General features: G+C 61.4%; 105 protein-coding genes (1 of these 105 running past the window's edge). 42 read left to right on the plus strand and 63 right to left on the minus strand.

The genetic code is table 11. The features are described 5' to 3' along the window. The 8 genes from FBAL_RS00250 to FBAL_RS00285 all read right to left on the minus strand — a co-directional run. Positions 1–454 carry the 5' portion of an isochorismate synthase gene (locus FBAL_RS00250; RefSeq protein ID WP_013343565.1) on the minus strand. It extends 857 nt beyond the left edge of the window, so only the first 454 of its 1,311 coding nucleotides appear in the window; the start codon lies at positions 452–454; the stop codon falls past the left edge of the window. 162 nt (positions 455–616) lie between these two features. After that, positions 617–1,054, minus strand: a complete 438-nt coding sequence (locus FBAL_RS00255) for a hypothetical protein (protein WP_013343566.1) — start codon at positions 1,052–1,054, stop codon at positions 617–619. 158 nt (positions 1,055–1,212) lie between these two features. After that, on the minus strand, positions 1,213–2,724 hold the full coding sequence (gene glpK / locus FBAL_RS00260) for a glycerol kinase GlpK (protein WP_041251110.1): 1,512 nt from the start codon (positions 2,722–2,724) through the stop codon (positions 1,213–1,215). A gap of 83 nt (positions 2,725–2,807) precedes the next feature. Then, positions 2,808–3,557 (minus strand): PDZ domain-containing protein, encoded by a 750-nt coding sequence (locus FBAL_RS00265; RefSeq protein WP_013343568.1) that lies wholly within the window; start codon positions 3,555–3,557, stop codon positions 2,808–2,810. Positions 3,558–3,704: 147 nt separating this feature from the next. Next, complete coding sequence (locus FBAL_RS00270; protein WP_013343569.1) at positions 3,705–6,296, minus strand: hypothetical protein; 2,592 nt, start codon at positions 6,294–6,296, stop codon at positions 3,705–3,707. Between the two features lie 414 nt (positions 6,297–6,710). Further along, positions 6,711–8,090 (minus strand): tetrathionate reductase family octaheme c-type cytochrome, encoded by a 1,380-nt coding sequence (locus tag FBAL_RS00275; protein ID WP_013343570.1) that lies wholly within the window; start codon positions 8,088–8,090, stop codon positions 6,711–6,713. 39 nt (positions 8,091–8,129) lie between these two features. After that, complete coding sequence (locus FBAL_RS00280; protein WP_041251385.1) at positions 8,130–9,830, minus strand: DUF3373 domain-containing protein; 1,701 nt, start codon at positions 9,828–9,830, stop codon at positions 8,130–8,132. A gap of 29 nt (positions 9,831–9,859) precedes the next feature. Further along, entirely contained in the window at positions 9,860–10,183 is a 324-nt protein-coding gene (locus tag FBAL_RS00285; protein WP_013343572.1) for a c-type cytochrome, read from the minus strand. 544 nt (positions 10,184–10,727) lie between these two features. Between FBAL_RS00285 and FBAL_RS00290 the strand changes: the two genes are divergently transcribed. Beyond that, positions 10,728–12,728, plus strand: coding sequence for a DUF1800 family protein (locus FBAL_RS00290; protein WP_013343573.1), 2,001 nt, complete (start codon positions 10,728–10,730; stop codon positions 12,726–12,728). 55 nt (positions 12,729–12,783) lie between these two features. Further along, positions 12,784–14,037, plus strand: coding sequence for a DUF1501 domain-containing protein (locus FBAL_RS00295; protein WP_216086800.1), 1,254 nt, complete (start codon positions 12,784–12,786; stop codon positions 14,035–14,037). 64 nt (positions 14,038–14,101) lie between these two features. Here FBAL_RS00295 and gorA read toward each other — a convergent pair whose 3' ends face one another. Beyond that, positions 14,102–15,457: a glutathione-disulfide reductase gene (gene gorA, locus FBAL_RS00300; protein ID WP_013343575.1), complete on the minus strand. Its 1,356-nt coding sequence runs from the start codon at positions 15,455–15,457 to the stop codon at positions 14,102–14,104. A 457-nt stretch (positions 15,458–15,914) separates the two neighbouring features. Between gorA and FBAL_RS00310 the strand changes: the two genes are divergently transcribed. Further along, positions 15,915–16,607: a hypothetical protein gene (locus FBAL_RS00310; RefSeq protein WP_013343576.1), complete on the plus strand. Its 693-nt coding sequence runs from the start codon at positions 15,915–15,917 to the stop codon at positions 16,605–16,607. Positions 16,608–16,624: 17 nt separating this feature from the next. Here the strand turns inward: FBAL_RS00310 and FBAL_RS20130 are convergent, their stop codons facing one another. Together FBAL_RS20130 and FBAL_RS00320 are read right to left on the minus strand one after the other, a co-directional pair. After that, complete coding sequence (locus FBAL_RS20130; RefSeq protein ID WP_148226686.1) at positions 16,625–16,855, minus strand: hypothetical protein; 231 nt, start codon at positions 16,853–16,855, stop codon at positions 16,625–16,627. Between the two features lie 91 nt (positions 16,856–16,946). Continuing rightward, the gene (locus FBAL_RS00320) at positions 16,947–18,521 is read right to left on the minus strand and encodes a glutamate synthase-related protein (protein WP_013343577.1); all 1,575 of its coding nucleotides are present in this window, start codon (positions 18,519–18,521) and stop codon (positions 16,947–16,949) included. Between the two features lie 166 nt (positions 18,522–18,687). Between FBAL_RS00320 and prlC the strand changes: the two genes are divergently transcribed. The 8 genes from prlC to FBAL_RS00360 all read left to right on the plus strand — a co-directional run bounded on the left by prlC (position 18,688) and on the right by FBAL_RS00360 (position 26,527). Continuing rightward, complete coding sequence (prlC, locus tag FBAL_RS00325; protein ID WP_013343578.1) at positions 18,688–20,736, plus strand: oligopeptidase A; 2,049 nt, start codon at positions 18,688–18,690, stop codon at positions 20,734–20,736. 118 nt (positions 20,737–20,854) lie between these two features. Beyond that, positions 20,855–21,076 carry a hypothetical protein gene (locus FBAL_RS00330; protein ID WP_013343579.1) on the plus strand — a complete coding sequence of 74 codons (222 nt, stop codon included), beginning with the start codon at positions 20,855–20,857 and terminating at the stop codon, positions 21,074–21,076. Positions 21,077–21,459: 383 nt separating this feature from the next. Further along, positions 21,460–22,176, plus strand: coding sequence for a TetR/AcrR family transcriptional regulator (locus FBAL_RS19415; RefSeq protein WP_013343580.1), 717 nt, complete (start codon positions 21,460–21,462; stop codon positions 22,174–22,176). A 63-nt stretch (positions 22,177–22,239) separates the two neighbouring features. Continuing rightward, complete coding sequence (locus FBAL_RS00340; RefSeq protein ID WP_013343581.1) at positions 22,240–23,016, plus strand: class I SAM-dependent methyltransferase; 777 nt, start codon at positions 22,240–22,242, stop codon at positions 23,014–23,016. A 175-nt stretch (positions 23,017–23,191) separates the two neighbouring features. After that, the gene (locus FBAL_RS19420) at positions 23,192–23,617 is read left to right on the plus strand and encodes a GNAT family N-acetyltransferase (RefSeq protein ID WP_013343582.1); all 426 of its coding nucleotides are present in this window, start codon (positions 23,192–23,194) and stop codon (positions 23,615–23,617) included. Positions 23,618–23,743: 126 nt separating this feature from the next. Next, entirely contained in the window at positions 23,744–24,274 is a 531-nt protein-coding gene (gene ftnA, locus FBAL_RS00350; RefSeq protein WP_013343583.1) for a non-heme ferritin, read from the plus strand. Positions 24,275–24,326: 52 nt separating this feature from the next. Then, on the plus strand, positions 24,327–25,655 hold the full coding sequence (locus tag FBAL_RS00355) for an MFS transporter (protein WP_013343584.1): 1,329 nt from the start codon (positions 24,327–24,329) through the stop codon (positions 25,653–25,655). A gap of 95 nt (positions 25,656–25,750) precedes the next feature. Further along, positions 25,751–26,527 carry a TetR/AcrR family transcriptional regulator gene (locus tag FBAL_RS00360; protein WP_013343585.1) on the plus strand — a complete coding sequence of 259 codons (777 nt, stop codon included), beginning with the start codon at positions 25,751–25,753 and terminating at the stop codon, positions 26,525–26,527. Positions 26,528–26,530: 3 nt separating this feature from the next. On the opposite strand, the gene FBAL_RS00365 is transcribed toward FBAL_RS00360, so the two are convergent. The 3 genes from FBAL_RS00365 to FBAL_RS00375 form a co-directional block, all read right to left on the minus strand. Then, a complete protein-coding gene (locus FBAL_RS00365) occupies positions 26,531–27,274 on the minus strand; it encodes a cupin domain-containing protein (RefSeq protein ID WP_013343586.1) in 744 nt (247 codons plus the stop codon). A gap of 70 nt (positions 27,275–27,344) precedes the next feature. After that, positions 27,345–27,710, minus strand: a complete 366-nt coding sequence (locus FBAL_RS00370; protein ID WP_013343587.1) for a cytochrome c3 family protein — start codon at positions 27,708–27,710, stop codon at positions 27,345–27,347. A gap of 11 nt (positions 27,711–27,721) precedes the next feature. Beyond that, entirely contained in the window at positions 27,722–29,224 is a 1,503-nt protein-coding gene (locus tag FBAL_RS00375) for a flavocytochrome c (protein ID WP_013343588.1), read from the minus strand. A 312-nt stretch (positions 29,225–29,536) separates the two neighbouring features. Between FBAL_RS00375 and FBAL_RS00380 the strand changes: the two genes are divergently transcribed. The 5 genes from FBAL_RS00380 to FBAL_RS00400 all read left to right on the plus strand — a co-directional run bounded on the left by FBAL_RS00380 (position 29,537) and on the right by FBAL_RS00400 (position 34,979). Next, entirely contained in the window at positions 29,537–30,991 is a 1,455-nt protein-coding gene (locus FBAL_RS00380; RefSeq protein WP_013343589.1) for a DUF4145 domain-containing protein, read from the plus strand. Next, positions 30,988–31,509 carry a GNAT family N-acetyltransferase gene (locus tag FBAL_RS00385; RefSeq protein WP_013343590.1) on the plus strand — a complete coding sequence of 174 codons (522 nt, stop codon included), beginning with the start codon at positions 30,988–30,990 and terminating at the stop codon, positions 31,507–31,509. Before FBAL_RS00380 ends, FBAL_RS00385 begins: the two co-directional genes overlap by 4 nt. Before the next feature lie 133 nt (positions 31,510–31,642). Then, entirely contained in the window at positions 31,643–32,965 is a 1,323-nt protein-coding gene (locus FBAL_RS00390; protein ID WP_013343591.1) for a M16 family metallopeptidase, read from the plus strand. Then, positions 32,962–34,410: a M16 family metallopeptidase gene (locus FBAL_RS00395; protein WP_013343592.1), complete on the plus strand. Its 1,449-nt coding sequence runs from the start codon at positions 32,962–32,964 to the stop codon at positions 34,408–34,410. The genes FBAL_RS00390 and FBAL_RS00395 overlap by 4 nt, the downstream gene beginning before the upstream one ends. Positions 34,411–34,433: 23 nt before the next feature. Continuing rightward, on the plus strand, positions 34,434–34,979 hold the full coding sequence (locus tag FBAL_RS00400; protein WP_013343593.1) for an NnrU family protein: 546 nt from the start codon (positions 34,434–34,436) through the stop codon (positions 34,977–34,979). A 59-nt stretch (positions 34,980–35,038) separates the two neighbouring features. On the opposite strand, the gene FBAL_RS00405 is transcribed toward FBAL_RS00400, so the two are convergent. The 3 genes from FBAL_RS00405 to fusA form a co-directional block, all read right to left on the minus strand. Continuing rightward, entirely contained in the window at positions 35,039–35,683 is a 645-nt protein-coding gene (locus FBAL_RS00405; protein WP_013343594.1) for a DedA family protein, read from the minus strand. Between the two features lie 30 nt (positions 35,684–35,713). Further along, positions 35,714–36,739, minus strand: coding sequence for a P1 family peptidase (locus FBAL_RS00410; RefSeq protein ID WP_013343595.1), 1,026 nt, complete (start codon positions 36,737–36,739; stop codon positions 35,714–35,716). Between the two features lie 100 nt (positions 36,740–36,839). Next, a complete protein-coding gene (gene fusA / locus FBAL_RS00415; RefSeq protein ID WP_013343596.1) occupies positions 36,840–38,870 on the minus strand; it encodes an elongation factor G in 2,031 nt (676 codons plus the stop codon). A gap of 182 nt (positions 38,871–39,052) precedes the next feature. On the opposite strand from fusA, the gene FBAL_RS00420 reads away from it, so the two are divergent. The 3 genes from FBAL_RS00420 (at position 39,053) to FBAL_RS00430 (ending at position 42,117) form a co-directional block, all read left to right on the plus strand. Next, complete coding sequence (locus tag FBAL_RS00420; protein ID WP_013343597.1) at positions 39,053–39,736, plus strand: DUF2461 domain-containing protein; 684 nt, start codon at positions 39,053–39,055, stop codon at positions 39,734–39,736. 147 nt (positions 39,737–39,883) lie between these two features. Next, positions 39,884–41,656, plus strand: coding sequence for an aryl-sulfate sulfotransferase (locus tag FBAL_RS00425; RefSeq protein WP_013343598.1), 1,773 nt, complete (start codon positions 39,884–39,886; stop codon positions 41,654–41,656). Positions 41,657–41,697: 41 nt separating this feature from the next. Continuing rightward, positions 41,698–42,117, plus strand: coding sequence for a YbaY family lipoprotein (locus FBAL_RS00430; protein WP_013343599.1), 420 nt, complete (start codon positions 41,698–41,700; stop codon positions 42,115–42,117). A gap of 65 nt (positions 42,118–42,182) precedes the next feature. Here the strand turns inward: FBAL_RS00430 and FBAL_RS00435 are convergent, their stop codons facing one another. The 3 genes from FBAL_RS00435 to FBAL_RS00445 all read right to left on the minus strand — a co-directional run bounded on the left by FBAL_RS00435 (position 42,183) and on the right by FBAL_RS00445 (position 45,613). Next, positions 42,183–44,369, minus strand: a complete 2,187-nt coding sequence (locus tag FBAL_RS00435; protein WP_013343600.1) for a carboxypeptidase-like regulatory domain-containing protein — start codon at positions 44,367–44,369, stop codon at positions 42,183–42,185. Positions 44,370–44,586: 217 nt separating this feature from the next. Continuing rightward, positions 44,587–45,111 carry a DUF2058 domain-containing protein gene (locus FBAL_RS00440; protein WP_013343601.1) on the minus strand — a complete coding sequence of 175 codons (525 nt, stop codon included), beginning with the start codon at positions 45,109–45,111 and terminating at the stop codon, positions 44,587–44,589. 37 nt (positions 45,112–45,148) lie between these two features. After that, complete coding sequence (locus FBAL_RS00445) at positions 45,149–45,613, minus strand: tRNA (cytidine(34)-2'-O)-methyltransferase (protein ID WP_013343602.1); 465 nt, start codon at positions 45,611–45,613, stop codon at positions 45,149–45,151. Positions 45,614–45,737: 124 nt separating this feature from the next. On the opposite strand from FBAL_RS00445, the gene FBAL_RS00450 reads away from it, so the two are divergent. Further along, on the plus strand, positions 45,738–46,574 hold the full coding sequence (locus FBAL_RS00450) for a sulfurtransferase (protein WP_013343603.1): 837 nt from the start codon (positions 45,738–45,740) through the stop codon (positions 46,572–46,574). On the opposite strand, the gene FBAL_RS00455 is transcribed toward FBAL_RS00450, so the two are convergent. Together FBAL_RS00455 and FBAL_RS00460 are read right to left on the minus strand one after the other, a co-directional pair. Beyond that, positions 46,571–47,941 carry an ATP-binding protein gene (locus FBAL_RS00455; RefSeq protein ID WP_013343604.1) on the minus strand — a complete coding sequence of 457 codons (1,371 nt, stop codon included), beginning with the start codon at positions 47,939–47,941 and terminating at the stop codon, positions 46,571–46,573. The genes FBAL_RS00450 and FBAL_RS00455 overlap by 4 nt on opposite strands. 3 nt (positions 47,942–47,944) lie before the next feature. Beyond that, positions 47,945–48,631, minus strand: a complete 687-nt coding sequence (locus FBAL_RS00460; protein WP_013343605.1) for a response regulator — start codon at positions 48,629–48,631, stop codon at positions 47,945–47,947. A gap of 151 nt (positions 48,632–48,782) precedes the next feature. Here FBAL_RS00460 and FBAL_RS00465 point away from each other — a divergent pair, with 151 nt between their 5' ends. Further along, positions 48,783–49,298 carry a Spy/CpxP family protein refolding chaperone gene (locus tag FBAL_RS00465; protein WP_013343606.1) on the plus strand — a complete coding sequence of 172 codons (516 nt, stop codon included), beginning with the start codon at positions 48,783–48,785 and terminating at the stop codon, positions 49,296–49,298. 44 nt (positions 49,299–49,342) lie between these two features. Further along, complete coding sequence (gene fieF, locus FBAL_RS00470; protein WP_013343607.1) at positions 49,343–50,221, plus strand: cation efflux pump FieF; 879 nt, start codon at positions 49,343–49,345, stop codon at positions 50,219–50,221. A gap of 46 nt (positions 50,222–50,267) precedes the next feature. Here the strand turns inward: fieF and glnG are convergent, their stop codons facing one another. The 4 genes from glnG to glnA all read right to left on the minus strand — a co-directional run bounded on the left by glnG (position 50,268) and on the right by glnA (position 54,915). Continuing rightward, positions 50,268–51,680 (minus strand): nitrogen regulation protein NR(I), encoded by a 1,413-nt coding sequence (gene glnG, locus FBAL_RS00475; RefSeq protein WP_013343608.1) that lies wholly within the window; start codon positions 51,678–51,680, stop codon positions 50,268–50,270. Beyond that, on the minus strand, positions 51,677–52,732 hold the full coding sequence (gene glnL, locus FBAL_RS00480; protein WP_013343609.1) for a nitrogen regulation protein NR(II): 1,056 nt from the start codon (positions 52,730–52,732) through the stop codon (positions 51,677–51,679). The genes glnG and glnL overlap by 4 nt, the downstream gene beginning before the upstream one ends. Positions 52,733–52,820: 88 nt before the next feature. Next, a complete protein-coding gene (locus FBAL_RS00485; RefSeq protein WP_013343610.1) occupies positions 52,821–53,360 on the minus strand; it encodes a DUF4124 domain-containing protein in 540 nt (179 codons plus the stop codon). A gap of 145 nt (positions 53,361–53,505) precedes the next feature. After that, the gene (glnA, locus tag FBAL_RS00490; protein ID WP_013343611.1) at positions 53,506–54,915 is read right to left on the minus strand and encodes a glutamate--ammonia ligase; all 1,410 of its coding nucleotides are present in this window, start codon (positions 54,913–54,915) and stop codon (positions 53,506–53,508) included. Positions 54,916–55,334: 419 nt separating this feature from the next. Between glnA and typA the strand changes: the two genes are divergently transcribed. Further along, positions 55,335–57,161, plus strand: a complete 1,827-nt coding sequence (gene typA, locus FBAL_RS00495; protein ID WP_013343612.1) for a translational GTPase TypA — start codon at positions 55,335–55,337, stop codon at positions 57,159–57,161. 63 nt (positions 57,162–57,224) lie between these two features. Here the strand turns inward: typA and FBAL_RS00500 are convergent, their stop codons facing one another. From FBAL_RS00500 to FBAL_RS00515, 4 genes are all read right to left on the minus strand, one after another. Next, positions 57,225–58,307, minus strand: a complete 1,083-nt coding sequence (locus tag FBAL_RS00500) for a hypothetical protein (protein WP_013343613.1) — start codon at positions 58,305–58,307, stop codon at positions 57,225–57,227. A gap of 3 nt (positions 58,308–58,310) precedes the next feature. Continuing rightward, positions 58,311–59,165, minus strand: coding sequence for an aminoglycoside phosphotransferase family protein (locus FBAL_RS19425; RefSeq protein ID WP_013343614.1), 855 nt, complete (start codon positions 59,163–59,165; stop codon positions 58,311–58,313). A gap of 219 nt (positions 59,166–59,384) precedes the next feature. Then, entirely contained in the window at positions 59,385–60,404 is a 1,020-nt protein-coding gene (locus FBAL_RS00510) for an AraC family transcriptional regulator (protein ID WP_013343615.1), read from the minus strand. After that, on the minus strand, positions 60,405–61,280 hold the full coding sequence (locus FBAL_RS00515; RefSeq protein ID WP_013343616.1) for a GGDEF domain-containing protein: 876 nt from the start codon (positions 61,278–61,280) through the stop codon (positions 60,405–60,407). Between the two features lie 303 nt (positions 61,281–61,583). Here FBAL_RS00515 and FBAL_RS00520 point away from each other — a divergent pair, with 303 nt between their 5' ends. Together FBAL_RS00520 and FBAL_RS00525 are read left to right on the plus strand one after the other, a co-directional pair. After that, entirely contained in the window at positions 61,584–64,310 is a 2,727-nt protein-coding gene (locus FBAL_RS00520; protein ID WP_013343617.1) for a TonB-dependent receptor, read from the plus strand. A 13-nt stretch (positions 64,311–64,323) separates the two neighbouring features. Then, positions 64,324–66,105 carry a phytase gene (locus tag FBAL_RS00525; protein WP_013343618.1) on the plus strand — a complete coding sequence of 594 codons (1,782 nt, stop codon included), beginning with the start codon at positions 64,324–64,326 and terminating at the stop codon, positions 66,103–66,105. 48 nt (positions 66,106–66,153) lie between these two features. Here the strand turns inward: FBAL_RS00525 and FBAL_RS00530 are convergent, their stop codons facing one another. Both FBAL_RS00530 and FBAL_RS00535 read right to left on the minus strand, forming a co-directional pair. Next, positions 66,154–66,786, minus strand: coding sequence for a DUF2959 domain-containing protein (locus tag FBAL_RS00530; RefSeq protein ID WP_013343619.1), 633 nt, complete (start codon positions 66,784–66,786; stop codon positions 66,154–66,156). Positions 66,787–66,796: 10 nt separating this feature from the next. Continuing rightward, positions 66,797–67,018, minus strand: a complete 222-nt coding sequence (locus tag FBAL_RS00535; protein WP_013343620.1) for a hypothetical protein — start codon at positions 67,016–67,018, stop codon at positions 66,797–66,799. A 144-nt stretch (positions 67,019–67,162) separates the two neighbouring features. Between FBAL_RS00535 and FBAL_RS00540 the strand changes: the two genes are divergently transcribed. From FBAL_RS00540 to dtd, 3 genes are all read left to right on the plus strand, one after another. Then, positions 67,163–67,999 carry a virulence factor BrkB family protein gene (locus FBAL_RS00540; RefSeq protein WP_148226787.1) on the plus strand — a complete coding sequence of 279 codons (837 nt, stop codon included), beginning with the start codon at positions 67,163–67,165 and terminating at the stop codon, positions 67,997–67,999. Continuing rightward, entirely contained in the window at positions 67,996–68,526 is a 531-nt protein-coding gene (locus tag FBAL_RS00545; protein WP_013343622.1) for a YbjN domain-containing protein, read from the plus strand. The genes FBAL_RS00540 and FBAL_RS00545 overlap by 4 nt, the downstream gene beginning before the upstream one ends. 76 nt (positions 68,527–68,602) lie before the next feature. Continuing rightward, positions 68,603–69,040 carry a D-aminoacyl-tRNA deacylase gene (dtd, locus tag FBAL_RS00550; RefSeq protein WP_013343623.1) on the plus strand — a complete coding sequence of 146 codons (438 nt, stop codon included), beginning with the start codon at positions 68,603–68,605 and terminating at the stop codon, positions 69,038–69,040. A gap of 1 nt (position 69,041) precedes the next feature. Here dtd and FBAL_RS00555 read toward each other — a convergent pair whose 3' ends face one another. Continuing rightward, complete coding sequence (locus FBAL_RS00555; protein WP_013343624.1) at positions 69,042–69,905, minus strand: chemotaxis protein; 864 nt, start codon at positions 69,903–69,905, stop codon at positions 69,042–69,044. A gap of 120 nt (positions 69,906–70,025) precedes the next feature. Here FBAL_RS00555 and FBAL_RS00560 point away from each other — a divergent pair, with 120 nt between their 5' ends. Then, on the plus strand, positions 70,026–70,469 hold the full coding sequence (locus FBAL_RS00560) for a thioesterase domain-containing protein (protein WP_041251114.1): 444 nt from the start codon (positions 70,026–70,028) through the stop codon (positions 70,467–70,469). Between the two features lie 40 nt (positions 70,470–70,509). On the opposite strand, the gene FBAL_RS00565 is transcribed toward FBAL_RS00560, so the two are convergent. The 7 genes from FBAL_RS00565 to gmk all read right to left on the minus strand — a co-directional run bounded on the left by FBAL_RS00565 (position 70,510) and on the right by gmk (position 79,323). Beyond that, on the minus strand, positions 70,510–71,373 hold the full coding sequence (locus tag FBAL_RS00565) for a DUF3014 domain-containing protein (protein ID WP_013343626.1): 864 nt from the start codon (positions 71,371–71,373) through the stop codon (positions 70,510–70,512). Positions 71,374–71,442: 69 nt separating this feature from the next. Next, the gene (gene recG, locus FBAL_RS00570) at positions 71,443–73,515 is read right to left on the minus strand and encodes an ATP-dependent DNA helicase RecG (RefSeq protein ID WP_041251115.1); all 2,073 of its coding nucleotides are present in this window, start codon (positions 73,513–73,515) and stop codon (positions 71,443–71,445) included. A gap of 92 nt (positions 73,516–73,607) precedes the next feature. Next, the gene (locus FBAL_RS00575) at positions 73,608–75,254 is read right to left on the minus strand and encodes an AMP-binding protein (RefSeq protein ID WP_013343628.1); all 1,647 of its coding nucleotides are present in this window, start codon (positions 75,252–75,254) and stop codon (positions 73,608–73,610) included. Positions 75,255–75,466: 212 nt separating this feature from the next. Then, on the minus strand, positions 75,467–76,174 hold the full coding sequence (gene trmH, locus FBAL_RS00580) for a tRNA (guanosine(18)-2'-O)-methyltransferase TrmH (protein WP_013343629.1): 708 nt from the start codon (positions 76,172–76,174) through the stop codon (positions 75,467–75,469). Positions 76,175–76,240: 66 nt separating this feature from the next. After that, entirely contained in the window at positions 76,241–78,346 is a 2,106-nt protein-coding gene (gene spoT / locus FBAL_RS00585; protein WP_013343630.1) for a bifunctional GTP diphosphokinase/guanosine-3',5'-bis pyrophosphate 3'-pyrophosphohydrolase, read from the minus strand. 15 nt (positions 78,347–78,361) lie between these two features. Then, the gene (gene rpoZ, locus FBAL_RS00590; protein WP_013343631.1) at positions 78,362–78,640 is read right to left on the minus strand and encodes a DNA-directed RNA polymerase subunit omega; all 279 of its coding nucleotides are present in this window, start codon (positions 78,638–78,640) and stop codon (positions 78,362–78,364) included. A 59-nt stretch (positions 78,641–78,699) separates the two neighbouring features. Next, the gene (gmk, locus tag FBAL_RS00595) at positions 78,700–79,323 is read right to left on the minus strand and encodes a guanylate kinase (protein WP_013343632.1); all 624 of its coding nucleotides are present in this window, start codon (positions 79,321–79,323) and stop codon (positions 78,700–78,702) included. Positions 79,324–79,597: 274 nt separating this feature from the next. Here gmk and FBAL_RS00600 point away from each other — a divergent pair, with 274 nt between their 5' ends. Further along, entirely contained in the window at positions 79,598–80,077 is a 480-nt protein-coding gene (locus FBAL_RS00600) for a Dps family protein (RefSeq protein ID WP_013343633.1), read from the plus strand. On the opposite strand, the gene FBAL_RS00605 is transcribed toward FBAL_RS00600, so the two are convergent. The 13 genes from FBAL_RS00605 to FBAL_RS00665 all read right to left on the minus strand — a co-directional run bounded on the left by FBAL_RS00605 (position 80,059) and on the right by FBAL_RS00665 (position 95,978). After that, positions 80,059–81,027, minus strand: coding sequence for a hypothetical protein (locus FBAL_RS00605; protein ID WP_013343634.1), 969 nt, complete (start codon positions 81,025–81,027; stop codon positions 80,059–80,061). The genes FBAL_RS00600 and FBAL_RS00605 overlap by 19 nt on opposite strands. Beyond that, positions 81,024–82,439 carry a lipopolysaccharide biosynthesis protein gene (locus tag FBAL_RS00610; protein WP_013343635.1) on the minus strand — a complete coding sequence of 472 codons (1,416 nt, stop codon included), beginning with the start codon at positions 82,437–82,439 and terminating at the stop codon, positions 81,024–81,026. Before FBAL_RS00610 ends, FBAL_RS00605 begins: the two co-directional genes overlap by 4 nt. Continuing rightward, positions 82,436–83,566, minus strand: coding sequence for a hypothetical protein (locus FBAL_RS00615; RefSeq protein WP_013343636.1), 1,131 nt, complete (start codon positions 83,564–83,566; stop codon positions 82,436–82,438). Before FBAL_RS00615 ends, FBAL_RS00610 begins: the two co-directional genes overlap by 4 nt. Then, positions 83,563–84,741, minus strand: coding sequence for a capsular polysaccharide export protein, LipB/KpsS family (locus FBAL_RS00620; RefSeq protein ID WP_013343637.1), 1,179 nt, complete (start codon positions 84,739–84,741; stop codon positions 83,563–83,565). The genes FBAL_RS00615 and FBAL_RS00620 overlap by 4 nt, the downstream gene beginning before the upstream one ends. Before the next feature lie 7 nt (positions 84,742–84,748). After that, positions 84,749–85,840, minus strand: coding sequence for a glycosyltransferase family 4 protein (locus FBAL_RS19430; protein ID WP_013343638.1), 1,092 nt, complete (start codon positions 85,838–85,840; stop codon positions 84,749–84,751). Next, positions 85,840–87,990, minus strand: coding sequence for an SUMF1/EgtB/PvdO family nonheme iron enzyme (locus FBAL_RS19435; protein WP_013343639.1), 2,151 nt, complete (start codon positions 87,988–87,990; stop codon positions 85,840–85,842). Before FBAL_RS19435 ends, FBAL_RS19430 begins: the two co-directional genes overlap by 1 nt. Beyond that, on the minus strand, positions 87,987–89,141 hold the full coding sequence (locus FBAL_RS00635) for a glycosyltransferase (RefSeq protein WP_013343640.1): 1,155 nt from the start codon (positions 89,139–89,141) through the stop codon (positions 87,987–87,989). The genes FBAL_RS19435 and FBAL_RS00635 overlap by 4 nt, the downstream gene beginning before the upstream one ends. Then, positions 89,138–90,508 carry an O-antigen ligase family protein gene (locus tag FBAL_RS00640; RefSeq protein WP_013343641.1) on the minus strand — a complete coding sequence of 457 codons (1,371 nt, stop codon included), beginning with the start codon at positions 90,506–90,508 and terminating at the stop codon, positions 89,138–89,140. Before FBAL_RS00640 ends, FBAL_RS00635 begins: the two co-directional genes overlap by 4 nt. A 3-nt stretch (positions 90,509–90,511) precedes the next feature. After that, positions 90,512–91,513, minus strand: coding sequence for a sugar transferase (locus tag FBAL_RS19440; protein WP_013343642.1), 1,002 nt, complete (start codon positions 91,511–91,513; stop codon positions 90,512–90,514). Continuing rightward, positions 91,510–92,949: a GumC family protein gene (locus FBAL_RS00650; RefSeq protein ID WP_013343643.1), complete on the minus strand. Its 1,440-nt coding sequence runs from the start codon at positions 92,947–92,949 to the stop codon at positions 91,510–91,512. The genes FBAL_RS19440 and FBAL_RS00650 overlap by 4 nt, the downstream gene beginning before the upstream one ends. Next, positions 92,949–93,968, minus strand: coding sequence for a polysaccharide biosynthesis/export family protein (locus FBAL_RS00655; RefSeq protein WP_013343644.1), 1,020 nt, complete (start codon positions 93,966–93,968; stop codon positions 92,949–92,951). Before FBAL_RS00655 ends, FBAL_RS00650 begins: the two co-directional genes overlap by 1 nt. Beyond that, on the minus strand, positions 93,955–94,632 hold the full coding sequence (locus FBAL_RS00660) for a tyrosine-protein kinase family protein (protein WP_013343645.1): 678 nt from the start codon (positions 94,630–94,632) through the stop codon (positions 93,955–93,957). Before FBAL_RS00660 ends, FBAL_RS00655 begins: the two co-directional genes overlap by 14 nt. A 485-nt stretch (positions 94,633–95,117) precedes the next feature. Continuing rightward, positions 95,118–95,978, minus strand: coding sequence for a YicC/YloC family endoribonuclease (locus tag FBAL_RS00665; RefSeq protein ID WP_013343646.1), 861 nt, complete (start codon positions 95,976–95,978; stop codon positions 95,118–95,120). A gap of 152 nt (positions 95,979–96,130) precedes the next feature. Here FBAL_RS00665 and rph point away from each other — a divergent pair, with 152 nt between their 5' ends. Both rph and pyrE read left to right on the plus strand, forming a co-directional pair. After that, positions 96,131–96,847, plus strand: coding sequence for a ribonuclease PH (gene rph, locus FBAL_RS00670; RefSeq protein WP_013343647.1), 717 nt, complete (start codon positions 96,131–96,133; stop codon positions 96,845–96,847). Between the two features lie 59 nt (positions 96,848–96,906). Next, positions 96,907–97,548, plus strand: a complete 642-nt coding sequence (pyrE, locus tag FBAL_RS00675; RefSeq protein WP_013343648.1) for an orotate phosphoribosyltransferase — start codon at positions 96,907–96,909, stop codon at positions 97,546–97,548. Between the two features lie 57 nt (positions 97,549–97,605). Here the strand turns inward: pyrE and slmA are convergent, their stop codons facing one another. From slmA to coaBC, 3 genes are read right to left on the minus strand one after another with little or no spacing between them, the layout of a single operon-like run. Then, positions 97,606–98,199: a nucleoid occlusion factor SlmA gene (gene slmA / locus FBAL_RS00680; protein WP_013343649.1), complete on the minus strand. Its 594-nt coding sequence runs from the start codon at positions 98,197–98,199 to the stop codon at positions 97,606–97,608. A 19-nt stretch (positions 98,200–98,218) separates the two neighbouring features. Beyond that, positions 98,219–98,677, minus strand: a complete 459-nt coding sequence (dut, locus tag FBAL_RS00685; protein WP_013343650.1) for a dUTP diphosphatase — start codon at positions 98,675–98,677, stop codon at positions 98,219–98,221. After that, entirely contained in the window at positions 98,674–99,876 is a 1,203-nt protein-coding gene (gene coaBC / locus FBAL_RS00690; protein WP_013343651.1) for a bifunctional phosphopantothenoylcysteine decarboxylase/phosphopantothenate--cysteine ligase CoaBC, read from the minus strand. Before coaBC ends, dut begins: the two co-directional genes overlap by 4 nt. A gap of 74 nt (positions 99,877–99,950) precedes the next feature. On the opposite strand from coaBC, the gene radC reads away from it, so the two are divergent. The 5 genes from radC (at position 99,951) to mutM (ending at position 102,755) form a co-directional block, all read left to right on the plus strand. Beyond that, entirely contained in the window at positions 99,951–100,634 is a 684-nt protein-coding gene (gene radC, locus FBAL_RS00695; RefSeq protein ID WP_013343652.1) for a RadC family protein, read from the plus strand. A 130-nt stretch (positions 100,635–100,764) separates the two neighbouring features. Beyond that, complete coding sequence (gene rpmB, locus FBAL_RS00700; protein ID WP_013343653.1) at positions 100,765–101,001, plus strand: 50S ribosomal protein L28; 237 nt, start codon at positions 100,765–100,767, stop codon at positions 100,999–101,001. A gap of 11 nt (positions 101,002–101,012) precedes the next feature. Next, the gene (gene rpmG / locus FBAL_RS00705) at positions 101,013–101,183 is read left to right on the plus strand and encodes a 50S ribosomal protein L33 (RefSeq protein WP_013343654.1); all 171 of its coding nucleotides are present in this window, start codon (positions 101,013–101,015) and stop codon (positions 101,181–101,183) included. A 345-nt stretch (positions 101,184–101,528) separates the two neighbouring features. Beyond that, the gene (locus tag FBAL_RS00710) at positions 101,529–101,933 is read left to right on the plus strand and encodes a hypothetical protein (protein ID WP_041251116.1); all 405 of its coding nucleotides are present in this window, start codon (positions 101,529–101,531) and stop codon (positions 101,931–101,933) included. Between the two features lie 9 nt (positions 101,934–101,942). Further along, the gene (mutM, locus tag FBAL_RS00715; RefSeq protein ID WP_013343656.1) at positions 101,943–102,755 is read left to right on the plus strand and encodes a bifunctional DNA-formamidopyrimidine glycosylase/DNA-(apurinic or apyrimidinic site) lyase; all 813 of its coding nucleotides are present in this window, start codon (positions 101,943–101,945) and stop codon (positions 102,753–102,755) included. 4 nt (positions 102,756–102,759) lie between these two features. Here the strand turns inward: mutM and coaD are convergent, their stop codons facing one another. From coaD to FBAL_RS00730, 3 genes are all read right to left on the minus strand, one after another. Next, positions 102,760–103,245, minus strand: coding sequence for a pantetheine-phosphate adenylyltransferase (coaD, locus tag FBAL_RS00720; protein ID WP_013343657.1), 486 nt, complete (start codon positions 103,243–103,245; stop codon positions 102,760–102,762). A 24-nt stretch (positions 103,246–103,269) separates the two neighbouring features. Then, positions 103,270–104,223 (minus strand): hypothetical protein, encoded by a 954-nt coding sequence (locus FBAL_RS00725; RefSeq protein ID WP_041251117.1) that lies wholly within the window; start codon positions 104,221–104,223, stop codon positions 103,270–103,272. A gap of 200 nt (positions 104,224–104,423) precedes the next feature. Continuing rightward, entirely contained in the window at positions 104,424–105,479 is a 1,056-nt protein-coding gene (locus FBAL_RS00730; protein WP_013343659.1) for a glycosyltransferase family 8 protein, read from the minus strand. A 255-nt stretch (positions 105,480–105,734) separates the two neighbouring features. On the opposite strand from FBAL_RS00730, the gene FBAL_RS00735 reads away from it, so the two are divergent. The 5 genes from FBAL_RS00735 to FBAL_RS00755 all read left to right on the plus strand — a co-directional run bounded on the left by FBAL_RS00735 (position 105,735) and on the right by FBAL_RS00755 (position 110,119). Beyond that, positions 105,735–106,643, plus strand: coding sequence for a glycosyltransferase family 2 protein (locus tag FBAL_RS00735; RefSeq protein ID WP_013343660.1), 909 nt, complete (start codon positions 105,735–105,737; stop codon positions 106,641–106,643). Positions 106,644–106,691: 48 nt separating this feature from the next. Then, complete coding sequence (locus FBAL_RS00740) at positions 106,692–107,549, plus strand: ATP-grasp fold amidoligase family protein (protein WP_013343661.1); 858 nt, start codon at positions 106,692–106,694, stop codon at positions 107,547–107,549. A 103-nt stretch (positions 107,550–107,652) separates the two neighbouring features. After that, positions 107,653–108,564 (plus strand): glycosyltransferase family A protein, encoded by a 912-nt coding sequence (locus FBAL_RS00745; RefSeq protein WP_013343662.1) that lies wholly within the window; start codon positions 107,653–107,655, stop codon positions 108,562–108,564. 96 nt (positions 108,565–108,660) lie between these two features. Continuing rightward, on the plus strand, positions 108,661–109,677 hold the full coding sequence (locus tag FBAL_RS00750) for a CDP-glycerol--glycerophosphate glycerophosphotransferase (RefSeq protein WP_013343663.1): 1,017 nt from the start codon (positions 108,661–108,663) through the stop codon (positions 109,675–109,677). Positions 109,678–109,720: 43 nt separating this feature from the next. Further along, a complete protein-coding gene (locus tag FBAL_RS00755) occupies positions 109,721–110,119 on the plus strand; it encodes an FAD synthase family protein (protein ID WP_013343664.1) in 399 nt (132 codons plus the stop codon). Here the strand turns inward: FBAL_RS00755 and FBAL_RS00760 are convergent. The 4 genes from FBAL_RS00760 to FBAL_RS00775 form a co-directional block, all read right to left on the minus strand. Next, positions 110,116–111,225 carry a glycosyltransferase gene (locus FBAL_RS00760; protein ID WP_013343665.1) on the minus strand — a complete coding sequence of 370 codons (1,110 nt, stop codon included), beginning with the start codon at positions 111,223–111,225 and terminating at the stop codon, positions 110,116–110,118. The two genes, FBAL_RS00755 and FBAL_RS00760, sit on opposite strands and share 4 nt — an antisense overlap. 113 nt (positions 111,226–111,338) lie before the next feature. Beyond that, positions 111,339–112,340: an NAD-dependent epimerase gene (locus tag FBAL_RS00765; protein ID WP_013343666.1), complete on the minus strand. Its 1,002-nt coding sequence runs from the start codon at positions 112,338–112,340 to the stop codon at positions 111,339–111,341. A 2-nt stretch (positions 112,341–112,342) separates the two neighbouring features. Next, positions 112,343–113,683 (minus strand): UDP-glucose dehydrogenase family protein, encoded by a 1,341-nt coding sequence (locus FBAL_RS00770; protein WP_013343667.1) that lies wholly within the window; start codon positions 113,681–113,683, stop codon positions 112,343–112,345. Between the two features lie 71 nt (positions 113,684–113,754). Then, positions 113,755–114,807 carry a glycosyltransferase family 9 protein gene (locus FBAL_RS00775; protein WP_013343668.1) on the minus strand — a complete coding sequence of 351 codons (1,053 nt, stop codon included), beginning with the start codon at positions 114,805–114,807 and terminating at the stop codon, positions 113,755–113,757. Positions 114,808–114,847: the final 40 nt, after the last annotated feature.

Raw genomic sequence — 114,847 nt, forward strand, 5'->3', positions numbered from 1 at the left:
CAGACTGGATGGCATCGAGGGCCGTGCGCGCCCGTTCCAGCTCCTGCTGCCAGGGGCGCTCCTGGCCACAGAGGTTGAGCAGCAGTTGCGCCTGCTCGCCATGACGGCGGATCTCAATGCGCGGCAACACAAAGCGGGCCTGGCCAAAATCGGGCCATGCCGGTTGCTGGGTATCGAAGGCGTGGCCACCGTAGAGTCGCAGCTGGGTATCCTGACCGGCACCCAGGTACTTGTTGTAGAGCCGGTCCAGCTCTTCGGCGGAGGGCAGGGTGTCGAAGTGCAGATCCAAAGCGGCGCCGATGGCGGCGATCTCTTCACCGTCGCGGCGGCCGCGCCAGTAAATTCTGGGCAGTTCAGACTGGTTCGCCAACCAGGCGATCAGCGGCGGCGCATCAAGCGGTTCACTCAGCTGCAGACAGAGGTGGCCTGGGGGCTGGCACTCCAGTTGGGCCAACCGCAGCCTGAGTCGCTCGATGGCGCTGGCCAGAGGGTGTTGTACCGGAAGGATGCTGTACCACCTTGTCTGAAAGAAGTGGGTAAACCACTGAAATTAAAAATCACCACTGCATTATGTCAAGGTAAGGCCCCGAAGATTGTGATCCGCGAGGCAACGGACTCAGAGGGTCAGGGTCCACAACAGGCTGACGGTCAGAGTCAGGGTGATCAGGCTGCTGCCCAGCCCCGGTCGACCCAGATAGATGACATTCCAGACGGTTTTTGTGATGGCCGCAGTGACCACCAGCATCAGTGCCAGGTTGAGTTGATGCAGCCACAGCAGATGCAGAGTCAGCATGGTGCCACAAACGCCCAGGGCAAGCATCATGGCCTGCTCAAGATGGGTCTGCGCCGCCACCATCTCCTGCTCGCTTTGCAGCTTAAAGGAGCGGCTCTCTTTCAGTCGAACCAGATGAACGGCCAGGACCACCAGGCCAGTCAGCCCCAGCAGCATCACCGGGATGGATTGAATCCAGGCACCCAGCGCCGCAATGACGAGGGTGGTCGGCCGTGCCCAGCGATGCAGGCGGGCGGCGGGACAGTCGGCGGTGTTGGCCATGGTGGCAGCGACTCCTGGTTAAAAGTTATTCCACTATTAGAGCGCTAACATTGCCGACTGTACTAACTTAAGCCCCTTAATATCTTCAGAATTGTGCACCGGATCGAGCTTGTGAACAGGACATTTCCGAGCGGTTGATGCAGGGGTGAATGGACTGTTTACTGACCGGATCCCGGGTGTGGTGCCTTGGTGACCAGGGTACGCCCCACCGCATCCTGCCAGCCCGAATAGAGCTGCTGGCGCTGAGTGTCATCCATGGTGGACTCGAAGCGGCGTTCGGTCTGGTTCAGTCCGGCCAGGCTGGCGCGATCCGGCCAGTAGCCGACGGTCAGGCCCGCCAGATAGGCGGCGCCGGCGGCGGTGCTCTCCCGGTTATGGGGGCGCAGCACCGGGGTGGCGAGGATGTCGGCCTGGAACTGCATCAGAAAGTCATTGGCCACGGCCCCTCCGTCGACCCGGAGCTCGGTCAACGGCAGGGCGGCGTCCAGCTGCATGGCATCCAGCAGGTCGCGGCTCTGATAGGCGATGGATTCCAGTGTGGCGCGGACAATGTGCTGGCGGTTGCAGCCTCGGGTCAGGCCCACCAGCGCACCGCGGGCGTAGGGATCCCAGTAGGGCGCACCCAGCCCGGTAAAGGCTGGCACCAGGTAAGCGCCAGCGGTGTCCGGCACCGACTGGGCCAGAGCCTGGGTTTCACTGGCGTGGCGAATGAGCCCCAGCTCATCCCGCAGCCACTGCACGCTGGCGCCGCCCATAAACACCGCGCCCTCAAGCGCGTACTCCACCTGTTCCGGGCCACTGCAGGCGATGGTGGTCAGCAGCCCATGGCGGGACTGCACCGCCTGGTCGCCGGTGTGCATCAGCATAAAGCAGCCGGTGCCATAGGTGTTTTTGGCCATCCCCGGTTGGGTGCAGAGCTGGCCGAACAGGGCCGCCTGCTGGTCACCGGCGATGCCAGCCACCGGAATGCGGGCGCGACCAATCTGGGCGTGGCCAAACAGCTCCTGACTGCTTTTCACCTCAGGCAGCAGGCTGGCGGGAATGTTCAGGGCGTCCAGCAGGGTGGGGTCCCAGCGCTGCTGGTGAATGTCCCACAGCAGGGTGCGGGCGGCGTTGGTGCGGTCGGTGGCGTGCACGGCGCCGTCGGTCAGTTGCCACAGTAGCCAGCAGTCGATGGTGCCGAAGCGCAGCTCGCCCCGTTCTGCCCGCTCCCGGGCACCGGGAACCTGGTCCAGCAGCCAGGCGATCTTGGTGCCGGAGAAGTAGGGGTCGAGCACCAATCCGGTGGTATCACGGACGTGCTGTTCCAGCCCTTTGGCTTTGAGCGCTTCGCACAGGTCGGCGGTGCGGCGGCACTGCCAGACAATGGCATTGTGGATGGGCTGGCCGGTTTCGGCGTCCCAGATCACCGTGGTTTCCCGCTGGTTGGTGATGCCGATGGCGGCCACCTGCTCATGGCGGACACCACAGCGTGCCAGCACCTCGGTCAGTACCGCACGCTGGCTGGCCCAGATCTCCATGGCGTCGTGCTCGACCCAGCCGGATTGTGGGTAGTGTTGGGTAAATTCGCGCTGGGCGCTGCCAAGGATGGTGCCCTGGCGGTTAAACAGCAGGGCGCGGCTGGAGGTGGTGCCCTGATCCAGGGCAAGGATAAATTGTTCGCTCGACATGGCGGGTTTGGCTTGGGGATTTGTTTTCATCATAGCGAACCCAGGGTGGAAAAACCCAGTGGAGACAATTGGGTGTGCAGCTTCTACTCAGGCGCAGGGACGGAATCGGCAATCAGCGAGAGTCCGCTGGCCAGGCCGCTGACCGAAAGCTGCTGGCTTTGGCCGTTGCGGCGGATCTCCACGGTGACCAGCGTCTGCTCCGGCAGCGTGGCCAGATAATCGCGGTATTCGGCCCGGGTGAGGATCCGTCGGCCATCCAGCGCCCAGATCACATCCCCATGCTGCAACCCCTTGATGTCCCGTTTTACCGCATCCACCAGCAGGCGGTTGGGGCGGCCTGCCCGGTGCAGGGCGTTCATGTAGTCGTGGTCCGAGAGCTGGCGGCGGGCCTGATCCCACAGGGCCTGGCGTTCACGGACCAAGCGCTCATCGGTGGCCCAGCCCTCAGCCAGTGCCTGGCGCTGCAGTTTCAGATCGGCCCGGGTCAGGCGCTCGACCAGTGCATCGGCGGCGGCTCCAGTGGGCGGCTGTGCGGGTGCAGCAGGGCTTGTGACGGGTTGGGGCGTTGCAGTGGGGTTGGTTTTTGGCGGCGCCTGCATGGCGCTGAAGGTCTGGATATGCCCGGAGATGTCGCCGCGGAGTCCGGCCTGCACCATGGCCACCAGCATGCGGTTTTCCCACTGCAGCATCGCCAGTTCATCCGCATCGGCATTGCAGGGAACCTGAGGCGGGCAGACCGGCGGCTGCGGGGTCAGCCAATGGTGGGCCACCAGTGCTCCGGTGAGGCCCCCGGCCAGAGCGCCGGCGGTAAAAACAGTGATGGTTCGCAGCATAGGTGTGGCGGGCTCTCGAGTCTGGATATTGAGCCAGTGTAGGGAGAGAGCGCGGTGATGATCGTTGATCCGGGTCGGTTCGGGAGCGAAATCCGGTTCAAAAAAAACCGGCCCCGAGGGGCCGGTTTGCAAGGTTTCATGGTGCGTTTATTGGTCGATGTTATCGCCGGTCTTCACCTGCACTTCGGCGTCGGTGGTGACTGGGGTTCCCTCCTCATCGACAAACTTCACGACAACATTGCGGTTCGGTGCGCCGCGCAGAATGTCGGCCTGGAATTCCGCAAAGTCCCCTTCGTTGAAGTCTGCCAGTTCCACGGTAAAGGCACAGACGTACTCTTCACCCGGATCCAGCTTGAGGGTGTAACCCGGTTCCTCACAGGCAAGAGGCGCATCAGAGACCGGAGTGGTCGGGTCTTCATCAATGCCGGTCAGGGTGCCGCCATCGTTGACGATACGGTAACCATTGAACAGGTTGCCGTCCTTCACCGGTGTATTGAAGATGCTCAGTTCGCTGAGCCAGATCGCTTCGAAGCTGGTGTTCTTCACAGCGATAAAGATGGTGCCCGCCAGGCCATATTTGCCGGTAACGGTGGGCGGCACATCTTTAAACAGCACGGTGGCGCTGTCCGGCTGGGACTGAATCTGCTTGCCTTGCGTACTGGTCGCTTTCACAAACGCGGTGTTGACCAGTTGAGTGTCATCGTAGGCGGTATCGCTGACATTCGTCGCGTTCCCGTCCACATAGGCCACCAGGGTACAGACGTAAGGGGTACCGAAGACGAGAGTCTGCGGGAAAGCACACTCATCGCTGCGCTGCACCGGAGCTGCGGTGGCGCGAACGCTGCCAAACAGGACGTTGTCCTCCAGGCTGTTGAGGGTGAGGTCTTCCTTGGTGGTTGTGTTGTTGTTGGTGACGGTAAAGCGATAGACCACCGGATGGGCACTGCCACCGGGCTCGTCGATGGTGACCGAATCCATAAAGCTGGCGGAATCGATTGCCGGGGTGGGGATGCCCACATCACCGGACTTGGCCACTTTCTTCACCAGAACCACGCTCGGGGTGGCTCGGGTGATGGTCACCATTGCCATATCGTCGGTACGGCGATTCTCATTGTCCTTGGCGTCAACGTTGACCGTGTTCGGGTAACTTGCACCATCAACGAGAGTGACATTGACGATGTAGCGGCAGGTAAATTTCCCTCCATTGGCACTGAGCGAAGCGGGATAGGTATTACAGGCCGGCGTTCCTGAGCTGTCATTCAACAGGTTGGTGACCGACGTATCGGTCAGGGCCAGAAGGCTCAGGGCGTCGACGGTGCTGTTGTTGGTGATGGTGATCTCATAGGTGATCAGACCCTGATCCTCAACAAACCAGGCCCCACCGATGTTTTGCAGGCCGGGGCCTGCCACCGGGGTTTTGGTGATGACGATGCTCGGATCAACATTGGTGATCTTAACGGCGATGACGTTGGAGCAGTTGCCCTCATCGTTGCTGGTGAGGTTGTCAGTGACGTCACAGGTGTTGTCACCAATGTTGTCGCCATTGAGGTCGACCGAAGTGATGCGGATAAAGTTCTGATACTCCTCTTCGCCAGCTGGCGGCATCGGGGTGGCTTCGGTGGGGTCGAGGGCATCCGGCAGGTCTTCGTCGCTGACTTTGACCTTAAAGGTACAGGTGAAAGTCGGACTGGCGGCGGTCAGGGTGACCGGCACGGTGTCATAGCACTTATTGTCGGCACCAAGCAGAGTCAGGTTGCCGATGGTGGTGTCGCTGTTGGTGCCATCCAGATCAAACAGGATGGGCGCATCGCTGCTGCCCACCTTGGGGCTGCCGCTGTCGGCAACGGAGCGGTAGAGATCATCGATGTCGGTGATCACCAGATCCGCGTCGGTGCTGCCACGCTCAATCTTCACTTCGTACTCGAATGTGGCCATCGGCTCGGTACCGCTGTTGCTGGCACTCTTGAGGGTTTTGGTGATTTTGGCCGGGTCCGGCTGAATGAAGATGTTCAGCGGGATGATGTCGCAATTACATTTCGACTTGGAGCTGGGCTCCTGGCCCGGGGCCGCGCCGGTGGCGGAGCAGTTTGCCGGGTCCTCCTGAACATCCCAGGCGGCGCAGTAGTTAAACTCCACCCTCTCGCTGCCGGGAGAGGCGGTACAGGTCATGGTGAACACGGCGTTCACTAAGGTGTACTCGTCATTCACCAGGCCGGACTTGGCGATGTCGCCGCATTGGTCGGCATCCAGGTTCTGGGCGTTGCCCGTTCCCTTGAAGTCATTTTTCGGGATCAGAATGCTGCACGCCTCCTCGTCCTGTTGAACCACCTGGGGGGAGTCGAGATCCCGGGAAACGAAGAAGGTGGTGTCATAGCGTTCGGCCGCATTGGTGCGAACACGCAGGTCGGCGGTGACCTCAATGGTGTCACCGAGGGTACAGGTGAAGTCGCCGGTTGATGAGGTTTCGCCATCCACCGCTTTGACGGTGACTTCTGCGATCTCAACATCTTCGGCGGTACAGTTAATGACCTGACCGACTTTGTCTTTCAGGCCCTTGCCGCCGGTCTCGATGTAGGCGTCCGCCATACAGGAATCGGCAGAGTTGGCCGGTGTATTGAAAATCGGATTGTCGGCTTCAGGAACGACGGCGAGGCTGGGAAGGGCAATGCCCGCAGCCGTCATGGCAACCAACAACACCGTTCTTGGGTGTTTGAATGGAACCGATGGTGTGCGTTTCATCTTGTTGATCCTGCTTACAAAGACAAAAACACCCCTCAGCAGCGAAACCGCCACTGATGAGCAATCAGCCAGTTGGGAACTGGCGCTAAACGCTGAGTATTGAGGGTCGGCAGTCAACTGCCCCGGAGGGGGATGACCGCCTTAAGACATGCCAGATGAGAAGGGACAACAGTACGCATAGAGACCTCCGCAAACGTCCTGCGAATAGACACAACACTATGCTGGGCACCAGAGTCAGGCCCAAATATCGTATGGAAAAAGAGTCAGTTTCGACCTCATGTTAAAATCTAGTTCACGGCTCTCAGGGCGCAAGCGGGAGAGGGAAATTGCGCGGGGCCAGTGGCAGGATTCAGGTACAAAAAAGGGGTGGCCAAAGCCACCCCAAAACCTGCAGGGAGGGGACGGGAGCGCCCCTTAGTCGGTCTTTCTGCCGCCTTGTTTCATCGGGTCACCGTCGTAGCCGAGGGCCTTCCAGTCGAGGCGGTCGCCACTGCCGTGGCAATCCATGCAACCCAGCGCGTCCTCTTTGGGGGAGACCATATGGTTGATGCGCCACCACATCTCAGTGGGGGCAAAACCATGCTTGCCGCTGTAGCTCAGGCCCAGCTTCTGCATTTCAGCGTTGGCCGCCATGCCGAGACGGGATGCCTGGTCCCAGTCGAAGGTTTTCCAGTAGCCCCCTTCACCCCAGACTTTGGGGGTGATGAACACCCGGTGCTCGGCGTCGTAGATCTGCTCGCCACGGTGCACTTTGAACGGGTAGATCTTGGCGCTGGGGTCGGAGATGTCGCCCAGGGGGAAGGCCAGCTTGGTGACCTGTTCCGGGTTCATCTTGTCACCCGCCACGTAAGCGTCGCCGTTGCCGTTGTACCAGGCGTATTCCGGCTCCACCATCACACCCCAGGTAAAGTCACCCTTCTTGCGCTGGTAGGTTTTGCGGCCATGCTCATCCTTGGTTTCCGGCTTGTCCTGACCGGCGGTGGACCAATCCCAGGTCAGCTTGGTCGGTTCATTGCGGGCAAAGAACGGGATGTGGCAGGTCTGGCACGCCACGCTGGCGGTGTGGCTGTCCAGTTTGGCGTTGTCGTGCGGGGCCGCATCGTGGCAGTTTTCGCAGCCAAAGTGGTTCTGCCCGCCCGGAGAAACCCCCATGGCCTGGCCGCTGATCTGGTGATTGGGGGTTTCGTGACAGGCCTGGCACTGGAAGTCGAGGCCATCGACATCCATATGGACGTCGGTCTGACGGTCCGGATAGCCCATGCTGGAGTCGAGGTCGCCATGTTTGACGCCATCGCCACCGCCGCCGTAGAAGTGGCAGCTGCCGCAGTTATCGCGGACCGGTTCGCCCACGTTCTGAGCCACCCGCAGCAGGTTCACCTTTGCCAGCGGGGCGCCCGCGCCAGCGGGATCTTTGACGTAGGTGCCGGTGGTGTCGTGACAGACCAGACAATCCACCTTGGCCATATCAGTAAAGTCGAACTGGTTGTCCTCCCAGCCATAGCCCGCGTGACAACTGGTGCAGCGTGGTTCGTTGCCGCTGACGGCGACACAGAAGTTGTTGATCACGTTCTTCTTGCCGCGATCGACCGTACGTCCGGGCAACTCCTGCTGCAGTGACCAGGTCCAGTGTGAGCTCTGCATAAAGTCTTTGGCGTGCTGTTCATGGCAGGTCAGACACTGGGCGGTGGCTTCCGGCCCGGTGCTGATGGGGCCTTCAATAAACTCGGCGTGGGGGTTGCTGGCCAGCGCTGGCCAGCCCAGCAGCCCCAACAACAGAATAGTGTGACGTTTCATAGGGGTCTCCAAAGCGCCCGCGGGGCGGGCGCTCTACAATCAGAATCTCAGGGCCAGGGTGGCGTTGATGTCGTAGGCGGTATCGACCACCGGCAACATGGAGTAGGCGGTGCCGGCGAGAATGTCTTCGACCTTCTGCGGGGCGCCAACCGGGGTACCGCTGCCGCTGTACTCGTAGTCGTAATAGAGGCCAGACAGCTTGATGTGCATCTTCGGATTGATGTCGAAGATGTAGTACGCCTCGCCAACGTGACCACGGGTGGCCAGCTTGCTGCCGATGGGGTCATCCTGGGCCTGGGTGAAGGGAGTCCAGTATTCGGAGCCGTAGTTGTACTCCAGCCCGAACTTGCCGCCCGGTGCGGGGATCTGGATACCCACATAGGCGCCGTAACCGTCGTGATCCCCGGCGTCCTGAGCGGCCACCGGCACCATCAGAATTTCGGTGCCATCGGCATTGAGGGCCGCTTCAAAGCGGGCGTCGGCCAGCATGCCACCGAACAGGCCAGCGTTGCCGTTGGACTCGGTGCGAGTCCAGCCCAGAGAGGCGAAGCCAACAAAGCCACTGTCGCCCTCATAGGCGTAGCCGATGCCGCCCAGGTACATGTCGCCAATCACACTGGAGGGTTGCACCCGGGTGACAAAGTTGAAGTCATCAAACTTCTGCATGTCCTGGTACATGGTGGGCGCAAAGATCCCGGCCAACTGGGTGGGGAACGCCATCAGCCCCTTAAAGCCATCATTGACGTCTTTGGCGCCAAACAGGGTCAGCTGAAGGAAGTGGGTGCCATCGTTGAGGGCATCGATGTTGAATCCCCCCAGGTGGGTGTCCTTGGTGACGATGTCACCGTACATCTCGCCATTGCCCCACTGTGACTCAAAGCCCTGGCCGTAGCAGAAGCGCAGCACCTGGCCCTCGATGCCGGTGATCTCACCCAGTCTGTAACCCAGGGTAGCGCCGTCGAAATTGAAGTTGACCAGATGGCCGGAGGGGGTACCGCCGCGCAGTTCGTTTTCGCGGTATTGGGTCGGCGGCCCATAGGTGGAGGGACGGCGGCCGATGGAGAGGTAGAAGTTGCTGTCGGCGATGTTTTTCCAGTCAAAGTAGGCGCGCTCAACCCGCAGCCAGTCACCGCTGGTGTTGCCGCTGTTGGTGCCGTCCATGGTGAAGCTGCGCCAGGAATCGAACACCTGAACGCCGGTGGAATCGCCCCAGTTTTTGTACATGGTGAGGCGGCCGGCAAAGCTGACGTTATCCCACACCTGGGCCTTCAGATTGAGGCGCAGGCGGGTGTTGTAGAGGATGTCGTTATTAACGTCGTAGGTTTGCTTGGGGGCCAGCACCATCGGCATCACACCCTGCAGCTGGCCGCTCATAAAGGCTTCGGCCAGGGCAGGATTGGACGCCATCAGAGCGCCGAGCGGTGAGTTGGGGTTATTGGGGTCGCCCAGCTGGCCGGACATCGCCTTGGCGCCAAAGTCGTTGAAGTCCACCAGCATGGCGGGATTCCAGGTGACGTCCTGGTAGTGCAGGGTATGGGCGCGAACCCGGAAGTCGCCGCTGAACTGGATACGGTCGGTGGCGGTGTGGCGTTCCGCTTTGTCCAGTCGGTCGGAGAGGTACTCAAGCTCTTCATTGAGCTCATCAAGGCGCAGTTTTAGCGCTTCTTGTTCACTGGTTTCGGCGGCCAGCGCCGGGGCAGTCAGTGCCAGTGAGACCAGGGTGGCTACGAGGGTTTTCATCATCAACACTCCTTTGTCATGGCTGACACTTAACCGCAGGTGGCGGGTTGCTCAGAATCGGCGGCGTGGTCGTAGAGGAACTGGTGGATATTGAGCAGTTTTTGCGGGTCCAGTTGCTCAAACACCTCAGGCTTGGCTTTGTGCTTGTCGCGCTGGAAGAAGCGATCCCACTGGCCCATGGTTTTGGACATGGGGGTGATCTCTCCGCCCTCGGCTCCGACGGTGTGACAGGCTTTGCATTCGCGCTTGTACTCATGCTTGCCCTTCTTGGGGTTGCCACCATCCACGGCCATCGCCCCTGCAGCGAGGGTCAGCAACAGCATCGCGAGTGCAGTTTGGCTGGTTGTTTTCATCTCGATCTCCCGTTGTTTTTTGGTTATCGCGAAGCGTCGTTTCACTTCGGCTTAACCAAATGCTAACCCGCTTAATTAGATAGATCTGCATTAGATAAATCTACTTAAGGCAATGTTGATTTAGATCAATTTGCCGTCAGATCCCAATGTAATGCCCTGTTTTTAATCTGGTTTTACTTGCTTCGCGGCAGGGGGATGGCTTGCGGGGTTGCGACTTTGTTGTGGCTTTGTGAGGGGGTTCACGCCTTGGGTGGAAGCTGTGGACAGGGCAAAGATTTGTCGGCAGGAGCCCCGGTTGGCTCAATATCTTGCCGTGGGATGGTTACCGTTTGGTGCAGAGATTCACTGGCAAAGTGAAGAAAATTACCGGTTTGCTCGCATCGTTATAGTTCAGGGCTGCAAGGCCGGGGGTTTCGCCGTCGCATAGACCCTTTGGTGGGGTGAAAATAGAGGCGTTATGAGATTGTTGCCGGTCCCTGCGAGACAGGGGTTCACACCTTGAGAGGTTTTTAGAGCAGAAGGACGTTCTACGTTAGGGGATACCATGGGATTGAATCTGAAACCGATATTGTTGTGCCAGGCCTTGTGTGCCCTGGTGTTATTGCAGGGGTGTGGGGATACCGAGCCTCAGATACCGGAATCTCCCGGTATCGATGAAAAAGAGCCAACCCCGGACCCGACCCCGGACCCTACGCCGGATCCTGACCCAACCCCCGACCCGGATCCTACCCCGGATCCTGACCCGACTCCGGACCCGGACCCGGACCCCGACCCGGATCCTGACCCCGACCCGACGCCGGATCCTGACCCGACTCCGGAGCCGGAGCAGAACCAGGCTCCGCTGGCGATGGATTATGTCCATCCGGACACCGTTCGCTACGGCGCCTCGGTCACGCTCTCTCTGGACCAACTGGGACAGGATGCCGATGGTGATGCCCTGCAGTTGGCGCAATGGGTGACTGACGATGACAGCACCGCCATCAGCGTGAATGAACAGGGGGAGCTGACCCTGAGACCTCTGAAAACCGGAACGCAACAGTGGGCATTTCAGCTGAGCGACGGCGAAGCGGAATCTGAGATGGCGACGTTTACCGTCACGGTCGATGCCCCGAGCAAAAAACAGTATCAGCGCCTGCTCCTGCAAAGCACCTTTGGCCCAACGCCTGCGGATGTGGAGAACTATGCCGGTTTTGAGCCTGTAGCCTGGATTGATGAGCAACTCGCTCTTTCGCCCTCCTCCCATGAGCCTGCGGAGTTAATGGGGATATCCCATGATGACCGAGAGGACACCTGGTTCTACCTCAGCGCAACCGCACCAGATCAGCTGCGACAGCGCGTAGCGTTTGCCCTGAGTGAGCTGTTTGTGGTGTCCCGCTTGGGGGTACTAAGCCAGCGGGAAGAGGCACTGACCCGCTACTACAACAACCTGGTTACCGGCAGTTTTGGCAACTATCGGGACCTGTTGGAAGCGGTCTCGTTGCATCCGGCAATGGGCGCCTATCTGACCCTGATCAACAGCCGTAAGGCGGACGAAGCGCGGGGGTTTCAGCCGGATGAAAACTATGCCCGTGAAGTGATGCAGCTGTTCACCATCGGGTTGTATGAGCTCAATGCGGATGGGACGTTGAAGCGGGATGACTCGGGTTTGCCGATCCCCTCATACACCCAGCAGGATGTTCAGGAGATTGCCCGCGCCTTCACCGGATGGCAGAAAAGCGATGCCGAGTATATCGAACCGATGAGCGCCGATGAGTCGTACCACGACACCGGCAGCAAAGCCGCGTTGGGGCACAGTTTGCCCGCGGGCCAGACGGCGCTGGAGGATATGCGCCAGGTGCTGGATATTCTGTTTGAACATCACAATACCCCGCCATTTTTCGCCCGACACATGATTCAACGTCTGGTGAGCTCCAACCCCTCTCCCGAGTATGTTGAACGGGTGGCGCAGGTCTTTATCGATAATGGCCATGGCGTCCGCGGCGACATCGGCGCGGTGGTCAAAGCGTTGTTGCTGGATGAGGAGGCTTTGGGGCTGAATCCTGATGCGCCGCCCAGGAAGATTAAAGAGCCGTTGATCGCCTTACTTAATCTGGTTCGAGGCATGAATGGCCAACTCGATGACCAAACCCGCAAGTTCTCGGGCAGTAAATACGCTTACTGGGCGGCGGGTCAGGGACCCTTACGCGCGACCTCGGTTTTCAACTTCTTTTCGCCGGATTACGTGATCGGCAGCGAACAGAAGACCGCTCCCGAAGCGGAGATACTCTCCTGGACGGCCTATGCCGGTTGTGCCAATTACATGCGGGCCATGCTGTTTGAGTCAAAGGATGTGGATTTTGAGGTGAGCTACTTCACTGAGGACTTTGATGATGTGGACAGAGCAATCGACAAGATCCGATTCCTGTTTTTTGGCGAGGACATGAATCCCACGCTGGAGCCGCACTTGAGAGCCTTGATTGAGAGTGCCAGTAATCCAGATGTCGGCATGAGAGAAACCGTTGGTGTGCTGATCGCCAACTCCGATGAATTCTTTATTCAGGACTGAGCGGATGCCAATTTCAAGAAGAACGTTTTTAAAGGGAATAGGCGCATCAGCCTTAATGTCTCAAGTGGGCTGGGCAACCGCTTCGACGGCGGTCAGCGACTACCGGGCACTGGTTTGCATCTACTTCAACGGGGGCAACGATGGGTTCAATACTCTGGTGCCCACGGACGATACGCACTATCAGGAGTACGCGAACATCCGTAAACACCTCGCGATCCCGCAAGCCAACCTGCTGACCACGTCATTGTCCGGACGGGATCGAGCCGGCAATACGGTTGAACTGGGATTGCACCCCTCGATGGAGGGCCTCAAGGCGCTGTGTGACCGGGGCTATGTAACCGGACTGCTCAATTGCGGAGTGCTGAAACGGCCCATGACGGTTGCGGATCATGGGGCAGAACCCGACATGCTGTTCTCCCATAACTCCCAGACCTACGAGTGGCTGCGGGGAGACGCCATCAACAAATCCCTGAGCAGTGGTTGGGGATCGCGGCTGATGGCGCAGCTAAGCCAGCAAAGTGACATCCCCCCGATGTACAGCTTCGCGGGTCAGTCCCGGCTGTTCCGGGGGCCGGATAAAGCCAACAGTTTGTCAGCCTCCGGGGCGCAAACCATCACCATGAGGACTTTCCTTAAAAATCGCTACATACAGACGCTGGATAATGAAAGGCCTGATCCCTTTCGGGAGCATTTCCGCGGCATCATGCGAGACAGCATTTACGCGAGCCAGACGGTGAATGGTGTGATCAGTGGGGCGGCCAACGCGACCCTGGCCGCGGACAGCGACAACCCGCTTAGTCTGCAGCTGGACGCAACGCTGAAGTTCATCAACAGTCGGGAATCACTGACCCAGAACCGGCAGATCTTCTTTCTCAACCTGGGGGGATTCGATACCCATGCCAACCAGGTGTCCAGTCATGAGGCGCTGCTGTCTCAATTCAGCCGGGCGGTGAAAAACTTCTATGACCTGCTGGATGAACAAGGGCTGTCGTCCAAGGTGACGACGGTAACCCTGTCTGATTTTGGCCGTCGCATCATCCCCAATGCCACCGGGACTGACCACGGTTGGGGCAACAACCAGTTTGTGATCAGCGGCGCCCCAATGGCCGGGACAACGGTCGGCACCTGGCCTTCGTTGGTGCCCGGAGGGGAGGACGACTTCTCTGCCGGCCGTCTGCTTCCCACCACCTCGGTGGATCAGATTGGTGCCACACTGGCGCGTTGGATGGGAGTGGCCGAGCCGGACTTGCAAGCCGTATTCCCCAATATCGCCAATTTTACCCCCAAGGCGTTGCCACTGTTCAGCTGAGCCAGAACCTGTGGTGATAAAAAAAGCGCCCCGAGAGGGGCGCTTTTTTGTTGCGCTGAGTGAATCAGCGCATGGTCACGAACTCTTCGGCGCTGGTGGGGTGCAGGGCCACGGTGGCATCAAAGTCGGCCTTGGTGGCGCCCATCTTGATGGCCACGGCGAAGCCCTGGAGGATTTCATCCATACCGAAGCCGATGCCGTGCAGGCCAACGATCTTCTCCTCGGGGCCGACGCACACCAGCTTCATTTCGGTGGCCTGACGGTGAGCGGTCACTGCGGTGTACATGGCGGCGAAGGAGGAGGTGTAGACCTTCACATTGTCGTCGCCGTACTGCTCGCGGGCCTGAGGTTCGGTCAGGCCGATGGTGCCGATGGCCGGGTGGCTGAACACCACGGTGGGCACCAGCGAGTAGTCCATCTTGGCTTCCGGCTGGCCGCCGAACAGGCGCTCGGACAGGGCACGGCCCGCTTTCACTGCCACCGGAGTCAGTTCAATGCCGCCCTCCATGATGTCACCCACGGTGTAGATGCCGGGCACATTGGTGTTCTGGTACTCATCCACCGGGATAAAGCCGCGCTCGTTCACCTTCACGCCCGACGCTTCGATGTTGATCTTGTCGGTGGCCGGCTCTCGACCGATGGCCCAGATCAGGCAATCCACGTTGAGGCTGTTGCCGTTTTCCAGATGCAGGGTCAGGCTGCCGTCCGCCTCTTTCTCCACCGCTTTGGGGATGGAGTGGGTGTGCAGGGTCGGGCCTTCCGCTGCCATCAGTTTCACCAGGGTATCGACGATCATCGGGTCGAAGTTGCGCAGCGGCGCGTGCTTGCGCACCAGCAGGTGGGTTTCACTGCCCAGGCTGTGCAGCACACCAGCCAGCTCGACGGCGATGTAACCGGCACCCACCACCGCCACACGTTTGGGCTGCTCGGTCAGGGCGAAGAAGCCGTTGGAATCGATGCCGTGCTCAGCACCGGGGATGGCCGGGATGGTGGGACGGCCACCGGTAGCGATCAGGATGTTCGGCGCGGTGTAGTGCTCACCGTTCACCTCAACGGTTTTGGCGTCGACAAATTTGCCGAAGCCTTTGACCAGCGTTACGCCGTTGGCATCCAGGCCGCGGTTGTAGCCGCCGTGGATGCGCTCGATGTAGGCCTCGCGACTCTCCACCAGCTTGCTCCAGCTGAACTGGTTGAGGGTGGTATCAAAGCCGTAATCCGGGCCATACAGCTTGATGGCTTCCGCCACCTGGGCACCAAACCACATCACTTTCTTCGGTACACAACCGACGTTTACGCAGGTGCCACCGAGGTGCTGGGCTTCGATCAGCAGCACCTTGGCGCCGCGCATGGCCGCGCGGTTGGCTGAGGCGATACCGCCGGAACCGGCGCCTAGAACGATGTAGTCAAATTGCTGTGCCATGGGAAGCTTCCTTTACCTGATGGCCCCGTGGGGCGAATACGCATTGGCGGAGTTGTACCCTGATCTGGGGGCGCACTCAACCGCAAACAAGGGATTGCCCTTATCGGAAAGGGCGTTCAGTGAGCCGGTGACTCAGCCGAAATGGCTGCCAGTTGTTGTGAGGCCGCGCTATCCGGCGGAGTCATTCAATGTCGATTGGTTCGGGGGGGCACGCTGCATCCATTCATCAGTCGCGCGGGCGATGACCCGGAAGCAACAGGGAGGGTGCGCCGGTGAGTTCATTCCTTAAGGGTAATTAATCTTACTGTTCAGTACCGACCTTAACGAATGTCGCTCACATTTTTTCAACCCGGCATGTCGGGTTTTGCCCCAGTTTGATCAATATCACAACGAACTCGCAGCGAGTGCAAATAAGATTGATTCGTAATCCGGTTATTTTCTCTTTTGCGAGCAGTTGATGATGAAGCGATCCCTGATAGCCCTGGCCCTCTGTCTTCCCGCCATTGGTGCGGGCGCGGCCGAATATGAAGTCGATTTTGGGTACGACAGCAAGTACATCTCTCAAGGCCGGGATAACCTGGAGCAGGGAGGCATCTATTGGGCCAGCGGTGCCGCGGGCTTTGATAATGGCATCGTGCTCAGTGCCGCTTACGGCTATGCCGCCGACTCCGATGTGGATTATGACGAACTGAATCTGGGCATCGAGTACGGTTTTGAGCTGGGTGATTTCGCCTTCTACGGCAGCTATACCCGCCTTGAGTTCTTTAAAGATGACGAAGCCGATAATGAGCTTGGGGCGGGGGTCGCCTACGGTGGCCTGAGCTGGTTTGAGCCCTTTATCGACTACGTCTACAGCACCGAATCTGAGGGCAGTTTTGTTGAAATCGGCATTCAGCGGGAGTTTGCCCTGAATGAGCGCCTGGCCCTGACGCCCTATGTGATCGCCGGTTTGGATTATGGCTACGCCAATCCGGATCATGATGGCGAAAACCACCTGGCCGTGGGGGCCACCCTGGGATACCAGTTAACCGAACAGCTGGGGCTGACCCTGATCGCCGAACACACTGAGGCCCACCGCCAGATGGCTAAGGATGAGGGGATTGAAACGGATCAAACCTGGGCGGGTATCCACCTGACCATGGCGTTTTAATCGTCGCGGCCCGGAGCCTACCGGTTGTCGTCGCCGAAACAAGGTTGGCAGCTGCATTGGCGCTGGCCCGAAGGCGATAGCCAGCTGCGGTAATCTTCAGGGTGACACTGCAGTTGGAGTCGCCGGCACTCGGCGTCGCCATAGCCAAGGTTCTGGCCGGTGGCCTGCTCCAGGGCAAAATGGATCAGGCTCTGACAGCCGCAAAGCAGGGCCAATCCCGCGGCAAGGATAATCCGGCGTCTGTACATGTGGGCTTCTTCAAAAGGGTTGTGTTACCGAGTAGGACCACAACCCTTTTTCGATCCCTGAGCCCATTGAGCCGACTGAGGAACGTTGCCGTCAGGAATTAACCTCTTTGCTGACCCCCACATAAGGCACCCCGGCCAGCGCCACCAGCTCGCGGTCGGCGGTGGCAATATCCGCCAGGCTGAAATCACTCAGGTGCGCGTGACCGCAAGCCCGGGCCATGACCGTCATCAACTCGCAGGCACTTTGCAGATAACGCGCTACCCGTTGCGGCCCGGCTTGGGTATCGAGGCGCTGGCGCAGGGTGGGGTCCTGAGTGGCGATGCCGGTGGGGCAGCGGTTGCTGTTGCACATCCGTGCCCCGACGCAGCCCAGGGCCTGAATGGCGGCGTTGGCCAGCGCGATGCCATCGGCCCCCAATGCCAGCGCTTTGACAAAGTCTGCCGGGGTGCGCAGGCCACCCGTGATGATCAGGGTAATGTCCCGTTGGCCCTGGGCATCGAGGTAACGCCGGGCCCGGGCCAAGGCCGGGATGGTGGCCACGCTGATGTGATCACGGAACAGCGCCGGGGCTGCTCCGGTGCCACCGCCGCGGCCATCAAGGATCAGGTAATCGGCACTGGCTTCGAGGGCAAACTGGATATCCTGTTCGACGTGGTTGGCGGAGAGCTTAAAGCCGATGGGGATGCCCCCGGTGACTTCGCGGATGCGGTCGGCGCAGCGGCGGAAATCCCGTGGGCTGGTGAGGTCGGTAAACCGGGCGGGCGAGATGGCCGGTTGGCCCGCAGGCAAGCCGCGAACGGCGGCGATCTCCTCGGTCACCTTATCAGCAGGCAGGTGACCGCCTGTACCGGTTTTGGCGGCCTGTCCGGCCTTGAAGTGCAGGGCCTGCACGCCCTTAAGCTTTGCCTCATCAAAACCAAAGCGGGCAGCGGCCAGCTCATAGAAGTAGCGCGAGCAGGCGGCCTGTTCCGCATCCAGCATGCCACCTTCGCCGGAACAGATGCCGGTGCCTGCTAACTCCGCCCCTTGCGCCAGGGCGATCTTGGCTTCCCGGGACAGAGCGCCAAAACTCATGTCCGACACAAACAGAGGCATCGCCAGAGTCAGGGGTTTGCGGGCGCGGGGACCGATCACCAACTCTGTCCCAACCCGGGCGTCATCCAGCAGGGGCGGCCGCGCCAACTGCGCCACCATCACCTGAATGGCATCCCATTGGGGCAGGGTGTGTCGTGGCACCCCCATCGCCACCATCGGGCCATGATGGCCACCGGCAAGCCCTTCTCTGGCCAGCTGGTGGATGAACGCCACCTCCGGCTCTTCCGGCGTGGGTTCGGCCTGCGGCGGGCGGTTCGCGTTGCTGCTGCCGTCCGCCGCCTCACGCTTTGGGGCGTCATTCTCTCCGCCTTCGGTGCCGACCTGCTCGGCGGGAATGCGGGCATGACTGCCGTCGCAATAGGGCTGCTCCTGGCTGCGTTTGCACTGGCACAGGTAGGCGTCGCCATCCTTTTCGGGTGAGAACGCCAGCGGGGTAAAGTCCGTGCCCTTGTGGGAGCCATCGCAAAACGGCTGTGTGGCAGAGCGTCCACAGCGGCAGAACCAGTAGGACTGGCCCGCTTTGAGCGCCACTTTGGCGGGACGAACGGCGGCGATGATTGGTTTGGTCATGGCAACTCTCCTTGCACCCTCAACGCTAAAAGCCTAGAACAGGCAAAGTGTCACGATGGGGCCAATCGTTGTTTCGGACTTGAACTTCCCGCCCTTTGACCGCATCTATGGTTACAACATCCCATTGTCAAACGGGGCCGCAGAGTCGGCCTCACAAGGAGTCGCCATGACCAACCCGTTGCTGGAGCCACACGCTTTACCCGCTTTTTCCCAGATCCAACCGGAACACGTTCAGCCTGCGGTAGAGCACGCGCTGAAGCAGTGTCGGGAAACCGTTGAGCGGGTGCTGGCCAGTGGTGCTGCACCGACCTGGGACAACCTGATTGCCCCGATTGACGAAGTGGAGGACACCCTGTCCCGCCTGTGGTCACCGGTCAGCCATATGAACTCCGTAGTGAGCAACGACGCCCTGCGCGCAGCCCACGATGCCTGTCTGCCGGCGCTGTCTGAGTACGGCACCTGGCTGGGCCAGAACAAAGATCTGTACGAGGCCTACAAAGCGCTGGCCGCCAGTGACGGCTACGCCGACCTGAGTCCCGCCCGTAAGAAGGTGATTGAGAACGGCCTGCGTGATTTCGAGCTGTCCGGTATTGGTCTGCCGGAGGCGGAGCAGAAGCGCTATGGCGAGATCGTGATGCGCCTGTCCGAGCTGTCCAGCCAGTACTCCAACCAACTGTTGGATGCCACCAACGCCTGGACCAAGCTGGTCACTGATGAAGCGGAGCTGGCCGGTTTGCCGGAATCGGCCCTGGAAGCGGCCAAGCAGAGCGCGACCCAGCGTGGACTGGAGGGGTATCTGCTGACCCTGGAGTTCCCCTCCTACCTGGCCGTGATGACCTACGCCGACAACGCCGAACTGCGCCGTGAGGTGTACACCGCGTTCTGCACCCGCGCCTCCGACCAGGGCCCGCACGCAGGACAATACGATAACGGCCCGCTGATGAGCGAAATCCTGGCCCTGCGTCAGGAGTTGGCCCAGCTGCTGGGTTTCGACAGCCCGGCCCACAAATCGCTGGCCACCAAGATGGCACAAACCCCGGAGCAGGTGATCAGCTTCCTCAATGAGCTGGCACTGGCCTCCAAAGGGCAGGGCGAACGTGAGCTCAAAGAGCTGACCGAGTACGCCAAAGCGGAGCACGGCGTCGACAGCCTGAACGCCTGGGACATCACCTACTTCGCGGAAAAGCAGAAACAGCACCGTTACCAGATCTCCGATGAGGCGCTGCGCCCCTACTTCCCGGAGAACAAGGTGTTGTCCGGTCTGTTCCACACCGTTGAGCGCCTGTTCGGCGTCAAGGTTCAGGAGCGTGAAGGGGTCGACACCTGGCACAAAGACGTTCGCTTTTTCGACCTGCTGGAAGCGGATGGCAGCGTGCGCGGCAGCTTCTACCTCGACCTGTATGCCCGCCAGAACAAGCGCGGCGGTGCCTGGATGGACGATTGCCAGGGCCGCCGGGTGCGCGCCGATGGCAGCCTGCAGAAGCCGGTGGCGTACCTGACCTGCAACTTCAACGGTCCGGTGGGCGACAAGCCGGCGCTGTTTACCCACGACGAAGTGGTTACGCTGTTCCACGAGTTTGGCCATGGCATCCACCATATGCTGACCCGCATCGAAGACGCTCCGGGCGTCGCCGGCATCAACGGCGTGCCGTGGGATGCGGTCGAGTTGCCCAGCCAGTTCCTGGAAAACTGGTGCTGGGAGAGTGAAGCGCTGGCGGAGATCTCCGGTCACTACCAGACCGGTGAGCCGCTGCCCACCGAGATGCTGGAGAAGATGCTGGCGGCCAAGAACTACCAGAGTGCCATGATGATGCTGCGCCAGCTGGAGTTCGCCCTGTTCGATTTCCGCCTGCACCTTGAGTACAGCGAGCTGCAGGACGCTGACCCGATCCAGAACGTACTGAACCAGGTGCGCGGCCAGGTGGCGGTGATTAAGGCGCCGGAGTTCAATCGCTTCCAGCACAGCTTCAGCCACATCTTTGCCGGTGGTTACGCGGCGGGTTACTACAGCTACAAGTGGGCCGAAGTGCTCTCCGCAGACGCGTTCTCCCGCTTTGAGGAGGAGGGGATCTTCAATCCGCAGGTGGGCGGCGACTTCCTGCAGCACGTGTTGGAGATGGGGGGCAGTGAGGAGCCGATGGCGCTGTTCACCCGTTTCCGTGGCCGTGAGCCGGAGATTGACGCCTTGCTGCGCCACAGCGGCATTGCCCAGTAACAGCACAAACGGCACCTTAGGGTGCCGTTTTTCTTTTTATTCAAACGATTAGGTTGATTTTGCTGCGGTGCATAGGCACCTTAACCCTCAGCGACAGGATGTTGCTTTGGAGTCTGCCATGGGTGCGTTTTTGCAGCGCTGGGGCTGGGCCCTGGTCACCACCAACCTGCTGGGCTGGGGATTAGCCCTGCTGGGGCTTTATCACTACTTATTTACCGCCACGGCGCGGGCATCCGGGTTAGACCCCGGTTTGGTCATGGGACTGGGGGTGGTGTTGATGCTGCCTCAAACCCTGCGGCTGTTGCTGCGTTATTGGTTTGCCGATGACCGGGCGCCCTGAGGCTGCCCTGTGCCACAGTCCTCACCTTGGTCTGATTGAACTTCGCTCTCAGGTTGCCTAGGATCTCGCACCCTGGGCCGGCTTGCTATTGCCTCCGGTTATCACGCAATCGCACTGATTGCGGGTCGAAGAATATTCTTCTCCACATGGCGCACAGACGAATTCGTACCGAAATGAGACAGTTAGGGGCGGTGACGTTGACCTGACCCGGTACAATCGGCCAGAGGTATGCACAAGTGACTGTTCTGAAAGAGTTATTTAAGCGACTTGTGTGATCTTCCGCGCAGTTGGGCAGCGCGCTTTTTGATTTCATATCACCCATCCCAAAAGGGCAGCGAGATGGCGCTGCGGATGGGACCCAGTTTGAATAAAGGGACAACCTAATGAACAAGTCGGAACTGTTCAAAGCGCGGGAACAGCGCATCTTATCGGCGGCATTGGTCACTGCCCGGGGCAAGGGAGCCCTGGACTTTCGTATGGCGGACGTCGCACGCGCGGCAGAATGCTCCGTGGGCACACTGTACGGCCACTTCCTCAGCAAAGAAGACATGATGGCAGCGCTGGTTCAGATCAGCCTGCAACAGCGTCACGAGTGGATCGCCCGTCTCAACGAGATGGAACTGACCCCGATGGAACGCTTTGTTACCCTGCTGGCCTCTGAGCGCGTACGCCTGCTGCGCGATGACGTGCTGGCCCAGCTGGAACTGCTGGTAAGCCACACCGAGCTGTGGCGTCGTGCCGCTGACCAGCGTCAGCTGGCGCTGCGTGCGCTGGTGGAAGAGCTGGTGAAAGCGCTGGAGGGGATCCTGCAGGACGCCCGTCAGCAGAACCTGCTGGCGGTTGGCGAAGCCGAGTGCAGCACTCTGGTCGCTCGTGCCCGTGCCCTGTTGCTGGGCTTCCAGTTGCAATCCAGCCGTCAAACCCTGGCCCCGACTGCGGAGCTGGCGGAAACCGACGGTCTGTTGGATGCGCTGGCCAATCTGCTGGCCGGTGCCGGCCTGGCCGAAGGCCATACCGAGTGGCGTACCCGCTGCCGTGAGGCACTGCGTCAATACCCGGCTCTGCCGGAAGTGGCCATCCAGGCGCCGAACGCCGCCTAAACCCGCCGCTTGCAGGGCTCCCGGTGATCCACTACTCTCCCGCTGATCACCCATGGGAGCCCTATGTCCACCACCATCTATCTTGACCCCGGCAGTGAACAGCCGGCGCGTCTGGCTGAACTGGCTCAACGCTGGCAGCTGCATCACTGTGAAGACGCCCCGTTCCGGCTGACGCTGGAGCAGGACCGCTTACGCCTCTACGATCGTCATCAACCTAAACTGGGTGCCATTGAAGTGGACCTGGTCGGCGGCGCCGTGGCACACCGTCGCAAATTTGGTGGCGGCCGCGGTCAGGCCATTGCCAAGGCCGTGGGCCTGAAGGGCGGGGCCAGTCCCAGTGTGGTGGATGGCACCGCCGGCTTGGGGCGGGATGCCTTCGTCCTGGCCAGCCTGGGCTGTGATGTCACCCTGGTGGAGCGTCACCCGGTGGTGGCTGCCCTGCTGGACGATGGGCTGCGTCGGGCTTACGACGATGCTGAGATCGGTCCCTGGGTCTCCGAGCGGATGCGCCTGTTCCACGGCAACAGCCTGGAAGCGCTGGCCGAGCTGGACCTGCAGCCTGATGTGGTGTTTCTTGACCCGATGTATCCGCACCGGGCCAAGTCGGCCCAGGTAAAGAAAGAGATGCGGGTGTTTCAGGAGCTGGTGGGCGCGGATATGGACGCCGACGGCCTGTTGGCTCCGGCCCTGCAACTGGCGCAAAAGCGGGTGGTGGTAAAGCGGCCGGATTACGCTGAGCCGCTGGCAGACCGTGCCCCGACCATGGTGATCGACACTAAGAAGAACCGCTTTGATGTCTACGTCAAAGCGGCCATGGCTGAGTTGGCCTCAGAACGGTGACGGATCCGTACTGCGCCGCCCAAGCCGGTGGCGCCGATCCTGTCCCTGTAAGCCAAAGCGGCGAATGCGGCGCCGGTCCTGCCCGTCGCGCCGCTCACCGCGGCGGCGCTCTTCAACCTCGGCGGTCATCGTTGATCCCCTGTTCCCGTTCCCTTTTAAGTGTAGCGTTGCCGCTGTGAATGGCATCAGCGCGCACTGGCTCAGCCCCGTGCAGGCCCCGTTGGCCAGCCGCTTCTATGCTGCGGAAGGTCAGAAAGAGCGGGCCCGTCGGGATGAGCGCATCGCGGTACTGCGTGATGCCGACGGCACCATCATTGCTGCTGCCCGGCTCAGTCCCCGTGGTGATGCCTGGTTGCTGCGGGCGCTGCAGGTGGCGCGGCATTGCCAGGGGCAGGGCCTGGCCCGGCAATTGATGCAGTTTGTGCTGAGCCAACCCCAACCGCTGTGGTGCTTCTCCCTGCCTCATCTTCAGCCATTCTATCGCTCACTGGGGTTTGTCGTGCCGGACGCGGCAGGCGTTCCAGCCGCCATTGCCGATCCGTTTGCCGCCTACTGCCGTACTCAGCCCTTAGTGATTCTTTACGCTCCGGGCGCGGATTGAACTTCAGTTGCCAACGCCGTCACCCAGCGGGAAAAACGTGTCCGGTTAACCCACTTTTCTTTGAATCCCAGCGGGTTTGCTGAGACTATGTTGGCCAACAAGGCGCAAACGATTAAGGAGACAACCGTGCTGTCTAAAGCGATGGTCGATAAGCTTAACGAGCAGATTAATCTGGAGTTCTTTTCCTCAAACCTGTACCTGCAGATGAGTGCCTGGTGTGAGGACAAAGGGTTCGAGGGCGCAGCGCTGTTCCTGCGTGCTCATGCTGATGAAGAGATGGAGCACATGCGCCGTCTGTTCACCTACGTCAGCGAAGCTGGCGGTCTGCCGATGCTGGGGGCCATCGAAGCGCCTGAGCACGAGTTTGACAACCTGGCCGCGCTGTTTGCCCAAACCTATGAGCACGAGCAGCTGGTTACCCGCAAGATCAACGAGCTGGCCCACGCCGCCTTTACCAACCAGGACTACTCCACCTTCAACTTCCTGCAGTGGTACGTGGCGGAACAACACGAGGAGGAGAAGCTGTTCAAGTCCATCCTCGATAAGCTCGAGCTGGTCGGCAACGATGGTCAGGGCCTCTACCTGGTCGACAAAGACCTGGCCAAGCTGGCCACCGAAGAAGCCGCCAGCGTGATGCACGAAGCCTCCGAGGCGTAATCGAAAAACGGATGGCCGCGGCCATCCGTTGTTGTTTTTGAGCTCCCCCCACATGTCGACCTCATTGCCCCGCCGTCAGCTGTTGCTGTTCGGCTTGCTGAACCTGCCCCTGTCGATGCTGATGTCGCCCACTGCGGCGATGCTGCCTGCCTTTTATCTGGAAACCACCGCCGTTACGGCCGCCGGATTGGCCACCGCCACGTTGGTGGCGCGCCTGTTTGATGGCCTGACCGATCCCATTTTGGGCTGGCTCTCAGACCGCAGTGGCCGCCGTAAGGTGTGGATGGCGCTCGGGGTGGTGCTGGTGCTGCTGGGGATCTGGCCTCTATTCCAGCCGCCCGAAGAGGCGGGCGTGGCTTATCTGGTGGGCTGGTACCTGCTGGTGACGCTGGGCTGGACGGCGGTGGAGATCCCCCACAGTGCGCTGGCGGCTGAGATGTCGAACGACTATCAGGAGCGCAGCCGGGTGGTGCTATGGCGACAGATGCTGGGTTTTCTCGGGGGGCTGCTGTTTATGGCCAGCCCGATGATACTGCTGGGTCGCAGCGGCTTTACTGACGAGGTGTTTGCCCTGCTGGCGGGCTTTATCGCGGTGGCGTTGCCGCTGGGACTGGTGCTGATGTGGCGGGCGGTGCCGGAGCCGAGTCACCCCAGTCGGGCCCGCCCCGGCCTGCGGGACCTGCTGGGTGCGCTCTCCACCATCGCCCCGCTGCGATACTTCCTGCTGACCCAGGTGCTGTTTGGTCTGGCCACCGGGGCGGTCTCCTCCCTGTTTGTTATCTACGCCAGCTTCTATCTGGGGCACGCCGATGCCATCGCCAAGATTGCGATGCCGATGACGCTGGCGATGGCAGCGGGGATGCCCCTGTGGCTGCAGCTGCTCAAACGGGTGGATAAACACCGGGCCTGGGCCCTGTCCGGAGTAGGGATGATCGTCTGTCTGCTGGCGGTGCTGACCCTGGAGCCGGGGCCCGATTCGCTGAAGCCGATGATGGCGCTGATGACCGGGTTCGGCTTCTTCCTTGGGTTGTCGTCTCTGGCGCTGCCATCACTGCTGGCGGACGTGGTGGACTACGACCGCTGGAAAAACCGCAAGGACCGGGCCGCCATCCTGTTCGCCTTTCAGGCCCTGATCACCAAGTTTAATCAGGGCATCGGCGGCGCCATTGCGCTGGGGATCCCGGCCCTGTACGGCTTTACCGGCAAGGGGGTGCTGGAGGGGGAAGCGGTGACCGGACTGAAGCTGGGCTTTGTGGTCTGGCCCTGCCTGCTGTTGGTGCCGATGTTGCTGCTGGCCTGGCGTTACCCCCTGACCCGCCACCGACAGGGCGTACTGGCACGTCGATTGGCTCGCAGAATCGCAACAAACCCGCACCCATAGCGTTGTGACCGGTTTACCTTTGTGAAGCACTCGACGAAATCGTCGGGGGCTTCTCGCTATGCTCCGTGACCGACATCATTAACCGGATTCAGCGGATGCAATGCCCCAGCACGGAAGCGCAGTTTGAGCGCAGCCAATTGATCTTAAACGCGACTGAGTGGTTGATTGAGACTCAGGGCCTGATCGCGTTCAAAATTTCTGATCTGTCCAACCATGCCGGCATCGCCAACAGCTCCCTCTATAAGCTGTTCGAAAGCAAGGAAGACCTGTTGGTGTGCTGCTTCCTGCGCAACGCCACCAGCAACCACTTTGCCCCGTTTGAAGCCCAGTATCCGGACCTGACTCCGATCCAGCGGGTGCTGATCCCCATCATGTTCACCTTTGAAGCCACCCACTTTGCCCCGACCTTCAACCTGGTGCGGCAGGTGGCGGTGAACCCGATGGTGTGGCGCCGGGCCAGCCCGGAGAAGGTGAAAGCCTTCGAGACCCGCATCAACCTGTTCTGGCGCGCGATTAAGGGATACGTGGTCGAAGCGGTGGAATCCGGCGACCTGGTGGCCACGGAGGAGGAGGTACTGGAACTGACTCAGGCGATCACCTTCTACCTGAGTGGGGCGCTGTCGGCGTATCAGAGCCAGCTGATCAACAACACCTATCTGAAAGAGAAGCGCTACACCCTGTTCCGGCAGCTGCAGAAGGTGTTTCTGCCCTATCAGTGGCGGCAGCAGATGGAACTGGCCGATTTTGAGCGCATCGGGATGCGGGTGCATCTCTACTACCGCCAGCTGGGCGAAACCTTCAACCGTTGTGAACGTTGCCAGCAAGCCGGACAGTGCGGGGCGGGGACGTCGCCATCCGTGGCGACCGAATAACGCTTACTTAAAGCGTGCTTCGTTGGTGCCGTAGGGGCCCAGGCCCATGGCGGCTTTACGCATGATGTCGACGCGGTCGAACGCTTCTTCTGCCACGCGCAGGTTCTTCACGTCCTTACGCCAGTAGTACTTGAAGCCGTCGAAGTGGGCGTTTTTCGGGTACCAGTACAGCACGCCAAAGCCTTCCTCTTCGGTGATCGGGGTGTTGTGGATGGTGTTGCCCGGGATGTAGAAGTACATGCCTTTCTCCATCCACTTGTACTCGCCGTCCGCCAGGGTGCGTGCACGGCCACTGACCGCGTAGTAACACTCAGGCTGACCGTGGAAGTGCGGCTCGTGATCCGATTTGCCCCCGTTGGTGATGCCGATGGTGAGCGGGTAATCGGCCAGCTCTTTCCACAGGTAGCCTACCGGCGCGTTGTTCAGGTCGCAGCCCTTCACTTCCAGAATGTTGCCGTCGTTGTCCAGGCCCTTACAGAAGCGCTGGTCCTTGGCGATGGAGTCGTTGGCGGTAATGGTGTTGAAGTCGATCTTGCCGGCTTCCCAGTCGGCGATGTACTGCTCCACCAGCGGGTCACGGCACTGCTCCGGCATGGTGGTCTGTGGGGAGTAGGGGCTGTAGTCGTACGGGATGGCGGTCGGTTGCTGGTACGGGCGCTGTTCCATCTTGAACGCGTGCTCGCCATGGCCGGCGTAAGCGTTACCTGCCAGCAGAGCGGTCAGGATCAGGGCTACGGGTTTCATCATCATCTCTCCGTATTATTTTCGGTATTACTTAAAAAGATTCGGGCCCGTCTAGACGGGCCCGAGGCAGGGCTTAACGCTCGTTAAACCAGGTGCGGTGGCACTCAGAGCAAACCGGCGCTTTGGTTTCGTGCTCGGCGTGGCAGGCCAGACAGCTGGCGCCATTTCCGTAGTGGATGCTCTTGTGCGGGTTGGCTTCTTCCAGTACCAGCTCAGTGGTGATCTCGATGGTGTCGATGGTGCCGTGACACTCGATGCAGGACTGGTCGTCAACGTACTTCTTGGCGTTGCCGGTGTGGCAGCCGTTACAGCCGTCTTCGTACAGGAAAGCGTGGTTGCTGCGGCCTTCCAGTTTGCCTTTCATTGCCACCAGCTCACCGGCTTGGGCGCCAGAGGTCAGTGCCAGCGCCAGGCCCAGGCTAATCAACAGTTGTTTCATGGTGGGTCTCCTCAGGCGTCGGCTTTGATGGCTTTGGGTACGATGAAGCCCATGGCCAGACCTTCAAGGCAGGCACAGGAACTCAGACGGGCTTCGCCGTGGGTACCACCGGACACTTCACCGGCGGCGTACAGGCCCTTCATCGGCTCGAGGGTCTTGGCGCTCAGCACGCGACCATCGATGTCGGTTTTCAGGCCGCCCATGCAGTAGTGCACTTTCGGCCAGATGCGGGATACCACGAACGGCGCTTTCAGCTCTTCGGCGGTGTCCATCTTGCGGTCGAAGTCCGGGTCAACGCCCTGCTTCACCTGCTCGTTCCAGCGGGCAACGGTCTTCTTCAGCTCGGCCACCGGCACGTTGAACTTCTCAGCCATCTCTTCGAGGCTGTCCACTTTCCACGCCATCTCATCACGCAGGGCACGGGTAACACGCTCGTCATTGCCGTACTTGTCGTAGTTGATGAACACCAGCGGGTAGGCCGGGGAACCGTCTTCGTAACGGTTGGCCATGATGCGGGTGGAGCAGTACAGACGGTCAGCACGCTCGTTCATGTAGCGCTTGCCGCTCAGTACGGAGACGGAGATGCCCTGGTGCCAGCCGATGGACAGCAGCGCGTTGGACCAGCCAAAGCCGCCTTCGTCCGGAGAGCCCCAGTGGCCGGTCTGGATCATGTTCAGGTGTACCGCCAGAGCACCGTGGCCCATGGCAGACAGCATCGCTTCACCGGTGGCACCCAGGTGGTTGGTGCCGTCCAGGGTCGGATCCAGAGACGGGTCCACCATGGCGCGCAGCTTCATGTTGCGGGTAAAGCCGCCGGAAGCCAGGATCACGCCCTTACGGGCTTTGATGCGCAGGGTGTGGCCGGTTTTCTCGTCCGGGAAACGGTAGCCGCGACGAACCACGACACCGGTCACCACGTCGTTTTCAACCACCAGGTCTTCGATAAAGTGCTGGAGACGGAAATCCACGCCTTCCGCTTTGGCCACTTCGTACAGCTTGGAGGTGATGTCACCACCGGTGCCGTGCTGGGTGCGCACTGCGCGGGCCTTGTTGTGGCCGCCCACCTGGATGTTGAAGTCCTTTTTGAATTTCACGCCGGACTCAACACACAGGTTGTAGGAGTCCAGAGCGTGGTTGGCGATTTTGCGCAGCTTGGCTTCGTCACCCATACCACGGGCGGCGATCAGCTGGTCTTTGACCAACTCTTCCGGGCTGTCGTCGTTGATGCCCTGAGCCAGCTGCACCGGGTTACGCGGTACTGCGAACCAGCCGCCGTTGATGGCGGAGTTGCCGCCGATCACCTGCATCTTTTCCAGTACCAGAATGTTGCCCAGGCCTTCACGCTTGGCGTTCAGGGCGCAGGACAGGCCGGCAAAACCGGAACCGATAACCAGCACATCCACTTCTTCGTCCCACTGGGGGGCGTCTTTAGCGGCATTGGCCGGCATGGAAACGGTCAGCCCGGTGGCAGTCAGGGCGGCGCCGTATTTCAAAAAGGAGCGTCTGCTCGACATGGTTCTCTCCCAAAATCCTCTGTGTTCATCGAGGCTCAGGTTACGCCGGCTGAACCGGCGTTGCCGTGACCGGCCGATGGAGGAAGTTTTCTCCGCAAAAAGGGGTTTTGAGGGCCATTTTCGGGGGCTGGGAGGGGGCAAAAGTCCGCCGCTTTCGCACCAGATCGCGAATCGATCCAAAGTTGTGAGGCGGATCGCGATAAAGTTTCTCTCCCGGTCCGGGCCAGCCCGCCTGAGCAACGGGCTGGCGCGCCGGAGCGAAGCTGTTACTATCGAGGCCATGCCCCCCTCACGTGTCATAACGGACGCAAAATGAATGATCTGGAGCTGGTGCGGCGACTCGACCGCCGCCTGGTAGATGACTACCGCCTGGCCCGTAATTACTGCCTGGACGTGCCCACCTTTGCGCTGGTTCACCTGCGCTCCATTGCCCATCGTCTCACCACCTGGCTGGGGGAGCGGGCGGAGCTGGAGTTCCACAGCAAGAATCTGTATGACCGCATCGAGCAGCTGGCCCGGGCCAAGGTGATCGACATGCGCCTGGCCCGCAAACTGCACAAGCTGCGTGGCGACGGCAACAAGGGGGCGCACCCGGAGAAGTACCATTTGTCACTGGAGCAACTGGTGCAGCTGGCGGGCAAAAGCGTCAAGGACACCGCCAGGCTGTGTGCCGAGGTGTTTCCCCTGCTGCACCCGGATGAAGCGGTGCCGGAGTGGCAGTTTGAGCCGGTGGACGTGGTGGCAGGAAGGGAGCTCTGTTACCGCGCCGTGATGGAGGATGACCCGGAAGCCCAGTATCTGGTGGGGCTGTCGCTTAAGGCGCGGTCGCTGATGCAGCAGGAGCGGGCGCGCTCTTATGCCCTGGCCAACGATGGGCAGATCCCCGACCTGAGCGATGCCCGCCGGGTGCTGGAACAGGCGGCTTACTGGTTCCGCCGTGCCGCTCAGGAGCACCCCGCCGCCCGGTTTGAGCATGGCGTGGCGCTGCTGAACGGCTACGGTGGTGAGCGCGACCCCCAGGCTGCGGTCCGGCTGATTGCCGAAGCGGCAGAGCAGGGGGTGGCCGATGCCCTGGCCCTGGTGGGTTACTTCTATCTGGCGGGCAGTCAGGGGTATGGCCAGGACCCGCTTAAGGCGGAGCATTACCTCAAGCTGGCGGCAGAGCAGGACCAGCCGGAAGCGATGGCCAACCTTGGCGTGCTCTACTACCAGGGGCTGCTGGGCCAACCCGACCTGGCTCAGGCCCGGGCCTGTTCTGAGCAGGCGGCGCTGGCCGGTTACCCCCACGCCCAGTACCACCTCGCGGTGATGCTGTTTGCCGGGGAGGGCGGCGATGCAGACCCGGAAGCGGGCCTGAGCTGGCTGCGTCAGGCTGCGGCCCAGCACTACCCCGATGCGCTGGCGGATCTGGCCCAGCGCACCCTTGATGGTGACGGCGTGGACACCAACCCGGCTGCCGCCGTGACGCTCTATCAGGAAGCGATCCAGTACGGTCGCCTGCCCCGGGCGATGTTTGAACTGGCGCTGGCCCACTTTGATGGCGAGGTGCCGGAGCGGGACCTGGCCACCGCAGGCCAGCTGCTGCATCAGGCGTTTCTGCACGCGGTGCCGGACAGTGAACTGGCCGAGGCGATCTGGCAACTGGCGCCCGAGCTGGTGGCTCAGCTGGACCAGGCTCTGGCTCAGGAGTCGGAGCAACGGGACGACCTGCTGCAGGCCCGGGCCCGGTTTGATTCGGCAGGTTACCCACTGGGCAATGCGCCGTGACTCCGCTCATCCGCGGGCCCCGGCTGTCACTGTATCGCTTTGCGCCGCGAGATGCGGCGGGCTTTATGGCGATGAATGCCGACCCGCGGGTGGTACAGCATACCGGTGACCGGCCCTTTGCCGATGAAGCCGACGCCCTGCGTTTTATCCAACACTACGATCACTATCAGCGCCACGGGTTTGGCCGCTGGTCGCTCTATACCCACGAGGGGGAGTACGCCGGATTCTGTGGCTTGCGACGGGCCGCCGGTGAGGTGGATCTGGGCTACCGCCTGCCCTGGCGTCTGTGGGGGCGGGGACTGGCGACCGAAGCCGCGCAATTGGCGCTGCAACTGGGATTCGAGCGGTTTGACCTCGGCAGCATTGTTGGCCGCGCCCGCTGTGCCAACCCGGGCTCCATCCGGGTGCTGGAGAAGGTCGGGATGGGTCTGGAGGGGGCTTTTACCGAAGAGGGCCACGACTGGCTGCAGTACCGTATTCGAAGCCATGAGTGGACCGGGTTGCCCTTTTTGCGTTGACTGACGTTCGCAACGTACTGAACCATTTGCTATTTTCTCTGCCCAAATCTTGCTCAGCCGGTTGGACACTGATCCCGCTGGTGGCATTATGCTCAATCAAACTTTGACCTAATACCGTCACAAGGAGTGCTTTATGGGGATCCGCCTGGCGACCCTGGCGCTGGGGCTGGCACTGAGCCCGCTCTCCCAGGCCAACACTGCCGACGAGGTTCAGACTCTGGATCTGGCCAACGGCATGCGCATCCTGGTGCTCGAGGATGACACCATCCCGAACGCCAATATGTACCTGTTCTGGAAAGTGGGCTCGCGCAACGAAGTGCCCGGCATTACCGGCCTGTCCCACTTCTTTGAGCACATGATGTTCAACGGCTCCGAACAGTTCGGCCCGAAGATGTTTGACCGCACCATGGAAGCGGCGGGCGGCGCCAACAACGCCTACACCACGGAGAACCTGACGGTCTACACCGATTGGTTCCCGGCCGATGCCATGGAAACCATCTTTAAGCTGGAAGCGGATCGCATCGCCAACCTGTCCATCGACCCCGCCATGGTGGAGAGCGAGCGTGGCGTGGTGGACTCCGAGCGTCGCACCGGCCTGGAAAATTCCAACTGGCGAATGCTGCAGGAAGAGGTGAAGGGCGTGGCGTTCCGGGCTCATCCCTACAGCGCCCCGGTGATCGGTCATCAGTCCGACATCCACGCCTGGACCCAGGATGACCTGGTCAACTTCCACCGCACCTACTACGCCCCCAACAACGCCGTGGTGGTGATCTCCGGCGCCGTGACCTTTGAACAGGTCAATGCGTTGGCTCAACAGTACTTCGCCCCGATCCCGGCCCAGACCCCGCCACCGGCGGTGCGCACCGTGGAGCCGGAGCAGAAAGGCGAACGCCGGGTGTACGTGCAGAAGCCCTCGGTCTCGACCCCCAACCTGATGCTGGCCTACAAGATTCCGGCCACCGACAGCGCCGATTACCACGCGCTGGATCTGGCCATGTCCCTGCTGATCGACGGCAACAGCAGCCGCCTCAGTCGCGCGCTGGTGGATAAGCAACTGGCGCTGGGCGTTGACGGTTATATGCCGGAAAGCTTCGACCCCAACCTGTTCTACCTCTACGCCGTAGCGGCGGCAGGTGTGGATGCGGCGCAGCTTGAGGCGGCGATGATTGCCGAAGTGAACCGTCTGGCCGCCGAGCCGGTCACTCAGGCTGAGCTGGATAAGGTGAAGAACCGCAAGCTGATGGCGTTCTACGACACCATGGAAACCATCAACGGCAAGTCCAATACCCTGGGCACCTACGAGCTGTTCTTTGGCGATTACCGCGCCCTGTTCAACGCGCCGCAAGCCTATGAGGCGGTCACTGCTGAGCAGATTCAGCAGGTGGCGCAGAAATACCTGATTAAAGCCCGCCGCACCGTCGGGGTGCTGGCCGCGGAGGAGGACACCGACCAATGAAAGCCAAGATGATGCTGATGAGCGCGCTGGTGATGGCCGGGTGCTCCGCGACCCAACAACCGGCTCAGCCCGCGAAAACCACTAACCCGACCCCGGCCCCCGTAGCCGTGGCGCCGACGCCAAAGTTTGCCCTGCCTGAGTATCAGGTTCGCACTCTGGATAACGGCCTGACCGTCTACCTGATGGAACGCCATCAGGTGCCGCTGATCACCGTGAATGCGGTGGTGCGTGCCGGCGCGGTCAACGACAGTGAGCCGGGTCTGGCGGCGCTGACGGCTGAGAGCCTGTTGCTGGGGACCAGCAAGATGAAAAAGGCGGAGCTGGAAGCGCTGGTGGATGGCCTGGGTGCCAGCCTGACTGCCGGTGCCGGCAAAGAGGGCACCACCGTCAATGCCCGTTTCCTGGCCAAGGACACCGACACCATGCTCGACCTGGTGGCGGATGTGCTGCAACACCCCAGTTTCCCCTCTGACGAGGTGAAGAAGGCGCGGGACCGTTACGTGGCGATGCTGGCGCAGCAGAAAGAGAGCCCCCGCACGGTGATCCGTCAGTACTTCGACATGCTGTACTACGGCGACCATCCCTACGCCAACACCACCGTCGGTGACGGTGCCCGCCTGTCCCAGCTGGACGCGTTTGACCTGCGCATGTTCCACGGCAGCTGGTTCCAGCCGCGCAATGCCGCCATCGTGGTGGCCGGCGACTTCGATGCCGATGCCATGGCTCGCGCCATTGAGCAGCGCTTCGGTACTTGGCGGGATGGCGACACCCCGACCGCGCCCAAGCTGAACCAGCCGGTTAAGGTACCGCAGCAGGCTCGGGTGTTGCTTGTGGACAAGCCCGACGCCCGCGAAACCACCTTCCTGATTGGCGGCCCGGGTGTGGCCCGGGACAACCCAGATTACGTTGGTCTGCAGGTGATCAACACCATCCTCGGCGGTCGCTTTACCTCCTGGCTCAACGATGAGTTGCGGGTTAACGCCGGCCTGACCTATGGGGCCCGTTCCGGCTTCACCAGTTACGGTGAAGCGGGCAGCTTCCAGATCAGCACCTTTACCGCCACCGAAACCACTCAGGAAGCGATCGACCTGGCGCTGAAAACCTACCAGCGTCTGTGGCAGCAGGGCATTGACGAAGCCACCCTGGCGTCCGCCAAAGCGTACGTAAAGGGTCAGTTCCCGCCGCGCTACGAAACCTCGGGGCAGCTGGCCGGGCTGCTGGGGCAGATGTACCTGTATGACCTCAGCGATGCCCAGGTGAACGCGTTCCAGCAGCAGGTGGACGCCCTGACCCTGGAGCAGGCTCAGGCGCTGGTGGCCAAGTATTTCCCCAAAGCCGATCTACAGTTTGTGCTGGTGGGCCAGGCGGATGCCATTCGTGGCGTCGCGGCCCAGTACGGTGAAGTGGCGGAAGTGGCCATCAGCGACCACGGTTTCTGGTTCTGACGGCCGCCTGAGAGGACACGACTATGTTGGCCCTGACCCTTGGAATGGCAGCGTTTATCGTTCTCCATCTGGTGCCCGGCACCGCCCTGCGTGACCGCCTCAGTGGGGCGATGGGTGAGCCCCTGTACAAGGGGCTGTTTACCCTGCTGTCGGCGGCCGCTTTAGTGCTGGTGGTGTGGGGCAAGGGCCAGGCCAGCTACCACTCGGTGTGGGTGCCGCCGGTCTGGACCCGGCATCTGGCGCCGCTGCTGATGCTGGCCAGTTGCTACCTGATGGTGACCTACCTGCTTGGTGGCAAGCTCAAAGGGCTGACCCCCAACCCGATGCTGTGGTCTGTGGTGATCTGGGCTCTGGCCCATCTGCTGGCCAACGGCGACCTGGCCTCGTTGGTGCTGTTTGGCGGCTTTATTGGCTACAGCCTGCTGGCGATCTGGCGCTCCCGCAGCCAGCGCCGCAATGACTACAGCGGCCGCCATGAACTGCTGGTGGCGGTGGTGGCCCTGGCCCTGTATGTGGCGTTTCTGCTGGCGCACCCCTACCTGTTCGGGGTGGCGGTGATGGGTCGGTAGTGTTCTGGACCCCCTTCCCGAAAGAGAAAAAAGGCGCCTGATGGCGCCTTTTTTTGCGGTTACAGCGTGGCTTGGCGACGCTGTCGCCACCGCCAGGTCAGGGCCAGAGTCAGCACTGCTGCCGCCCCGACGCCCCAGGTCAGGTTGTGGTGAGCCTGATAGAACTGCATCAGGGGTTGGCGCTCATGCCAGAGCAGGGCGGGGCCGAGGCCAAACAGGGTGACCCACACCGCCGTGGCGAGGGCATTGCCCAACAGAAAAGCGCGCAGTGGCATGCGGGCCAGACCGCAGCCCAGCGCCATGGTCTGCTTCAGCCCCTCGATAAAGCGGCTGAACAGCAGCACGGCGATGCCGTGACGCTCAATGAACTGGTGAAGGCGGGCTTCGGTGGCGGCGGAGAGCCAGCCCTTCTGGCGCAGCCAACGGTCGCCGCGCTGGCCCAGGAAGTACCCCACCAGATTGCCGCCAAAGGCGCTGATGGCGGCCACCAGCAACACCCAGTGCAGCGCCAGTTCGCCATCGGCTGCGAGCACGCCGGACACCATAAGCAGCGCTTGGCCCGGGGCGGGGATACCGAATCCCTCGACGGCGATCGCCAGCGCCAACAGCAGGTAGCCGTATTGATGCAGGTAGGGGCTGAGGTCAGTGACCAGGGTTTGCAGAGTGTGGAGCATGGGCACGGTCGGGGCGGGTAAAAACCGCATGATACGGCATCCCCCCGCCCCGCAACGTGATCATTTGTTCATCTTGGCGACGTCGCTGGCGGCGGGCAGGCCACCGGCGGATTCTGCCGCCTGAACGGCACGGTGGATGGCGGTTTCCATCACCTCGGCGGCGATCACCCCGAGCGTGTTGATGTTGACCGGGCCGAGCTCGCCGGTGCCGGCGGCAAAGATGGCGTCTCCGTCGTTCATGGTGTGCACCGGGCGGATGGCCCGGGCGTAACCATCGTGGGCCATCTGCGCCACTTTCAGCGCTTCCGCCTTGGTCAGGGTGGCGTTGGTGACAATGGCGCCGATGGTGGTGTTCTTGCCGACAAATCCGGGTTCATTGGCGCCCTGGAAGATCAGCGCGGTACCGGGGATAAAACCGTTCTCGTCGCGGGTGCCAGCCAGCAGCTGACCGCTGCGGTCCACCACATCGCCCCAGGCGTTCACGGCCACCACCGCGCCCACCACCAGGCCGCTGTCGAGCTGGACGCTGTAAACGCCGAGGCCGGATTTGGTGGCGTGCTCCATGCCGCGGATCTTGCCGACGCTGGCGCCGGTGCCCGCGCCCACATTGCCCTCGGTCAGGCCGCTGCGCTTGGCGGCCTTGGCAGCGGCTTGGCCCATGGCGGCGTCCGGGCGCGCTTTGGGGTCGCCCACCACCAGGTCAAACAGCACGGCACCGGTGACGATGGGCACCCGCGCCACGCCGGTGTTAAAGCCGATCCCTTCGGACTCCAGTTGGCGGGCAACCCCACTCATGGCGTCCAGGCCAAAGGCGCTGCCGCCGGACAGGACGATGGCGTGCACCTTATCCACCAGGTTCTCCGGTTTCAGCAGGTCGGTTTCGCGGGTGCCGGGGGCGGCGCCCCGCACGTCCACCGAGGCGGTGGCGCCCTGATCAAAGCGCAGCACGGTGACGCCGGTCAGCCCGGTGTGGTCACTGATCTGGCCAATCTTCAGTTGTTTGATGGCGAACAGGGCGTTGGGGTCGTAATTCTGCGCCGACAGGGGCAGGGCGAGGGCAGCAAGCAGGGCCAGCCAGGCTTTCATGGCAGCATCCTAAGTGGTTGGAATTGGGATGACTCTAGGTGGCGACACGGGGAAAAACAAGCGGCGGCCGAGGCCGCCGCAGAGGAAAAGCGCGTTGCGCTTAATGGGCCATCAGCTGCTGCTGAACATTGGGCGGCACCACTTCGTAACGGCTGAACGCCATCGACAGTTGGCCTTCGCCGCCGGTCATCGCTTTTAACCGGGTGGCGTAGTCGTCCAGCGCCGCCAGAGGGGCTTCAGCGTTGATGTCCACCTGCTGGTTGGCCAGGGCTTGGGTGCCGCACACCATGGCGCGGTGCGCGCTCAGGTCGCCGGTGATGTCACCCATCTTGTCCTGATGCACCTGCACGTGCATATCAACAATTGGCTCCAGCAGTACCGGACTGGACGCCATCACCGCTTCCAGGAAGGCTTTCTTGCCTGCCATATGGAAGGCGATCTCCTTGGAGTCCACCGGATGGTGTTTGCCGTCCAGCACCACCACGCGGATGTCCTGCATCGGGAAGCCGGCCAGGATGCCTTCCCGCATCGCCTCTTTCACCCCTTTCTCAATGGCCGGGATAAATTGGCTGGGGATGGCGCCACCCACCACTTTGGAGGTGAACTCAAAGCCACTGCCGCGCGGCAGGGGTTCCACTTTCAGATGCACTTCACCAAACTGACCGGCGCCGCCGGACTGTTTCTTATGGCGGTAGCGCGACTCGGCGCTGTTGGTGATGGTTTCCCGGTAGGCCACGGAGGGTTTCTGGGTGTCCATATCGAGGTTAAACACCTGCTGGGCTTTCTCCAGTGCGATCTGCACGTGCATATCGCCCAGGCCCTGCAGCACGGTTTCGTTGTCCACCCCATCGTGGCTGATCTGCAGGCTCGGATCCTCCGCCACCAGCTTATGCAGCACTTCAGCCAGCTTCTGTTCGTCGCCACGACGCTTGGGCCGAACCGCCAGGCCAAACAGCGGCTGGGGCAGGTCCTGATCGACCATATGGAAGTTATCTTCCTCGTGGTGGTCGTGCAGGATGGCACCCACTTCGAGGCCGTCGATCTTGGCCAGGGCGCAGATGTCGCCGGGGCCGGCACTGGTGACCTCCACCTGATCTTTGCCCTGCAGCTTCACAAGATGGGCCACTTTGATCGGCTTACGGTCGGCACCGATAAACAGCTTCTGGCCGGTGCGCAGCACCCCCTGGTGGATACGGAACACGCCGAGGCGACCCACGTAGGGGTCGATACTGACCCGGAACACGTGCGCCAGCAGGTGGCCGGCTTCGTCCAGCGTCAGTTTGACCGGCTTGGCCTCATCACCCCAGCCGTTGACGAAATTAGGCGGGTTGGCTTCCTGCGGGTTGGGCAGGACCTGAGCCAGGATCTGCAGCAGGTGGTTGATGCCCATCTGCTGTTCGGCACTGGCAAAGCAGACCGGCACCAGCTCGCCGTGGCGCAGGGCGGTTTCCAGCGGCGCGTGAAGCTGCTCCGGTGTCAGCGACTCCTCCTGCTCAAGGTAGATCTCCATCAGGGCTTCGTCCTGCTCGACCACGGTGTCGATCAGGGCATCGTGACAGCTGCGTACATCGCCAAAGCGGGTCGGGGTGTCGTAATCCGGGCTGAAGTAGCAGTCCACCACGCCGGTACCATCGGCTTTCGGCAGGTTCAGGGGCAGACAGCCATGGCCAAACTGAGTCTGGATCTGTTCCAGTACGCTCTCCAGCTGGGCTTCATTGCCATCCATCTGATTCACCACAATCAGGATCGATTTGCCCTGGCGTCGGGCCTCTTCAAAGGCGCGCTGGGCAATGGGTTCGATACCACGGCTGGCGTTGATCACCAGCAGGACGCTCTCCACGGCAGGCATCGCCAGCTGGGCGCGGCCAAAGAAATCGGGCAGTCCGGGGGTGTCGATAAGATTGATGTGGATGTCGTTGTGGTCGAGGGAGAGGAAGGACGCTTCCAGGCTGTGGTGGTGGGCTTTTTCCTGGGGGGTGAAGTCGGCATGGTTAGTGCCGTCGTCGACCCTGCCACGTTGACTGATGGCTCTGGCGCCATAGAGCAGGGCTTCCAGCAAGCTGGATTTGCCGCTGCCGCTATGACCCATCAGAGCCGCATTCCTTATCTGTTCGATGCGATGCTCGGGCATGTATGCCTCCTGTTGTCCTAAATCCATCAGGTGCACTTCTGACTATAGGGGTGCAGGCCTGGTCAGGATTTGACCGGGATCAGGTTCTGCCCTGATTCGGCCAAGCTCAGGAACCCGGGTCCATTTCGCAGCGGTTCCGGTACAGTAAGATTGAGCATAGATCGTCAAACCGGAGCCAGCCTGTGATCCCCTATATCCGCCCTGAAACCCTCGAATTTCTGGAGCAACTTCGCGTCAATAACAGCCGCGATTGGTTCCAGGCCAATAAGTCCCGTTACGAAGCCTGTGTGCGTGGCCCGGCGCTGGACCTCATCGCCAGCTTTGCGCCACGTCTGGCCAGCTTCGCCCCCCGTTTTCGTGCGGACGCCAAAAAGGTGGGGGGCTCGTTGATGCGGCCCTATCGCGACACCCGTTTTTCCCACGATAAAACCCCCATCAAAACCAATGTCGGCATCCAGTTCCGCCATGATCTGGGCAAGGATGTGCACGCCCCGGGCTACTACCTGCATATCGAGCCGGGCCAGTGTTTGCTGGGGGTGGGGTGCTGGCGGCCGGATTCCCCGTCGCTGGCAGCGATTCGGGAGGCCATTGATCGCTCCCCCATCCGTTGGTTGGCGGCGCGGGATGACGGCGAATTCTGCAGTCGGTTCAGCCTGTCCGGCACCAGCCTGGTGCGGCCCCCCAAGGGCTATGACAAGGACCACCCCCAGCTGGAGGACCTCAAGCGCAAAGACTTTATCGGGGTGATGCCGCTGGCGGATGAGCAGGTGATGGGGGAGGGACTGCTCGACCTGATGGAGGAGGCCTACGAGGGCGCTGATCCCTTTATGCGGTTTCTCTGTCAGGCGATGAAAGTGCCGTTTTAATCGCCACCCTGCGCCTTTTCTCCGGGCCGGATTGTGCGCTGCGTCATGCTTTGATTTTTTTTACCGTTGGCCCGGGCACCGGTCACCGATGTGCCGCTCAAAAGAGGTTAGCTTGTAGCGCGTTAACCGAATTTAAGGAGCGACATCATGTTGAAGCGTGTGGTCCTGGCCATGGCGGCGATGGGGATCATGGGTTCGGCGGCGGCGGTCAGCCTGCCCCCGGCACCGGCAGTCGGCAAACTGGGAGCGGTTGTGGTGGATCCCTACGGCACAGCACCGTTGACCGCGGTGATTGAACTGGCCGGGAAATCGATCTCCGACGTTCATGTCACCGTGGAAGGCAAAGGGCCGGAGGGCGTCAGCATTGACTACCCCGTGGGCCGTCACAGCCTGCTGACCCACGATGGCATTCCGGTGTTTGGTCTCTACGCCAACCACCTCAACAACGTGACCGTGCGCTATCAGATGGCGGGACAGCCGGTGGAGGAGCACTACCGCATCCTGACCGGCAGCCTGCAGAACCGCTACATCGATAACCGCTCCACCTCCGAGTTGCAGCCGGTGGAGGTCAAAACCGTGGCACCGGGGTTTGAGGACCGGCTCTATCTGGTCAACAGCCACACCCTGCTGCCGCAGGGCTCTGACCTGCACTGGGGCGCTCTGAAGGACGCCAGCTCCGGCCTGCTGGACGCCAACCCGGCGGGGGGCTCGATGCCCTTTGATGCCATCCCGATGACCTACATCATCGATACCCAGGGTGAGTACCGCTGGTGGCTGAGCCAGGATGCGCTGTACGACGGCAAGAACCACGATGTGGATCGCCGCGGCTACCTGATGGGCATCAACCCCACCGCCACCGGCAGCTACACCTTTGTGCAGGGACAGCGCTGGTATGAGATGGACCTGATGGGCCGCTTTGCCCACGATCAGAAGTTACCCCGTGGCTTTATCGACGCCTCTCACGAATCGGTGGAGACCCCGCAGGGCACCGTGCTGCTGCGTGTCGCCAAACGCAACTATCTGCGTGACGACGGCCAGATGGTGCACACCGTGCGTGACCACATTATCGAGGTGGATAAGAGCGGCAACCTGTTGGACGTCTGGGACCTGCCGGTCATCCTCGACCCGCTGCGGGATGACCTGATCAAAGCGCTGGACGCTTCCGCCGTGTGCGTCAGCCGTAACGTGGACGCGGAAGGCCAGGCCGTGGTGCTGGAACCGGATGCGCCCTTTGGTGATGCGGTGGGTGTGGGGGCCGGTCGTAACTGGGCCCACGTCAACTCCATCGCGTATGACCCCAGCGACGACAGCATCATCATCTCCCCGCGCCATCAGGCCAGCGCCATCAAGATTGGCCGCGACAAGCAGGTGAAGTGGATCCTCAGCGCCAGCATTGGCTGGAGCGGCGAGCTGGCCGACAAACTGCTGACCCCGGTGGACGCCAAGGGCAACCCGCTGGACTGCACCGTGAAAGGGGTGTGCGAGGGGGATTTCGACTTCTCTTACACTCAGCATACCGCCTGGCTCAGTGACAAAGGCACCCTCACCGTGTTCGATAATGGCGATGGTCGCCACTATCGCCAGCCGTTCTTCAAAACCGAGCGTTACAGCCGCGCGGTGGAGTACAAGATCGATGAAAAGGCGATGACGGTGCAGCAGCTGTGGGAGTACGGCAAAGAGCGCGGTTACGACTGGTTCAGCCCGATCACCTCCAATGCGGAGTATCAGTCTGACCGGGACACCATGTTCACCTTTGGCGGTTCCATCCACCTGTTCGAAGGGGCCAGTATCATCGGGAAAATCAACGAGATTGACTATGATACCAAGGCCGTTAAGGTGGAGATCGACGTGATCTCGGATAAAACCAACTCGCCGCATTACCGGGCGCTGGTGGTGCAACCGGAGCAAGCGTTCCGCTAACCCCTATACTGAGTGCCGGACAGACCGGAGGAGGAGAAAGGATGAAATGGCAACTGCCAGCGCTGCTGGCTATTGGTGCCCTGCTCGGCGGCTGTGGTGGCGAAGCCCCCAGCTCCGCGCCTCAACAGGAGAGTGCCAGCATGGAAACCATTACCGGACAGGCGTTGTATCGTGAACGCATTTTGCTGACCCCGGGCACCACCATGCTGGTGGCGCTGGAGGATGTGTCCCGCGCCGACGCGCCCGCCGAGGTGGTGAGTGAAAACCGGTTCGAGATCCAGGGGCCGCCGCCGTTCGCGTTTGCCCTGCAGTATGACCCGGCCAAGTTGGTGGAGAATCACCGCTACGGCCTGCGCATCCGCATCGAAGAGAAGGGCGAACTGCGCTTTATCAACGACACCCACATCGACCCGTTCGGGGACGGTTTGGATCAGATCGTGCTCAAAGGCGTTGGCCGCTGAGCCCGCAACCGGTCACAAAAAAAACGCCCGCATCTGCGGGCGTTTTTGTTGGTCGCGCAAGGCCATTACTGGCGCGGTGCGTTATCCAGCATTTGAATGCGCACGGCATCAACACGGTCGCTGCTGACGCCAGTCAGGGTGCCGTACTCTTCGCTGCGCTGGTACTCCTCCTCAAACTGGGAGAGGTCCACCGGGCTGAGGACGTTGATGCGGGGGAAGATAAAGGGACCGGTTTGGTCCTGCTGACCCTCATCGATGTAGTCCAAGGTACGCACGGAGCGTTCCAGCACCAGGTGGCGGCCATCCGCTAAGGTGTTGATCACGGTCCAGCTACGCTCACGGCTGTAGGTAGCCCAACCTTCCCAGACTTCTTTGCCGGTCAGCTGGTACTCGTGATCCCCAACCTGCTCCCAGTGCTGGAATGCGTTGTAGTAGGTTTCAAAGTAACCCTGGTCTTCAACGTATTCACCACTGGTGGGATCGGTGTAGGTGCCGAAAGTCCAGCTCAGGCTGCCATCTTCAGCAAAGGTGTAACCATAGACGGTGTCAAAGTCCGGACGGGTCGGGTCCCCTTCGCTGGCGATCCAGCTGTTGATCCAGGCGCCCAGCACATAGGGCATCTCCTGAATCAGGTCATCGGCCAGAGAGGCGTTGTCCTGATCGTACTGGGCGATCCAGGCCACATTAGACTGCTCAAACTCCCCTTTGGAGATGGAGACAATGGCGCTGTAGAGCGCGTCGCTCTGGGCGTAGGGCTGGTAGCTCACGGTCCAGTCACCGGACGCGATGGTGAGAACGCCGTCGGCATAGCTCCACTGGCCACGGGCTTCACCCGCCTTGTCCAGCACCGAGCCCCCTTCGGCCAGAGTCACCTCATTGTGAACCAGGTAGTCGTAAGCCTGGTTGTCATAGAAGCCCTGGATGCTGGTGACCATCGGCAGCGCCCAGGTGCCTTGCGGAGCGCTGTCCCAAAGGGTGCTGACCTGATTGCCCAGATGCAGAACGCCAGCGGATTCCAGTTCGATCTCCTGATAGCTGGGCAGTTCACCCTCCCAGGCCAGACCGGCAGAGGTCGGGTCCAGGGTGAAGGTTTGGCTGATTTCCACCGCCACTTTGCTTTCTGCGCCATCGGTCAGCTTGGTGAACTTGACGGCATCGGTTGATTCAATAACGCGCAGGTAGCCTTCCTGCCAAATCGGGGCAAGGGTGTCCGCGGCAGCTTGTCCCCAATGCTCGGTGACGTCGGCCAGCGTCAGGTAGGGGTAGCTCTCTTGCTCATTGTCGCCGTAGTTCACCACCAGACGATTGGCTTCATTGACGGCCCACTCTGCACTCACATCGGTGCCCAGAAAGTAGCCGTAGACGCCGGGGTCGCCCAGAGTGGCGGTGCCGTCGGCAGCAAAGTTCAACACATTGCCGCTTTGCGCCACCCAGCCCTGGGTAACGGAGGTGGTGTAGACGTTGGTTCCCAACAGTTCTTCGGCGGTAAACGCCAGCGTCACGGCGGGGTCGTTAACGGTCTCTTGCAGTGCTTCTTCGAAGGCGGCCTCAAAGGCGTCGGTCAGTTCGCCCTCTTCGTCCAGAAGGCCATTATCGGCCAGATAGCTGTTCACCGCCTCTTCGACGCTCTCTTCCCCTTCCGGTGTCAGCAGCTCCAGGATGGTGCCGGTTTCCGGCGTGTAGTCCGGGTTGTCCGCCAGTACCTTAATCACGGCACTGAGTTCCAGCAGGGCTTCGGTTTCCACCTGGGCTTCCGCCTCGGCCAGCGCTTCATCGCTGTTCAGCTCAACGCCGGTGTCTTCAGCCAGCAGGTGCAGCGCAGTGCTGACCTGGGTGATGGCGGTACGGGAAGACTCATCCTGGGCCAACACGCCGTCGTCGCCAGCCTGCTCATTCAGTGATTCAAATGATCCCAGCTGGCTGACCAGTTCGATATGACCCTGATCGCCTTCACCCTGGGCGCTCAGCAACACCATCTCATCGCCACTCAGAGTGCCCTCTTCGTATTCGAAGTCGAGGGTGTAGAGACCATCATCATCGGCGGTGGTGGTGATGGTTTGGTCGCCGAGTGTGGCGGTGATGGTTGCATTGGCAACCGGTGCGTCGGTGGCGATGCCCTCAATGGCAAAGCTGAGGATCTGGGGCGGAGTCGGCTCCGGCGGCGGGGTGATTTGCGTATTGTCGTCACTGCCACTACAGCCAGACAGGGCGGTGATGGCCATCAGGCTTAGGGCGACTTTGGAAAGGCGCATTGTGCTGCTCCTGCAGGTTTGAAACGTCCTTGGAAACCGCCCGGGCGCAAAGCTAAAACTCAATTCAGAGCAATGGGTAAGCCGGGCAGAAAATATTGCGAACTGGGGAATTTAATGTGGTCGATTGGTTAAATCAATGGGCTTTGGAATCAACCGGTTAACGAATGACCCCATAAAAAAACGCCCGCGTCTGCGGGCGTTTTTTATCGCTATTGGGTTACCACATCAGGTCGTCAGGGATCTGGTAATCGGCGTAGGGATCATCTTCATCCGGCTGGTCGCTGGCTTTGTCGTTGAGCAGGACAATGGCACTGGCATCACGCTGGGCCACTTTCTCTGCGACCGCCGCGGCGATCAGGAAGTACTCCTGGCCCAGCTTGGCGATGGCCAGTTGGCCGTTGATCAGCCCCTGCTGCAGTGCCGGAGTGACGTAGATCTTGGTGATGCTGCCCTGATCCGAGAAGTTGTAGGCCAGGTCGCCCTTATCGCGGGGCTGAGCGTTGACGGTGATCAGCTGGCGGATCTGAGCCTGCAGGGCCTTTTTCTCCGCTTCCGCTTTGCGCTCGGCGTTGAGCTGGCGGTCACGTTCGGCCTGTTCAGCGCGCTTTTGTGCGGCCTCAGCCTTGGCTTCATTCACCACCGATTTCCCCGCTTTGCGGGCACGGTGTTTGTCTTTATTGGCCTTTTTGGCGTCGTGTTTGCTGACGAGCCCGGCTTTCATCAGCTGGTCCTGCAGTGACATGGTGGCTTCCTCGGTATGGGGCTATGGCGGCAGCGTCTCAGAGCGCGCCGTCGAAGTCCAGTTGGCGCCAGGCTTCATAGCTGACGATGGAGACGGCGTTGGCCAGATTCAGGCTGCGGGCGTCGGCTTTCATGGGGATGCGAATGCGCTGACTGGTGGGGATCGCTTCCCGCACCGCTTCCGGCAGGCCGCGGCTTTCCGGGCCAAACAGCAGCACATCACCGGCCTGGTATTGCGGCTCGGTGTGGGGGCGGCTGCCTTTGGTGGTCAGGGCAAATACCCGTCGGCCCGCCATCGCTTCCAGAAAACTCGCGTAATCCGGGTAGCGGGTGACGGTGGTCAGCTCGGCGTAGTCGAGTCCGGCCCGGCGGAGCTTCTTCTCATCCATGTCGAAACCAAGCGGTTCAATCAGGTGCAAGCGGCAACCGTTATTGGCGCAGAGTCGGATAATGGCGCCGGTATTGGGGGCGATTTCCGGCTCATACAGGGCAATTTCAAACATGATGAATGGGTCTGCTGCGAACAAGTGGGCTTCTTTTACTCTGCCCGGGACCGGAACGCAAGCGCCGGGCCGGGCAGTGGGGTAGGCTAGGGCCCAGTCCAAATCTCAAGGAGTCCGCCAAATCATGGCCTTTCCCAACCTGATCAGCGTTGATGAGCTGGCGCAAAATCTCGACCACCCGGATTGGCGGGTGCTGGATGGCACCTGGTTTCTGCCCGGCAGCACCGAGGATGCCCGGCAACGGCACCGGGAGGAGCGCATCCCCGGCGCCCGCTGGTTTGATTTTGATGATGCCCTGGCCGACCCGGACAGCAGCCTGCCTCACATGCTGCCGACTCCGGAGCAGTTTGCCCTTGAGCTCGGAAAGCTGGGACTGAAGCCGGAGCACAAGGTGGTGGTGTATGACCGTCACGGCCTGTTCTCGGCGCCCCGGGTGTGGTGGATGCTGAAGGCGTTTGGCCATCAGGCGGTGGCGGTTCTGAACGGCGGCCTGCCGGCCTGGCGCGAAGCGGACTATCCACTGGAGCAGGGCGAAGCGGCGGCGGTGGAGGCATCCCATTACCCGGTGCCGGCGCTGCCCGGACAGGTGATCGATGCTCAAACGTTGCATCAGCAACTGATCGCCGGGGAGATCTGGCTGCTGGACGCCCGCGCTCCGGGCCGCTTTGCCGGTGCCGAGCCGGAGCCCCGCCCCGGTGTGCGGCCGGGTCATATGCCCGGTGCGGTCAATCTGCCGTTTGGCCAACTGCTGGATCAGGGCAAACTGCGTCCCGTTGCGGAGTTGAAGGCGCGGTTTGCCGCTGTGGCGGATGGGTCAAAACCCTGGGTATTCAGCTGTGGCAGCGGTGTGACCGCCTGTGTGCTGGCGCTGGCGGCCAGCGAGGCGGGTCATCATCAATGGCGGGTGTACGACGGCTCGTGGGCCGAATGGGGGGCGGATCCGGCGTTGCCGCTGGCTTAAGCCAGCGGCAGGGTGACGGTCATGGTGAGGCCATGCGGGGTGCGGTTGTTGGCCCGCACTCGTCCCTGGTGGGCCTCCACAGCCCCTTGGGTGATGGCCAGTCCGAGGCCCCATCCGCCACTGTCGCGGTCGCGGGCTTCGGCGACCCGATAGAAGGGCTTAAAGATGGTCTCCAGCTCCGTTTCCGGCACGCCGGGGCCATCGTCACTGATGCGGATCAGCACCTCATTGGGCTGACGCACGATCTCCAGGCTGACCTGGTTTTCGGCGTAACGCAGGGCGTTGCGCAGCAGGTTTTCCACCGCCCGCCGCAGCAGGTTTTCAATCCCCTTGAACGGCAGGTGTTCCGGCATGGTCACCGACAGCTGCTTGTTCATCTGTTCCGCCTCAAACCCGGCATCGTCAATCACATCGGTCAGCACGTCGATCAGGTCGAGCGGGTGTTTGCTGTCGGTGATCTGCATATTCAGCCGCGACAGGGCGAGCAGTTCGCGGATCATCGCATCCAGCTGTTCCGCTTCCCGGCCGATGCGTTGCAGCTCGGCACTGTCTTCACCCTTTTTGCGGGCCAGCGCGAGGGCCAGCTGCAACCGGGTCAGTGGGGTGCGCAGCTCATGGGAGATACCGGACAGCAAGCGCTGCTGCCCCTTCACCATGGTGGTAACGGAGTCCGCCATCTGGTTAAAGCTGGTGGCCAGCTGGCCCAGCTCATCGCGGCGGCTCAGGGTATCGCCATCCACCCGCGCTTCGAGATCCCCCCGGGCCAGTGCGCCAGCGGTGTCTTTCAGGTGGCGCAATGGTTTGCCCAGGTGCCAGGCCAACAGGCCGAACACCAGGCCCGAGAAGGCGATGGCCACCAGCAGGAAAGCGCCGGGATGGGCCATCAGGAAAAACAGCCAGGGGCGCTGGTGCGGTGCCCGGATCTTGCCGATCAGATAATGGGTTTCGCCGTTGAGCTGCACCTCTTTGGGGCCGAACACCACCTCATCGGGAAAGCGGTAGCGCATCGGCTGCTGATAGCTGTCCAACTCCAGCAGGAAGTGGCGCACCTCCCGGGGCAGGCGTCGGTCTCCACGGAATACCGGTCGACCGTCTTTGTCGATCAGGTAGAAACTCATGCGGAACTCGCGGCCGCGCTCGTCCTGATAGTGGCGCAGCTTATGGGACAGTTGCCGCCACTGCTGGGGCGGCGTTTCTGCCAGCCGTTCGGCGGTGCGGTTCAGCACTGTGGCCAAACGGGGATCCAGCGGCTCGCGGTCAAAGCTTTTCTGCAGGTGGGGCAGGCCAATCACCAGCCCCAACACCAGCGAAGAGGTGATCCAGAACGCCAGCAGCAGTTTGAACAGCAGGTGGTTGGGCAGTTTCACGGTTTAGTCCAGCCAGATGTAGCCTTTGCCCCGAACGGTTTTCACCCGGGGACGGTTGTCGCTGCGCTCCGGCAGTTTGCGGCGCAGGTTGGACAGGTGCATGTCCAGGCTGCGGTCAAAGGGCATCAACTTTTTGCCCAGTACCGCTTCGGACAGCCGATCTTTGCTGATCAGCTCACCGGGGTTTTGAGTCAGCTCCAGCAGCAGACTGAATTCGGTGGCGGTCAATGGCAGCAGGGCTTCGTTGACCCAGGCTTCCTGGCGGCGCGGGTAGAGGGTGAGGTCGTCACAGACCAACTCATCCTGACCGTTGCTGCTGGACTCCTTATCGCGGGTGCGGCGCAGAATGGCGCGGATGCGGGCGATAAGCTCCCGGTCATTAAAGGGTTTGGGCAGGTAATCATCGGCCCCGATTTCGAGCCCGACTACCCGGTCGATGTCGTCCCCGCGTGCGGTCAGCATCAGCACCGGTACGTCGCTCTTCTGACGCAGCTGGCGCAGCACATCAAAGCCGTTCAGGCCCGGCAGCATCACGTCCAGCAGCACGATGTCGTGCTCGCCGTTTTGGGCCTCTAACAGCCCGGACGGACCGTCCTGGCGGACCGTCAGGGTAAAGCCTTCCAGCTCAAGCAGCTGTCCGAGCAGTTCACACAGTCCCTGATCATCTTCCACCAGCAAGATACGATTCATCACATTTGACTCCCAATTGTTACAGGGCAAGCGTACCGCAACGCCGGGGGTGTCCCAAGCAACCTTTACACTGTTTTACCCGCTCTAAACCCTGTTTGACATTGACCTTGGTACGCTTGTGACCGTCGACTTAACCAAGAGGACGAACCCCATGAAACCCATTGCCAAACTGATTGCTGTTGGTGCGCTGACGACCACTGCGCTGGTCTCCACTTCCTTTGCTGTTGCTGCCCAGGGTGACGGCCAACGGGACTGTGAAATGCGTGGAAAGGGTGGCCACCACGGTATGGGCTACCATCACGGCAAGCGCGGTCACCATGGTGGTGAAGTGCGCAAGATGCTGCGTGGCCTGGACCTGACCGCCGAGCAGAAAACCCAGATTAAGGCGCTGATTGAAGCCGCACACACCGATAAACCGGCCCGCGATACGGCCGACTTTGAGGCGAAGATGGCGGCTCACCAGGCGCTGATGAACAACCCCAACTTTGATGAAGCGGCGGCGCGCCAGATGATCAATGAGCGTCAGGCTGCCCACGCAGACCGCGCACTGGCCCGCATGAAGCTGCAGCACGACATCATTCAGCTGCTGACCGATGAGCAGAAAGCCAAGCTGGAAGCACGTCACGACAAGCGTATGGCGCGATTCCAGGCCCACCACGGCGAGTGAGGTGTTACACTGGGCGGCACCGAAACTGACTCCTTTTCAGCATCATGTCGTCCTCCACCACTCCTGAGCAATACGCTTTCTGGATCCGTGTGGCCACCCGAGCGTCGGTGGCCACTGCGGTGATCCTGATCCTGGCCAAGCTGCTGGCCTGGTCTTTCTCCGGTTCCGCCAGTCTGCTGGCCTCCCTGACCGACTCCATGATGGACGCGATGGCGTCACTGGTGAACTTCTACGCCCTGCGCGTGGCCCTGCTGCCCGCTGATCAGCACCACCGCTTTGGCCATGGCAAAGCCGAGCCGCTGGCGACCCTGGTGCAGGCGGGCTTCATTCTCGGCTCAGCCCTGTTGCTGCTGTTCCACGGCAGTGAGCGCCTGATCAACCCCACCCCCCTGACCAACTCCACCCTCGGCATTGGCGTCAGCGTCTTCGCCATGGTGGCGACGGTGGTGCTGCTGACCATCCAGAAGCGTGCGGTGGCCGTGACCGGTTCCACCGCCATTGCCGCCGATGCCCTGCATTACCGCACCGATCTGCTGTTGAACGCCGCTGTGCTGCTGGCACTGGTGCTGGCCAGCCAGGGGTTGCTCTGGGCGGATGGTCTGTTCGCGGTGTTGATTGCACTCTACATCGGCTACGGTGCCTGGGGGCTGGGCAGCGAAGCGGTGCAGCTGCTGCTGGATCGTGAAGCGGAGCCGGAAGTGCGTGAACAGGTGGAAGCGCTGGCCAAAGCGGACCCCGGTGTGCAGGGGCTGCACGATCTGCGGACCCGTCGCTCTGGTAATACCCTCTATGTGCAGATGCACCTGGAGCTGGATGGCGACCTGCCACTGCGGGAGGCTCATGATCTGGCCGATGCGGTGGAGTGCCGCATTCGCGAGGCGTTCCCCGGTGCGGATGTGATTGTTCACCAGGACCCGGTCTGAACCGACGGACTCCGAAGCAAAAAAGCGCGCCCAAGGGCGCGCTTTTTTACTCTTCCATATTCAGCTCTTTGAGCTTTCGGGTCAGGGTGTTGCGGCCCCAGCCGAGCAATCGGGCGGCTTCCTGCTTATGGCCTCGGGTGTGGCTGAGGGCGGTGGTCAGCAGGGTACGCTCAAACGCCGGTTGGGCATCCTCCAGCAGGTTGGTGTCACCGTTGGCCAGAGCGCGGCTGGCCCAGCTGGCCAGCAGGGTGGTCCAGTCGCCCTCCTGTCCCGGCTCGCCACTGAAGGCGCTGCTGGTCTGGGCGGTTTTGAGTTCCGGCGGCAGGTCATCCGCCAAAATCTCCTGGCCTGAGGCCATGACAGTCATCCAGCGACAGGCGTTCTCCAGCTGGCGCACGTTGCCGGGCCAGGGCAGTTCACTTAAGCGGATCTCCGCCTCCTTGGTGAGGCGTTTCGGCTCTACCCCCAGTTCATCCGCCGCGGCAGCCAGGAAGTGGCGGGTCAGGGCCGGGATGTCCTCGGCACGTTCACTCAGCGGGGGCAACTGGATGCGGATGACGTTGAGGCGATGGAACAGATCCTCACGGAACTGCCCCTCCCGCACCCGCTGCTCCAGATCCTGGTGGGTGGCGGCAACGATGCGCACATCCACCTTGATGGCGCTGTGGCCACCCACCCGGTAAAACTGGCCATCGGCCAGCACCCGCAGCAGGCGTGTCTGCACATCCAGCGGCATATCGCCGATCTCATCCAGAAACAGGGTGCCGCCATTGGCCTGCTCGAAGCGACCCTGGCGCACCCCGGCGGCGCCGGTAAAGGCGCCTTTTTCGTGGCCGAACAGCTCTGATTCGATCAGGTCTTTGGGGATGGCGGCCATGTTCAGGGCCACAAAGGGTGCGGCCGAGCGCGGGCTGTGCTTGTGCAGGGCATGGGCCACCAGCTCTTTACCGGTACCGGACTGGCCGTTGATCAGTACGCTGATGGAGGAGCGCGACAGGCGACCAATGGCGCGGAACACCTCCTGCATCGCCGGGGCTTCGCCGATGATGCCGGGCACCGCTTCGCCACGCTCCTGAGGCTGTGGCGCGGAGGCGGCAGCGTGCTCAAGGGCCCGGCGTACCAGCGCCAGCGCCTCATCGATATCAAAAGGTTTGGGCAGGTACTCAAAGGCGCCGGACTGGTAGGCCCCCACGGCGGAGTCGAGATCGGAGTGGGCGGTCATGATGATCACCGGCAGCTCGGGGTAGTGCTGCTTAATCCGTTCCAGCAGGGTCAGACCGTCGGTGCCGGGCATGCGGATGTCGGAGACGATCACCTGAGGTTGGCTGGCCTCCAGCGCCTGCCACAGGGATTCAGCACTGGCGAAGCTGGCGCTGGTCAGGTTTTCCCGCTTAAGGGCGCGTTCCAGTACCCAGCGGATGGAGCTGTCATCATCCAGAACCCAGACTTGTTCGCTCATTGTGCCTCCTTGGAAAACGTCATCGGCAGTAGCAGGGTGAACTCGGTGTGGCCGGGCCAGCTTTCGAGCTCGATCCGACCCTGATGCTGGCTGACGATCTTCTGGGCGATGGATAAGCCCAGGCCACTGCCGTCAGCCTTATTGGTGACCATCGGGTAGAACAGGGTGTCCTGAATGCTGGGGTCGATGCCCGGGCCGTCATCCACCACGCTGACCGCTACCACCTGACGATGGCGCCGACCGGCGATGGTGGTCTGGCCCTGGCTGCGGGTGCGCAACACGATGCGTCCCTGACCATCCAGCGCCTGCACTGCGTTGCGAACGATATTGAGCAGCGCCTGTTGCAGCTGCTCGGCGTCCATCACGAAGTCGGGGATGGAGGGGTCGTAGTCCCGTTCGATCACCAGGGTGCCGGTGGCTTCCATCTCGCACAGCCGGGCCACCTGCTCCAGCAACCGGTGAACATTGCCCTCGGCCCAGGTGCCCGGGTATTGCGGACCCAGCAGTCGGTCTACCAGGCCACGCAGGCGGTCGGACTGCTCAATGATGATGGTGGTGAACTCTTTGAGTTCCGGGTCGTCCAGCTCCCGCTCCAGCAACTGGGCAGCACCACGCAGACCGCCCAGCGGATTTTTAATCTCGTGGGCCAGGCCACGCACCAGCAGCTGCGCTGCGTGTTGCTGGGCATAATGCTGCAGCTCCTGGCTGATGCGTTGCTGGTGATCCACCACCCGGGCTTCCACCAGGATCTCGGCGCTCTCCAGCGGGGTGAAGATCAGGTCGATGGTGTGGTGTTGGCCATCCAGGGTGACCAGAGAAACGGCGTACAGGGATTGGCCCTGCTCGCGCTCCAGTGTCTGGCGCAGCAGGGCGGTGTCGGTGGCCAGCTGGCTATAGAGGCTGGCGGCATTCTGGCCCAGCAGGCGGCGTTGCCCGAGGCCGAGCAGTTGCTCGGCAGCGTGATTGGCGTAACGCACCTGTAACTGGGGAGTCAGCACCAGTACGGCGGTGGAAAGCTGGTGCAGATAGTCTGGGTCCGACTGGCGGTCCATGGTGGTGCGGTCCTCTGTGCCCTGGCATTGTGCACCACCTTAGCACTGCACCAAATTGGTGCAAAGCGGTTTTCGACCGGATCCCGCTTCAGCTGCGGGGTTGCGGCTTGGGCGGGGCGATCAAACGGGAGTGGCGGTGCAGATAAACCTTCGTTTTACGACTTGATGCAAGGACTTTGCCGTTTTCGTCGATAACCCGCGCCTGGAGAACATGTTCACCCCGATCAACGTTATCCAGGGCAAAGGAACCGCCGCTGCCAACGGTGCGCACCACCTCACCATTGAGCAGCAGCTCGATGCGATGGTCAGCCAACAGGTCAGGTTGCAGCGCGATATTGAGGTTCAGTTGCCCGTTGTTGTCCCGCACCGTGGCGCCCTGTTCAGGCGCACTCAGGCTGATGCGGTATTCAGGGGCGGTGACCGGTTGCAGGGGGGCCGTGGTGGGGCTGGGCTTGGCCAGCTCGATGGTGTTGGCTTTGCTGGTGTCCACGGCGATCTCTTCCGCCCCGTCCTGAGGCTTATCGGAATAGTGAACCTGGCCGTTGCTGTCCACCCAGCGGTACACCTTGGCAAATCCCTGTGGTGCCAGCAACAGGGCGGCAACCAGCAGGATGTATCGGGATCCCATGTCTCACTCCTTGTCGATGGTTTCTTGTACAGTTTAGAGAGTTGCAAGAAAAAAGCCCATCCTTGCGGATGGGCTTTTGGTGCTCTTAATTCTTGTTTTTATTAGGGGTACAGAGCGTTCTTCACTTCCAGTGAATCGTTACGTCTTAGACGCTGTAATACAGTTCGAACTCGACCGGGTGAGTGGTCATGTTCAGACGCTCTACTTCGCCACGCTTCAGGCCGATGTAGGAGTCGATAAAGTCGTCGGAGAACACGCCACCAGCGGTCAGGAAGGCGCGGTCGGCGTCCAGACAATCCAGAGCCTGCTCCAGGCTGGAGGCAACGGTCGGGATCTCGGCCGCTTCTTCTGCCGGCAGGTCGTACAGATCCTTGTCCATGGCATCGCCCGGGTGGATCTTGTTGATGATGCCGTCCAGGCCAGCCATCAGCATGGCGGAGAACGCCAGGTACGGGTTGGCAGTCGGATCCGGGAAGCGCACCTCAATGCGACGACCTTTCGGGTTCGGTACCACCGGGATACGGATGGAGGCGGAGCGGTTACGGGCAGAGTAAGCCAGCATTACCGGTGCTTCGAAGCCAGGTACCAGACGCTTGTAGGAGTTGGTAGACGCGTTGGCAAAGGCGTTGATGGCACGGGCGTGCTTGATGATACCGCCGATGTAGTACAGCGCGGTTTCAGACAGGCCGCCGTACTTGTCGCCGGCAAACAGGTTAACGCCGTCTTTGCTCAGGGACTGGTGGCAGTGCATACCAGAACCGTTGTCGCCAACCAGCGGCTTCGGCATAAAGGTGGCGGACTTGCCGTATACGTGGGCCACATTGTGGATCACGTACTTCAGTACCTGCAGTTCATCCGCTTTCTCAACGATGCTGTTGAAGCGGGTGGCGATTTCGTTCTGACCGGCAGTGGCCACTTCGTGGTGGTGGGCTTCAACAACCTGGCCCATCTCTTCCAGTACCAGACACATGGCAGAACGGATGTCCTGGGCAGAATCCACCGGGGATACCGGGAAATAGCCGCCTTTTACGCCCGGACGGTGACCTTTGTTGCCGCCTTCGTAGTCTTTGTCGGAGTTCCAGGACGCTTCTTCGGCGTCAATCTTGTACATGGAACCGGACATGTCGGTTTTGTACTTCACGTCGTCAAACAGGAAGAACTCCGGCTCGGGACCGAAGAAACAGTCGTCGGCGATGCCGGTGGACTGCATGTAGGCTTTGGCACGCTTGGCGATGGAGCGCGGGTCGCGGTCGTAGCCTTCCATGGTGGCCGGCTCGATGATGTCGCAACGGACGTTCAGGGTCACTTCATCGGTGAAGGGGCACAGTACGGCGGTGGCCGGGTCCGGCATCAGGATCATGTCGGACTCGTTGATGCCCTTCCAGCCCTGGATGGAGGAACCATCGAACATCTTACCTTCTTCGAAGAAGTCGGCGTCGATCTGGCTGACCGGGATGGACACGTGCTGTTCCTTACCCTTGGTATCGGTGAAGCGCAGATCAACAAACTTAACGTCGTTCTCTTCAATCAGTTTCAATACGTTTTCGATGGACATCCCTAAACCTCCAGTGGCAAATGTGTGCTCTGACCAAGCTGGCCAAAACAAAGCGAACGCCGTGCCAAAAATGCAAGGCATTGATTAATAAGGAATTGAGTTGATTTGGTGCAGGGGGGAGGGCTTGCTTTGCACCAAAGTGGTGCGCATGCCGCCCAAAAACGGGGCATGGTCGATATTGGGGCGGGTCCAAATCCCTGACGGGCCATGAGAGTGCCTCTAAACTGCACAATCCTTGAGCATTTCGCCAGTGTAGCAGGAACACTCTTTCGATGTTTACAAGTAAATCATCGGTATTTGTCGCAGTTTTAATCGCTATCCATTAAACTTGCCGCCCAGAATTTACCCCGCGGAGGGGTTCGCCCGGTCTTTCCTCAAGATCGGGTCTTTTCGTTTGTACCCCTTTGCATGGAGAGATCATGAGTATCGAGAACTTGCGTAACGTGGCGATCATCGCCCACGTTGACCACGGGAAAACCACCCTGGTTGACAAACTGCTGTCCCAATCAGGCACCCTGGATGCCCGCGTGGCCCTGGATGAGCGCGTGATGGACTCCAACGACCTGGAGAAAGAGCGTGGCATTACCATTCTGGCGAAAAACACCGCCATTAAATGGAATGACTACCGCATCAACATCGTGGACACCCCTGGACACGCCGACTTCGGTGGTGAAGTAGAGCGTGTTCTGTCCATGGTGGACTCCGTACTGCTGCTGGTTGACGCGCAGGAAGGTCCGATGCCGCAGACCCGCTTCGTAACCCAGAAAGCCTTTGCTCAGGGTCTGAAGCCGATCGTGGTTATCAACAAGATCGACAAGCCGGGCGCGCGCCCTGACTGGGTAATGGATCAGGTGTTTGACCTGTTCGACAACCTGGGTGCGACCGACGAACAGCTGGACTTCAAAGTGGTGTACGCCTCTGCTCTGAACGGCTGGGCCTCTGCTGAAGAGGGCGAGACCGCTGAAGACATGACCGCCCTGTTCCAGACCATCGTTGACGAAGTGTCTCCGCCGTCTGCGGATCCGGAAGGTCCGTTCCAGATGCAGATCTCCCAGCTGGACTACAACAGCTACGTGGGCGTTATCGGTGTAGGCCGTGTTTCCCGTGGCCGCGTTAAAGTGGGTCAGCAGGTTACCGTACATGGTGCCAACGGCATCACCCGTAACGGCAAAGTGGGCCAGGTTCTGGGCTACATGGGCCTGGAGCGCCACGAAGTGGGTGAAGCTCAAGCTGGCGACATCATCGCCATCTCCGGTCTGGGTGAACTGAAGATCTCCGATACCGTTTGCTGCCCGACCGAAGTGGAAGCGCTGCCGGCCCTGTCTGTTGACGAGCCGACCGTAACCATGACCTTCCAGGTGAACACCTCCCCGTTCGCGGGTCAGGAAGGCAAGTACGTGACCTCCCGTAACATCCTGGAGCGTCTGCAGAAAGAACTGGTGCACAACGTGGCTCTGCGCGTCGAAGAAACCGATGATCCGGACAAGTTCAAAGTGTCCGGCCGTGGTGAACTGCACCTGGGCGTTCTGATTGAAAACATGCGTCGTGAAGGCTTCGAGCTGGCGGTATCCCGTCCGGAAGTGATCATGCGCACCGTAGACGGCGAGCTGCAAGAGCCCTACGAGACCGTAACCGTTGACGTTGAGGAAGCCCACCAGGGTTCCATCATGGAGAAGCTGGGCCTGCGTAAGGCTGAGCTGACCGACATGTCTCCGGACGGCAAAGGTCGTATCCGTATGGACTTCATCATGCCGTCCCGCGGCCTGATCGGCTTCCAGACTGAGTTCATGACCCTGACCTCCGGCACCGGTCTGCTGTACCACACGTTCTACGAATACGGTCCGCACAAAGGCGGCAACATTGGCCAGCGCATCAACGGTGTACTGATTGCCAATGCTACTGGTAAAGCTCTGACTAACGCCCTGTTCAACCTGCAGGAGCGTGGCCGCCTGATGGTAGGTCACGGTACTGAGGTTTACGAAGGTATGGTGATCGGCATCCACAGCCGTGACAACGACCTGACCGTAAACGCCCTGAAGGGTAAGCAGCTGACCAACATGCGTGCGTCCGGTACCGACGAAGCTCAGGTTCTGACTCCGCCGATCCAGCTGACTCTGGAACGTGCCCTCGAGTTCATCGACGACGATGAGCTGGTGGAAGTGACCCCGGAGAGCATCCGTATCCGTAAGAAGCTGCTGACCGAATCCGATCGTAAGCGCGCTTCCCGCGAAGGCAAAAAAGGCTAAGGCCGGTTTGCGGTAAAAAAGGCACCCCACGGGGTGCCTTTTTTTGTGCCGGGCTGATCGGGTTCAGCGCTGTCCCAGGTCGATATGGAAGCCCACGGAGTCCTCCAGTTTGTCCTTGAGGTCGCTGCTGTTGCGCTTGATGTTGATGGCGTCGCAGCTCTTATAGGGGTTGGACTTGGCGTAGTCATTGATGACGATACGTCGGCCATGCACCAGCCCCATGATCAGCTGGTCATAGCGGATCCCCAACCGTTCAAGCTGAGCCACGGTGACGTCACGGTACGCCTCCTTGCGGGAGGTGGTGATGATGATCTGGACGGTGCCGCTGGCGTGCAGGGCGTTAAGCGTTGCGACGTTGTCGGCGATCGCCTCGGTGGTGCCCCACTTGGGCTCGGTAAACTGGGCCGAGTTGCGCACCAGAGTGCCGTCGAGGTCCACAAACAGCGTGGAGTAGTGGGCCTTGTAGGCGTTCCACTCCTTGATGGTGCCCCAGTCGACGTAGTCGCTCACCAGCTGATGGCCAAAGGTCTCCCCATCGGACACCATCTGGAAAATCATGTGGGACAGGTAGAGGTCCGGCTCCGCCTGCAGGCGCTCGAAGCAGGCCATAAACTGAGCCGCATCGGCAAAGCCGTAGCCACCGACGCAGAAGGTGCTGGAGACGATCTGCTTTTCGACGATGTTGATGATGTGGCCATCGGCGTTCACTTCCAGATAGCTCTTGTTGCGGGCGTTGACGTTGTCCAGCGAATGCAGGTCGTAGCAGGCCACCAGGTTGCCCGGCCGCGGGGTGTCCACAAAGTAGTTGTCGGAATCTTTGATGTAGATGGGCCCCTCGATGTGGGCCTGCTCAATGGCGCGGGCGACGGTTTCCGGCTGATGGCGGGTCTGCGCCTCCAGCAGCACAAATTCGACCCGGTCGTCGATCCCCAGGGCCTCAAACTGGGCGGTCAGCGCCGCAACAAACCCGTACTCCTGCTCATGCTGCGCCAGCCCCACCAACACAATGCGTCGCACGTTACTCAGGTCGAGCCCCTTGATCGCCTCCACCACCATAAAGTCCCCCTGGGGATGGGTCAGCATCCACTTGGGTTTCATATCGGGAAAACGGGAGGAGCGGCCGGCGATGGGGATGATGATGTTCATAGGCTAAAAACCAAGTTGAGTGAGGGTGTTGTGGGTGAAGTCGGACACCTGGGGCTGGTGTTCATAGGGGAAGATGCGGGCGATGTTGATGCCCTGAATCAGGGTGTAGTGCTGGCGATACCAGGGGTAAGCGTGGAAGTGCTGGTCGATCTGCTGGTCGAGGTAGCGCATCACGATGCGGTAGCGGGCGCGGTCGATGCGGGCCCGGGTCATCAGCCGTGACCAGTGAAACTGGGTGTCCTGTCGCACCTTGGCGATGTCCACCAGCGGAGAGTCCAGATAGCTGTCGAGGAAGTCGAACAGGCCGATGCGGCTGGCGTCCTGGCTGACCATCAGGTTGGCCAGAGTGAGGTCGCCATGGTTGGGGCCCAGTGGCAGCACCACCGGCTGCGCCTTGACCCGGCGGGCCAGAGCGGCCAGTTGCGCCTGCTTAGCATCGCGATTGGCCAGCCCGGGCAGTTGCCGGGCGATGGCATCCAGCTTGTCGAGAAAGTGTTGGGCGGGCACTTCCGTCAGCGTCGCTTCTGCCAGTTCCGCTTCAATAAAATCGATAAGGTGGCGCGCCAGCCGGTCGAGTTTGGCCAGCGAAGCGGTGGCAAAGAACTGGCTGTAATCCTGATAGTTCAGGTACTCCATCCAGGCGCAGTAGCCCTGAGGGGAGGGTTGCTCAGCAACGATTGCGGGGATGTGTACGCCGGGCAGGCGATTGCGGCGGGCGGCGCAGCGCTGTTTGTCGATTTGGGCACGCAGTCGGGGCGCGTAGGCGGCGGTGGTGGCGCGCTTCTGCACCACGATAACGCCATTACGCTGGGTCAGGCTGAGCTGGCAGCCTGAGTTGCCGCTGACGGTGGGTTTCATCGAGGCGGTCGGTTCCTTTCTTGCTGGCACTGCCGAGTAAACGGATTAGTGCGCTCTGCGGCAAAATGCCGGGACGACAGCGCGTTCGCACTGACAACATCCCATCATAGGGAGGGATGGTCCAGTCTCGCGTTAATCCGATCACAAAATCAGCGGGTTAAACCGCCGTCCAACAAGGGTAGTGCGTGATGACTGAACCGGGACCAAATGACCGGGTAATCAGGTTAACCGGGAGAATTGGCTGGGCAGCAGCCCGGTCCAGCGCTTGAAGGAGCGACGGAAATTGCCGCCGTCGGCGAACTGAAGCTGGCGGGCCACATCGGCGTTGGCGGCGCCCTGAATGCTGAGCAGATACAGGGCCTGCCCCAGCCGGGCCTGATCCTGCAGGGGCTGGAACGCCAGCCCAAACGCTTTAAGCCGCCGCTTCAGGGTCGCGGGGCTGGTGGCCAGGTCTTTGGCGACCTGAGGCAGCGCATCGCCCTGATGCTGGGGGCGCTCAAGCCGGGCCAGCACGGCGGCGGGCAGGCCCCGCTGCCAGGGTTCGGCCTGAAGCCGTTGCCGGCATTGGCGCCAGGCCAGCTGGAACCCCGCCAGATCGGCGCCAGGCAGGGGGCGCTGCAGCTCAACCCGGGGCAGGCTGATGCGGGTCATGGCGGCGCCAAACTGCACCTCCGGGCCCAGGTATTTCCAGTAATGGTGGGGATGGGCCGGCGCCGGGTAGGGCAGCTGGATGTGAAAGTGGAGTGGCTGCGGTGAAAGGCGCTTAGCGGTGGCGGTCAGGGTGCTGAGGGCAAGTTCCAGCAGAAATTGATGATGAGTCTGCAACCCCAGGTCGAGCTGCAGTTGCCAATGGCTGTGATCATCCTGATGCCAGCGGGTGGGCCGTAGCCAGGGTTGGCTGAGCCAGTGGTAACGACCCCAAAAGCTCAGCGCCCGCTCGAGATCCGGCGCACAAAGCAGGCCATTGGTCAGGGCACCACTCTGGCTGGGCAGCCAGTGCTGGCCCAACAGAAAAGCCAGATCATCCCCCGGCCACAGTTTGCGGGCGTTGCTGAGCAGGGCGCAGAGCTGGCGTGGCGATACCCGCAGGCCAGGGTGCTGCAGGTCGGTGGCAAACAGGCCGGTGCCACGCAACAGCGCTTCGCCGTCCAACTGGCGCAGGCGAAACAGTTGCCAAAGCCCCAGCGGCAGCAGCTGACCATCCATGCACTTGTCCTGCCACAGCGCCAGCCGCTTCATTCAGCCTGCCTTCGCCCATTGCCGATGCGCTTTGGCATCGATCATCCGCTGGTTCAGCTCGGCCAGCAGCGACTGGGCCTCGAAAGGCCCCTCGCCCCGATACAGGTACACCGCAGTCACGCTGATCCGAGGCTCCGGCAGCTGCTGCCTGAGGTGTTCGGCCAGGGCTGCGGCCAGGGAAGCCGGGCAGCGGGGCAGCAGCACCACAAAGCGGTCTCCGGCGTAGCGGCAGATCAGGTCACAGTGGCGGACTTCGTTCGCCAGGGCGTGGCTGAACCGGTGCAGCAATTCATCGCCGGCGGCCATGCCGTGGTCGTGGTTGAAGCGGTGGAACTGATCCAGGTCCAGCATCATGACGCTGCAGGAGGTGCCTTTCTGGGCAAGGCGCTGCAGGTGCGCGTCAAAGGTACGGGCATCGCACAGTTGGGTCAGGGGGTCGATGTGGTCGGCTTCCCGCAGGAACTGCTCCCGGGTTCGCAGTTGCTGATTGATGCGCAGCTGCTCCTTACGCCAGCCCCACAAGCCAATGGTCAGGCTGATCAGGCCCAGGGGCACCGGGCCTTTCTCCAGCAGGGCAAACCCGGTTGGCAGAGTGTCGAGGCGGACAAACTCATCCAACAGGTCCACCACTGAACCGCAACCGAATGCCAGCAATCCGGCCAGCAGCCAACGGGTGATTCGGCCACCGGGACGGGCTTGGGCCACCATCACCAGCCAGGTACTGATCAGCACCAGCAGACTGGTTTCCAGGGCAATGTCCCACCAATCCCAAATGGCCAATGGCTTGGCGTCCGCCCGGGCCAGAACCAGTGCGCTGATGCCAAGCATCAGTGCTATCCACAGCCCGATGATGCGCAGGGTGCGTGTTCGTTCCATCACGATCTCCTTATCTGCCCAGCAAAGTAACGTTGGCGTGTGACGCTTTTGCGACAGCGGGGTGGGGCAAATCGGCTCAGCCGATATGGCGTCGCGACTGTCATAAAGCGGCGCGAGTGGACTGAGGCCGATTCAGACCACGGTGGCGCGCCGGTGGGGCCGGGGCAAATTGGCTCAGGTCCGGCGGGGATCCACCAAAAAGGCCCATTCCGACAGGATGTTAATAAAAAGTGTCACGGCTTCGTCATCTGCTCTCACTAGCTTGCCCCGGCGTGAATCGCAGCCAATTTCAAGGAAGCCAACATGTGGAAGTTGAACACCTACCTGCTGCTGCTCGGTGCCGGTTTGTGCGCCAGCGTAAACGCCGCAGGACGCGTTGAGGGACAGGTAACGGATGCCGACAGCCGCCTGCCACTGGCCGGGGCCCAGGTGAAGATTGAGGAGCTGGGACTGTCCCAGTCCGCCGGCCGGGATGGGCGATTTCTGTTTCCTCAGGTCGCTCCGGGCCAATACACCCTGGTGGTGGATTACCTCGGGGCGGGCAGCGCCCGACTGGTGATCGATGTGGTGGACGAGCAGACCCTGCGCCAGAGTGTCACCCTGACCGGCCCCACCGAGCGGATTGAGGTGGTGGGCCAGCGCGGCTCGTTGAGTCGCTCCCTTAACCGTCAGCGCGCAGCCGACAATCTGGTCAGCGTGATCAGTGCGGATGCGCTGGGCCAGTTCCCGGACACCAACGTCAGTGAAGCCCTGCAACGGGTGCCGGGGGTGTCGATTGAGCGTGACCAGGGCGAAGGCCGCTTTGTTCGGGTACGGGGTATGGCACCGGACTACAACGCGGTATCGATGAACGGAGCCCGCCTGCCGGCGCCGGAGAATGACCGCCGGGCCGTGGCGCTGGACGTCATTCCTTCCGATCTGCTGGAAACTCTGGAGGTAACCAAAACCCTGACCCCGGACATGGACGCGGACTCCCTTGGTGGTGCCGTTGAGGTCAAGAGTCTGTCCGCCTTTGACCGCGACGACACCTACCTCAACCTCAGTGCTGAAGGCAGCTACGACAGTCAGACCGAGAACACCAGCCCCAAGCTGGCGGCCACCTACAGTGACCGCTATGCAGACGATAAGGTTGGCATGGCGCTGGCCCTGAGCTGGTATGACCGTGAGTTCGGCTCCGACAACGTTGAAACCGGTGGTAAGTGGGACTTTGATGATGCTGCCCTGCTGGAAGAGGTGGAGCAGCGGGACTACCAGATCCAACGCGAGCGTCTCGGGGTCGGGGTCAATCTGGATTTTCGTCCCAACGACAACAATGACCTCTATCTGCGCACTCTCTACAGCCGCTTTACCGATGATGAAACCCGTAACGCCAACGTGGTGGAGTGGGAGGAGGGGCAACCCCAGGACAGTGCTGCGCCCGCCGATGTGACCCGAGAACTGAAGTCCCGTACCGAGGAGCAGGAGATCGCCTCGCTGGTAGGGGGTGGAGAATGGCGTGGCGAGCGCTGGACCCTCAACTATCAGGGCAGCTGGAGTCGGGCTGAAGCCGACAAACCGCGATTTATCGATGGCGCCAAGTTTGAGGCGGGTGTTGAGGATGTGGGTTACCAGGGCACCCGGGACATCCGCCTGACCGCCCCGGATGCGTTCTATGACCCCGCTGAGTTTGAGCTTGCTGAGGTGGAGATTGGCGAAAGCGCTGCCCGGGATACTCTGGCTGAAGGGAAGTTTGACGTCTCCCGCGATCTGGGCCTGAACCGCTATCCGGGTGCCATCCAGTTTGGCGGCAAGTACAGCGCCCGTGAAAAACGCAATCGTGAAACCGTTTGGATCTACGAAGACTTTGAAGAGCAGGGTGTAGACCCGGCGCGACTGTCGATGGTGGGTTACGCCGGCAGTGAACTGGACTACCAACTTGGCCGGTTTGGTCCGGGCATCGAAAGCGCTGGCGTGTGGGAGCTGGTCAACAGCCTGAGTGCCGATGACGCGCTGGACGAGGTGGAGTCCACCATCAACGATTTTGACATCGATGAAGACCTGGCAGCCGGTTACCTGATGGGCCATCTGGATGTGGGTCAATTGCGCTTGTTGGCCGGGGTGCGTTACGAACGGGTGGACCGCGATGCCCGGGGTTATGGCTATAACGATGTGACCGAAGCCTTTGAGCCGGTGCGGGTGGAGAACGACGAAGAGCACTGGCTGCCCGGTGTGCACCTGAAGTATCAACTGGGGGAGAAAACCCAGATCCGTGGTGCCTGGAGCAACACTCTGGTGCGTCCCACCTTTGGTCAGTTGGCGCCGGGCTTCCTGATTGAAGAGGACGACGGTGATCTGGAGGTGGCCTTTGGTAACCCTGAGCTGCAATCCCTGGAATCGATGAACTGGGACCTGGCGATTGAGCACTACCTGGGGGGCGTCAGCGTGCTGTCCGCCAACCTGTTCTACAAGGACATCGAGAACTTTATCTACCGCGCCGACCTCGGCGGTTGGGGCGCCTACACCGACTTTGCGGTGGCGGACACCTTCGTCAACGGGGATGACGCCGAACTGTACGGTGCCGAGCTGGCCTACGTTCAGCAGTTTACCTTTCTGCCGGAACCGCTGCAGGGCCTGCTGTTCAGCGCCAATGCCACCTGGAGCGACTCCACCGCCCGCATCGACTGGGTTGATGACGGCCAGCGCCAGGGGCGGGACATTCCGCTGCCGAGCCAGTCTGACCTGACCGCCAACGTGTCGCTGGGGTATGAAAACGCCTACGTCAGCCTGCGTCTGTCCGCCGCCTACAAGTCCGAGTATCTGGTGGAAGTGGACGCGCTGGACGATGCCGCTTTCGACATCTACGAGGATGAGCACCTGCAGTGGGATCTGGTTGCCAAGGGCTTCGTCACCACCGACTTTATCGTCTACTTCAAGGCCATCAACCTGACCGATGAGCCCTTCTACACCTACACCGGCCAGAGCAGCTACAACGCCCAGTACGAACAGTATGGGCGGACCTTCCAGCTGGGCGTGCAGTACACCAATTTCTAACGGAGCAGAGACAGTGAAATGGAATGCAATTGGGGCTGCGATGCTGGCCCTGTGGATGAGCCCGGCAGAGGCCGTAGAGCAGGGCAGCCAAGGGGCCCGCTATCAGGATGGTTGGTTACTGGCCAGCGAACGGGAGGGTCTGGTCTGGCAGCAGGGGGACCAAACCCGTACGGTATTGCCCGGCCGGTTTGAAGCGTTGGCGGTGGCCGCAGATCTTGCTCTGACCATCGAGCTGACCGAGGACCGGGTAGTGCCGGTGAAGCTCACCGCGACCGGGGCGCAGGCGCTGTCCCCGTTGCCGCAACGGACGTTTCAGGTGGAGTGGTTGTGCCTGCAACGTCACGCCGACTCCGACTCGCTGTATGCCTGGATTGGTGGTGAGCGGGGCTGGGCCGAGCAGTGGCTGATGCAAAGTGGCCGTCACTGGCAACCAACCCTGATGCGCACGTTGCCGGTGCCGCCGGATGCCAGTGCTTGTGCCGTTGACAGCGCCGCCCAGCAACTGCTGGTGGTGGACGCCTCAGCGGGGGTCTGGCGTTATCCCGCCGCCTCCCATGCGCCGCTGGAGCGGGAACTGCTGCTGGCGATGCCGGACGCCGGGCTGACCGCCATCAGCATCGATGAACAGCGCGGCTTGTGGTTGCTGGACGAGAGTGGCCATCTGTATGACGGTGACGGTAACCGCACCGGGGTGCGCTTTGACGACCACGGCGAATGGGAGGGATTGGCGGTGGCCGCTGGCCAGGCCCTGGCCTATGACGATGAGCGTGGCCGGTACGTCTGGCAGCCCCTGAAGACCCGGGGGGTGACACCACTGGAGCCGGTCGATGCCATTGCCGAGGCTCCGGCCTGGGTGGAGTCCGATGTGGCGGACCGCCCCGGTGACACCATGGATGATCCGGCCATCTGGGTGCATCCCACCCACCCGGAGCGCAGCCGCATTATCGGCACCAACAAGCGCTGGGGCCTGCTCAGTTTCGATATGGCCGGCAACACCGTGCAGGCCTTGGCGGTAGGGCGGGTGAATAACGTCGACATCCGCCAGGGGGTAAAACTGGGGGGGCAGCTTCGGGATGTGGGGGTGGCCAGTAACCGCGATGGGGATACGCTGACACCGTTTCTGATCGATGCTGAAGGCGAACTCGCGCTGCTGCCCGACCTGCCCACAGACATCGAGGAGATCTACGGTCTCTGCCTGTACCAGCCGGCGAACGATGAGCTGCATGTGATCGCTAACGGTAAGTCCGGTGAGATGGTGCAGTATCGATTGGATTGGCGCGATGAGGTCTTGCGTGCCACCGAGCTGCGCCGTCTCTGGTTACCCAGTCAGCCTGAAGGCTGTGTGGCGGATGACCGGGCTCACCGCCTGTTTGCGGGCGAGGAGGATGCCGGGATCTGGTTGTTTGATGCCCGTCCGGATGGCGACAGCCAAGGTGTGATGATTGCCGAAGTGGGCCCCAATCTGGTGGCGGATGTGGAGGGGATGGACCTTTACCACGGTGATAAGGGCTACCTGGTGGTATCCAGCCAGGGCAATGACAGCTACGTGCTGTACGACAGCGAGCCCCCCTACGCCTACCGCGGCCGCATGCGCATCGGTAACCATCTGAAGGCGGGCATCGACGGCTCCGCGGAAACCGATGGGCTGGCGGTGACAGCGGCTCCGGTCGGCAGTGGCGGCTGGGCCAGTGGTATGCTGGTGGTTCAGGATGGCCGCAACCGGATGCCGGATGGGTTCCACAACTTTAAGTGGTTGCCGTTCAGCGAAGTGCTGAAAGCCGCAGGCATTGAGTAAGCACAAAAAAGCGGGCCTGTTGGCCCGCTTTTTTAATGGGAAATCGGCTCAGGGGTTGAGGGTCTGGATAAATTTGTCGGACTCGGCAATGGCCCGGTTCATCTCGGCGATCACCCGCTCCACCTCCTGCTCCAGCACCCCGAACTCTTTACCCACGGCACCGATGGCGCGGGCATTCAGGTTGTGTTTCAGGTAGAGCTCATTGTCCTTGAGTCGCTTCAGCACCGGCTCCATCTTGTCCTCGGCCTGACGCATCGCCCGCAGCATGGCGTCGTAGCGGCGACGGGTGTCGCGCAGCTGAGATTCGCTGTCACGGCGCAGGCTGGCGGACTGGTACTGCGCCAACTCGTCTTCCCACTCATCGAACATCGCTTCGGCTACATCGGCCACGGCGTTGATGCGGCTGCTGACGTCGGCGGCGGCATCGGCGGAGTCTTCATATTCGCCCTTCACTTTGTCGTAGGCCGCTTCCAGATCGCCGCCGTCGAAATTGATCAGGGTTTTCATCTGCTCCAGCGCCGAGCTGAATTGCTCCTGCGCCTCCTGCTGGCTCTCCTGGGCGTCTTCAACCCGGTCCACCAGAATCTCCCGCTTGTGGTAGCCCACCTGCTCAGCAGCGGCGTAATAAGCGCTCTGACAACCGGTCAGGGCCAGAACAAACAGCAAGGGTAACACTCTCACAATGAGCTCCTTAACCGCGATAGCGGGCAGCGTCGACGATGCACCAGATGTGCAGCGGGATGGCGATGATAAAGGGGACGTACAACACCGCCGCCAGGGCATAGAAACCGCCGACAAAGATAAAGAACAGGAACGCCGCCAGAATGCGGCCCTGAACCAGCTGGCCCAGGCCAGCAATAAAGAAACTGCAGATGGCGGCCAGCACGTTTCCGGCGGAACCTTGTTGGGTCATAACCCCCTCCTCAATGCGTCTCGCCAGAGCGAATAACGCGAAGTACAACAATAAGTAAATGTTGGTCCAATGTTGTATGCTGCCGCCATAACCTTTGAATTGGAAGCATAGATGAACCGGTTACAGGACTGGGTGCGCCAACTGATGCAGTTGAGCTGGCGCGAGGTGCTGGGCTTTTTCCCCTATCTGTGGCGCCGAGTTGGCGAAAATGGGCTCCAAGTGACGGCGGGTCACCTGGCTTATGTCTCTCTGCTGTCGCTGGTGCCGATGCTGGCGGTGGTGTTGTCGGTGTTCTCGGCGTTCCCCGGTTTTGCCGGTGTGCGAGCCGATCTGGAAGCCTTCGTCTACAACAACTTTGTCCCCACTGCCGGGGAAACCGTGCAGCTCTACCTGAGCCAGTTCGTGGATAACGCGTCGAGGATGACGGCGGTAGGGGTGCTGTTTCTGGCAGTGGTCGCCCTGATGTTGATCAGCAACATCGATAAGGCCCTGAACCGCATCTGGCGGGTGAAGACCCGGCGTCGTGCCATCTACTCCTTCTCCATGTACTGGATGATCCTGACCCTGGGGCCGATGCTGATGGGCGCCAGCATCGCCGTGACCTCCTATCTGGTGTCGATGAAGCTGTTCTCTGACACCGGCCTCAGTGGCGCCTATGCTTTCCTGATTGCGCGCTTGCCGTTCCTGTTGTCGGTGAGTGCCTTTGCTCTGCTGTACCTGCTGGTGCCCAATACCCGGGTGCGCTTCCACCATGCGGTGATCGGTGCCTTTGTGGCGGCGTTGCTGTTTGAGGCGGGTAAGCGGGGCTTTGCCTGGTACGTGACCCAGTTTCCCTCTTATGAGGCGATCTATGGTGCCTTGGCCACCATTCCGATCCTGTTTCTCTGGGTCTACCTGTCCTGGCTCATCGTGCTGTTGGGGGCGGAAATCACCGCAGCACTGCCGGAGCACTTTCACCTGAACGACAAGGAGTCATCATGAAACGATCCATTGCCGCTGTGCTGCTCTCCACCGCACTGCTGGGCGGTTGTGCTTCCCTGACCTCGTCCGGCACCATGCTGGACCTGGCGGGTAAGACCAACCAGGAAGCCACTGACGCGCTGGTGACGGCGTTGACCGACAAGCAGTACAAGGTGCAGCGGGTCAGTGGTCAGAGCCTGATGGTGGAGTACGACAACAGCCACTTTATGATGCAGCCGAAGCTGACTGAAGATGGCCTCGACCGCATCGTCATCACCAAGTATTACGTGCTGCACCCCGACCTGGCGCAGACCCCGGAGCTGCTGCTGTTGATCGGCCAGCTGAACCAGCGCATGGACTTTGCCAAGTTCGTGTTGATCGAAGAGGGCCGCGGGGTGGAAGTGCGGGGTGCCGCCACCTTTGTCGACACCATCAGCGTCGAGGAACTGACCCGCTTTATGGATTGGACCGACGCCGGTCTGCGGGCGCTGCGTGAAGCCTTCCCTCAGGCCACGCCGGCCGCTAAAGAGGTGCGTTTCGGCGCCTGAGCCAAGCTTGCAGTTTGAAACCGGGCCAGCGATGATGGCCCGGTTTTTTTATGGGGTTATGAGGAGTGCTGGTGCGATGATCGCCCTGATCCAACGAGTGAGTGAGGCCCGGGTTGTGGTGGCCGGAGAAACCATTGGCGCCATTGAGGGCGGTCTGCTGGTGCTGCTGGGGGTGGAGCGTGACGACGATGAAGCGCGCCTGCGTAAGCTGGCGGACAAGGTGATGAAGTACCGCATCTTCTCCGATGCCGACGGCAAGATGAACCTGAATGTGCAGCAGGCGGGCGGGCGCTTATTGGTGGTAAGCCAGTTTACCCTGGCGGCTGACACTGAGAAGGGGCTGCGTCCCAGCTTCTCCAGTGCCGCCCACCCCAGCGAGGCTGAGCGCCTCTATGAAGCCTTTGTGGCCTATTGCCGCAGCCAGGGCATGGCGGTGGAAACCGGCCAGTTTGGCGCCGATATGAAGGTCTCCCTGACCAACGACGGTCCGGTGACCTTCTCCCTGCGCGCCTGATTCAGGCGCCGGCACCGCGGCCGATGGCGGCCAGCAGGGCGTGCGGGTCGAACTTGGTTAACCCCTCGTTGGCGCCCGCCGCCTGGGTGATGCGCTCGCAGATCACCGGATTCAGCGAACTGTGCAGGATCACGTAAGCCGGGCGCAGGTGGTCATCGGCGCGCACCGACAGCGCCAGTTGGTAGCCATCCAGTTCCGGCATCTCAATGTCTGAAACCAGGATCTGCACCGGTGTGCCGGCGTCGGCCTCGCGCTTGAGCACGCTCAGTGCCGCCCGGCCATTGGGGGCGCTGAGATAATCGATTTGATGCGCCTCCAGCGCGCGGGCCATCTGCTTGCGGGCGAAACGGGAGTCGTCGCAGATCAGGATTTTCTGGGCGCGAATGCGGGCCAGGCTGGCCGGGTCGAGTGCGGGGATGGTGGTGTCACCGGGATGGATCTCGCCGACAATGCGCTCCAGGTCCAGCAGTTGAACCAGGCGGTTCTGCTCATCCCGGAATACGGCGCTGCTGAAGGTGCGTTGGCCCAGCCCCTTGGGCAGTGCAGCGATGGCGGCAATTTCCACCGCATGAATCGCCTCAATGGTGCCCACCAGCAAGCCATAGAGTGTGCCCTGAATCTCGCAGACCACCACGCTTTGCGGCGGCTCCCCGGTCAGGCCGATGGCGCGGTTCAGGTCGACCACTGCCAGGGTTTCACCGCGCAGGGTCAGGGTGCCGGCGATGGCCGGATGGCTGCCGGGCAGGCGGTTAAACTGACTGAGGGTGACGATTTCGCGCACCTTCAGAGTGGAGAAGGCGAACAGCTGGTTGTGGGCCAGGGAGAACACCAACAGTTCCTGACGGGCGGCAGAGCCTTGATCCATATGCAAAACGTCCTTGGGGCAGGGAGAGGCTACCGTGCCATCGCTGGCGAGGGAATGTCCAATGGTCAGTGCAGTTTTGCGGCCCAGATCCGCTAATCTGGCGCCGGTTGATTGGAGAAGATGATGCACACTCAATGGATTCAGCAGCTGACCGCGCTGTGGCACAGCACCATTCCCATTGCGGCGCAGATGGGGATCCGCGCCACCGACTTTGATGGCGACACCCTCACCACTGAGGCGGATTTCGCGGCCAACCAGAATCTGCACGGCACCATGTTTGCCGGCAGCATCTACAGTCACGCCACGCTGACCGGCTGGGGCCGGGTCTGGCTGGCGCTGCAGGCCCAGGGGCTGGCGGGGGACATTGTTCTGGCGGAGGGACAAATCCACTACCGCAAGCCGGTCACTGAGGCTCCCCAATGCCGCTGCACGGCGCAAGCCGTCGACCTGTCGGCACTGCGGGAGGGCCGCAATGCCCGGGTGTCACTGACGGTGACACTGGGCCAGGCTGCCCGCTTTGAAGGTCGGTTTGTGGTGCTGCCCGTTGTGCCCTCCGAGCCATAAAAAAACCGGCCTGATGGCCGGTTTTTCTGTCTGTTGCCCGTTACTCGTTGAGGGCGGCCTTAAAGCGGCGCAGCAGTGATTTGACCTTGCGGGCGTTATCGGGGCCCATGCGGATCATCACCTTCTGAGCGTCGCTGAGCTCCTCGATGGCCGGGTCAGCAAACTGGTAGTTAACGCTGTGGCTCAGCAGCTCCAGCGGGGTGTCGTACTCGGGAGCGGCCAGCAGCTCGTCCATGCCATCAACGATGGCGGAGCGGAACTGACCGGCGCCGTAACCCAGCTCCTGGAAGGCACTCTCCATCAGCGGTTCAACCAGCATAAAGTGGTCACGCAGCTTGGTTTCATCCAGTCGGTAGAGGAACTCGGCGTACTGGTCGAAGCGGCGGTAGCCCTCAGGGTCGAGATAGAACTTGCCGTTCATCTCCAGGGCTTTGAAGTTGTCCTTCAGCGGGGTGAACGGCCCCTGCTGACGCATCACCTCGCCACCGGCCAGGTTGTCGACAAACACCACGAAACGACGCACCAAGTTGTCGTCCTGCAGCGCACCACCCAGCTGCATACCATCGCTGACGGCATTGATCTGCTCTTTGGCAAAATCGTCGCTGTCGTTCAGGGGCGGCAGCGGATCGGGCTCGGGCATCGGCTCGGGGGTGGGTTCCGGGATCGGTTCCGGCTCAGGCTCCGGTTCCGGGATCGGCTCCGGCACAGGCTCGGCGGGCAGGGGCTGCTCCGGCAGTGTCGGCTCAGGGGCCGGCAGGGCAGGGACAGGCTCGGTTGGCGTCGGGGCCTGGCTGTCGCGCATAAAGAAATACCAGGCGCCACCACAGGCCAGGATCACCAGGATCACCAGCACCATGGCCATCTGATTGGTACCGTTGCGCTTCGCGTCGTCATCTTGATACATCTTAAGATCCTATCTCCCTGATTGTTCCTACCATTTTGGTCAAATCCCTGAGTCTGTCCAGTGACATCCTCAGGCCTGACTGTAAATTTCTCGTCCACCGAGCCAACGATCGATGATGGCGGGCACCCGGGAAGGGTAGCGGTCCATCAGGTGCTGGGCCAATCGCTGAACCTGTGGGATCAGCGCGGCATCGCGCACCAGGTCGGCGATCTTGAGGTCTGCCAGGCCGGTCTGACGGGTGCCAAGCACCTCGCCGGGGCCGCGGATCTCGAGGTCGCGCTGGGCGATAACAAAACCGTCATTGCTCTCCCGCAGCACCCCCAGGCGGGACTGGGCGGTTTTGGAGAGCGGTGGATGGAACAGCAGCACACAGTGGCTGGCGACGGCGCCCCGGCCCACCCGGCCCCGAAGCTGATGCAGCTGGGCCAGCCCCAGGCGCTCCGGGTTTTCGATGATCATCAGGCTGGCATTGGGCACATCCACCCCCACCTCGATCACCGTGGTGGCCACCAGCAGGTGCAGTTCATTGGCTTTGAAGGCGTTCATCACCTGCTGCTTTTCGTCCGCCTTCATGCGGCCGTGTACCAGGCCGATGTTCAGCTCCGGTAACCGCTCGGCCAACTCGGTGGCAGTGTCTTCGGCGGCCTGGCACTGCAGGACTTCGGACTCTTCAATCAGAGTACAAACCCAATACGCCTGGCGGCCATTGCTGCACGCCTGTCGCACCCGTTCGACCACGTCGTCGCGGCGACTGTCCGGGATCGCCACCGTGGTGATGGGGGTCCGGCCGGGCGGCAGCTCGTCGATCACCGAAACATCGAGATCGGCGTAGGCGGTCATCGCCAGGGTGCGGGGGATCGGGGTGGCAGTCATGATCAGCTGGTGCGGGTAACAGCCGTCCTTCAGCCCCTTCTCACGCAGGGTCAGGCGCTGGTGCACGCCAAAGCGGTGTTGCTCATCGACAATCACCAGCGCGAGGTGGTGGAACGCCACCTGACTCTGGAAGATGGCGTGGGTGCCCACCACCATACGGGCTTCGCCACTGGCGATGCGCTCCAGTGCGGCTTCCCGGGCTTTACCCTTCAGTTTTCCGGCCAGCCAGGCCACCGGCAGGCCCAGGGGCTCAAACCAGTTGGCGAAGGCCTGGGCGTGCTGCTCGGCCAGCAGCTCGGTGGGGGCCATCAGCGCCACCTGATAGCCCTGGGAGATGGCGTGCAGGGCGGCCAGAGCGGCCACCAGAGTCTTGCCAGAGCCCACATCGCCCTGAACCAGTCGCATCATGGGTTCACTCTGGTTCAGGTCGGCGGCAATCTCGTTGACCACTCGCTGCTGGGCCCCGGTGGGCTGGAATGGCAGGGCGGCGAGGAAGCGCTGCAGCAGGTTGGTGTCCGGTTGCAGAGGCAGGGCCTTATGGCTGCCGGAGTCCGCCCGCAGTTTCAGCATCGACAGGTTCTGGGCCAGCAGCTCCTCCATCACCAGTCTCTGTTGGGCCGGGTGCTCCCCGGACTCCAGTTGGGTCAGGCTGGCGTCCGGCGGTGGGCGGTGGATAAAGTGCAGGGCATCCGACAGGGGCAGCTGATGTGGATAGAGCCCCTCCGGCAGCAATTCCGGCAGCGGGTGATGACGCAGCAGAGTCAGGGCTTCGTCGGTCAATTTGCGCAGAATCGCCTGCTTCAATCCCTCGGTGGTGGGATAAACCGGGGTCAGGCTCTCCTCCAGCAGAGGGTGGGTATGTTCGCCCAGAACATGGTACTCCGGGTGCACCATCTCAATATGACGCATGCCCGCGCGGGCTTCGCCAAAGGCGCGCACCCGGGCGCCGACCACGAAGCTGTCCTTCTGGGCCAGAGCAAAGTTGAAGAAGTGGAGACTGATGGTGCCGCTGCCGTCGGCCAGCTGCACGGTCATGCGGCGGCGTCTGCCATAACTGACGTTGGCGGAGAGGACTTCGCCCTCGACAGTGGCATTCTGGCCCGGCGTCAGGGCGGCGACGGGCCAGATGCGGGTACGGTCTTCGTAACGCAGCGGCAGGTGCAGAAGCAGGTCGCCGACACTGCGAACCCCCAGGCGGAGCAGTTTCTCCGCCAGCTTGTCACCCACCCCCTTGAGGGTGGTGACGGGCAGGGTGTTGAGTTTGTCCACCGAAGCCGGTGTGGATGTGGTCACGGGCGGCGATCCGAAAATACTGTAAATATGATCAGATAATAGCAGCCCGCGCCTGTGGGATCAGCCCCTTAGAGTTCGGCTTCCCACATCACTTTATTGCCCTTAAGACCGGCGACGCGATCACTGAAGCGCTGCTCCAGAACATGGCGTTTGATCTTCAGGGTCGGGGTCAGCACTTCGTTCTCCACATCCCAGGGCTCAGCGACCACCAGAACGCCACCCAGGGTCGCGTGGCTCTCCATCTGGCCGGAGACCATGTCGGCGGTCTCCGCCAGCGACTGGCGCACCTCGTCACGGGGCATCAGGCTGGCGCCTTCGGACAACTGCACCAGCGCCACCGGGTAGGGCAGGCCGGAGCCGATCACGCACACCAGCTCGATGTGGTTGTTCTGGGCCAGCTTGCGCTCCAGTGGCACCGGCGCCACAAACTTACCCTTGGCGGTCTTGAAGTTGTCTTTGACCCGGCCGGTGATGGTGACGAACTGCTCGTCATCGATGGTGGCCTGGTCGCCGGTGCGGAAGAAGCCGTCTTCGGTAAAGGCTTCGGCGGTGGCTTCCGGGTTTTTGTAGTACTCGGTAAACAGGCCGGGGCTCTTGAACAGCAACTCCTGATTGTCGCCAATCTTCACTTCGCACTCAGTACCGGGCTTGCCCACAGTGCCGACCTTATCGGGGCGGTAGGGGAAGTTGAGGGTGGCGTAGGCGCCGTTCTCGGTCATGCCCCAGGCTTCGGTGATGTCCATGCCGATTTTGCGATACCAGTGCAGCAGCGCGGGGGATACCGGGGCGGAACCACAGCCCAGCACCTTGGCTGCGTTGAGGCCCAGCTGGGTGCGGATCTTGCGGGCCACCAGGGCGCTGATGATCGGCAGTTTGAGCAGCAGGTCGAGCTTGGACGCGCCAACCTTATCAATGATGTTCTTCTGGAACAGGGTCCAGAGTCGCGGTACCGACAGGAAGAAAGTGGGCTGGGCCACTTTGACGTCGTCGACAAAGGTGTCCAGGGCTTCGACAAAGTAGACGGTGCCGCCGCTGTAGAAGGCGGTGCCTTCGATGTAGACGCGCTCGGTGATGTGGGCCAGAGGCAGGTAGGAGATGACCCGGTCCTGCGCCGTGGCGCCGAGGTGGTTGGACACGGCAGTGCCAGCCCAGGAGTACGCGCGGTAGGTTTCGACGGCCCCTTTGGGGTTACCGGTGCTGCCGGAGGTGTAGATGATGGTCATGATGTCATCCAGCTCCGGACGGGCATCGTCCAGCGGCTCACTCATCTCCAGCAGCTGATGCCACTGGTACTGCACCGGCAGGGTCGGGAAGCTCATGTCAAAGCGCAGCAGGTCCTGGCTGATGGCATCGGCCTGCAGCTCAGGGTTGTCCAGTTTGCCGATAAAGATCGCCTTGGCTTCGGAGTGCTTGAGCACGTAGCGAATGGTATCGGCGTTGGCGGTGGGGTAGATCGGGATGCTGATAAAGCCCCCGGCCTGCAGCGCCAGATCGGTGATAAACCATTGGGCGCAGTTCTTTGAGAGGATGGCGACCTTATCGCCCCGTTTCAGTCCCAACTGGCGCAATGCACCAGCCAGTCGGTAGGCGGCTTCACGGGTCTGGGCCCAGGTGAGGTCATGCAGCTGACGTTCCCGGGGTTGGCGGAGGAACACGGTATCTCCCTGTACCGCGCACCAGTGATCCAACATCTGAAGAGGCGTTTGTAAGGTCATGCTGGCTTCCTTAGCGTGTTATCGTGCTTTGTTGTTGTGGCCGGTGTGCGGCGCTTTATTGATTCCCTAGTATGGCGAGTTAATCTGGGCTAGGCGAAGTAAAAACGGGTCTAACCAGTGGATAAACTAACGGTTTATTCACAAACTTGGTAGCGAAACGGTGGGGAATTGCACAAAAAGCAACGGCCCTTTCGGGCCGCATTAATTGGGGGTCAGTCGTCCAGGTGCTGCCAGGCAGACGGGCTCATCTGCACCTTCTGCCACCACGCTTCCGGGGCCTGGATCTGGCCCTCCTCATCGATGCGCGGGTAGGGCAGGCCCTTCTGGCGGCAGATCCTGGCGAAGATGGGGTGGCCCCCTTCAAACAGCAGACGCTGGCATTCCGCCTCATCAAGTCGACGCTGACCATACATGCCCGCCGCCTGGCGCTGACGCTGGGCTTCATACAGCAGCAGGGCAGAGGCCACCGACACATTGAGGGATTGCACCATCCCCACCATCGGCACAATCACGTCATGGTCCGCCAATGCCAGCGCTTCCTGGCTGATGCCGGTTTTCTCCTGGCCCATCAGGATGGCGGTGGGCTTGGTGTAGTCGATACTGCGAAAGTCCACGGCCTTCTCGGACAGGTTGGTGGCGATCACCTGCATCCCCTGCTCACGCATTCGCGCCACCGCATCGCCGATGCTCTGGTGGCGATTCACCTTAACCCATTGCTGACTGCCGGTCGCGGTACCGCCGCGCAGGCGATTGTCTTCGCCAAGAAACACCGCGTGAACTTCGGGCACACCGATGGCATCGGCGGTTCGGATCATGGCAGAGAGGTTATGGGGCTTGTGCACGTCTTCCAGGCAGATGGTCAGGTCAGGCTGACGCATATCCAGCATGGCGTTGATTCGGGCGAGGCGTTCGGGGCTCATGGATCGTCCTTGTGTTAGCAAACGAGGGCCAGAGGCCCTCGAAAACAATGCAATGGATGACCGCACTCAGCTGCGTGCGCGGGCGGCCTTCAACACTTCCGGCATCACCCGGATTTTGCGCAGTACGTTGGCCAGGTGCACCCGGTTCTGTACCGTCAGGGTCAGGTTGATGACGTAGATGCGCCCATCCTTCTCATCGGTGTTGAGATTGTGGATGTTGGCGTCGGCACCGGCAATGATGGAGGTGAGCTTGGCCAGCGCACCCTGGTGGTTGACGATCTCGATGCGCAGGCCGGTGACGTACTCGGCGCCAGGCTCATCGGTCCATTCCACCGGCAGGAACTTATCGGCTTCCTGCTCCAGGTTGCGGCGGATGTTGCGGCAGCTGTCGATGTGCACCACCAGGCCCTTGCCGGGGCTGACGTGGGCCACCACGTCGTCGCCGGGAATGGGGCGGCAGCACTTGGCAAAGGAGACCAGCATCCCCTCGGCACCCTTGATCGCCAGCTTGCTGTCCGGATTGTTGGCTTGGCTGGCACTTTCGCCACGCAGGCGTTGTGCCACCACCAGGCTCATCAGGTCACCCAGGCCGATGGCGGCCAGCATATCGTCCAGACTGTCGTGGCGGGATTCGCTGATCACCTGTTCCAGCTGGGCGGGTGGGATGTCGCTCAGGTTCAGTTCGCCAAGGGCGTGGTTCAGCAGACGCTTGCCCAGGGCGATGGATTCGGTCTGTTCCAGGTTTTTCAGCACCTGGCGGATCTTGGTCCGGGCTTTGGCGGTCACCACAAAATTGAGCCAGGCGGCGTTCGGACGCGCACCGGGGGCGGTGATGATCTCGACGGTCTGGCCCGAGGACAGCGGCATGCTCAGCGGGTAGGCGTGGCGGTTGACCCGCGCGCCGACGCAGCTGTTGCCGATGTCGGTGTGTACTGCGAAGGCGAAGTCCACCGCGGTGGCGCCCAGGGGCAGTTCCAGGATCTTGCCGGTGGGGGTAAAGACGTAGATCTCGTCCGGGAACAGATCGGACTTCACGCTTTCAATGAATTCGAACGAGTTGCCGGCGCTTTGTTGCAGCTCCAGCAGGCTCTGCATCCACTTGCGGGCCCGCACCTGAGTGGTGGTGGCTTCCGCTTCGCCCTTGTTCTTGTACAGCCAGTGGGCGGCCACGCCTTTGTCCGCCATCTGGTCCATATCTTCGGTTCGGATCTGCACCTCAACCGGCACTCCATGGGGGCCGAACAGGGAGGTATGCAGGCTCTGGTAACCGTTGGCCTTGGGGATGGCGATGTAGTCTTTGAAGCGGTTGGGGCGCGGCTTGTACAGGGTGTGCATGGCACCGAGCACCCGGTAACAGGTGTCGATGTTGGCGACAGTGATCCGGAAGGCGTAGATGTCCATCACCTCCTGGAACTGCAGCTCCTTGTTGACCATCTTGTTGTAGATGGAGAACAGGTTTTTCTCACGGCCCTGTACGGTGGCGGGGATGCCGCTCTCTTCGAGGCGACCGGCGATCTCCGCTTCGATGCTCTGCATCAACTCTTTGCGGTTCCCCCGGGCAGCCTGCACCACCTCTTTGAGCACCCGGTATCGCATCGGGTAGAGGGCGCGGAAGCCAAGATCTTCCAGCTCGTTCTTGATGTTGTGGATACCAAGACGATTGGCCAGGGGGGCAAAGATTTCGAGGGTCTCCCGGGCGATGCGGCGACGTTTGTCGGGACGCAGCGACCCCAGGGTACGCATGTTGTGAGTGCGGTCGGCAAGCTTGATCAGGATGACGCGAATATCCTGCACCATCGCCATCACCATCTTGCGGAAGTTCTCCGCCTGGGCTTCTTTGCGATCGCGGAATTTCAGCTTGTCGAGCTTGGAAACCCCCTCAACCAGCTCTGCCACCTGGGCACCAAACAGCTCTGCCAGGTCTTCCTGGGTCAGTTCAGTGTCTTCGATAACATCGTGGAGGAGGGCAGCCATCAGCGTCTCGTGATCAAGACGCATCTCGGCGAGGATGCGGGAAACCGCAACCGGGTGGGTAATATAGGGGTCGCCGCTGGATCTCAGCTGCCCGTCGTGGGCATCACGCGCCGTGATATAGGCTTGTGTGAGCTGTTCAACCTGCTCGGGTTCCAGGTAGCTGGCAGCCAGTTCCTTCAGGCCTTCAAACAGGTACAACGGCGACCTCCGGAATTACAGGGTACGACCTTCGGCGATCGCGGCAACGGCAGCCAGTTCGGCCGCTTCTTGCTCGCGCTGCGCCTGACGCTCTTGCTCGTCCAGGGCGGCAGAGTTGATCAGGCCTTGCTCGATTTCGCGCAGGGCAACCACGGTTGATTTATCGTTTTCCACTTCCACCAGCGCCTCTTTGCCCTGTACGGACAGTTGGCGAGCGCGACGTGCCGCTACCAGGATCAGGTCAAAACGGTTGCCGATCTTGTCTACGGCGTCTTCTACAGTAACCCGTGCCATTACGAGGAGCTCCTGATTAAGTTGGAAAAAAATGACGCAAAATTGTACATGAATGTCGGCTAGTCTGCCAACAGATCATCTAGCATACCACCGTGTGCCTCAACCTGCCTAGCAAGGCGAGTGCGCTCTGCGCAAACAATGGCGCGTAACTCACTCAAAGCGGTATCAAAATCGGCGTTCACCAGCAGGTAGTCGAACTCACCGTAGTGGGAGATTTCGCTCTGGGCTTCCGCCATTCGGCCGGCAATGATCTCGTCGCTGTCCTGACCGCGGCTGCGCAGACGGCGTTCCAGCTCGGCCCGGGAGGGCGGCAGAATGAACACGCCGATGGCGTCCGGGATCTGCGCCTTGACCTGACGGGCGCCCTGCCAGTCGATGTCGAGGAACACGTCGATGCCGCGATCCAGAGTTTGCTCGATGGTGATGCGGGAGGTGCCGTAGTAGTTGCCGAACACTTCCGCCCACTCGAAGAAGGCGCCCTGTTCGATCAGCGCTTTGAACTCGTCAACGTCAACAAAGTGGTAATGGACGCCATTCTCCTCCCCCGGGCGCATGGCACGGGTGGTGTGAGACACGGACACCTGCATGTCGGCCGGTTTGTCGTTCAGCAGTGCGCTGATAAGGGAGGATTTCCCTGCGCCACTGGGGGCAGAGAGGATAAAAAGGTTACCACGACGTGCCATGGTGCTCGGGATCCTGACGCTGGGGGCAGGAACACAGTGTAGCGCCTGCCAGGGTTAGGTCGGGGCAGGGCCCCAACGGCAAAATTTGAGGCGCGAAATGTTAACACGGCTGTGGCGACGGGCCAAGAAGCGTTCGCCAGAACAAAAAGTGCGCCAGATCCGGTTATTTTAATCGCCCACTCAGATTGTGGTAATTGCTTCTATTCGTTTTTGACTTTTGCGTGGCGGATCTATTCTGTGCCTGAGCAATGATTCTTGTAACGAGGCAACGACAATGAACACCAACCTGATTGGACTGGACAAAGTGGGCGCAGAGGCCCTGGCTGAACAACTGAACCACCTGCTGGCCAACTACCAGGTGCTGTACATGAACGTGCGCGGCTTCCACTGGAACGTGCAGGGCGCCAACTTCTTCGAGCTGCACGCCAAGTTCGAAGAGATCTACGACCAGCTGCTGCTGAAAGTGGATGAAATCGCTGAGCGCATCCTGACCCTGGGTCACCAGCCTCGTCACGGCTTCTCCGATTACCTGCGGATGAGCCAGATCGACGAAGTGAAAGGGGTGCGTGACGGCCATGTGGCGATTGAGCACATCCTCAGCGCCTACACCTTGCTGCTGAGCCAGCAACGCAAAATCCTGTCCCAGGCCAGTGAGCTGGGCGACGAGGGCACCGTTTCGCTGATGAGTGACTACATCAGCCAGCAGGAGAAAGAGTCCTGGATGCTGTCCGCCTATCAGGGCCGTGGCGCCTGAGCGTCGCCTTCGGTTGGTGTCGCTGCCTGTAACCATTGTCGGAGCGATTGACAGCCGACGGTAATGTCGATGGGTTGCGGCACCAGATAGTGACGGGCGCCAGTGAGCGGCAGGTCGTCAGGCAGGGAGACAGGGTCTCCCTGCCACTGATCCAGCGCTGCGAACTGGGCAAAGGCGTCCCGCTGCTGTTGCACCAAGGCCTGGCGCAACGCGGTTGGTGAGATTGGCTGATGTTGCCATTGCTCACCGGGGCTCAGCCAGGCCAACCGGTCCGGTCGCAATGTCAGCGCCAGTTGGCCCGGATAGAGGGTTTCCACTCCTGCCCGCCATTGGGCTTCGCCGGTACGCCGTGCTGGCCGCTCCGGTTGGCCCAGCATACCAGGCAACCAGGGGTGGCTGTGCAGGTGGTGGGCACGCAGGTAGAAGTGATCCTGCAGGCAGTAGGCCTGGCCATGAAGAAACAGGAACTTGTCCTCGGCCAGCAGCTGCCATTGCTGCTCCATCAGGCGCAACACCAGTTGGGTTTTACCCACCCGCTTGGCCCCCAGCAACATCAGGGTATGTTGCCCATTCCCCAATACCGCACCGTGCATCAATGCGCCGCCCTGGCGCGCCATCAGGATGCGTAACGCCCACAGCAGGCCAAAGTGAAGGCGGCCATAGTGGGGCGCTCTGACCAGCAGGCGGAATCCCCGTTCGGTGGCCTGAATCACCAGGCGTTTTCTGGACCGGCCCAACCAATGGGCGCCAATCTCATCAAACACCCATCCGGGACGGGATCGCAGTCGGTAGCCCGGTGCATCCAGTATCCCCAGCTCAATCTCCCAGGGGGCGGCGCTGGCATCGCCACGAAAGCGGCCAAAGCGCTCCATCAATGGCGTCAGCAGGGGTTGGGGCAGGTGGCCGGTGATGCGCACCAGGTTATGAAGATTAAGCTCGACGTTTTTCATCCATGAATCCGGTCAGGCTGGTGGGCGCGCCACCAGAACAGCGGGGCCGCCAGGGCGACCAACAGCAATTGGCAGGAGACGGTGGCCCACAGGGGCCAGTCGCCGGGCAGGGGCAGATTGTCCAGCCCGGCCCAAAGCAGCCCCATCAGGGCAAAGGGCAGCAGCAGGGCCAGTGAGCGGCTCAGCATCGGCGCATTGTCGAAGCGGCGGCAGAGGAAGCGGCCCAGCACCAGCGCCAGGGCGGCATAGCCCAGGCTGAAGCCGATGGAGACGGTTTCCAGCCTGGGCCACCACTGCATCGCCAGTGCGGTGGCAGCCACAACCAGGGGAACCACCAACCACGCAGAACGAGCTGCACTGGCCTGCCAGCGCTCCGCCACAATCAGGCCCCGGGCCGGGTAGCCCAATGCCAGAAAGAAGCTGCCGACGGCCAGCCACTGGGCGGAGTGCAGGGCCGGGCCATATTGCGGCAGGCCATATTGAATCACCGCGGGCAGCAGCAGGACCGCCGGCAGGATCAGCAGCGGCATCAGCCAGGCGCTGCGATGCATCGGACGCCAGTAGTGGCGCTGCAACCGTTGCTGCCGGTGGTTTTCCCGCTGTTGCTGCATCAGTTTGGGTTCGCTCACCTCCCGGGCGGCGCCGGGCAGGTTCATCAGTGGGCCCAGCAGCATGGTGCCGAGGGTGTAGTAACCCAGTGCTTCCAGCCCCAGCAGCGAGGACACCAGCAGTTTGTCCACCAGTCGCAGGCTGAGACTGACCAGCTCCAGCATCAGGATGGGAAAACCGAGTCGCACCTGATCAACAAACTGCTGCCACTGCCAGGGCTGGCGTTTGGCCGGGCTGCCTTGCCGGGCTGACCAGAACAGCAGCATCAGGCACAGTGGCAGAGCCAGAAACGCGCCAACCAGACCCAGGGTCAGCAACAGGCCGACGGTAAGGACAAACTGCAGCAGGTAGCGCCAGGCGGTGATGCGGGCCAGAACGCCAAACTGTTGCTCGCTTTTGAGCTCCGCCAGGCGGTGGTCGAAAGCCCACACCAGCAGCACAGAAGCCGCCGCGCAGACCAGACCAAACTGAGTCATGCCATCATCGGTGCCCCACACCGCATAGCCAATGATGGCGAGGGCCAGCAGCGCGTTCAGCAGCAGCGACCCCCAGTACACGCTGTTTTTCAGGCTGTCGATGCCGTCGGTCTGGCCCTGCCCCTGCAGTTGCGGCACCTGATAGCGCAGGCTGGAGCGGGCGCCCAGGTGCAGGTAGGTGCTGTAGGTGGGGAACAGGTTCAGCAGGGCGTACAGGCCCAACGCCTCCGGCCCCAGCAGCTTGGGGCGCAGAAAGGCAGTGATGACACCCAGCGCATGGCGCAGCCCCCGGCTGGCGGCCAGCTGGGCGACGGTCTTGCGACTCATGGCTGTGTCACCTCAGTGACCGGCCCAATGCCCTGGTGGTTCAGCGCAGCGAGGCGCACCTGTTTCACGCCTGCCGGCAGAGCCACCGGCCCGCGCTCGACCTCTTCGGTGTGGTCATCGAACCAGATGCGATAGCGGTTGGCGCCATCGACCGCCTGCCAGTGCAGCTGGCCCTGCTCAATGCGCGCCTCAGGGGCGACCTGAGGGGTCTGGGTGGTCAGGTCGAGCAGCCGGAACGCCTGATAGGGGATGCGGCGCAGGGTGCGCTTGTGCAACTCACCGTTCCAGTGGGCGGTGCCTTCAAATTCGGCGTACAGCTTGGGGTGGCCGCTGCCGTCGATCAGGATCATGCCGTAGCGCTGCAGGGCGCGGGCGATGATGCGTTCGGTGGCGGTCAGCTGCCAGCGGTCGAAGTCGGCCTCGCCGAGGTTGGGGTCCAGTTGCAGCCGGGCGCCCATCGGCAGGTAGTGGGGTTCGAAGCGTTTGCCGTCACTTTTGGTGGCCGGCGCGATGTGGACCGGATTGGGGTAGTTGATGCCCAGTGCGATGGCGTGATCGATATGGCCCTGACGGATCTCCCAGGGCCGCACCAGTCCAATCAGGTAAGGCACTCCAGCGCCACGGCTGATAAAGCCGCTGGGGGGGATGCCGCTCCAGCGGGTGTTGTAACGATACCCATTGACCGCTTCCCAGCTGCCGTCGGCCCGCTCCCGCGCCTGCCAGAAGCCCCACTCGTCGCCGCTGACCGGGTCCCACAGCACAATCTGGCCATCGCTGCCCTTGGCGGCGCGGGCGCCATCGGGCAGTGGCGCCTCCAGCGTGGTGCGCTTGATCAGGGTGAGGTCGCGGTTGTCGTTGGTGACCTGGGAGAACACGCCGGACAGGTGCACCGGTTTCATCGGGGTATCCGCATCGATGCGGTACACCGGCAGGGTGTACTGGTTCGGGTCGATGCCGAACACGCCGCTCATCTGGTCGAGATAGAACGCGGAGTTGCGGTCGATCTTCGGGGACTCGCCAATGGGCAGATTCCACGGGCTGTCGGGATGGTAGGGCCGCACCGCCGTGGGGTCGGCCTGAGCCAGGGTGGACACGGCCAGCAACAGAGCACCAAACACGGCTTTCATCGGGCAACCTCCGCCCGGGCCAGCAGGCGCTCGGCGTCAGCGGGCTCGATGGCACTGTCATTAAAGTAATCAATCGGGTGCAGATAACTCATCAGGTATTGGCGCAGCCGTCGCGGGGTAAAGTCAGCGTAGTGAGAGCGTCCCAGCACCCGCAGGGGTTTGTCCAGCAACATCGCTTCCAGCCCCACCGTGGAGTTGATGGTCACCACCTGGCTGGCCTGCGGCAGCAGCTGCGTCATCGGCGCCCGGCACAGGTGCCAGCCCTGTGCCGCACTTTGCTGTTGCAGCCATTGCAGGACGGTGGCGTCCGGTTCCGCCGGGTGGGGTTTGATGCACAGGGCCAGACCCGCATCCCGGGCCTGTTCGGCCGCGATGGCGATGGCCTGGCGGTTGTCGATGTCGCTGTTAAAGCACAACTGACTGTCGCTGCTGACCTGCATGGGGTAGAGCAGAAAGGGGGCGTCCGGGGGCGTGGCGCTGGCGGTGAGTGGCTGGCGTCGGGCCTGCCATTTACGCCAGGCCCGTTGCCACAGGGGCTGGTCGGCACTGAGTCCACCGAGCCAATATCCCAGCTGGTCACGCCACCATTGGGGATTAACCTGTTTGACCTGCGCGCTTTGTGGCGGTTGTTGGTGACGTTGCAGGTAGGCGCTGCGCCACGATTCGAACTGGTCGACGGGGTCCGCCAGGGCATCCAGCAGCTGTGGCTGGCGGGCGAGGCGGGAACGGGCATTCACCCCTTCCGGGTCGGCAAACAGTTTGCCGGGAAAGTTGCCCAGCTCCAGATAGAGCACCGGCAGGCGGTGGTGGCGGGCAAACGCCGTCATGGTTTGCTCAATGGTGCGGCAGCCATTCCAGATCAGCAGCGTGGTGTGCGGGTCGCAGTACTGTGTCAGGGCGAACCAGACTGCCCGCTGCAGGGCCAGCCAATGGCGGGGCCCGCGCCAATTCAGCGCCGCTTCCAGACCGACTTCAATCCCACTCTGGAGGGTGTCATCCATCGTGGCAGCACCGCGTTGCAGCCAGTGGCAGGGCACCCCATCACGGCGGGCCAGTTGTAACAGGGATAGACGACCGGTGATCAGCTGCCAGCGGTGTTCCGGCAGCGCCTGCTGCAGGCGTCGGAAGAACCGGTAGCGTTCCAGACAGTCGACATGAACCAGATACGCACTCATACAGAAACTACTCAAGGGCGGCGTGATAGGCCGCCAGGGTGTGTTGCAGCTGGGCCTGTGGGCTGAATTGCGCCAGCAATCGGGTGCGGGCGGCGTGGCCAAGAGTCGCTCCCTGTTCGGGAGCGGTCAGCAGCTGTTGGATGCCCGCTGCCAGCGCCGCGGCGTCGGGGGCCACCAGCCGGGCCTCCACGCCATCGTCAAACAGCTCGGGGATGCCGCCGACGGCGGTGGCCACCATGGGCTTGGCCAGTGCGGCGCCCTCCAGCAGGACCAGCGGAGTGCCCTCGGTGTCGGAGCTGAGCACCAGCAGATCAGAGGCCGCCATCAGTCGCTGAGTCTCGCTGTGGGGCAGGGTGCCGGTAAACACCACATCACTGCCCAGTTCGCGCCGTTGGGTCTGCAGGGTGGCCATCAGGCTGCCTTCGCCGACGACGATGCCCTGTGCCTCGGGCAGACGCGCCATCGCGTCAACAAAGCGGTCCACCCGCTTGGCGGATTCCAGTCGCGCCACCAGCAATACCCAGGGGCGTTGGGGGGCCAGCGCCAGCGAGGTGGCCAGCTCGTCCCGGTTAACCTCGAGGGTGGGAGCCGGGGCCACGGCGTTGGCCACCAGATGGATCCGCTCTGCAGCCACGCCCTGCTGGCGCAGGGCCTGCCCAATGGCATCGGACACCACGATAAGCGGCCCTTCGGGGCGCAACCAGCGACTCAGGCGGGCGTACAGCGCGCCGCGCCACTGTTGGCGATACTCGTCGGCGTACCAGGAGTTGAGTGTGGTGATGTGGGCCACACCACAGCGCTGACTGGCCCAGTGGGCCCAGAACTGACTTTGGATATTGTGGCTGTCGATCAGCGCTATCTGATGCTCGCGGCAGGCCCGGCACAGTCGGGACAGCAAGCGAGGGTCCGCTTTGTGCTGCCCCAACCCCAGCACCGGCAACCCCCGCGCTTTGGCTTCGCGGTAGACGGCGCTGTCGGTCAGGGCACCCAGCCAGGCCCGGCCCGGCGGATAGTTGGCCAACAGGCCCAGTACACGACTGCTGGCCCCGCCAAAGTGACGGGACAGGTCGAGCAGCAGAACTCGGGGCGCGTCACGCATCAGGGGCGACGCACCAGCCGGAATCCGGTAAAGAAGGCGCGGGTTTCCGGCAGGTCGTACTGACGACGCTGGCAGCTCTGGAAGCGGCCACCGGTATCCCAGCCACCGCCCCGCTCCACCCGGTGGGTGTCGGCGCTAAGGAAGTGGTACTCGTTGTCGCCGATAAACAGCGGATTATGGCGTCGATGGGCCTGGTAACCGGCCTTATCGTAGACGTCCAGTGTCCACTCCCAGACGTGGCTGTTCAGGCCCGACAGGCCGAGAGCGTTGTTCGGTAACGCGCTGACCGGCATATGGATCGCCTCACCGGTTTTGACCTTTGCCGGGTTGGAGGGCAGCTCATCCGCGGCGGCGGCCACCTCGTCGTTGCCGAAGTTGGTGTTCTGGCCGCCGTTGCGACAGGCGTATTCAAATTCGGCCTCGGTGGGCAGGCGGAACTCATACTCACTCGTGGCGTTAAGCTTGCAGGTGAAGCGTTGGGCATCGAACCAGGACACCTGCTCAACCGGGTGGTCACCGCCCAGCGCGTAGCGGGAGGGGTTGCTGGGCATCAGAGTTTGCCACTGGTCCTGGGTCAGTTCGGTTTGCGCCATCCAGAACCCATCCACACACACTTCGTGTGCCGGGGTTTCGTCTTTGGCGCAGGACTGGGACCCACTGTCACAGCCCTGGATATAGCAGCCACCCTCAACCCAGACAAAGGGTACGCCGGTGGTGGGCTCACGCCAGATCTCCCCGGCCTGGCCCGGCTGGGGCTGATGGTCCGGGCGGGCCAGATCCTGCTGGCGCACCAGTTCAAAACGGTCGCTGTCCCACTGTGACAGCGTCGCTTCACCGGCCCCGTTCAACAGGTGGCCGTTGGCGTTAAAGCTGAGGCGATGGATGGTGCCTTCGGTGGGGCGTTGCTGCAGTCGACGGCCACTGGCGGTATCCCAAACCACTAGCTGCTGGTTGCTCCAGGCGGTCGCCAGGCGCTGGCCGTCCGGGCTGAAGGCCAGAGCGGTAATGCCGTGGGCGGAGGGGTGGCTCAGGGTATGGGACTCACCCGCTTCGGTATCCAGCAGCACCAGTTCGCCGTTACCCCCGGCCACGGCCAGGAAGCGGTCATTGCTGGAGTACGCCATATCGTTGATGCGCCCGTGCAGCAGTTTTTGCTCAGACACCTTAGTGCGGGTGGCCAGGTTCCACAGGCTCAGGTTGCCGCCGATGTCACCCAGTGCCAGACGTCGACCATTGTGGTTGGCGGTCAGTGCACTCAGCGGCAGGGCCCCCTCGGTATCGAGTTTGTGCTGGCGGGCGTCGGTCAGATCCCACAGGGCGGCGCTGTGATCATGGCTGGCGCTGAACAGCCATTTGCCGTCCTGGCTGAAGGTGATGTCGACCACGGTGTCGTCGTGGCCATAGCGGGTGTTGATCAGGTCACCGGTGGCGAGGTCCCATAAGCGGACAGTGCCATCCAGATGACCACTGGCGGCGAGGCGCCCATTGGGGGAGATGGCGGAGGCCATCACCGGGCTGTCATTCACTTCGGTGGTGTATTGGGGACAGCCTTCGGCCAGTTGCCACAGGGCCAGGCGCCCGCTGGGGTCGGAAGCCAGGGCAAGACCGCCGTCCGGTGAGAAGCTGGTGGCCGGGCCGACAGCGGGTTGGCCACCCTGCGCGCCAAGGGCATAAAGCGCAGCCAGGGTGATCTCCACCCGGCGGTTTGCCGCCATGCCACGGGCGCTGTCGTTGCTTTGCAGCGGCTGGGTTTCGCCAAAGTAGCGGGACTCAATGCGGATGTGCTGTTCCGGCATCAGGCTCGTCAGAAACTGCGCGACCGATTGGGCCCGACGCTGCGACAACCCCAGGTTGTACTCTTCAGCCCCGGCGCTGTCAGTGTGGCCGCTGATGGCCAGTGCCATCTGACCGTCCAGCATCGGCGCCAGTTTAGCGGCCAGCTGGGTCAATGCCTGTTGATCGGCTTGCGACAGGGTGGCGCTGTCGGTATCAAAGTGCACGTTCAGGGTGATCTGCTGGCGTTGTCCCGAGATCAGCGCATCGGTGTCCGCCTGCCATTGTCCGGCGAGCGGGGCTGCCTGGGCACCGGCGACCAGCATCAGGCTGGCGGCCAGCAGGCTCAGTCGGGGCCATCGAGGGGTGCTAGTCACTGATCATTCTCCTTTGCAGTGTGCGCTGAGCCTTTTTCCGGCTCCCACTTTGGGGCGGCTCGGCCGGTGATAAAGTCGAACCAACCCAGCAGCATGCCGATGTTGGCCAAAATAAAATAGGTTGCCTGCTCCGCCACTCGTTGCAATGCACGGGGCCCGAGCCAGGGATGGAGCGCGGCCAGGCCATAACCGGCCAGTTGCAGGACCAACAGCAGTGCCGCGATGGGGTGAGTTGGCGCCAGCAAAGCGCTGCCCAGCAGCAGGCCCAGCAGGGCCAGAGGCAGCAGGCGACGCCCCACCTTGTTGATCCAGAGTCCGGTGGCCACCTGGCCGTAACGCCAGGGGTTGAGCAAGCGGCGATGGTGGCGCAGTCCATTCAGGCTGGCACCGACGATCCGCCTGCGGCGGGGGATCTCCTGCGCCATGCGATGGACCGGCAGCGGCACCCGGGCAATGGCGCCGGGAGCAAACACAAAGCGCTGTCGCTGGGCAATCACGCTGAGGGCGGCGTACAGGTCATCGGTTACGGCGGCGGGAATCGGCTGGTAGAGCCGACGCCAGAGCGCGTAAAGCTTACCGTCGTTGCTGGTCAGGCTGCCCCGGGCGCTCTCCCCCAGTTTGATGCGGCTGTCCCAGTCGATGTAGTCGGACTGGGCCTGGGCCAATGCTGAGCTGCCCTGAACCCGGCGCTGTCCGCACACGCCGCCGATGCCGGGCTGGCACAGCGGGGAAATAAGGGCACACAGGGCATTGTCATCCAGCAGGGCGTCCACATCGGAGAACACCAATACCTCGCCACTGGCCTGTTCTGCCAGGGCATTAAGTCCGGCAATTTTGCCGTGGTGCTCGGTGCTGCGCAGCAGGGTGGTCGCGGGCCAGCGCGCCACCCGTTCGGCGGTGTCGTCGCTGGACCCATCGTCGTACACCAGCACCTGCGGTGTCGGCCCGGGATAGTGAAGGCCAAAGGTGTTGGCCAGCTTGGCGTCGATGCGGTCTGCGCCGTTTCGTACCACGATAAGGACCGACAGGCTGGGCCAGGTGGTGGGGGCCGGTATCGTTTGCGGGGCATGACGACTTTGGCGCAGGCACCAGAGCGGATAGCCCAGCAATACCAGAACCAGCAGAGCGAGGCTGAGCGACAGCAGCATCATTCGGCACGCTCCGCATCCCGGCGCAGCAGGGCCGCCACCGGCAGGATCAACAGCCAGTACTTATGGTGGGTGTCACTGAAGATCATCAGGTAGGCCAGCAGGGTCAGGAACATGATGCGATAGCTGGCCACCAGATCAGCCTGGGCCCACTGGCCCAGCGACTGCCAGCGTCGTTCGCTGAAACGCAGGTCCTGCCAGCCCCGGTACTGGATGGCGAGGAACAGGGCAAAGCCGATCAGACCTGACCCTACCAGCACCTCCATATAACTGTTGTGGGCGAAACGACGATCGCTTTTGCCCTCGCGGCTGAACTCTTTGGCCTCGTCCGAGCGCACATAGCGTTCCGGGAAGGTGCCCGGGCCATGGCCCAGCAGTGGGGCATCGGCCAGGCTGTCCCAGCCCACCACCAGATAGGAGGCCCGTCGGCTCAGGGATTTGTCACCGCTGTCGGTGATGCTGAGCTGACGCTCCCAGAAGCTTTGGGGCAGGGTCATCATGGTGGCTGCCCCGCCCAGTGCGACCAGCGCGATCACCACCCCCAGCAGGCGCACCTGCAGGCGATGGCGGTAGTGCCAGACCAGTTGGGCGGTACAGATCATCAGCATCAGTACGGCGCCACGGGAGTAGGTGGACGCCACGGCCAGCAACGACACGATGATCAGGGCGACGTAGAGGGATTTCTGTCGTTTCAGGGGGCTGTACAGCACCCGATGCACCAGCAGGGGCAGACCAAACAGCAGCATCAGGCCCATGTTGTTGGGGTCGCGGGTGCCGCCCAGGCCGCGGCTGATGTCGCCCTTCTGCGCGGCCAGCCCCTCCAGCCCCAGCGCTGAGCCCAGCAGGGCCAGCAGGGCGCCGATGCCGATGCTGACGATCAGCACATTGGGCAGGTGGCGGTAGAGGTCCTCACGTCGCAGCAGAAACAGTGGCAGGGCGATAAACACGCACCCGGCCAGCCACAACAGCAGGTCTTTGACGGCGACACTGCCATAGGGGCTGAACACCACGGACACCAGATTGACCGCCAGAAACAGCGCAAACAGAGGCCAGAACCGGGCGCGGGCATCGGACAGCTGGCGGCGGCGCACCAGCAGGTCGATGGCGATGATGACGATCAACAGCGCGGCCACCAGCCAGGCGATGTCGATGCGGTCGCCGAGGATTTTTCGGTAGGCCCCGAAGGGGATGGTGGCCACCATCAGCAGAAAGCCCCAGTGGGGTGACCGCGCGACCACCAGTGACAGCAGCAGGGCAAAGGCGGGCACCCAGGCGGCCCAATAATAGGGGGTGACCAGCATCCCCAGTGTGGCCAGCAGCAACCCGGTCAGGAGTGTGGTGAGAACCAGATTGTTGCCCAGTCTGCCCATGGTTCAGCTCATAAAGTATTTGCTGAGGAAGTAACGGTTCAGCGGCGTGGCTTCGGCAATGCGCACCAGATAACAGTGGGGCTCTTCCGGCGTGCTGCGGGCGCTGATCACGGTGCCGCGCACCCGGCACAGCTTGGTGCGGAAACGGGCCTTGCGGATAAAGTGGGTGCGCAGAACCAGCTCCAGCTCGGCCTCAGGGTTCTCCAGCGGATGGGACAGGGCGATCAACATGGCATCGTAAGTGATGTTGACGATGTGGCCCTGCACCGGCGGCTGACACTGGATATGGACTTTGGCGTAGCGTGGCTTATGGCGGCGGGTATGGCGCCGCTCGCTCCACTGTTGGCCGAACATGACACGGCCGCCGGTGATCTTCAGCAGGCGCCAGCAGTGGCGCACCAGACGCTGGGTCAGCACCAGGCTGGCCTGGAAGAAGAACAGCAGGTCGGAGTGCAGTCGACGGCGGTTGATGTAGACGTTGTCGATAAAGCTGCGGATGCGCTTATCGGTGCCGTGGGGGGTAAACAGCTGGGAGTAACCCAGCATGCCCGGGGCGACCCGAAAACGGTGGTCGTAAAACGGGATCTCGCGGCACATGGTTTCGTACACCGCTGGCCGTTCCGGGCGCGGGCCAATCAGCGCCATATCGCCTTTGATCACGCACAGCACCTGGGGCAGTTCATCCAGATGGGTATCGCGCAGGAACTTACCAAAAGGGGTTTCCAGCTGCTGGCTTGGCTTGAGCAGGTTGGCCCCGATGATCGCTTCGGCATTGGGCACCAAGGTGCGGAACTTATACAGCGTGAACAGCTTACGATCTTTGCCCAGACGGGTGCCGCGGTAAAACACCGGGCCGCCATCCTGCAGCTTGATGATCAGGGCAAACACCAGGCCCATGGGCAGGGCGCACAGCAGCATCAGCCAGGCGGCTGTCAGCTCCAGCGTTCGGCTCCAGCGCTGTTTGGGAAACAGCGCACTGATGGAACGGGACACAATCTGACTCATCGATGACCTTTGGCAGTGGGCTGAGGGGCGGCATCGATCTGCGGAATCGACAGCAGGGTCGGCAGACCGAGGTGGCGCTCGGAGTCCTCGGCACGCTTAAAGCTGTGGTCGAAGAACTCGTTGATAAAGCCGATGCAGACACCGGTGATCAATGCCACCAGCAAGCCCAGCGGCAGCATGGTTTTCCAGCGCGGGAACAGGGGCTCCAGCTGAGCCTCCGGCGGCACCAGTACCACCACCTGAGCATTGAGGTGTTCGTCGCTGAATCGACTCTGGATCTGGGCCTGTTCGCGGCGCTTGTAGAAGGTTTCGTAGGAGAAGCCCAGCAGCTTAATCTCCTGGTCCAGCCGCTCCATCTGCAGCTTCACTTGCTGCAGTTCGACGTTGCGCTGGCTCAGGGTCAGCATCTTCTGGTTCAGGCTGTTGATGTCGGCGCGCAACAGCGCCACCTGATCAGCCAGTTCCTGCTGCAGGGTGCCGATCTCGTCACGCAGGATTTGGTAGGTCTGCTCAATCTGGTGATCCAGCGCCTCGGCCGGTGGCGATTCCGGCAGATACACCTGTTCCAGCTCGGTTTGACGGGCCACCAGCATCTGGATCTCAGTGGTCAACTTCTGCACCGTGACATTATCGATAAAGGAGAAGTAGTGCAGGGCATTCTCGTTCAGCGCCTGGGTCAGCTTCTGCTCACGGTGATTAAGGCTCTGCGCTTCCTGCTCCAGTCGGCTGTGCTGCAGCTTCAGTTCGCGAAGCAGCGTCAGATTCTGCTCGATCTCCTGAGCGGGCGCGGCCGCCTGGTGGGTCTCGATCAGCGCCATCTTCTCAGCCCGGCGTTGCTGCAGCTGACTGCTGTAGTCTTCGGTCTGCTGGGTAAACAGGTCACGCAGGGTGTCCGGCTCAAACACCGTGCTGCGGTAGGACAGGTAGCTGTTGATCACCGCCGTCAGCAGGGCATTGCCCTCTTCCGGATCAGACCAGGCCAGGCTGATCCGGATCACCTTGGAGGAGGGCACCACTTGCGTGGTCAGCTTGGCTTCCAGGCCACGGGTGGCTTTAACCAGATCGGCTTCCTCTTCCGGCGCCTGCCACAGCCCCTGCTCAACCATCTTGTTCACCGCGCGGCGCAGTACCGCCTGCGAGGTGATGATGGCGACTTCGGAGTTCAGGTCATCCTCGTTGACCGGGTTGACCCGCAACATGGTCTCTTCCAGCATCTCCGGTGACGTCTCCACCTGCTTGGACTTGAGCAGCACGGTGGAGTCGATCTGGTAAACCGAGGGCCAGAACAGCAGCACCGCCAGTACGGCGAGGAACACCAGCGCCGCGACCCGCTGGATCAGCCATTTCTGCATAAACAGGATGGTGACCAGCTCCCGCAACGGGTTCTCGGTGCCCTGGGCATTTCGCTCCCAGGAAGCGTTGCTCACGTTCTGCATCAGTTGTCACTCGGTCGGAAGCTGAAGCCCCAGCCGCGGTACAGCAGCAATACATCAGCAAGCTGACGCATCACCGCGGAGGCGGTGGCCAGGGAGGTGCTTGGGACGTACACCACGTCGTCGGGCATCAGGTAGAAGTGGCTGCTGCCGGCGCCCAGCTGCAGCGCGCTGTCCAGATCAACCCGGGTGCCCACCAGTTTCTTGCCCTGGCGTCGTACCACGACAATGTGGTCGAGGCGCGCGGACTGACTGTGGCTGCCGGCCATGGCCAGCGCCTGTGCCACCGAGGTGGGTTTGCTGATCTTGATGGCGCCGGGCTTGCCGACTTCACCCAGGACGTAGATCTGGGATCCGGCGTGTTTCTCCAGGAACAGGTCCACGTGCAGGCTGTTGCTGATCTTGCTGTAGTTATCGTTCAGCTCAGCGTTGACCTGCTGGATGGTGCGGTCAGCCACGTACAGGTCACCCACCATCGGGAAGGTAACGAAGCCATCCGGGCGCACGGTGACCAGACGGCTCAAACCACGTGAGGCGGTGTGCAGGTCCTTTTTCAGCTCGCGGATCTGGGTCAGATACTCCGGCAGAGTGACGTAGATCTGCGGGTCGCGCAGGATGGTGCTGTAGGCGGCACGCAGCTCGGCAGTCAGCTCGTCGGTGGTCTTGTTGTAGACGTTGACGGCGCCGATGTAGGGCAGGGCGACGGTGCCATCGGGCAGGATTTTCTGCTCCTGATCCAGCTCCGGCGCATTCACAAAGCGGACAGACACGGTATCGCCCAGCGAGATGCGGTAGGCCTTCTCCCGGGACCAGGTCTGGATCTGGAACAGCACGTCGAGCTGGTCGCCCGGTACGATGCGGTACTGAGAGAGGATCTGGAACTCCGGCTCGGTAAAGGAGAAGGTGTCCTGAGACAGGGTGACCTCTTCGCCGATCGGAAAGTCATTGGTGGCACAGCCCGACATTACAAACAGTGTCAGGGCCGCCAACAGGGTGCGGAACAAAGCGTTAGAACTTGCCATAGAGACGGCCCGGTACGTAGTAGCGACGTTGATTCATCACGGTGCCGATGACGTGACCACCGGCGCTGTTGAGGCGCTCCAGCGCCACTTGAGCCACCTGCCATTTGGTGACCTCGCACTGCAGCACCAGCAAGGTGGCTGCAACATGTTGGTGGATGGCCTGGGTTTCCGGGGTATCCAGCACCGCAGGGCCGTCGACAACCACCACCTCATACTGAGCCAGCAGTGCCTGCCAACGGGCTTTCAGCGACTCACTGCTCTGTTGCCAGAGGGTGCGGGGCCCCTCGCCCCAGGGCATCACATCAAGGCGTTCAAATTCCGATGGGTGGGGTTGGGCGCTGTCATCACCCAGCAGGTATTGCCCCAACCCTTTGCTGCCGTCCAACTGAAACAGGCGCGCTAGTGGGCTGGTGGCGGCATCCGCACTGACCAGCAGCACTTTCGAAGCACTGTGTTGCGACAGGGCGTAAGCCAGGGCAATGGCGGTGGTGGTTTTGCCCTCGCCCCGACGGGCGCTGGTGACCAGTAACGAATCGGGCAGGGCGCCCTTTTCCGGCTGAAACAGATTGCCACGCAATGGCGCAAGTTGGCGCTGGCTGGCAAACAGGATTCGGCGCGCGTCGTCCGTGAGTACCCCGGATGACTCAGCTATAGCATTCGGCATCTTGCGTCCTTTCGGTCGGCGAGTTTGGTTCACTCCAACGAATGATCTCGCCTGTCATTTAGTTCTGCGCGCCATTCTACCATGTTGAAAAACATCAACAAAATCGCACGTGCTGTAAGAGATTTGCTACTCGGGTGGCAAATTAGACATGAGAACGTGTTTGTCGCGCAATAAAAAAGCTGAAACGGGGAGGGGTTTGGAGTGGTTGGAGTTGTGTGATGACTCTATTCACCCGTGCGCTCAGAAGTCATTGTGCGGTAGCGTGAAGGGCTGCCATCCCGCTTGGCGGCGTGCCCAAAAAGTCAGCTATCACATCGCCCGAAATCATACGACGCACGGTGCTGTGAGCAGTACTGCGGATTATCGATTGCGCTTATCGTTCGCCAGGGTGGCAAAAGCGGCTGCGGTTGATTGGTCAAAAGAAAAAGGCCCGCGGGACAACTCCCTGCGGGCCTTCTTTGTGACACCGTATCGCGGCCGAGCCGTTACTCGATGTTCTGGATCTGCTCGCGCATCTGCTCAATCAGCACTTTCAGCTCTACTGCCGCGGCGGTGATGTCGGCGCTGATGGACTTGGAGGCCAGGGTGTTCGACTCGCGGTTGAACTCCTGCATCATAAAGTCGAGGCGGCGGCCACAGGCGCCCCCTTTCTTGAGGATTTTGCGGGTCTCGGCCACGTGGGCGTCGAGGCGGTCGAGCTCTTCGGCCACGTCCATCTTCTGGGCCAGCAGAATCATCTCCTGCTCGAAGCGGGCGGGGTCCAGCTCCTCTTTGATGTCGGCCAGACGGTCGTTCAGCTTCTGACGCTGCCATTCCATGATCTGCGGCATGCGCTCACGAACGTAGGCAGACTGGGTGCTGATCCCTTCCAGACGCTGCTGGATCATCGCTTCCAGGGCCTGACCTTCGGAGGCGCGGGCGTCGACAAAGTCATCCACCACATCGTCAAACTTGGCCAGCAGGTCCTGGCTGATCTGGTCCATGTCCTGCTCGCCACTTTCCAGCACACCGGGCCACTTCAGCAGGTCGACCAGCTGGATCTGGCCGATGCCGGCCATGGTGTGCAGTTGCTGGGCTTTTTCCACCAGCTGGCGCGCCAGGGACTCGTTCATATTGAGGGTGTCCACCTGCTGGGCCAGATCGAACCGCAGGGTGACTTCCACTTTGCCTCGAGTCAGGCGCTGACGCAGGCGCTCGCGCAGTACCGGCTCCAGGCCGCGCATCTGCTCGGGCAGGCGCAGGTAGGTTTCCAGGTAACGCTGGTTAACGGAGCGAATTTCCCAGGAGGCGGTGCCCCAGTCGGCTTTGAGTTCACCGCGGCCGTAGGCGGTCATGCTGTGGATCATGTCGAGGTATGCCCGAATCAAATCGAAGTGCTGCCAGTATACTCACTCGGTTTGGTGAATACACCGTCGACGCGTGGATTCCGGGAGGCGATACCGTCTCGTCGCGACTGCCGCTATAATGGCGCCTCTTTCCCACTAAGCAGGTTAACGATATGCGTTCGAATGGCAGAGCTGCGGACCAGGTGCGTCCGGTTTCCATCACCCGAAACTTTACGGCTCATGCCGAAGGATCCGTGCTGGTTGCGTTTGGTAACACCAAGGTGATCTGTACCGCTTCGGTCGAAGAGAGCGTGCCGCGTTTCCTGCGTGGAAAAGGCCAGGGCTGGATCACCGCCGAGTACGGCATGCTGCCGCGCGCCACCCACAGCCGCAACGACCGCGAAGCGGCCCGTGGCAAGCAGAGTGGCCGCACTATGGAGATCCAGCGCCTGATCGGTCGCAGCCTGCGCGCCGCCGTGGATCTGGAAGCTCTGGGTGAAGTGACCATCACCATCGACTGTGACGTCATCCAGGCTGACGGCGGTACCCGCACCGCCGCCATTACCGGTGCCTGTGTGGCGCTGATGGATGCCATTGACCACCTGAAGGCCAAGGGCGTCCTGAAGGTCAGCCCGCTCAAGCAGCAGATTGCCGCCATCTCGGTGGGCGTTGTTGGTGAGCACGCGGTGTGCGATCTGGATTACGTGGAAGATTCCAGCGCTGAGACCGATATGAACGTGGTGATGGCCGAGGATGGCCGCATCATTGAGGTGCAGGGCACCGCAGAGGGCGAGCCCTTCACTTATGAGCAGATGCTGGAGATGATGGCCTTGGCCAAAACCGGCATCGAACAGCTCATTGCCGCTCAGAAAGCGGCTTACAACAATTGATAATATTGAATAAAACGCGGCCCCTTTGAGGGCCGCGTCTTTGTACCCAGGAGTCTGATGTGAAAGCCTACCAAAAAGCCTTTATCGAATTTGCCCTTGAGCGCCAGGTGCTGCGTTTTGGCGAGTTCACCCTGAAGTCCGGCCGGACCAGCCCCTACTTCTTTAATGCGGGTCTGTTTAACCGCGGCTCCGATCTGGCCAAGCTGGGCCGTTTCTACGCTGCCGCCCTGGCGGATTCCGGCATCGATTTCGACCTGCTGTTCGGCCCGGCCTACAAAGGCATCCCGATCGCCACCACCACTGCGGTGGCGCTGGCCGACCATCACGAGATGGACCTGCCCTACTGCTTTAACCGCAAAGAGGCCAAAGACCACGGCGAAGGCGGTAACCTGGTGGGCGCTGAGCTGAAGGGTAAGGTGATGCTGGTGGATGACGTGATCACTGCCGGTACCGCCATCCGTGAGTCCATGGAGATCATCCAGCACAACGGCGCAGAACTGGCCGGTGTTCTGATCGCGCTGGACCGTCAGGAGAAGGGCAAGGGCGAGCTGTCTGCCATTCAGGAAGTGGAGCGTGACTTTGGCTGCCAGGTGGTGTCCATCGTGACCCTGTCCGACCTGATCAGCTTCCTGGCGGAGCAACCGGGCCGTGAAGCGGAACTGGCAGCGGTAAAAGCCTACCGTGAGCAGTACGGCATCTGAGTCGGTCGCTCAAACAAAAAACGCGCCATTAAGGCGCGTTTTTTTATGGGCTTTGGCTCAGCTTTGCAGCAGCTGGCGCTGAATAAAGGCCCATTGTTCGGAGAAGTTCTTGGTCGGCAGTTCCTTAAACTCACTGCGAACAAATTGGGCGATGCGGCCCTCGGCCCAGGACAGCAGCAGGTTGGCCAGCATCCCCTCTTCCAGGTAGAAGCCCTGGCCCTCACGCAGGCTCTTTTCACGCAGCGCTTGCTTGAGGTTGGTTTCCACCTTGTTGAACAGCAGGTTGATGCGGCCGCGCAGGCGGTCCTGCTCGCCGGTCAGGGCGTCGCCGGTCAGCAGACGGGTAATGCCCGGATTGCGTTCGGCGAAGGTCAGCAGCAGCTGCAGCATCAGCTGGCAACGCACCATGGTGTCCTTCTCTTCCTGCATGACCAGATTGATGCGGGTCAGCAGAGACTCCTCGATAAACTCGATAAGTCCCTCGAACATGCGGGCTTTGGACGGGAAGTGGCGATACAGAGCCGCCTCCGATACGCCGACTTCCGCCGCCAGTTTGGCGGTCGTGATGCGCTGGCCCGGAGAGGTCTCCAGCATTCGCGCCAGGCACTGCAGAATATGCTCGCGGCGGTTTTTCTTGTTGTTAGTTGCCATGTGGGCAGCAAACTCCGTCTTACTGGGTCCCTGAGTGACCAAAGCCCCCTTCACCGCGGGAAGAGGCGTCGAAATCATCCACCAACTTGAACTCGGCTTGCACCACCGGCACGAACATCAGCTGGGCAATGCGCTCACCAGGATTGATGGTGAAGCTGTCCTGACCCCGGTTCCAGCAGGAAACAAACAGCTGGCCCTGGTAGTCGGAATCGATCAGGCCGACCAGGTTGCCCAGCACGATGCCGTGCTTATGGCCCAGGCCGGAGCGCGGCAGAATGGTGGCGGCAAGGCCAGCGTCGCCGATGTGGATAGCCAGGCCGGTAGGCACCAGCTCAGTCTGACCCGGCTCCAGGGTCAGGGGCGCGTCCAGCATGGCGCGCAGATCCATCCCTGCGGAACCGGGGGTGGCGTAATCGGGCAGGGGCCATTCGGTCCCCAGGCGGGGATCAAGGATCTTCAGTTCAATCGGCGTTTTCATTGGCAGGCTAGGTGATCCGCAATGGTGTCTAACATCAATCGTGCCTGTTGCCCCTTGTCGCTGTGGCCGAGGCTCTTATGGCCGTCGGCCCAGTACAGGGTCAGGGCGTTATGGTTCGCATTAAAGCCCTGGTCTGGCTTGGACACGTCGTTGGCGGCGATCAAATCCAGCCCCTTACGGGCCAGTTTGTCGCGGGCGTATTGTTCCACATTATCCGTTTCAGCGGCAAACCCGACCGTGAAGGGACGGGGCTGTTGCTGGGCAACCGTGGCAAGGATATCGGGGTTGCGCACCAGCTCAACCACCATTCGCTCATTGGACTTCTTGATCTTGTTGTCGGCCACGGCCAGGGGGCGGTAGTCCGCCACGGCAGCGCAGCCGATAAAGATGTCCTGACCGGGCAGGGCAGCCAGTACCGCTTCAAGCATCTGCTCGGCGGATTCCACATCGATGCGGGTGACGCCGGCGGGCGTGGCCAGAGACACCGGCCCGCTGACCAGGGTTACCTCGGCGCCCAAGGCCACCGCTTGCTCAGCCAGGGCAAAGCCCATCTTGCCGGAGCTGTGGTTAGACATAAATCGCACCGGATCCAGCGCCTCCCGGGTGGGGCCGGCGGTCAGCAGCAGCTTCTTGCCCGCCAGCGGTTTGGGCCCGGCGTTCAGGGCTTCAACGGTGGCGGCGGCAATCGCTTCCGGTTCCCACATCCGACCCGGGCCCACTTCGCCACAGGCCTGGTCGCCACTGTCCGGGCCCCACAGGATGACGCCCCGCTGTTGCAGGGTGGCCAGGTTGGCCTGGGTGGCGGCATGCAGGTACATCTGCTGGTTCATGGCCGGGGCCAGGTAGACCGGTGCTGAGGTGGCCAGACAGGCGGTGGTCAGCAGGTCATCAGCCATGCCGGCGGCCATACGCGCAATCAGGTTGGCACTGGCCGGCGCGATGATCACCGCATCGGCCCAGCGGGCCAGGTCGATATGACCCATGGCGGACTCGGTGGCCGGGTCGAGAATGTCATCCACCACCGGATGGCCGGAGACCGCCTGCAGGCTCATCGGTGTGACAAAGGCTTTGGCGCCCTTGGTCAGCACCACGCGGACATTGGCGCCTTGCTCGCGCAGGCGTCGTACCAGGATGGGGGCCTTGTATGCGGCAATGCCACCGCTGACCCCAAGCAGGATGTTGCGATTCGATAGGCTCATGCTGTTAGCCGGTTGCCCAAAATTGGGCCTAAGATAACACAGATATGGGATGAACTCGGCAAGGACGGCTGCCCATGGACGGTAAATCGATAGCCCAATGGCCCGCGTCAGAACGACCTCGAGAACGTTTACTGAAACAGGGGCCGGAAGCGTTAAGTGACGCCGAATTGCTGGCGATTTTTCTTCGCACCGGCGTGCCGGGCACCAGCGCTGTGGCCCTGGCCCGGCAGTTACTCGATGAGTTTGGCGATTTGGGTCACTTGTTGAATGCGTCGAAGCAACAATTTTGCGCAATTCGTGGCCTTGGCGAAGCGAAATACGTACAATTGCATGCCACCTTGGAACTGGCCCGCCGCTATCTTGCGGTGCAGTGGCAACGCGGTGAACCGCTGACCTCGCCACAGGCCGTCCGGGATTACCTTCGGCATCGCCTTCAGGGGTTGGAAGAGGAACGTTTTATGCTGCTGTTGTTAGACAGCCAGCATCGCGTGCTTCAGACCATTGAACTCTCACGCGGCACCATTGACGCGGCCCAGGTTTACCCCCGGGAAGTGGTCAAGACTGCGCTGAAAGCGAATGCGGCGGCGGTGATACTGGCCCACAACCACCCTTCTGGGGTGGCCGAGCCCAGCCAAGCCGACCGTCATATTACCGGCCGAATCCAGCAGGCTCTGGCCCTGGTGGACGTTTCCGTACTCGACCACCTGGTGGTCGGACGGGGACAATCCTGCTCCTTTGCCGAACGAGGTTGGCTGTGAAAGCCGATCTTGTCGGCGTCGATCGCTTGATCTTTACCAGGCGATCTTGTATAAAATGCGCCCTTCGTGTGCCTCGGGCGACGGCCATACGAGGCACAGTGATAGCTCGAGCAAAGTTTTGGAGACTGAAATGTCTAAAGTATGTCAAGTTACTGGCAAGCGCCCGGTAACCGGGAACAACCGTTCCCACGCTAACAACGCTACCAAGCGTCGTTTCCTGCCTAACCTGCAAACCCACCGTTTCTGGGTTGAAGGTGAAAAGCGTTTCGTTAAGCTGCGTGTTTCCACCAAGGGCATGCGCATTATCGACAAGAAGGGCATCGAAGCTGTTCTGACCGAACTGCGCGCCCGCGGCGAAAAGATTTAAGGAGCTGAACGATGGCTAAGAAAGGCATTCGTGAGAAGATCCGCCTGGTTTCCTCTGCTGGTACCGGTCACTTCTACACCACCGACAAGAACAAGCGTAACATGCCGGAAAAATTCGAGATCAAGAAGTTTGATCCGACCATCCGTCAGCACGTTATGTACAAAGAAGCCAAGATCAAGTAATTGATTTTTGCCTCTCGCGAAAACCCGGCCTCGGCCGGGTTTTTTGTTATCCGGGCAACGGGTTTCTTAAATAACATTATGCAAATGATAATTGTTTGCATTTGGTGTTGGGGCGGAGTATGGTGGTTTTGTGATGACAGCATTTTTCATCGCATCCCTGCAAAAACTCACACAGCTTCGGCCTTCCCATTTGGGAAGGCCGCTTTTTTTAAGTGGCTGACAAACCGGCCGATAAAGGGTTGAATGGGTTCAGTTCCACCATTCGCTTGGAGGAGGCAGGGTATGGCTCGATCCCGAAGAACTTATAACAACTGGCTCATTTTTCTGGTGATAGGGGCTGGTGCATTGCTGTTTTCCACTGGTCGACTCACCGGTCCGAACAGCAACAGCTTTCCTTTGCTGCCTGAGTCAGCTGAGATCGAAGCGCTGGTTTATGGCGACCTGGTGGTGCGCGCCGAAGCCGATGGGGTTCGCTCCAGCCCGGTGGTCAGTGAAGCCCGCCTGAATGCTCTGCTGGCGGCCTGGCGTTCGGCCCGCCTGGTACCGGTGGGCGAACCGCAACCGCTGCCTGACAGCCCGGTACAGGTGGATGTCTACCTGGATGATGGTTCCGCACCGCAAACCGCGTTACTGTACCCGCAACAAGCGGCTGTGAAGATGTTGGGGCAGTCTCAGTGGTGGCGCCTGGTGAACCAGGAGATGCAGCATCTGCTGCCCCCCGACAACACGGCCGCTCCTGCATCGAAATAAGGAGACGTCATGCCGGAGTTGCCGGAGGTAGAGGTCACCCGCCTGGGGATTGCCCCCCATCTTGAGGGCCGGGTGGTGGAAGAGGTTATTGTCCGCAATCCCCGGCTGCGCTGGCCGGTTGACCCGCTAATCCAACAACTGGTCGGCCAGACCATCCTCAGCGTCACCCGACGCGCCAAGTACCTGCTGGTGGATACCGAGGCCGGGGTGTTGATACTGCACCTGGGCATGTCGGGCAGCCTGCGGGTGTTGGATCCGGTGCCTGAGCCGGGCAAGCATGATCATCTTGATTTGGTGCTCGACAGTGGTGCGGTGCTGCGCCTCAATGACCCGCGCCGTTTTGGCGCCGCCATCTGGTGGCAGTTGCCGCTGGATGCCCAGCCATTGCTGAACAAGCTGGGGCCGGAGCCATTAACGGCCGCGTTCAACGCCGAGCAGCTGGCGGCCGCACTGAAAGGCAAGACCAGCGCCATCAAAACCGCCCTTATGGACAATCACGTGGTGGTGGGTGTGGGGAACATCTACGCCAATGAGGCGCTGTTTGCGGCAGGTATCCACCCCAAACGGGCTGCAGGCAATCTGAGCAAGGCCCGGTTGGCCAAGTTGGTGGAGGAGGTCAAGGCGGTGCTGGCCCGGGCGATTCAGCAGGGGGGCACCACCTTAAAGGATTTCACTCAGGCGGACGGCAAGCCCGGTTACTTTGTGCAGCAGCTTAATGTCTACGGCCGGGGTGGCCAGGCCTGCGTTCAGTGTGGCGCGCAGCTGAAAGAGATTAAGCTGGGCCAGCGGGCCACCGTTTACTGCGGCCACTGCCAGCGTTAATCATTCAGCGTTTTGCCAGGGCGTCCTTGAGGGCGTTTTGGACCACTTCGGGCAGGAACTCGGTGACGTTGCCACCGTGCAGCGCCACCTCTTTGACCAGGCTGGAGGAGATAAAGGAGTTCTCCTCGGACGGGGTCAGGAACACGCTTTCCAATTCCGGGTTCAGGCGGCGGTTCATATTGGCCAGCTGGAACTCGTACTCAAAGTCGGACACCGCGCGCAGGCCGCGGATCAGCACCCGGGCATTCTGCTCCCGGGCAAAATCGGCCAGCAGGCCGGAGAATCCCACCACTTCGACGTTGCCCAGTTCTGCCACGACGGCGTTCACCAGCTCAACCCGTTGCTCCAGGGTAAACAGAGGGCGCTTTGAGGGGCTGGCGGCGATGCCGACGATCACCCGATCAAACATGCGGCTGGCCCGTTGGATCAGGTCCAGGTGGCCGTTGGTAATGGGGTCAAATGTGCCGGGGTAAATTGCGGTTTGGCTCATGCTGTTCAGTCACTGATGAAAGGATTACGGGCTAGTGTAGCCAGATACCGCGTCGGAACCCAGAGGGCCATCCCATTGTTGGGCGAGCTGCTTAATGGCGACATCGAGCTGATTGGCCGGTTGCCCTATCGGCGCCTCGGTCAGGCTGAGCACAGCCTGCGTCAGCGCCTGGCGTTGAACGGATTCGGTGCCGATACCCAAGCGGTGACAGCCCTTTTGCAGCGGGGTGCCCGGTTCGGTCAGGGCCAGGGTAGGCCGTTCGGCGTGGGCACCGCACAATAGCCAGTGCCACTGGTCGCTGATGATGGCGCGGGCTTGATTCAGGTGTTGCTGTAAGGCCGTTTCGTCCTGCTCCGGCAACAAGGTTACGCCCCGTAATCCGGGGGGCGGGCTGCCATTGAGCCAAAGGTAGACCGGGCACTGGCGCTGAATGGACACCACCTGGGCCACTTCACTGACCAACTCCCGCTCGGCAGGGCTGAGTCGTTGACTCAACAGGAACAGATAGCCGGGCAGGGCATCCGTGGTGCCCGTCACCGGTGGTCGCCACAGCGAATAGGTGGTGGGCCGTGGCCGATGCCACAGTGCCAGTTTGAGTCTGGTGAGCAGTGGCAGGGCGGCACCGTCCAGCAACCAGATGTCGTCCACCTGGCTGCGGCGTGGCAGGTTGGCCAGCTGGTGCGGCAGCAGGGTGAGGATCACTCGGGCACCGGCCAGAGGCCATGATGGCGGGAGGGGACAGTGACTGATCACTGTGGTGCCGGGGTGGCGGGCCAAAAAGTGGGGAATCGCCTTAAAGGCCAACTGATTGGGCAGTTGCTGATAACCCGCCCACTGAACCGTAACTTCAGTATGCTGCGCCAGCGCCATGGCCAGCGCCCGGTAGCTGGCCAGCAGCGCTTCCCCCTGCCAGCCCGTTGGGGGCAACAACAGTACCGTGGCTTTCGATGTGGCGTTCCCAGCCGAATGCGTTTCCATTCCCTTCATCTCACCCATTGATTTGACCTGACTTTCTGATGGTAGCGTCAATATCGTCCGGAATGTATTGCTGGAACCCGGCTTAGCCTGCGGGCAGCCCCGCCAGTGGCTATCCTAGGTTCCATAATGACCCCTGATGTTAGATCAGTTTAGTGACGGGCAATAAAAAAGGCCGGGTCATTGCCCCGGCCTTTTGGATTTTAGTGGTCCCGCAACAGCGTGATGCCGAACAGCTTGATGTGCTTCTGGTTCTTGTCGAGTCGGAAGTCGAACAGCCAGTTAAGCAGCCCCTTGGCGGTTTTCAGTTTTTTACTCAGGTCCTGCTGATATTTCTGGTTAATCTCTTCGGCAAAGGGGGTGCGGCTGGCGGCATCCCACCACAGCTCGGAGGCAAACAGGTTCTTGTCATTCCAGGGCTTGCGGCGGCCAGAGTAGTGAATGATGGCCGGGTTTTCGAACTCGGGCTGGAACTCGGAGAAATCCAGGCCCAGGCGCAGGAAGCGACGCTTAATCTTGTTCACGTTCTTCACCTGGCAGTTGTATCGGGTCGGCAGGAACGCGACCTTGCCGGCAAACACCGCATTGAAGATGTCCTGATTGTGGTAGTTCACCTCGGTGTGGAACACCTCCAAGGGGATATTGGTCAGGGTATCGGACAGTTGGTCCTTCACCTTCTCTTCCCGCATCCGCTTCAGGTTCAGCAGCTGCACGCCCGCATTGAAGTAGTTCTCGCTGCTCTTGCCAAACAGGTCCTGAAAGTTCTGCGGGAACGGCTTGCCGGAGCGGGAGGATTTGAGAGACCCCAGCTGGGCGTGGGTCAGCATTCGCACCACCGCGCCGTACTTGTCCTCGATATCGGTATCAAAGGCCGGTTGCAGGTTCTGGCGCACGATGACATCAACGTCGATATAGAGCGCCTTGTCGAACTCGGGGAAGGCTTCTGCCACAAAGAACAGACCGTAAGTGCCGGCAGTGATGGTGTTCTTTTTGCTGCCGTGACGGTAGGGCGCCAGTTTGGCCAGCTCGTCAGCGTAGTGCTCCACGATGTCGAAGATGTGGATCTGAACCTGATCCAGCGTGTCGGCAAACTGCTGCAGTTTGGCTTTGCTTTCCGGGCGGATGCCGGAATCCAGGATCAGAAAGTTCACCTTGGTGCCCGGGGCCAGGAAGTGGACAATATTCTGCATGGTGACGGCCATGTACTTGGAATAGTTGTCGTCGCCGGACAGCACGATGTTCATCTGCGGGTGGGTCATGGTTTAGCCTTGCTTTTACGGTCTCGGGTGCCGACTGTGGCGCTCGGCACCGGCGGCGGATTGCGGCGTAGTATACCTGAATTGCCTGAGATGTTTCCCCTCCCGGTCCGGCCCTTAAAACCACAGCCCGAGCGTACAAAACCGCGTGGAGATGTGCACTGGCGCGGCATGGCATGGATGAAGCGACACAGCAAATACGGTACTCTAGCGACCAACTTTTCCCGGCCTCGGTGCTGGCCCTGCCAGAGATAGGACATGCGGATTCAAGACCAGTTAACGATTTACATCTTCTCCTTCAATCGTGGACGTTTTCTCAGCAACGCCATCGACTCCTGTTTGCGTTACGCGCCCGGCGTGCCGGTACACGTGATTGACGACAACAGCGATGACCCGGATACCCTTGCGGTGCTGAACAATCTGCCTGAAGGGGTCAGCTGGGTGAAGCCGCAGGCCCGCGGTGATGACCGCCACGGTGGTCTCTACAACAACATGCAGCAGGCGCTGGACAGCGTCACCAGCGAGTGGATTCTGTTTATCCAGGACGACATGCAGCTGGTGCGTCCACTGGAGCAGGATGATGCCCAGTACATCGCGGATTTTTTCCAGCAGTTCCCCGAAAAGGGGTTTCTGAATCCGGTGTTCCTAAAAGGGCAGCGCCATAAGCGCGACAACCGAATCACCCGCGTTTTCGAGGATTTCCACGGCTATTACCGTCATTATCCTGAGAAGAAAAACCCCCGCGGCATCAGTTATGCCGATGTGGTGATTGGCCATGCCGGTCGCCTTAAGGCCAAGGGCTGGCAGTTCAGTGCCAGTGAGCAAACCAATGCCAGTCAGGCCAATGAGATGTTTGGCGGCATGGGCTTTATGGCGCACCCCTTTGTGATGTTTCTGCCTCAGGTGCCGGTGTACCGGGGCAAAAAGAAAACCGCGGCGGTGGCGCTGGCGGAGAAGTGGTCTGGCATGGAGCCAAAGCGCTTTGTGGAACAAAGTGCCGAGCACTGGGCCGGGTTTAAGCGCCGTCCGCTGACCGAACTGCCGGTGGCCGAAACCTATCTGCAGTGTGTCGACCCCAAGGTGAAGACCCCCTACCAGTACAGTGCGGTGAACGCGTACTGGCCGCTGCGGGCCTGGCACAAACTGGCTTTGCTGTTGAACAAATAAGACGTCGTCCCGCCCTGTTGGCGGGGCCATTCCTGTCGAGGTTACCCCGTGATTTTTTACGACTTCCTGAACCGCATCCTGCCCGGTCATCTGGGCACCAAACTGCGCTTCTACAAAAAGTTGTCCTACCCGCTGTCACTGTCTGACCCGAAAACCTTCAATGAGAAGGTGCACTGGCGCAAGATTTACGACCGCAACCCGCTTTTCACCCTTTGCGCCGATAAGTTGCTGGCCCGGGACTACGTCAAAGAGAAGATCGGCGAGGAGTACCTGATCCCGTTGCTGTACAGCGGCGAGCACATTGATGCTGAAACCCTGAAGGGGCTGGATGGCGAGTTTGTGGTGAAAGCCAACCATAACTCAGGTCCTGTGCACATGGTGCAGGCCAACCAACCGGTGGACTTCGATGCCATCGCCGCCAACATCAACAAGCAGCTGCAGAAGCCCTATGCGGTGAAGAACGGCGAGTGGTGGTACAAGCCGATCCCGCGTCGGGTGCTGGTGGAGCGGCTATTGCGTGGCGAGCAAGGGCAGTGGGCGGAGGATTACAAGTTCTTCGTTTTCAACCGCAATGGCGAGTCAGAAGTGGTGCTGCAGATGACTTACGGTCGTGAGAAGGGGGCCACCATCACCTTCTATGACGAGCAGTTGGAGATCCTGCCATTCGAGATCCACGTCAAGAACGACTACGTGCCTTTCGTTAAGCCGAAGAACTTTGACAAGATGGTTGAGTTGGCCAAGAAGCTGGCTGAGGATTTCGACTTCTGCCGGGTCGACTTCTACAACGTCGACGGCGCCATCTACTTCGGCGAGATGACCTTTGCGCCGTCCGGCGGCACTGCGCCCTTTAAGCCGCAGGAGTTCGACCGCTGGATGGGCGACAAGTGGCAGTTGCCCAAGCGCTGATCTGCAAACTCGGCTGGCGATGAAAGAGGCCGTTTTTTCAGGCTATAATCGCCGGCTTTACTGACCGATACCGGGCCCAGACCCGGTAAACAGAGTGGTTTCTATGACAGAGCGACACGCATCAGAGTTCACCCTTGGCGAGAAGATCGTCGAGGCCAGCCTGCGTTTGGCAGCATCTGGTGGTATCCCGGGCCGGTGGTTCAATAAAGCGTTGCCGGAACAGAGTGCCCTGACGCCTGCCGAGGCACCGCTGACCCTGGAGATTGTCAGCCACTGTTGGAAGTATTCCGAGTTTCAGCTGTATCAGCTGAGCTCGCTGGTCAACTACCCGCCCACCGCCCTTCAGGTGGTGCACACCGTGTTCTACTCCGAAGAGGATGAGGACACCGTGCGGCTGCTCGATTTCTTCCGGACGATGTCGGTGGAGAACGTTCGCTGGAATTTCCAGCCGATGGCCAAGGAGGAGCTGTTCCGTCGGGCCATTGGCCGTAACCGTGCCGCCAAGGCTACCGAAGCGGATTGGGTTTGGTTTACCGACTGTGACGTGGTGTTCCACGAAGGCGCGCTGGACGCTTTGGCCAAACAGCTGGAGGGGCGTCAGGACTACCTGGTCTACCCGCAACAGATGCTGGCCACTGAGCTGCTGTCCAAAGATGATCCGCTGATCCTGGAAGCCAAGCGTCACCCCCGCCTGATGGAGCTGGATCTGACCCGCTTCTCCGTGCGCAAGTTCAGCCGTGCCACCGGACCGATTCAGATCGCCCACGGTGATGTGGCTCGCGCCTGCGGTTACTGCCCGGACCTCAAGGTGTATCAGAAGCCGATGCCGCGCTGGAGCAAGTGCTACGAAGACCGCGCCTTCCGCTGGTTGCTGGGCACTCAGGGCACGCCGATTGAGGTGCCGAATGTGCTGTTTATCCGCCATGCCGAGAAGGGGCGCTACCAGCAGGGCAGCCAACTCTCGCTGCTGCGCAAGACCATCCGCCGCATCAAGTCAGCGCTGATTGGCCGCTGACACGCCACTGCGCTGAAACCGCCCGCTTTTTTGCGGGCGGTTTGCCGTTTTGGCCCGGCCACGTACACTGAACTTTTCCCGCAAAGAACGTCCGTTATGCACCGTTACCTGTTCTACATCGAGCAACCCTACTCCTTCTCCATTCTCCGTCCATTGCAGGCCAAAATCCGCGAGCAGGGCGGGGAAGTGCGCTGGTTTCTCAAGGGCGACAAGGTGCAGCACAGCGGGTTGGCTGACGATGAAACTGCGCTGATGAGTGTGGCGGAGGTGCAAGCCTACCAACCCCGTGCGGTGTTTGTGCCGGGCAACGTGGTGCCGGATTTCTTCCCCGGCGTTAAGGTGCAGGTGTTTCACGGGCTGGAGTGGAAGAAAAAGGGCCACTTCCGCATTCGCGGCTTCTTTGACCTTTACTGCACCCACGGCCCCATCACCACCGACCGCTTCCGAAAACTGGGGCAGCAGCACGGCGATTACTTCGAGGTGATCGAAACCGGCTGGCCCAAGATGGACCCCTACCTGGGGCAGCAGAGCCACCAGCGTACTGACCCGCCCACTGTAATCTACGCGCCCACTTTCTCGCCGGCCCTGACTTCGGTGCCGGACCTGTTTCCCCAGATCAAATCACTGAGTGAGCAGGGCACGTTCCGTTTCGTGGTGAAGTTCCATCCCAAGATGGACCCGGAGTGGGTGGCCCGGTATCGCGCCATTGAAGGCCCGTTCCTGCAGGTCAGCAACGAGGCGGACCTGCTCAAAGTGTTTGGTGAGGGGGACGTGGTGCTGTCGGACACCTCCAGTGCGGTGACTGAAGCCCTGATGCTCGGCAAAGTGGTGGTGACTTATAAGAACAGCCAGCCGCAGCCGTGCCTGTTGGACTTCGCTGACCCGACCCAATTAGCGTCTCAGCTGACCCAGGGGCTGGCACCCAGCGCGGCCCTGAACGCAGAGATTGAGCAGTATCTGGGGCAGGTGCATCCGCAACTCGATGGCGGTGCCAGCGAGCGGGTGCTGGTGGCGGTGGAACAGGTGGTGGCCCAGGGGGTGCGGCCCAAGCCCTGGAATCTGCTGCGCAAATGGAAAATCCGTCGCGCCCTGGGCTACTACCACTGGCGCTGAAGGGTTACGCTATACCCCGTTTCCGTCTGACCGAGTCTGCTCAATGCGCATCATCACCTTTGGCACCTTTGATATGTTCCACGTCGGCCACCTCAATATCCTTGAGCGGGCCCGATCGATGGGCGACAGCCTGGTGGTGGGGGTGTCCTCCGACGCACTGAACTTTGCCAAGAAGGGGCGCTACCCCATCTGCAACCAGGATGACCGCATGCGCATTCTGGCGGCGCTGGCCTGCGTGGATAAGGTGTTTGTTGAGGAATCGCTGGAGCAGAAGGCAGAGTACATCCAGCGCTATGGCGCTGATTGCCTGGTGATGGGCGACGACTGGAGCGGCAAGTTCGACCATCTCAATACCCTGTGTCAGGTGCAGTACCTGCCCCGCACCCCGGCCATCTCCACCACCGAGCTGATCGAAGTGGTGCGCTCCGCCCCGCCCCGTTAAGCCAGTTCCGCAGCCAACGCCTTATAGATCGCCAAGGTCGCTTCTACCCCCTGTTCCACATTGAACTTGTCGATGATGCGCTGCTTAGCGGCAGCGCCAAAGCGCGCGGTCAGAGCCGGGTCCTGATAGAGCCGGTAGATGGCCTCCGCCAGTGCCCTCGCGTCGCCGGGGGGCACAATCAACCCCGTTTCTCCATCCGCCACCAATTCAGCGTTACCGCCGGTGTCCGACATGACGGCCGGGGTGCCGTAGGAGTTGGCCTCCAATACCGCCCGGCACAGCCCTTCGCGCTTCAGGGTGGGCAGCACCGTCAGGTCGCTGGCGGCGGCCACTTCCGGGGCATCATTGCGCCACCCCAGCGGGTGGATCTGGTTCGGGCAGCCACTGTTGGCGATCATCTGCTGAATCTTCGGGTTGTCGGGCTCAGCGCCCACCAGCAGCAGATGGATATTGTGTCCCGCTGGCCAGATGTGGGTGGCGTCCATCAGCACCTGCAGCCCCTTACGGGGGCGCAGATTGGCCACCAGTGAAACGGTAAATGCCCCCTCCGGCAGGTTCAGGGCGCTGAGGTCCGCCGGGGGATTCTGGTACCAGCTGGGGTCATGCCCCTTGTACACCGTGGCCAGCCGCTTTTCCGGTTGGCGCACGTGGCGGGCCAGATCCTGTTCGACCGCTTTGGCGACGCAGATGATCTTATCGATGCGCGGGTGCAGCATGGAGAGGTAACTGGATGGGTCGAAGCGGCGAATGTTGCCGGTTTGGCCCCGATAGGCGATGACTTTGACGGGCAGGCCGATGGCGGCAGTAGCCCCGTTACTGACCGGCGTGTTGGAAAACAGGTGGAGCAGTTGGATGCGGTGACTGCGGATCACCCGGCGGATATGGCGAATGGCGGAGAGGGAGAGCTTGCGCTCAAGCGGCTGCGGGATCACCTCGATTCCCCGTTCCCGGTAGTAGTCTTCGAGAATGCTGCCAGGGTTGCACATCACGGTGACCCGCACCTGTCCGGTCTGGTGCAGCGCCGCAATCTGGGCGGCCTCCGGGCGGATTGGATTGATGTTGCTGCGGTACTCTCGCTCGATTACAAGGACGCGGACTGGGGTCATGCTTTGCCTCGGGTGGTTCACCAAGGCACTAACTTACCCGCTGTATGCTGTCTGTAAACAGAACAAAACGGGGATCGCTCTGCGATCCCCGTGATTTCTGCACTTTTTCTGATTTAGATCTGGTAGAAGCTTCGGTACCAGTCGGCAAAACGCTGCAGGCCATCGGCCAGTGAGGTGTCCGGGCTGAAGCCGACGGCGTCGCGCAGGTTGTCGGTGTCGGCGTAGGTGGTGTACACGTCACCGGGCTGCATCGGCATCATGTTGAGATTGGCTTCAACGCCCAGAGCCTTTTCCAGCGTCTGGATAAAGGTCAGCAGTTCCACCGGCTGGTGGTTTCCGATGTTGTAGAGGGCGTAGGGCGCGGTGGAGCGATCAGGACGGTCGCAGTCGCGCTCAGCGTCGGCGCTCGGAATCGCTTCCATCACCCGCAGCACCCCTTCAACGATGTCGTCGATGTAGGTGAAGTCGCGGCTCAGTTTGCCGTAGTTGTACACATCGATGGGCTCACCGGCGAGGATCTTCTTGGTGAACTTAAACGCGGCCATATCCGGGCGACCCCAGGGGCCGTACACGGTGAAGAAGCGCAGGCCGGTGGTCGGGATGCCGTAGAGGTGGCTGTAGGTGTGCGCCATCAGCTCGTTGGACTTCTTGGTGGCCGCATACAGGCTGATGGGGTGGTCTACCGCATCGGCTTCGGAGAACGGCACCTTCTTGTTCATGCCGTACACCGAGGAGGAGCTGGCGTAGACCAGGTGCGGCACCTTGGTCTGACGGCAGCCTTCCAGAATGGTCACCATGCCGGTCAGGTTGCTGTCGACGTAGGCCATCGGGTTGTCGAGGGAGTAACGTACCCCGGCCTGAGCCGCCAGGTGCACCACACGGTCGAACTGATGGTTCTGGAACAGCGCGGCCATCGCCTCGCGGTCAGAGAGGTCGGTACGGCTGAACTCGAAGTTGTCCTGGGCGGTCAGCTGAGCCAGTCGCGCTTCCTTGAGGCTGACGTCGTAGTAATCATTGAGGTTGTCCAGACCCACCACCTGGTGGCCCTGTTCAAGCAAACGGCTGCTGACGTAAAAGCCGATAAAACCAGCGGCGCCGGTCACCAAAATTTTCATGTTTACTCCTGGGTAATGCTCAGGCCGCGGCCAATCCCATAGTAATGGAAGCCGCGCTTGGCCAGACGCTCGGGATCGTACAGGTTTCTGCCGTCAAAAATCACGGGCTGGCGCAATTCCTGCTGAATAAAATCGAAATCGGGGGCGCGGAAAGCCTGCCATTCGGTGCAGATCACCAGCGCATCGGCCCCCTTGAGAGCCGCTTCCTTGGTGCCCATCAGCACCAGATTGTCGCGATGACCGAAGATGCGCTGGGTCTCCTCCATTGCTTCCGGGTCATAGGCCTGCACTCTGGCGCCGGCCTCCCACAGTGCAGCCAGCAACACCCGACTGGGCGCTTCGCGCATGTCGTCGGTGTTGGGCTTAAAGGCCAGTCCCCACAGGGCGATGGTTCTGCCCTTGAGGTCGTCGCCGAAGTGGCGGCGGATGTTGCGCATCAGCACGGTTTTCTGGTCGTCGTTGACCTGCTCCACCGCCTTGAGGATCTTGGCGTCATGGCCGATGCCGTCAGCGGCGCGGATCAGCGCCTGCACATCCTTGGGAAAGCAGGAGCCGCCATAACCGCAGCCGGGGTAGATAAAGTGGTAGCCGATGCGGGGGTCTGAGCCGATGCCCCGGCGCACCGCTTCGATATCGGCGCCCAGCTTTTCGGCCAGGTTGGCCATCTCGTTCATAAAGGAGATCTTGGTGGCCAGCATGCAGTTGGCGGCGTACTTGGTCAGTTCAGCGCTGCGCACGTCCATGATGACGGTGCGTTCCTGCTGGCGATTAAAGGGTTCGTACAACTCCCGCATCACCTCAATGGCCACCTCATCATCACTGCCGATCACGATACGGTCCGGCCGCATGCAATCGGCAACCGCGGCGCCCTCTTTGAGAAACTCCGGGTTGGAGACCACCTGAAAGGCGACATCCGCGCCGCGTTCTTTCAGCACACTGGCGATCCGTTGCCGCACTTTGTCGGCGGTGCCCACCGGCACCGTGGATTTGTCCACCACCACTTTGGGGCTGTCCATATGGCGGGCGATGGTGTCCGCCACCGCCAGAACGTACTGGAGATCGGCGCTGCCATCCTCATCCGGCGGAGTGCCCACGGCGATAAACTGCACTTTGCCGTGGTGAACCCCGGCGGCGGCGTCGGTGGTAAAGGTCAGGCGACCGGCATCGTGGTTGTGGCGCACCATCGGCTCAAGGCCGGGTTCGTAGATGGGGATCAGGCCCTGATTCAATCGGTCGACCTTGTCCTGATCGACATCCACACAGCACACCTCATGGCCCACGTCGGCCAGTACCGACGCTTGTACCAGGCCCACGTAGCCCACACCAAATACCGTTACTTTCATTCGCCCACCCCTCAGTCAGGAAAACCGGAAGAAATCCAAATGCATTAACAGTATATGCCGTGATTTCAGGCTTACCGGCTGAGGGCCCGGTTTATTGCCGCCATGACACTGGCGGTGTCGATGCTGGCCATCAGCTCCGGGCCTTTGGCCCGGGTGCCCCAACGCAGTTGAGACAGCGGTTTGCCCTGTTGGTTCTCGACGTGTTGCTGGTAGCAGCTGACGGTGGTGTCGCCCTGGCCATAGGGGCCGGTGCGACTGGGGTTGGAGTGGGCCATCAGGGCCACTACCGGGGTGCCCTGAGTGACCGCCATATGGGCCGGGCCGGTATCCGGAGCCAGCACCACTTTGGCGCGGCGCAGCAGCGCCAGCAGGGATTTCAGACTGGTCTGGCCGACCAGATTGAGCAGCGGTTGTCGGGCCTGCGCTTCAATGGCACGAGCCAGTTCATGCTCGTGTTGTGCCGGGCCGCCGCACAACAGCACCTGGTAGCCTTGTGTGACCAACTGGTCAGCGACTTCGGCGTAGCGCTCCGGCAGCCAGTTGCGCTCGGCCTTGCTGGCGGAGGCACAGATGATGGCGGTGGGACGGTCATCGGGGATCTGGGTCAGGGCAAACGCTTGATCGTCTTCACCGACCGGGATCTGCCAGCGGGGCTGGGTGTCGGTCACGCCGAGGTGGCGGGCAAAGCCCATAAAGCCTTCCAGCACATGGGGTTCGTGCTGGGCGGCGATGCGTTGATTGGTGAACAGCCACTGGCCCTCTTTCGCCCGGCTCTTGTCGAAGCCCAATTTGACCTTCGCCCGGATCCCCAGCGAGGCGACGGAAGCACGCAGTGCCACCTGCATATGCAGCAGCACATCAAACTGGCGGCCACGGAGCCGTTGCCACAGTTCACGATAGCCCTGCACGCCTTTGGACTTATCGAACGGCACCAGTTCGACGCCGGGCAGGCCAGCCAGTAGACTGGCTTCAACCTTGCCAACGACCCAGGTGAGTTCGGCGTCGGGATGACGACGTTGTATCGCCTGCACGGCCGCCACCGCATGGCAGACATCGCCAATGGCGGACAAGCGTAAAACCACGATGCTTCGCGGTGATTCAGGCAGGGTGGGGAGTTGGGGCATCAGGAACGCAAAATTTGCCGAGGTGCATCAAGTGTAAATA

Source organism: Ferrimonas balearica DSM 9799, from assembly GCF_000148645.1.
In the GTDB taxonomy this organism is placed as follows: Bacteria; Pseudomonadota; Gammaproteobacteria; order Enterobacterales; family Shewanellaceae; genus Ferrimonas; species Ferrimonas balearica.

Coding starts and splice junctions, on each gene's coding strand:
- FBAL_RS00430 (WP_013343599.1), top strand. CDS start 41,698: ATGAAATGGCAACTGCCAGCGCTGCTGGCTATTGGTGCCCTGCTCGGC.
- FBAL_RS00575 (WP_013343628.1), bottom strand. CDS start 75,254: ATGACCTTACAAACGCCTCTTCAGATGTTGGATCACTGGTGCGCGGTA.
- FBAL_RS00600 (WP_013343633.1), top strand. CDS start 79,598: ATGAACACCAACCTGATTGGACTGGACAAAGTGGGCGCAGAGGCCCTG.
- FBAL_RS19425 (WP_013343614.1), bottom strand. CDS start 59,165: ATGAAACCCACCGTCAGCGGCAACTCAGGCTGCCAGCTCAGCCTGACC.
- FBAL_RS19430 (WP_013343638.1), bottom strand. CDS start 85,840: ATGCGTGACGCGCCCCGAGTTCTGCTGCTCGACCTGTCCCGTCACTTT.
- FBAL_RS00640 (WP_013343641.1), bottom strand. CDS start 90,508: ATGGGCAGACTGGGCAACAATCTGGTTCTCACCACACTCCTGACCGGG.
- FBAL_RS00425 (WP_013343598.1), top strand. CDS start 39,884: ATGTTGAAGCGTGTGGTCCTGGCCATGGCGGCGATGGGGATCATGGGT.
- FBAL_RS00390 (WP_013343591.1), top strand. CDS start 31,643: ATGGGGATCCGCCTGGCGACCCTGGCGCTGGGGCTGGCACTGAGCCCG.
- FBAL_RS00310 (WP_013343576.1), top strand. CDS start 15,915: ATGATGAAGCGATCCCTGATAGCCCTGGCCCTCTGTCTTCCCGCCATT.
- FBAL_RS00560 (WP_041251114.1), top strand. CDS start 70,026: ATGATGCACACTCAATGGATTCAGCAGCTGACCGCGCTGTGGCACAGC.
- FBAL_RS00445 (WP_013343602.1), bottom strand. CDS start 45,613: ATGTTTGAAATTGCCCTGTATGAGCCGGAAATCGCCCCCAATACCGGC.
- FBAL_RS00340 (WP_013343581.1), top strand. CDS start 22,240: ATGTCCACCACCATCTATCTTGACCCCGGCAGTGAACAGCCGGCGCGT.
- FBAL_RS00280 (WP_041251385.1), bottom strand. CDS start 9,830: ATGAAAACCCTCGTAGCCACCCTGGTCTCACTGGCACTGACTGCCCCG.
- FBAL_RS00760 (WP_013343665.1), bottom strand. CDS start 111,225: ATGACCCCAGTCCGCGTCCTTGTAATCGAGCGAGAGTACCGCAGCAAC.
- mutM (WP_013343656.1), top strand. CDS start 101,943: ATGCCGGAGTTGCCGGAGGTAGAGGTCACCCGCCTGGGGATTGCCCCC.
- FBAL_RS00725 (WP_041251117.1), bottom strand. CDS start 104,223: ATGGAAACGCATTCGGCTGGGAACGCCACATCGAAAGCCACGGTACTG.
- dut (WP_013343650.1), bottom strand. CDS start 98,677: ATGAAAACGCCGATTGAACTGAAGATCCTTGATCCCCGCCTGGGGACC.
- FBAL_RS00380 (WP_013343589.1), top strand. CDS start 29,537: ATGAATGATCTGGAGCTGGTGCGGCGACTCGACCGCCGCCTGGTAGAT.
- FBAL_RS00360 (WP_013343585.1), top strand. CDS start 25,751: ATGCAATGCCCCAGCACGGAAGCGCAGTTTGAGCGCAGCCAATTGATC.
- gmk (WP_013343632.1), bottom strand. CDS start 79,323: ATGGCACGTCGTGGTAACCTTTTTATCCTCTCTGCCCCCAGTGGCGCA.
- FBAL_RS00440 (WP_013343601.1), bottom strand. CDS start 45,111: ATGTCACTGCAGGACCAGCTGATGAAAGCCGGGCTCGTCAGCAAACAC.
- rph (WP_013343647.1), top strand. CDS start 96,131: ATGCGTTCGAATGGCAGAGCTGCGGACCAGGTGCGTCCGGTTTCCATC.
- fusA (WP_013343596.1), bottom strand. CDS start 38,870: ATGCCCGAGCATCGCATCGAACAGATAAGGAATGCGGCTCTGATGGGT.
- rpoZ (WP_013343631.1), bottom strand. CDS start 78,640: ATGGCACGGGTTACTGTAGAAGACGCCGTAGACAAGATCGGCAACCGT.
- rpmG (WP_013343654.1), top strand. CDS start 101,013: ATGGCTAAGAAAGGCATTCGTGAGAAGATCCGCCTGGTTTCCTCTGCT.
- FBAL_RS00290 (WP_013343573.1), top strand. CDS start 10,728: ATGGGATTGAATCTGAAACCGATATTGTTGTGCCAGGCCTTGTGTGCC.
- FBAL_RS00605 (WP_013343634.1), bottom strand. CDS start 81,027: ATGAAAAACGTCGAGCTTAATCTTCATAACCTGGTGCGCATCACCGGC.
- FBAL_RS00465 (WP_013343606.1), top strand. CDS start 48,783: ATGAAACCCATTGCCAAACTGATTGCTGTTGGTGCGCTGACGACCACT.
- FBAL_RS00730 (WP_013343659.1), bottom strand. CDS start 105,479: ATGACCCACCCGCAGATGAACATCGTGCTGTCCGGCGACGACAACTAT.
- FBAL_RS00660 (WP_013343645.1), bottom strand. CDS start 94,632: ATGCCGAATGCTATAGCTGAGTCATCCGGGGTACTCACGGACGACGCG.
- FBAL_RS00620 (WP_013343637.1), bottom strand. CDS start 84,741: ATGAGTGCGTATCTGGTTCATGTCGACTGTCTGGAACGCTACCGGTTC.
- FBAL_RS00735 (WP_013343660.1), top strand. CDS start 105,735: ATGCGGATTCAAGACCAGTTAACGATTTACATCTTCTCCTTCAATCGT.
- FBAL_RS00665 (WP_013343646.1), bottom strand. CDS start 95,978: ATGATCCACAGCATGACCGCCTACGGCCGCGGTGAACTCAAAGCCGAC.
- FBAL_RS20130 (WP_148226686.1), bottom strand. CDS start 16,855: ATGTACAGACGCCGGATTATCCTTGCCGCGGGATTGGCCCTGCTTTGC.
- glpK (WP_041251110.1), bottom strand. CDS start 2,724: ATGTCGAGCGAACAATTTATCCTTGCCCTGGATCAGGGCACCACCTCC.
- fieF (WP_013343607.1), top strand. CDS start 49,343: ATGTCGTCCTCCACCACTCCTGAGCAATACGCTTTCTGGATCCGTGTG.
- FBAL_RS00615 (WP_013343636.1), bottom strand. CDS start 83,566: ATGAAAGCCGTGTTTGGTGCTCTGTTGCTGGCCGTGTCCACCCTGGCT.
- FBAL_RS19440 (WP_013343642.1), bottom strand. CDS start 91,513: ATGAGTCAGATTGTGTCCCGTTCCATCAGTGCGCTGTTTCCCAAACAG.
- radC (WP_013343652.1), top strand. CDS start 99,951: ATGGACGGTAAATCGATAGCCCAATGGCCCGCGTCAGAACGACCTCGA.
- FBAL_RS00655 (WP_013343644.1), bottom strand. CDS start 93,968: ATGGCAAGTTCTAACGCTTTGTTCCGCACCCTGTTGGCGGCCCTGACA.
- FBAL_RS00635 (WP_013343640.1), bottom strand. CDS start 89,141: ATGATGCTGCTGTCGCTCAGCCTCGCTCTGCTGGTTCTGGTATTGCTG.
- FBAL_RS00355 (WP_013343584.1), top strand. CDS start 24,327: ATGTCGACCTCATTGCCCCGCCGTCAGCTGTTGCTGTTCGGCTTGCTG.
- trmH (WP_013343629.1), bottom strand. CDS start 76,174: ATGAGCCCCGAACGCCTCGCCCGAATCAACGCCATGCTGGATATGCGT.
- FBAL_RS00555 (WP_013343624.1), bottom strand. CDS start 69,905: ATGGATCAAGGCTCTGCCGCCCGTCAGGAACTGTTGGTGTTCTCCCTG.
- FBAL_RS00285 (WP_013343572.1), bottom strand. CDS start 10,183: ATGAAAACAACCAGCCAAACTGCACTCGCGATGCTGTTGCTGACCCTC.
- typA (WP_013343612.1), top strand. CDS start 55,335: ATGAGTATCGAGAACTTGCGTAACGTGGCGATCATCGCCCACGTTGAC.
- FBAL_RS00510 (WP_013343615.1), bottom strand. CDS start 60,404: ATGAAGCGGCTGGCGCTGTGGCAGGACAAGTGCATGGATGGTCAGCTG.
- FBAL_RS00265 (WP_013343568.1), bottom strand. CDS start 3,557: ATGCTGCGAACCATCACTGTTTTTACCGCCGGCGCTCTGGCCGGGGGC.
- FBAL_RS00405 (WP_013343594.1), bottom strand. CDS start 35,683: ATGCGGTTTTTACCCGCCCCGACCGTGCCCATGCTCCACACTCTGCAA.
- FBAL_RS00330 (WP_013343579.1), top strand. CDS start 20,855: ATGGGTGCGTTTTTGCAGCGCTGGGGCTGGGCCCTGGTCACCACCAAC.
- FBAL_RS00775 (WP_013343668.1), bottom strand. CDS start 114,807: ATGCCCCAACTCCCCACCCTGCCTGAATCACCGCGAAGCATCGTGGTT.
- FBAL_RS00770 (WP_013343667.1), bottom strand. CDS start 113,683: ATGAAAGTAACGGTATTTGGTGTGGGCTACGTGGGCCTGGTACAAGCG.
- glnA (WP_013343611.1), bottom strand. CDS start 54,915: ATGTCCATCGAAAACGTATTGAAACTGATTGAAGAGAACGACGTTAAG.
- FBAL_RS00295 (WP_216086800.1), top strand. CDS start 12,784: ATGTCTCAAGTGGGCTGGGCAACCGCTTCGACGGCGGTCAGCGACTAC.
- FBAL_RS00765 (WP_013343666.1), bottom strand. CDS start 112,340: ATGAAAATTTTGGTGACCGGCGCCGCTGGTTTTATCGGCTTTTACGTC.
- coaBC (WP_013343651.1), bottom strand. CDS start 99,876: ATGAGCCTATCGAATCGCAACATCCTGCTTGGGGTCAGCGGTGGCATT.
- coaD (WP_013343657.1), bottom strand. CDS start 103,245: ATGAGCCAAACCGCAATTTACCCCGGCACATTTGACCCCATTACCAAC.
- FBAL_RS00270 (WP_013343569.1), bottom strand. CDS start 6,296: ATGAAACGCACACCATCGGTTCCATTCAAACACCCAAGAACGGTGTTG.
- FBAL_RS00460 (WP_013343605.1), bottom strand. CDS start 48,631: ATGAATCGTATCTTGCTGGTGGAAGATGATCAGGGACTGTGTGAACTG.
- FBAL_RS00750 (WP_013343663.1), top strand. CDS start 108,661: ATGCACCGTTACCTGTTCTACATCGAGCAACCCTACTCCTTCTCCATT.
- FBAL_RS00375 (WP_013343588.1), bottom strand. CDS start 29,224: ATGTCGAGCAGACGCTCCTTTTTGAAATACGGCGCCGCCCTGACTGCC.
- FBAL_RS00745 (WP_013343662.1), top strand. CDS start 107,653: ATGACAGAGCGACACGCATCAGAGTTCACCCTTGGCGAGAAGATCGTC.
- glnG (WP_013343608.1), bottom strand. CDS start 51,680: ATGAGCGAACAAGTCTGGGTTCTGGATGATGACAGCTCCATCCGCTGG.
- rpmB (WP_013343653.1), top strand. CDS start 100,765: ATGTCTAAAGTATGTCAAGTTACTGGCAAGCGCCCGGTAACCGGGAAC.
- FBAL_RS00255 (WP_013343566.1), bottom strand. CDS start 1,054: ATGGCCAACACCGCCGACTGTCCCGCCGCCCGCCTGCATCGCTGGGCA.
- FBAL_RS00545 (WP_013343622.1), top strand. CDS start 67,996: ATGAAACGATCCATTGCCGCTGTGCTGCTCTCCACCGCACTGCTGGGC.
- FBAL_RS00540 (WP_148226787.1), top strand. CDS start 67,163: ATGCAGTTGAGCTGGCGCGAGGTGCTGGGCTTTTTCCCCTATCTGTGG.
- FBAL_RS00520 (WP_013343617.1), top strand. CDS start 61,584: ATGTGGAAGTTGAACACCTACCTGCTGCTGCTCGGTGCCGGTTTGTGC.
- FBAL_RS00565 (WP_013343626.1), bottom strand. CDS start 71,373: ATGTATCAAGATGACGACGCGAAGCGCAACGGTACCAATCAGATGGCC.
- FBAL_RS00500 (WP_013343613.1), bottom strand. CDS start 58,307: ATGAACATCATCATCCCCATCGCCGGCCGCTCCTCCCGTTTTCCCGAT.
- FBAL_RS00535 (WP_013343620.1), bottom strand. CDS start 67,018: ATGACCCAACAAGGTTCCGCCGGAAACGTGCTGGCCGCCATCTGCAGT.
- slmA (WP_013343649.1), bottom strand. CDS start 98,199: ATGGCAACTAACAACAAGAAAAACCGCCGCGAGCATATTCTGCAGTGC.
- gorA (WP_013343575.1), bottom strand. CDS start 15,457: ATGGCACAGCAATTTGACTACATCGTTCTAGGCGCCGGTTCCGGCGGT.
- FBAL_RS00410 (WP_013343595.1), bottom strand. CDS start 36,739: ATGAAAGCCTGGCTGGCCCTGCTTGCTGCCCTCGCCCTGCCCCTGTCG.
- glnL (WP_013343609.1), bottom strand. CDS start 52,732: ATGGACCGCCAGTCGGACCCAGACTATCTGCACCAGCTTTCCACCGCC.
- FBAL_RS00450 (WP_013343603.1), top strand. CDS start 45,738: ATGGCCTTTCCCAACCTGATCAGCGTTGATGAGCTGGCGCAAAATCTC.
- FBAL_RS00275 (WP_013343570.1), bottom strand. CDS start 8,090: ATGAAACGTCACACTATTCTGTTGTTGGGGCTGCTGGGCTGGCCAGCG.
- FBAL_RS00485 (WP_013343610.1), bottom strand. CDS start 53,360: ATGGGATCCCGATACATCCTGCTGGTTGCCGCCCTGTTGCTGGCACCA.
- FBAL_RS00435 (WP_013343600.1), bottom strand. CDS start 44,369: ATGCGCCTTTCCAAAGTCGCCCTAAGCCTGATGGCCATCACCGCCCTG.
- FBAL_RS00755 (WP_013343664.1), top strand. CDS start 109,721: ATGCGCATCATCACCTTTGGCACCTTTGATATGTTCCACGTCGGCCAC.
- FBAL_RS00515 (WP_013343616.1), bottom strand. CDS start 61,280: ATGGAACGAACACGCACCCTGCGCATCATCGGGCTGTGGATAGCACTG.
- FBAL_RS00370 (WP_013343587.1), bottom strand. CDS start 27,710: ATGAAACAACTGTTGATTAGCCTGGGCCTGGCGCTGGCACTGACCTCT.
- FBAL_RS00365 (WP_013343586.1), bottom strand. CDS start 27,274: ATGATGAAACCCGTAGCCCTGATCCTGACCGCTCTGCTGGCAGGTAAC.
- FBAL_RS00320 (WP_013343577.1), bottom strand. CDS start 18,521: ATGACCAAACCAATCATCGCCGCCGTTCGTCCCGCCAAAGTGGCGCTC.
- dtd (WP_013343623.1), top strand. CDS start 68,603: ATGATCGCCCTGATCCAACGAGTGAGTGAGGCCCGGGTTGTGGTGGCC.
- FBAL_RS00395 (WP_013343592.1), top strand. CDS start 32,962: ATGAAAGCCAAGATGATGCTGATGAGCGCGCTGGTGATGGCCGGGTGC.
- FBAL_RS00400 (WP_013343593.1), top strand. CDS start 34,434: ATGTTGGCCCTGACCCTTGGAATGGCAGCGTTTATCGTTCTCCATCTG.
- FBAL_RS19415 (WP_013343580.1), top strand. CDS start 21,460: ATGAACAAGTCGGAACTGTTCAAAGCGCGGGAACAGCGCATCTTATCG.
- FBAL_RS00650 (WP_013343643.1), bottom strand. CDS start 92,949: ATGCAGAACGTGAGCAACGCTTCCTGGGAGCGAAATGCCCAGGGCACC.
- prlC (WP_013343578.1), top strand. CDS start 18,688: ATGACCAACCCGTTGCTGGAGCCACACGCTTTACCCGCTTTTTCCCAG.
- FBAL_RS00610 (WP_013343635.1), bottom strand. CDS start 82,439: ATGAGTCGCAAGACCGTCGCCCAGCTGGCCGCCAGCCGGGGGCTGCGC.